Source organism: Rhodoferax sp. TS-BS-61-7 (assembly GCF_002943465.1).
Classification (GTDB): domain Bacteria; phylum Pseudomonadota; class Gammaproteobacteria; order Burkholderiales; family Burkholderiaceae_C; genus Allorhodoferax.
This window is the reverse complement of sequence record NZ_PTQY01000001.1, coordinates 1,013,418-1,125,995: the sequence shown is the minus strand read 5'-3', so window position 1 is coordinate 1,125,995 and position 112,578 is coordinate 1,013,418. Positions and strand designations below refer to the sequence as shown.

Here is a 112,578-nt window from a genome sequence, read left to right as displayed (position 1 = left end):
GTTCACCATCACCATGCCGGCTTGGCTGTGGCGTTTGAAGTGGGTGGCGTACTTGAGCGAGGTGGTGGCAATGCCAGCGGACAGGCCAAACGGTGTGTCGTTGGCTACGGCCAGGGCTTCGTCATAGTCTTTCACGCGGATCACGCTAGCCACGGGGCCAAAGATTTCTTCGCGGTTGATGCGCATGGCGGCGGTGCTGTCCACCAGCAGGGCGGGCGCCATGTAAAAACCATCGGTACCACGGCTCAGACGCTCACCGCCGGTCAGCAGCGTGGCGCCTTCGGCTTTGCCGATTTCCACGTAGGACAAATCTTGCTCCAGCTGGGCCTGCGAAGACACCGGGCCGATATCGATACCAGCTTCCAGCGCGTCGCCCACCTTGATGGCGGCCATGCGCTTTTGCATGGCTTCGATGAAAGCAGGGTAGATCTTGTCCGTCACGATGAGGCGGCTGGACGCGGTGCAGCGTTGGCCCGTGGAGTAGAACGCGCTTTGCACGCTGAGCTCAACCGCCACGCCCAGGTCGGCATCGTCCAGCACGACTTGCGGGTTCTTGCCACCCATCTCCAGCTGCACCTTCTTCATGTGGCCGGCACAGGCCGCGGCAATGCGCTGGCCCACCCCCACCGAGCCGGTGAAGCTGATGGCCGTGATGCCGGGGTGGTTGACCAGGGCGTCACCAATCACGCGGCCCGAGCCCATGACCAGGTTGAACACACCGGCGGGAATGCCGCTGCGGTGGATGATGTCGGCCAGCGCCCAGGCGCAACCGGGCACCAGGTCGGCGGGCTTCAAGACCACGCAGTTGCCGTAGGCCAGGGCCGGTGCAATCTTCCAGGCCGGAATGGCGATGGGGAAGTTCCAGGGGGTGATCAGGCCGATCACGCCCAGCGGTTCACGCGTGACTTCCACGCCAATGCCGGGGCGCACCGAGGGCAGGGTCTCACCGGCCAGGCGCAGGCATTCGCCGGCGAAGAACTTGAAGATGTTGCCGGCACGGGCGGCTTCGCCAATGCCCTCATTGCGGGTTTTGCCTTCTTCACGGGCCAGCAGGGTGCCCAGCTCTTCCTTGCGGGCCAAGATTTCATTGCCAATCTTGTCCAACGCATCGGCGCGCGCCTGGATGCCGCCAGTAGACCAGGCAGGGAAGGCTTTTTGGGCTGCGGCCACAGCCGTGTTGAGCTGGGCCACATCAGCCTGGGCGTATTCGCCAATCACATCGGCCAGGTTGGAGGGGTTGAGGTTGGGCGCGTAGCTGGCCGCGGCCACCCATTCGCCGTTGATGAGGTTGTTGTGCTGGGAAGTCGTCATGGTGGTGTTCACAAGTTACAGGGACGTCCAAACGCCCTGCTGGTTACTGGAGGCCACCGCGGCGGCCACAAAGCGGATGCCTTGTAGCCCATCGGTGGCGTTGGGGAAATGCAGGGACAGCGGGTCGGCCGTCTGGCCGCTGCGGCGCGCGGCAATCGCGTCGGACGCATCGGTGTAGAGATTGGCAAAGGCTTCGTGGAAACCTTCGGGGTGGCCGGCCACGATGCGCGATGCGCGCGCCGACAGGGGCAGGGTGCCGGGGCCATTGGGGGTGCGCACCTGGGCCGGAGCATCGAGCGGCTTGAACTGCAGCACCTGCGGATGCTCCTGGTGCCACTCCAGGCTGCCTTGTGATCCGCTCACACGGATGCGCAGGCCGTTTTCCACACCAGCGGCCGCCTGGGTGACCCAGAAGCTGCCACGCGCGCCATTACTCAGGCGCAACATCGCGCCTGCGTAATCGTGGGTAATGCGGTCAGGCACGATGCTGCCCACCTCGGCCGCCACCTGGGCCACTTCAAGCCCGGTGATGAAACGCAGCAGGTTGTGCGCATGGGTACCGATATCACCGAGCACCAGCGAGGGGCCGCCGCGTGTCGGGTCTTCTTTCCAGGCCTTGCGGCCGGGGCCGCTTTTGGCGCGGCCACCCTGCACGTACTCCACCTGCACCAGGCGGATCTCGCCCAGGTCACCCGCCATGACCATGGCCTTGGCTTGGCGCACCATGGGGTAACCCGTGTAGTTGTGGGTTAGGCAAAACACCAGTCCCGTGGCCTGCACCCGCGCATGCAGCGCTTCGGCTTCGGCCAGGGTGTTGGTCATGGGCTTGTCGCAAATGACGTCCAGGCCGCGCTCCAGCGCCTGCATGGCGAAGGCATAGTGGCTGTCGTTGGGCGTCATGATGGCCACCACCTCGGCACCATCAGGGCGCTGGACCTCGGCGTCGATGAGGGCCTGGCCACTGGGATAACACCGGTCTTGCGCCACACCAATGCCCTGGCCCGTAATGCGTGAGCGCTCGGGGTCGGAGGACAGCGCCGCGGCCACCAGCTCGTAGCGGTCGTCCAAGCGGGCGGCCTGGCGGTGCATGGCACCGATGAAGGAGCCAGGGCCTCCGCCAATCACGGCCAATCGCAGGCGACGGCCCAGGAGCTTGAAGACGGTGTTGTCAGACATGCGCGTGTCCTTATTTACTTGCCCCAGCGCAGGACCAAGGGGTCCAGGCGCTTGGCTGTTTCGATGAGACCGGCCCGGGTATCGGGGTGCATGGCGGGGAAGGGATGGCGGCCGGCTTCGCAGGCAATCACGCCGCCTTCTTTCATGAGGGCCTTGGCGGTCAAGATGCCGCCCTGGCGGTTCTCGTAATTGATCAGGGGCAACCACTGCTGGTACAGCGCCACAGCGTCTTCTCGGCGACCGGCTGCGTAGGCGTCGACGATCTTGCGGATGCCATCCGGGAAACCGCCGCCGGTCATGGCGCCGGTAGCGCCAGCGTCCAAATCGGGCATCAACGTGATGGCCTCTTCACCATCCCAGGGGCCTTCGATGGCAGCACCCCCCACGCGGATGAGTTCGCGCAGTTTGGAAGCCGCACCGGCGGTCTCGATCTTGAAGTAGGCCACCTGTTTGATCTCTTGGGCCATGCGGACCAGCAAGGGCACCGACAGCGGCGTGCCGCTGACCGGGGCGTCCTGGATCATGATGGGAATGTCGATCGCGTCGGACAGGCGGGCGAAGTACTCGTAAATCTGCCCTTCGGGCACCCGGATGGTGGCGCCATGGTAGGGCGGCATGACCATGACCATGGAAGCACCCCACTGCTGCGCCTGCACGCTGCGTGCGATGGTGATCTGGGTGCTGAAGTGGGTGGTGGTCACGATCACGGGCACACGGCCCTTGACGTGCTCCAGAATGGTTTTGGTGAGCACTTCGCGCTCGGCATCGGCCAGCACAAACTGCTCGGAGAAGTTGGCCAGGATGCACAGGCCGGTGGAGCCGGCTTCGATCATGAAATCGACGCAGCGTTTCTGGCTCTCCAGATCGAGTGCACCGGTTGCATCAAAAGTCGTAGGGACGACCGGAAACACACCCTTGTAGCGGGCATTGGCAGCGGAGTACATGATGGATCCTTATTTGTTCTTGTTGTAGACGTCGAAGCAGACGGCGGCCAACAGCACCAGGCCCTTGATGACCTGCTGGTAGTCAATGCCGATACCCATGATGGACATGCCGTTGTTCATGACGCCCATGATGAAGGCGCCAATCACGGCACCCAGCACCTTGCCCACACCGCCCGAAGCCGACGCGCCGCCAATGAAACAGGCCGCAATCACGTCCAGCTCGAAGCCCAGACCGGCCTTGGGGGTGGCGGTGTTCAAGCGGGCCGCAAAGATCAGACCGGCCAAGGCCGCCAGCACCCCCATGTTGATGAAGGTGTAGAAGGTCAGGCGTTCGGTGCGGATACCGGACAGGCGAGCCGCTTTTTCGTTGCCACCCAGCGCGTAGATGCGGCGGCCAATGGTGGTCTTGGAAGCGACAAAGTCATAGACCAACATCAACAACAGCATGACCACCAGCACATTGGGCAGGCCCTTGTAGGTGGACAACATGTAGGTGAAGGCCACGATCATGGCCACAAACACCAGGTTCTTGATGGCAAAGATGACCAGGGGTTCGTTTTCCATGCCGTGCTGGTTGCGGCCCGCACGGTCACGAACCTTGGCAATAAGCATGGCCAGCGCAATCAACAAGCCCAGAATCAGGGAGGCGATGCGCAGGTTTTCACCCGAGAACGGGTCAGGGATAAAACCCGTGCTGAGCAGCTGAAACTCGGGTGGGAAGGGGCCCACAGACGCACCTTCCAGCACGGCCAGCGCCAGGCCCTTGAAAACCAGCATGCCGGCCAGGGTGACGATGAAGGACGGAATTTTGTAGAACGCCACCCAGTAGCCTTGGGCCGCGCCGATGACACCGCCCAGCACCAGACACACGATGGCGGCAGGCACGTAGTGCCAGTTGTAGTTCACCATCAGCACCGCGGCCACCGCACCAATAAAGCCGCAGACCGACCCGACCGAAAGGTCAATGTGGCCGGCCACGATAACCAGCAGCATACCCAGCGCCATGACAATGATGTAGCTGTTTTGCAGGATCAGGTTGGTCAGGTTGAGCGGCTGGAACAACGTGCCGTCGGTCATGACCTGGAAGAAGCCCATGATGACCACCAGGGCCATGAGCAAACCGTATTCACGCAGGTTGTTTTTCAGGAAGGCCGCGCCGCCAGTGGTCGTCGGGGTTGCGCCTGTGTTGGGGGTTGCCATATCAATTCACTCCTGATGTCACGATAGATCGCATAATTTTTTCCTGGGTCGCTTCGGCTGCCGAAAATTCGGCCACGAAGGCGCCCTCGTTGAGCACACAGATTCGGTCACACATGCCCAGCAGCTCTGGCATCTCGCTGGAGATCATGAGCACACATTTGCCCTCGGCCGCCAGCTGGGCAATGATGGTGTAAATCTCGTACTTGGCGCCCACGTCGATACCGCGCGTGGGCTCGTCCAGAATCAGCACCTCGGGTTCGGAGAACAGCCACTTGCTGAGCACCACCTTTTGCTGGTTGCCGCCCGACAGGTTGACGGTGCGGGCAAACACATTGGGGCTGCGGATGTTGAGTTTTTTGCGGAAGTCCTGGGCCACGCCAAACTCACGCCCTTCGTCCACCACCGAACGTTTGGCCACGGCAGGCAGGTTGGCCAGGGTGGTGTTCCAGGCAATGGTTTCGTCCAGCACCAGGCCATAGCCCTTGCGGTCTTCGGTCACATAGGCAATGCCATGGTTGATGGCTTTTTGCACCGTGCTGGTGTCCACCTCTTTGCCGTTCAGGAACACCTGGCCGCTGGTGTTTTGCCCATAGGTGCGGCCAAAAATGCTCATGGCGAGCTCGGTGCGGCCCGCGCCCATCAGACCGGCAATGCCCACAATCTCGCCGCGCTTCACATGCAGGTCCACGCCTTTGATGACCTTGCGGTCAGCGTGTTCGGCGTGGTGCACGGTCCAGTTCTTGACCTCAAAGACCTTGTCACCCACGTTGGGGGTGCGCTTAGGGTAACGGTCAGCCATCTCGCGGCCCACCATGTTGCGGATCACCAAGTCTTCACTGACCGGCTCGGTGCTGCAGTCCAGCGTGGCCACACTGGCGCCGTCGCGCAGCACGGTGATGGCATCGGCCACCTTGGAAATTTCATTGAGTTTGTGCGAGATCAGGATGCAGGCAATGCCCTGGCGCTTGAGCTCCAGCAACAGTTCCAGCAAGGCATCGCTGTCTTTTTCATTCAGACTGGCCGTGGGCTCGTCCAGGATCAGCAGCTTCACTTCCTTGGACAGGGCTTTGGCAATTTCGATGAGCTGCTGTTTGCCCACACCCAGATTGGTAATCAGCGTATTGGGCGATTCGTTCAAACCCACTTTTTGCAGCAGCGCTTTGGTTTTGACGTAAGACGTATTCCAGTCAATCACGCCGCCCTTGGCCTGCTCATTGCCCAGGAAGATGTTCTCAGTGATCGAGAGCAGGGGCACGAGTGCCAGCTCCTGGTGGATGATGATGATGCCCAGGGCTTCGCTGTCGTGAATGCCCTTGAACTTGCACTCTTTGCCCTGGTAGCGAATTTCGCCTTCGTACTCACCATGGGGGTACACACCGCTGAGCACTTTCATCAGGGTGGACTTGCCGGCGCCGTTTTCTCCAACGATGGCATGGATCTGGCCCGGCAGCACTGTGAGGTTCACATTGCTGAGCGCCGTCACGCCATGGAATGTTTTGCGCATCCCACGCATTTCTAAAATTGGTTCGACCATGTTGCCTCAACTATCGTTCTCTTGAACCCGGGAGAATGTAAAAAGCCCTGTGCTTTGGGGCACAGGGCCTCTTTCGCTCGTTGCCGAGATTACTTGAGTTGCTCTTCCTTGATGTAGCCGCTGCCCACCAACACTTGCTTGTAGTTGGAGATGTCCACAGACACAGGCTTCAACAGGTAAGAAGGAACGACCTTGACCTTGTTGTTGTAGGTCTTGGTGTCGTTGATTTCAGGCTGCTTGCCGCCCATCACCGCGTCCACCATGTTGGCGGCCACTTTGGCCAGTTCACGGGTGTCCTTGAAGATGGTGGAGTACTGTTCCTTGCGGATGATGGACTTCACGGAAGGCACTTCAGCGTCTTGGCCGCTCACGAAAGGCATGGGCTGAGCCGCAGTGCCGTAGCCCACGCCCTTGAGTGCGGACAAGATGCCGATGGAAATGCCGTCATAGGGAGACAACACGGCGTTCAGCTTGTCTTTGCCGTAGTAAGCGCTCAACAGGTTTTCCATGCGGGCCTGGGCCACTTGGCCATCCCAACGCAGGGTTGCCACTTTTTGCATGCCGGTTTGCTTGGAGCGCACCACCAGCTTGCCGGACTTGATGTAGGGGTCCAGCACCGACATGGCGCCGTCGTAGAAGAAGAAGGCGTTGTTGTCATCCGACGAACCACCGAACAATTCGATGTTGAAAGGACCCTTGCCTTCTTTCAGGCCCAAAGCCTTTTCCAGGGACTGGGCTTGCAACACACCCACTTGGAAGTTGTCGAACGTGGCGTAGTAGTCGACGTTTTTGGAGCCCACGATCAAACGGTCGTAAGACACCACCTTGATGCCCTTGTCAGCGGCTTTTTGCAACACGTTGGTCAGCGTCGTGCCGTCGATGGCGGCAATCACCAGCACCTTGGCGCCTTTGGTGATCATGTTTTCGATCTGGGCCAACTGGTTAGGGATGTCGTCTTCGGCGTACTGCAAGTCGGCCTTGTAGCCTTTGGCAGCCAAAGCGGCGACCATGCTGTTGCCGTCGGCAATCCAGCGAGTGGAGCTCTTGGTGGGCATGGCCACGCCGACCAGGCCTTTGTCTTGGGCGTTGGCAACGGTGCTGCCAAATGCCAAGCCGATGGCCAAGCTGGCTACCAGGGCCTTCAGAGTGCTTCTACGTGCTGTCATGGGATGTCTCCTGTTTAATTAACTTGATTCACGAGGGGTCTTTGCCAGGTCGGCGCAGAGCCCGGATGATAAGGATGTGATAGATTAATTTCTAATATAGTTTGCAGCTGTTTCGATACTGAAATACAGATTGGTGATAACCCTCATATGACAAACTACACCCACTGGTTCTTGCGCGCTCGCCTCAAAACACGGCAGTTGCTGCTGCTTGTGGCGTTGTCCGAAGAAGGAAACATCCATCGCGCGGCACAGGTACTCAACATGACGCAGCCCGCAGCCTCCAAACTGCTCAAGGACCTGGAGGATGTGCTGGGGGTGTCGCTGTTTGAACGGCTGCCGCGCGGCATGCGCCCCACCTGGTACGGCGACACCATGATTCGCCACGCGCGCGCTGCGCTGGCCAGCCTGAACCAGGCCCACGAAGAGCTGCAGGCAGCCAAAAGCGGGCAGTTTGGCCAGGTCAACCTGGGCTCCATCACTGCGCCCGGGCTGGCGCTGCTGCCCCCCACGGTGGCCGCCGTCAAACAGGCCCACCCGAATCTGCACATCACCATCCAGATCGAGCCCAGCAACGTGCTGATCGAGCGCCTGAACCGCGGCACACTGGACATTCTGGTGGGCCGCCTCTCCCCCGAACACGACAAGGCCGCCCTGCGCTACGAGGTGGTCACGGACGAGCCCATCTGCGCCGTGGCGCGCCCCGGCCACCCGCTGCTGACCGCCATCAAGCCCAGCCTGGAAGACGTGTTCCAGTACGGCTGGATCGTGCCCCCCTCCGGCAGCATGCTGCGCCACCGTTTCGACCTGATGATCCAGGAACTGGGGCTGCAGCAGCCCACCAACAGCGTGGAAACCAGCGCCCTGCTGTTCATCAGCAAAATGATGCAGCAGAGCGATATGGTGAGTGTGATGGCGGTGGACGTGGCGCGCTACTACGCCAACCACGGCCTGATGTCCATCCTGCCGGTGGCGCTACCGCTGGACATGGAGCCTTTTGGCTTCATCACCCGGCGCGACCGCCTGCTGTCCCCTGCGGGCGAGGTGGTGTTGCGCGCCCTCAAGGCCTCCGCCATGACGGTGTACGGCAAAGAGTTCACCTTTGCCCCCCCCCCGGTCTGAACGCCAGGCCCTCAGGCCCAGCCTGCGTCCACCTTGAACTCCTGGGCGGTGCACATGGCACCGTCGTCGGAGGCCAAAAACAGCACCATACGCGCCACGTCCGAGGGGCGCAGCTTGTCCGGCAGGCACTGGTTGCGCTGGATGTCGGCTTCGCCCGCGGCGTCCAGCCACATGGCAATCTGCCGCTCGGTCATCACCCAACCGGGCGACACGGTGTTGATGCGGATGCGGTCCGCGCCCAATGAATCCGCCAGGCCGCGGGTCAACCCGTTGACGGACGATTTGGCCACTGCGTAACAGGGATACCCACTGCCCTTGGTCTGCCAGCCGGTGGAGCCCAGGTTAATGACCGCACCGCCACCTAGACGGCGCATGCCGGGCGCAATGGCCTGGATGGCAAAAAAGGCCGGGCGTTGGTTCACGGCCATGCGCTCATCCCAGTATTCCGGCGTGACGGACTCCAGCGTGTGGCGGTCGTCCCGGGCCACGTTGTTCACCAGCACCGAGAAATCGCCGAGCACGGCCTGGGCGCTGGCAATGGCCTGCTGCAGGGCCGCCACATCGCGCACGTCGCAGCTTTGCCACCACACCGTTGCGCCCTGGGCCCGCAGTTGTGCGGCCAGGGCTTCACTCTCGGCGGCGGCCACATCCACAAAGGCCACCTGCGCACCTTGCTCGGCGAAAGCGCTCACCATGGCGGCCCCAATTCCAGTTCCTCCACCGGTGATGAAGACGCTTTTACCGCGCAAGCTGAGGTACTGCGCCAAGCCAGAAACTGCCGACATAATTTTCCTTTTTAATTGATTGCAATATAGATATATGAATTGCTAGTTAATTCATTTTCTATTATCACTGTGCATTGTTACGATGCCCCCTGTCAAGAACTGGAGGAATACCCTCCCTAGAAAACGAGGCATACATTCATGGACTCCCCCAAGCCCCCATTTCGCCGCAGCCAAGCCTGGTTCGGCCGCCAAGACCGCGACGGGTTTGTGCACCGCAGCTGGCTCAAAAACCAGGGCTACCCGCACGACCTGCTGGACGGTCGCCCCATCATTGGTATCTGCAACACCTGGAGCGAACTAACGCCCTGCAACGGCCACTTCCGTGAATTGGCCGAGTTCGTCAAACGTGGTGTGTACGAAGCCGGTGGCTTCCCACTTGAATTCCCCGTCATGTCGCTGGGCGAAACCCAGCTGCGCCCCACGGCCATGCTGTTCCGCAACCTGGCGTCCATGGACGTGGAAGAAAGCATCCGCGGCAACCCGATCGACGGCGTGGTGCTGCTCATGGGCTGCGACAAAACCACCCCTTCCCTGATGATGGGTGCGGCCAGCTGCGACCTGCCCACCATCGGCCTGTCCGGTGGCCCCATGCTCAACGGCAAGTTCCGCGGCAAAGACGTGGGCTCCGGCACCGGTGTGTGGCAAATGTCTGAAATGGTGCGCGCGGGTGAAATGACCATGCAAGAGTTCTCGTCCTGCGAGAGCGATATGCACCGCTCCACCGGCACCTGCATGACCATGGGCACCGCCTCCACCATGGCCAGCATGGTTGAAGCCTTGGGCATGGCATTCCCGGAGAACGCCGCCATTCCCGCGGCCGACACGCGCCGCAAACGCCTGGCCCAGCTGACCGGCCGCCGCATTGTGGAGATGGTCAAACAAGACATCAAGATGTCGCAGATCGTGACGCGCAAGGCGTTTGAGAACGCCATCCGCACCAATGCGGCGATTGGCGGCTCGACCAACGCGGTGATCCACCTCTTGGCCATTGCCGGTCGCCTGGGCGTCGAGCTGAAGCTGGAAGACTTCGACAAGCTGGGTTCGGAAGTGAACAACATCCTGAACCTGCAACCCTCGGGCAAGTACCTGATGGAAGACTTCTGCTACGCCGGTGGTCTGCCCGCCGTGATGCGTGAAATCTTGCCTCTGCTGCACAGCGACTGCATGACGGTCAACGGCAAGACCATCCAGGAGAACGTAGAGAACGCCCCTTGTTACAACCGCGACGTGATCAAAACCGTGGCTGAGCCTTTCATGCCCGCGGCCGGCATTGCCGTGGTGCGTGGCAACCTGGCCCCCAACGGCGCCGTCATCAAGCCGTCTGCCGCCTCCAAGCACCTGCTGCACCACCGCGGTCCGGCCGTGGTGTTCGAGTCGATTGAAGATTTCCACGCCCGCATTGACGACCCGGACCTGGACATCGACGAAAACAGCGTGATGGTGTTGAAGAACTGCGGCCCGCGCGGCTACCCCGGCATGGCCGAAGTGGGCAATATGCCGCTGCCTCCCAAGGTGCTGCAAAAGGGTATTACCGATATGGTGCGCATCTCCGATGCCCGCATGAGCGGCACCGCTTACGGCACTACCGTGTTGCACACCAGCCCCGAAGCGGCGGCTGGTGGCCCCCTGGCCGTGGTGCAAAACGGGGACATCATTGAACTCAATGTGCCCGAGCGCAAGCTGCACCTGGAGATCTCGGACGAAGAGCTGGCACGCCGCCTGGCCGCCTGGCAAGCGCCCGAGAAGCCCAAGCGCGGCTGGTACAAGCTGTATGTAGAGACTGTGCAACAGGCCCATCTGGGCGCTGACCTGGACTTCCTGGTGGGCGGCAGTGGCGCCGGAGTCCCGCGCGACTCACACTGACATGGCCGCGGTGTTGCAGGCAACACCACAGCGCTACCACGCACCCACGGCACTCACCGAGGTGCGCAGCGTATGGTCCGCCCAGGCGCTGCGGGGCGCAGGCGCGGTCTGGTCCGCGCGCGAAGGCGCGCTTTACTGGGTCGACACGGCTGGTCGGCAGCTGCACCGCTTTGACCCGGTGCACAAGTTGCGCGACAGTTGGTCGTTTGGCGAAGACATTGGCGCCGTGGCAGAGTGCAGCCGACAAGCCGGACTGCTGCTTGCCCTGCGGCGGGACTTAGCCATTTTTGATCCCGAAACCGGCCGCCTGCAGCGCCTGCACCTGGCCGAGTCGGCCCACCCAGGCAACCGCCTGGGTGATGGCCATTGCGACGCGCAAGGTCACTTCTGGTTCAGCACCCACAACGCCGGCAACCCCACCCCCACCGGCGCGTTGTACCGCTACACCGGTGGCTCGCAATGCACACGCATACACAGCGGCCTGGCGTCCAGCCATGGCCCCGCTTGGTCACACGACCAGCGCACCCTGTTTCTGGCAGACGCGGCCCAGCGCCGGGTGCTGGCCTACGACATGGATGCAGACCGTGGCACCTTAAGCCCCGCCCGAACATGGCTACAACTGGCGCGCCACGAGGGGTCGCCACAAGGCCTGTGCACCGATGCAGCGGGCCGTATTTGGCTCGCCCGTGCAGGCGCCGGGTGCGTGAGCTGCCACGCGCCCGACACGGGCGAAGAACTCCTGCGCATCCGTGTTCCCGCCAGCCAGGTCACGGGCTGTACGTTTGGCGGGCGCGATCTGCGCACCCTCTTCATCACCAGCGCTTGCCAACCGGCGGCCGATGCGTCGCTGTTCAATGAGCCGCTGGCCGGTGCACTGTTTGCCGTGGAAGTGAGCAGCCCCGGCCTGCCCGCACACATGTTTGTTGGATAGACAGTTGGACAGTAAAAAAGGCCCCATACATAACGACGAGGAGACAGGCCATGCAATTCCGTAATCTCAAAATCTCCACCCGCCTGGTGGCGGTGATGGCCTTGCTGTCAGCGCTGCTGGTAGGCAACGTGCTGGTGGCGCTGCTGCAAATGCAGGCTATGCGCAGCAGCACCCAGGAAATCATCGACAACTGGCTGCCCAGCGTGACCCTGGTGGGCAACCTGAAGGCCGCCATTGCCGACCTGCGCACGCTGGAGAGTCAGCACGTACTCAACACCGATGAGACGGCCATGGAGCGTTTTGCCACCGCCATGGTGGCCAAGGTGGCCAGCATCGAAGGGCTCCGCAAAGACTACGCCAAGCTCGTCAATAGTCCCGAGGAGCAAGCCCTGGATGCTGCGCTAGAAACTGACTGGAAGAAGTACCAAACCCAGCACCAGGAGCTGGTGGACATGTCCACACGGCGCGAAAAATTCCCTGCGCGTAAGCTGCTCGAAGGCGAAGCCCGAGAGACCTTCAACAGCCTGGGAGCCACGGTAACCAAGATCACCGCGCTGAACCAGCAGGGCGCAGCTGCCGCCGGCGCCAGCACTGAAGCCCATGCCAACCAGGCCCGCGCGGTCATGCTCGCCGCCATGGCGGTGGCGTTGGTGGTAGCCGCCGCAGCCGCGATGTGGCTGATCCGCTCCATCACCACCCCCATCCGCACCGTCGTGGCGCTGGCCGACCAGATTGCCGAAGGCAATTTGTCGCAATCCATCACGGTGGATTCGACCAACGAGACTGGGCAACTGATGGCCGCTTTGCAACGCATGCAGGCCAATCTGTCACAGGTGGTCTCCCAAGTGCGCAGCGGCAGTGAATCGGTAGCCACGGCCAGTGCCGAGATCGCCCAAGGCAACCACGACCTCAGCGCCCGCACCGAACAACAAGCCAGTGCGCTGGAAGAAACCGCAGCCAGCATGGAAGAACTGGGCTCCACCGTGCGTCAAAACGCCGACAACGCGTCCCAGGCCAACCAACTCGCCATGAACGCCTCCAAAGTCGCAATCCAGGGCGGAGAAGTGGTCAGCCAAGTGGTGGAAACCATGAAAGGTATCAATGAGTCCAGCCGCAAGATCGCCGACATCATCAGCGTCATCGACGGCATTGCCTTCCAGACCAACATCCTGGCCCTGAACGCCGCCGTCGAAGCCGCCCGGGCGGGAGAGCAAGGACGCGGCTTTGCCGTCGTCGCCTCCGAAGTCCGATCCCTGGCCGGACGCTCCGCCGAAGCCGCCAAAGAAATCAAAACACTCATTGGCACCAGCGTGGAGCGGGTGGAGCAAGGCACGGCCCTGGTGGACAAAGCCGGCACCACCATGACCGAAGTCGTCAGCAGCATCCGCCGGGTGACCGACATCATGGGAGAAATCTCAGCGGCCAGCTCTGAACAAAGCAGCGGGGTTGCCCAAGTGGGTGAAGCCGTGACGCAGATGGACCAGGCCACGCAGCAGAACGCGGCGCTGGTGGAGGAGATGGCAGCAGCGGCCAGCAGCCTGAAGAGCCAGGCGCAGGACCTGGTGCAGGTGGTGGCCGTGTTCAAGTTGGACGCGACACACAGCGCCACGGCGCAAGTGCCCGACTGGACCGCGGCCCCGGCATCGCTGCCGCCCCACCAGAAGACGCTGCAACTCGGGGTGCAGCAGCGCTAATTTATGTCGAATTGGCCTCTAGCGCCCGTGGATATTGCGCAAGCAGCTCCTATTTTGATAGTGCTTGGGCTGCTGCGCTACGCGCCACCTCGGTAAACACGGCCAGCCGTTCCGGCGCCACACCGGCAAACATGCGCTGCACCAGCGCGGCGTGTTGGGCCTCAAACACCGCGCAGGCGTCCAGCCCCAAGGGCGTCACATCCAGAATCTGGCTGCGCCCGTCTTGGGGGTCCGGGCTTCTGCGCAGCAGGCCCTGCGCCTCCAGCTCCTTGGTGATGCGCGCAATCTGGCCCTTGTCACGGGTGCTGGCCTGCACCAGCGTCTGCTGGTTGCCACCCGGGTTGGCCTTGCAGTGGCTCAGGATGTGCAGGTGCAAGGGCGACAGCGTGATGCCGGCCTGCGCCAGGGACTGCCCCATCTGCGCCTTGAGCGCCTCAAACATGCGTAGCATGGCCTGGATGGCATCTTCTTCAGGGCTAGGGGGATTGGGCATGGCATTTGGTTGACCAAGTCAACTATTTCAAGTACATTGGTTGACATTATCAACTAAATAACAAATTACACCCCTATGCCTACCCAGACAACGTCTTCCCCCCGCCCATTGCGCCTGCGCGCCATCGTCCCGCCGCTGCTTATTTTGCCCACCATCGGGCTGCTGCTCAGCGGCGTGATTACCTGGATCAACATCGGGTTTGCCGACGATTTCACGGCGCGCTGGATACGGGGATTTGTGTCGGCGCTGCCAGTGATGCTGGTGGCCTTTGCCTCTATGGCCGTGCTGGACCGCAAGGTGCAGCAGGTGTTTGCCGGGCAAAGCGCCCTGGTGCGCAAACTGATCTTGGCGGCCTGCACCGCCTGCATGATGGAGTTGCTGCTGGCCAGTGCGGTCACGCTCAGTAACCGGGGCCTGGCGCCGGGTTTTGCCAGCGCGTGGGGGGCCGCCTTCCTCAAGTCCCTGCCGGTGGGCTTGTGCGTGAGCCTGTTTATGGGCTTCGTCATCAAACCCCGGCTGGACCGGTTGGCAGCCAGCCAATAAATACCAAGGCTGGGGCGCAAAGCCCCAGCGGCGCCGTCTTAACGGCGTGGCGTCATGGGGCCGCGGCCCTCGATGTGACGGAAGTTGATGCGGCCCTTGCTCAGGTCGTAGGGCGACAGCTCCAGCGACACGCGGTCACCCGCCAAAATGCGGATGTGGTTCTTGCGCATCTTGCCGGCGGAGTAGGCGATCAACTGGTGACCGTTGTCCAGGGTCACGCGAAAACGGGTATCCGGCAACACTTCGTTGACGATGCCCATCATTTCAATCAGGTCTTCTTTGGCCATGGTGATTTCCTTTATGCGATAGCTTACTGGGTGCGGGTGGCACTTTGCACCCAGTGGATGCCTTGCGCAATGGCGTAACGGGCCGCTGCGTCTGGCGTGGAAAAATCGTCATGAAAACTCATGACACGGTCGGTTGACGCGCTGCCGCGTCCGCTGGCAATGGATACTTGTGCGCCAAAACGGCCGCTAAGGAGCGGCTTGGAGCAAGCGGCAATGCGGTATTTGCCGATGGTAACGGGATGCAAAGAAGCGATCTTATTGTGGTTCTGAATCATTAAAAAGTACAAGCGCACCAACCACGGCAGAGGTCAAGTGCTCAAAAGAGAAAAGCTGCGGTGCCGTGAGAGGGCGGTTGCAGGTCGCTGACATCAGGTCCGGATTGGCGACCCCACTGCCGGGGGCGGGTGTGTTGCGGCATGCATACCAGAACACGGCCAATCGCCTTCAAGCGATCGCTTAATGTAGCACGGCACGCCAAAACAGACCCTGTTTGGGTGCCAAAGACCCTGCTGGCTGTGGTTTTCAGGGCAAAACTGCGAAAATTGCGGCCATGAAACTCTGCATTCTGGACAACGACAGCATTGACCCGGCCCTGGTACCCACCTACGGCAACTACGCCACCATGATGGAACGCGTGCTGCGCGACGCCGGCGCCACGACCTGGACCATGGAACGCTTCAGCACACCGCTGGGCGAATACCCCGACTCCTTTGCCGACTACGACGCCGTGTTGCTGACCGGCAGCAAGGCCGACTCCTTCTCCGACGAGCCCTGGGTGGTGGAGTTGCGCCGCCGTGTGACCGAACTGCTGGACACCGACACCAAGTTACTGGGCGTGTGTTTTGGCCACCAGCTCATCGCCCTGTGCTTGGGCGCCAAGGTCGGCCGTGCACCGCAAGGCTGGGTGACCGGGCGCAATACCTACGCTTGGCATGCCAAAGACCTGCTGCCCGAGGGCGAGCGCGACAGCTTTGCCCTGCTGGCCAGCCACCAGGACCAGGTGCTGGAGCTGCCGGCCGGCACCACGCTGCTGGCCAGCAGCGAGCGCTGCCCGATTGCCGCCTACGCCCGCGGCCAGGAGGTGTTGTGTATCCAGCCGCACCCGGAGTTTGTGGAGGACTACAGCGCCCACCTGCTCAACAAACGCCGCACGCTGCTGGGTGACGAGCACTACACAGCGAGCATTGAAAGCCTGGCCCAGGGCCACGAAGGCACGGACTTTGCGCGCGTGATGGTGGCGTTTGTGGAAGGCCGCGCCGGGGCCACCGCTTAAGCCAGCGCCTTTTGCCGGGTGGCCAGCACGGCCCCCAGCCACAGCGCGGCCGCAGAAAACACCAGGCCACGCGCCAGCCCGCCGGGGCCATCGGCAATCCAGCCAACCACGGTGGGGCCCACAATCTGCCCCGCCGCAAACACCGTGGTGAAGGCGCTGATGCCCGCAGCCCAGGCGGCGGGCGGCAGGTTGTGGCGCACCAATGCCGTGGTGGACGCCACCACCGACAGGAAAACCGCACCAAACAGCAGGCCCGAGGCCAGCACCAGGGGCCACCATTGCGTCAGCGCGGGCAGCACCGTGGCCACACCCAGCAAGGCGTTGAGGGTTGCCAGGGTCCGCCCGTTGCGATGCCGGTCCAGCAGTCCCGCCCAGATGCGGCTGGATGCGAGCACGGCCAGCCCCAGCAGCGCATAAAACACGGTGACCGCCAATGCGCTGCTGCCCTGCACCCGCAACAACGCCACCACAAAGGTCATGTAGCCGATATAGCCGACGCCAAACAGGGTGTAGCCCGCCAGGCCAAAGGCAAACTGGTGCCAGCGAAAGCGCAATACAGCTGCGCCCGGGGTGGCCATCGGGGCATCCCAGCGCGCCATCACGCGGGCGGGCCACACCAGCACCGCGCTGGCCAAGCCACAAGCGAGCGCTAACATCCACCAGGCCCATCGCCAGCCGTGGGGCTGGGCCAGTGTGGCGTCCAGCAGCCAGGGCACCAACAGGGCCGACAGCACAATACCCAGGCCGGTGCCGCCGTAATACATGCCCAAGAGCAGGCCGCTGTGCTGCGGATGCCGGGCCCCCAGGCGGGCGGCCAACAAGCCCCCCGCAATGAACACCAGCGCACTGGCCACACCCGCCAGCAGGCGCTGCAGCAGCAAGGGCTGCGCGTCCGTAAAAAATCCGCTCAGGCCCATGAAGACACTGGCCAGCACAGCGCCCCCCCACAGCAGGGCCGAAGGCCCGAGACGGCGCATGAGCCACGGCGTGGCCAAGGCCCCCAGAAAGTACCCCAACGCGTTGGCGGTGTTCATGGCGCCCGCCAGGGTATAGCTCCAGCCCAGGTCGCTGCGCATGGCCGGTAGCAGCAGGCCGTAGGCAAAGCGGGTAATGCCCAGCGAGATGGCGGCGCCCAAAGACAACGCCAGGGCCAAGGCCCAGGTCTGCCGCATGCGGGTGCCGGCCTCGGCAGTCACCGGGCGGGCTTATGCCAACGCAGTGTCGCGCAGGCGGAACTGGCGTACCACCTGGGCCAGGCGCTCGGCCTGCTCGCGCAGCGATTCAGCCGCCGCAGCCGATTGCTCGACCAGCGCCGCGTTCTGCTGCGTGGCCTGGTCAATCTCGCCCACCGACGCATTGACCTGGGCAATGCCGGTGGACTGTTCGGCCGAGGCCGTGGTGATTTCACCAATGATGTTGCCCACCCGCTGCACGCCCACCACCATCTCCTGCATGGCCGAACCAGCCTCTTCGACCAGCTTCACACCGCCATTCACGGCGGTCACGCTGCTGCCCACCAGCACCTTGATCTCCTGCGCCGCATCGGCCGAGCGTTTGGCCAGGCTGCGCACCTCAGAGGCCACCACGGCAAAACCACGGCCCTGCTCACCGGCACGGGCGGCTTCCACCGCCGCGTTGAGCGCGAGGATGTTAGTCTGGAAAGCGATGGAGTCGATCAGGCCAATGATGTCGCTGATCTTGCTGCTGGAGGCCGCGATCTCGTGCATGCTGCCCACCGCCTGGGTGACCACCTGGCCGCCGCGCACCGCCAAAGCGGAGGCTGAATCAGACAGGCCCCGCGCAGTTTGCGCCGAGTGCGCGGTCTGCTGCACGTTGTTGGTAAGGTCGGCCAGGGAGGTCACGGTTTCCTGCACGCTGCTGGCCGATTTTTCGGTGCGCATGGACAGGTCCTGGTTGCCCGAAGCAATTTCCTGGCTGGCCAGGGCCACGCTTTCGCTGGCATTGCGCACCTGCGAAACCAGGGCATTCAGGCCCTCTTGCATGGCCTGTTGCGCACGCTGCAAATCAGCCACCTCGTCTTTGCCGTTCACCACCATGCGCTGGGACAGGTCGCCTCCGGCAATCGCCTGGGCCAGCTGGCGGGCCTGCTCCAGCGGCTTGCAAATCGAATTCATGTTCAGAATGGTCAGCGGCACCACCACCAGCGTGGCCACCACCAGCGCAGCAATAAACACCCATTGGATGAGACGGCCAACTTCCTTCTGCTCTGCAATCGCGCCATCGGCCTCGGTCTTGAGCACGGTGTCGAGCTCTTTGAGCTGCTGCTCCGCCTTGTCCACCTCGGCCAGCGCCTTCTGGCTCATGCGGTTGGCCGTCGTGGCCGATTCGTAGCCGCTGCTTTTGAGCTGCGTGGCAACGGGTTCAAACAGCTGGGCATAGGTTTTGAGGTTGCCCTGCATGGCACGAATGACGACGTTGTCGGTATCGTCCTCGCCCACCAAAAACTCGGCCGCAACCTTGTCGGTCTGCTCCAGCGCAGCCTTCCAGCGGGCATAGGCTTTTTCCACCTCATTGGTACGCTCGTACTCGATGATCATGTCCTTCTCTGCCAGGCGTACCGCACCCAGCGCGGCGCGCAGCTGGGTGAGGTGCTGCACCTCGGCAAAGGAGTTTTCCAGGAAGGCGTCGCTCTGGGACTGGATGCGGGCCATGCCCCACAAACCACCCGCGCCCACAATGCCCAACAGCGCCAGGACCATGGCGATGGCTCCCAGCATGCGCAAGCGGATCGTAAAAAGCCGCATCAAGGACATGGTGTTCATGGTTCGTTCTTCCTTTTATAAGGCCCGCACCGCGCGGCTACAGGCATTCTTTCAGAGTCCACCGGGGAGGACAAGACGCCGCAAGCTTACAGCCAGTCATGCGCAGGCAAGGCCCCAAATGAACCGCTAAGATTTCCGTACTTCGACTTGACCTCTCATTTGTTTCTATGCGCCACCTCTCCTTCACACTGCTTCTGTGCCTCAGCACCGTGACCGCCATGGCCCAGGGCGTCTATAAATGGGTGGATGCCGATGGCAAGACACACTATGGCTCGCAGCCGCCCGCCACCGACAAAGGCGGTGAAGCCCTGAAACTGCACAGCAACAGCGGCTTTGGCGGCAACAACAACGGCAAAGCCGTCGAGTACAACGCCGACGGCACCAAGAAGGTGTCCAAGGAGGTGCAGGACTTTGCCAAAGGCATGGAAAAGGCGCTGAAAAAGCAGGACAGCAAGGAAGTGCCACTGGACTGCATGAGCGCCATCAAGAACGCCAATGACCAGTCCGACACCATGCTGGAGGTGGGCGCCAAGAACGTGAAAGACGGCTACCTCAGCCAGGCCGACTACGACGCGCAAGCGGCCAAGGTACGCAAAGCCAAGGCCGAGACCACCTTGGCGCACTGCCAGTTCTCGACCGGCAAGGAGCGCGCGTTTTACCAGTGCATGTCCAACGGCAAGAACCACATCCTGGCCTGCACCAAGTAGGCAGACCCTGAGCGCGCTAGGCTGGGGTACGCGGCGCCAGCACCATGACCGCCATGCCGGCCAGGGCCAGGCTGGCGCCCACCCAGTCCCACAGCTGCGGGCGCACGCCGTCCACCAGCCAAAGCCAGGCTAGCGCGGTCACCACATAAACACCGCCATACGCCGCATACACCCGTCCACTGGCCGCCGGGTGCAAGGTCAGCAACCAGACAAACAAGGCCAGTGACAAGACCGCAGGCAGCAGCACCCATACCGGCGCGCGCTGGTTCAGCCACAGCCAGGGCAGGTAACAGCCCACGATCTCGGCCACCGCGGTGAGCACGTACAAGCCGGTAGTGAGCAGAAGTTGGTTCATGGGCGGTCTTTCATTTGCTCCTATTTTAGGAGCTACTTGCGCATACTCTACAAGGGCTAGAGGCCAATTTGACCATTAATCCGGATTCCAGCGTTTGAGCAGCAGCGCGTTGGTCATCACGCTCACCGAGCTCAGCGCCATGGCCGCACCGGCCACCACAGGGCTGAGGTAACCTAGCGCCGCCAGCGGTATGCCGGCCGCATTGTAGGCAAAGGCCCAAAACAGGTTTTGCCGGATCTTGGCTACGGTGCGGCGGCTGATATCTAGCGCACCAGCCACCAGAAGCGGGTCGCCGCGCATGAGGGTAATGCCGGCCGCGTGCATGGCCACATCGGTGCCACCGCCGTTGGGGTTGGCCATGGCCATGCCCACGTCGGCAGCGGCCAGCGCGGGCGCGTCGTTCACGCCATCGCCCACCATGGCCACGACTTTGCCACCGGCCTTCAGCTCCGCCACCTTGGCGGCCTTGTCACCAGGCAGCACCTCGGCCAACACATCCTTGGCGTCCAGTCCCAGGCGTTGGGCCATGGCTTCGGCGGCGCCACGGTTATCACCGGAAATCATCACGGTCTGGATGCCGCGGGCCTTCAAAGTCGCCAGCGCCTCTTTGGCGCCGGGTTTGGGTTCGTCGGCAAAGGCCAACAGCGCGAGCAGCGTCACACCGCTCTGGGTGCGCTCGGCCATCGCGGACACGGTGGCGCCTTCGGCCTGCAGTTGCTCGGCCTGTACGGTCACCGCCTCCAGCGCCACGCCCAGCTCGGTCATCCAGCGCAGGCTGCCCAGCAGCAGCGTGCGCCCGGCCACCACACCCTCCGTGCCACGACCGGGCACGGCTTGCACATCGGTGGGGGCTTGCACTTCCACCGTCTTGGTCTTGGCCGCCGTCACTACCGCATGGGCCAAGGGGTGTTCGCTGCCGCTTTGCAGACTAGCGGCCAATCGCAAGGCCTCGTCTTCTGTCAGTCCCACGGGCACCAGCGCGGTCAGGCGCGGCTGGCCCACGGTCAGCGTGCCGGTTTTGTCAAAGGCCACCACGTTCACGGTGTGCGCCACTTCCAGCGCCTGCGCGTCCTTGATCAAAATGCCAAACTTGGCGGCCACACCCGTGCCGGCCATGATGGCGGCCGGAGTAGCCAAGCCCAGCGCGCAGGGGCAGGCAATGACCAGCACCGCCACGGCGTGGATCAGCGCCACTTCAAAGCTGTGCCCCGTGAACGACCAGGCTAGCAGCGTGCCCAGCGCAATCACCAGCACCACGGGCACAAACACCGCGCTCACTTGGTCCACCAGCCGCTGGATAGGCGCCTTGGCCGCCTGCGCGTCTTCCACCAGGCGGATGATGTGGGACAGCACCGTGTCCACCCCCACCGCGCGCACCTGCAGCACCACACGGCCCTCGCCATTGATGCTGCCGCCCGTGAGCTTCACGCCCACCTCTTTGGTCACGGGCAGGGGTTCACCGGTCAGCATGGATTCGTCCACCTGCGTGCGGCCTTCGAGCAGCGTGCCGTCCACAGGGAAGCGCTCGCCGGGTTTCACCACAATCCTGTCGCCCACCAGCACCTCATTGACTGGGACATCGACCTCGCCATCGCGGCCCAGCAGATGCGCCGTGTCAGGCCGCAGACTGTGCAGCGCGCGGATGGCGGCGGTGGTCTGGCGCTTGGTGCGCGCCTCCAGCCACTTGCCCAGCAGCACCAGCGTTACCACCACGGCGCTGCTCTCGAAATAGAGGTGCGGCGCCATCGCGGGCCCGCCGTGCGCCGAATGGTCCGGTGCGGTGAGCCAGAGCCACATGGACAACGCCCAGCCCGCCGAAGTGCCCAGCGCCACCAGCAAATCCATATTGCCAGTACGCGCCAGGAGTGCATGCCAACCCGCCTTGTAGAAACGCGCACCCAGAATGAACTGCACCGGTGTGGCCAGCAAGAATTGCCACAGCGCGGGCAGCATCCAGTCTTGGCCAAACACATCCCCCACCATGGGCACCACCAGCGGCGCACACAGCGCCAGGCCTATGCCCACGGGCCCAAAACCCGCCCACGGCGAAACATCCACCGCATCAATGGCTGCGCTGGGTGCCAGCGGCTCGTAACCCGCATCGCGCACCGCGCGTCGCAGGCGGGCCTCCATCGCCGGGTCGCTCACCTGCACACGCGCCGACTCGGTCGCCAGGTTCACCGTGGCGCTTTCCACGCCCGGCACTTTCTTCAGCGCCTTTTCCACGCGCATCACACACGATGCGCAGGTCATGCCGCCAATGCCGATATCGATGGTCGCGGGGGATGCAGTTTCAGTAGTCATGGCAGGAGCTTAGGCCTTGCCACGGGGGGAAGGTCAAGTTATGTTGCCAAAGGGGGCTTTGCCTGTGCGCGGGTCCCCAGCGCCAAGGCCAGCGCGGCCACCACCAAAGCAGCCGCTACCGCAAAGGTGATCTGCAAGCCGGTGGCCACGTCTGCGGGCGGCGCCGTGCCCACATCGGCAGCGGACACGGCCCAGGCAAACACCGCGCCCATCACCGATGCACCCGTCACCAGCCCCAAGTTGCGCGACAGGTTCAACATGCCGGAGGTGACCCCGCGCTGGTCCGGGCGAATGTCCTGCATCGCCGCCGTGTTGTTGGCCGCCTGAAACAACTGGTAGCCCGGGGTCAGCACCGCAATGGCTGCGATGTAGCCCGCCATGCCAAACACAACTGGCAGCACGGACAGCCCCATGGCCCCCACGCCCATGGCAGCCAACCCCGCCACCACCATGCGCGGCGCACCCCAACGGTCCACCATACGACCCGCGAAGACACCACTGAATGCAGAGACCACCGGGCCCACTGCCATCACACCACCCACCCAGGCGGCATCCAGCCCCAGCCCACGCGCCAGGTAAAACGGTCCGACCACCAGCGTCGCCATCATCACGGTGGACACCAGCGCATTCATGGCCAGGCCTGCGCTAAGGCCCGGGTCGCGGAACATGCCCAAGTGCACCAGGGGCGATACGGCGCGAGCCTCAGTGCGCACAAACAGAGCCACGCCCAGTGCAGCAGCGGCCAGCAACGTTGTATTGAGCCAGCCAAAGTGGCCACGGCCCAGCGTCATGGCCAGCGCATAGGCCCCTAGTGTCAAAGCCAGCAGCAGCGTGCCGGTGTAGTCAAAGCGCACAGCGGCTTGTGATGCCGCCTTGCGGTCTACGGGCAGACAACGCCAGGCCAGCAACACCGCCAGCGCCCCCAGCGGCAGATTCACCAGAAACAGTGCGCGCCAGCCCAGCGTGGCAAGCAGCACTCCACCCAGCGAGGGCCCCAGCGCCGTGCCCACGGCCGACATGGTGCCCAGCAGACCCATGGCACTGCCGGTGCGCGCCTTGGGAACAATCTCACCCACAAACGCCATGGTGATAGCCATCATCACCGCCGCGCCCAGCCCCTGCAGTGCGCGGGCGGCAATCAACAGCGGCAACGTGGGCGCTATGCCGCACAAGCCAGATGCGACCGTGAACAACGCAATGCCACCCAGCAGCAGACGCCTGCGCCCCACCAAGTCGCCCAGCCGGCCCACACTGACGATGAGCGTGGTGATGGCCAAGAGGTAGGCCAGCACCACCCACTGCACCTGCTGGAAGGATGCGCCAAACGCCTGCGCCAGCGTGGGCAACCCCACATTGGCAATGCTGGTGCCCAGCGATGACAGCAGCAGCGACAGCGACAAGCTGGCCAAGACCCAGCGGGTGGCGGAAGGAAGGGGGACAGGGGGTGTTTGCATGCGGATCTCCTGGGTCAGACAGCTCCCGAATGGGGTTACCCAAAGCCTAGGTTTTTGTCTTCCATGGCGGAAGACGCAGCAGTTGCACTGTATTCATGCGTTTGGCGCCATGTCACAGCCATTTGCGCTATCGTGGGACCATGTCCACCCCCGACTTCAACCTGCTGGTCACGCTGGATGTGCTGCTGCAGGAAGGCAGCGTAGCCGGTGCCGCGCGGCGGCTGCGCCTCAGCCCCTCGGCCATGAGCCGGGCGCTGGCCCGCCTGCGCGAGACCACAGGCGACCCACTGCTGGTGCGCGCCGGGCGCGGGCTGGTGCCCACACCGCGCGCGCTGGAGCTGCGCGAGCGCGTGAGCCAACTGGTGCAAGACGCCGAGGCCGCGCTACGCCCCACCGAGCACATCGACCTGCAGCAACTCGTGCGCACCTTTGTGCTGCGCACCAGCGAAGGCTTTGTGGAGAACTTTGGCCCCGCCCTCATTGCCCGCGTGGCGGCCGAGGCGCCCGGCGTGCGCCTGCGTTTTGTGCAAAAGCCCGACAAGGACAGCGGCCCCCTGCGCGACGGCGCGGTGGACCTGGAAACCGGCGTGGTGGAAAGCAACATGGGGCCGGAGCTGCGCGCCCAGGCTTTGTTCCGTGACCGCCACATCGGCGTCGTACGCGCCGGGCACCCGCTCTGCGAAGGCGAGATCACGCCCGCGCGTTACGCGGCGGGGCAGCATGTGAACGTCTCCCGCCGCGGGCTGGACAAGGGCCAGCTGGACGAAGCCCTGCAGATGCTGGGGCTGGAGCGGCAGGTGCGCACCATCGTGGATGGCTTCTCCACCGCCGTGGCGCTGGCCCGTGCGTCCGACCTCATCGCCAGCGTGCCCGAGCGCCACACCGGCGTGTTACGCGCCGGCATGCACAGCTTCGCCCTGCCCTTTGCCGCGCCCGAGTTCACCGTGTCATTGCTTTGGCACCCGCGCCAGCATGCCGACCCGGCGCACCACTGGCTGCGCGGCTGCGTGCGAGAAGTCTGTGGGGAAAGTGCTTGACCCTCCCACGGTGGCAAGGTTCACAATTCCCCCATCTACCAACCAAGGAGCCATCCATGACCCAAACCTTCACCGTCACCGGCATGACCTGCGGCCACTGCGAAAAAGCCGTCACCCGCGCGATTCAGGAAGCCGACCCACAAGCCCAGGTGAAGATTGACCGCAGCCAGAACAAAGTGGACGTGGAGTCCACCCAGCCGCGCGAAGCCCTGGCCAAAGCCATTGCCGAAGAAGGTTATGCCGTTGCAGCCTAAGCCCACGGCAGTGTCCGGCGAGCCCGTCAACATTGGCGAGGCGGCGCGCCAGAGTGGGGTGTCGGCCAAGATGCTGCGGCACTACGAATCGCTGGGCTTGCTGGGCAAAGTCAACCGCACGGACAGCGGCTACCGCCTCTACAGCCCGGCCGATGTGCACACGCTGCGCTTCATCAAGCGTTGCCGCGACCTGGGCTTCTCGATGGCCGAGATTGCCGAACTGGTGGGCCTGTGGCAAAACCGCCGCCGCGCCAGCAGCAGCGTGAAAATCATTGCGCAAAAGCACATGGCGGAGCTGACCCAGCGCATCGAAGCCATGCAGAGCATGCAGCGCACGCTGAGCGGCCTGGTGGACTGCTGCCATGGCGACGAGCGGCCCGACTGCCCCATCCTGGACGACTTGGCTGGCACGGCACAAACCGCTACGTAATTGATAGCTGCTTGCGCATAATCCACGGGGGCTAGAGGCCATTTTTGCGCCACAATGCGCCCCATGGCCCTGAAACCGCGCATCCTCATTGTTGAAGACGAGTCCGGCATTGCCGACACCCTGCAGTACGTGTTGTCCACCGACGGCTTTGCTCCCGTGTGGGCCAGCACGGCAGAAGACGCTATTCGCCTGTTTGCCGCAGAGCTGCCCGCGCTAGCCGTGCTGGACGTGGGCCTGCCGGACCTGAACGGTTTCGAGCTCTTCCGCCGCCTGCAGGCCTTGCCCGGCGGCAACCAGGTGCCCATGCTGTTCCTCACCGCACGCAGCGACGAGATCGACCGCGTGGTCGGGCTGGAGCTGGGCGCCGACGACTACATCGCCAAGCCCTTTTCGCCACGTGAGCTGGTGGCGCGCGTGCGCACCATCCTGCGCCGCAGTGCGCGGCCGGTTACTACTGCGGCACCCGCGCCGGCTGCGTCAGCCAACACCCCCGCTATCTGGGCCCTGGACGAAGAGCGCCACCAGATCCGCTTCTACGGCAAGGCGCTGGAGCTGTCGCGTTACGAATACGGCGTGCTGCGCCTGCTGGTGCAAAAGCCCGGCCGCGTGTTCACGCGCGACGAGCTGCTGCTGCAAGTCTGGGGTGGCGACAACGACAGCTTTGACCGCACGGTGGACGCCCACATCAAAACCCTGCGCGCCAAACTCAAGCTCGTCGCCCCCGGCCACGACCCCATCCGCACTCTGCGCGGCAGCGGCTACGCGCTGAGCGAAGAACTGCCGGCAACGCCTTGAGCAAGCGCAGTCGCATCTTCTTTGGGCTGCTGCTGATCTACGCGATCGGCATGGCCGCCGTGCTCTACCGCGTGGTCAGCGACCTGGACCCGCGCTACCGCGAATCCGCCGAAGAGTCCTTGGTGGAAACCTCGCAGTTGCTCGCCACCCTCATCGAGCAGGACGTGCGCGACGGTGTCATCGACACGGCGAGGATGGACAACCTGTTCAAGGCCGCCTATGCCCGCGAGTTCAGCGCCCAGATCTTCACTGTCAACAAAACCAAGGTGGAGCTGCGCGCCTACGTCACCGACCGCAACGGCACCGTGGTGTTTGACTCCACGGGCCAATCGCAGGGCAAAGACTTCTCGCAGTGGCGCGACGTGCAGCTCACGCTCAAGGGCGAATACGGCGCCCGCACCTCGCTGGACATCCCCGGCGACCCCAACTCCGCCGTCATGTACATGGCCGCCCCCGTGCGCTGGACCAGCAACACGCAGGGCGCGGGCAGCGGCGAAATCATTGGCGCCGTCACCGTGGGCAAGCCGGTGCAAACCTTTGGCCAGTTTGTGGCCGCCGCGCGCAGCCGCACGCTCTACGCCGGGCTGATCTCGGTGTTGGCCGTGCTGGTGCTGGCGGTCATGGTGTCCATGTGGCTGGTGCGGCCCTTTGGCCTGATTGCCGATTACGCACGCTACATCAAGGCGCAGCAGGGCTTTCACCCCGGTCGCCTGCTGCGCCGGGCCTGGGACCTGATGCGCGCCGCCTACGACGAAATGCGCGACGCGCTGGCCGGACGTAACTACGTGGCCGACTACGTGCAAACGCTCACGCACGAAGTGAAGAGCCCGCTGTCCGCCATCCGCGGCGCGGCCGAGCTGCTGCAAGAGCCCATGGAAGAAGCACAGCGCCAGCGCTTCCTCACCAACATCCAGCGCGAGACCCAGCGCATCCAGGAGATGGTGGACCGCATGATGGAGCTGACCGCGCTGGAGACCCGCCGCGTGCTCGACAACGCCCAACCCGTGGCCCTGCTACCGCTGCTGGACGAACTGGCCCACGCCTCCCACGGCGTGGCCACCCAGCGCGGCTGTCGCATCACCGTAGCCGCCAGCGACGACGTGACCGTGGAGGCTGACCCCTTCCTACTGCGCCGCGCCGTCAGCAACCTGCTGGACAACGCGCTGGACTTTTCCCCCGAAGGCGGCCAGATCGAACTGGGCCTGCAGGTCCAAGGCCGCTGGGCCCAGATCACCGTGCGCGACCAGGGCCCCGGCATCCCCGGCTACGCGCAGGACAAGGTGTTTGAGAAGTTCTATTCACTGGCGCGGCCGCACTCCAAGAAGAAAAGCACGGGGTTGGGGTTGAGCTTTGTGAAAGAGATTGCTTCGCTGCACCGAGGACGTATCGAGTTGGGTAATCGACCTGAAGCGGAAGGTACGGGGGCTTGCGCGGTCTTGTGGTTGCCGCGACGGGTAGATTGAAGTGGCAACCATCTCTGGAAAAAATCTCCAAAAAATCAACCACGTTTGTGATCTACGCTTTGACAGCGTCAAAAAGAATAGAGGCAGAAATGACTCACAACAGCGATGAAGAAAAACTAACAGAAGAAGAAATTCAGCTACTTGCGGAACGCGAAGAACGCCACCAACGACGACTAAAGCTATTTGCAACGCTTGAGCGAAGAATGGGTATTCCGGAGGGATTTTTCTGGTCTCTTCGGATGGAAAGAGACGATTGGGCGTATATCGTGAAGTTGTCCGTAATTTGCGAAGCAGCGTTAACGCATATGCTCGTACTCGCAGTCGGTAATAACCGGCTCTACGACCACTTCAGTGACCTTACACAGTCTCGCCGCTTAGAACTAGCAAAACAGCTAGGGATTCTCTCGGATGCTGATAGACATACCCTCAGCGCCATCGCACAGGTTAGAAACTCGTTTGCACACAGAGTTGAAAATTTAACTGGGTCGCTACGTGACTACTTTCTTAGTCGGACGCAAGAGCAAAAAATTGATCTGATATCAAAGTTAGTTCAGCTTGAAGGCACAGATAAACCCAAGAAAGAGGAAGATCTATCCAAGCATGCAAACTTCTTTCGTCTACAACTTTTTGCGTGCTGTTTACGTCCAATCCAGTCGATAGCAAACTTCGGACTGGAGTTTGACAAAGGCCTTGGAGAAGAACTTGAATGGACTCTTCGCGATATGTACGGGCAACCCGAAAATGGCTATCAAAAGCACTAGACGAGGCATCCAAAGGCTGGCGCATTCAGGATGACCGAAACAATTCAGCTCGTGCTTTCGACAGATTTAGTTTTCCAGATGGGTCAGCAATGAGCTCAACATAGACCCCCGGCTATACACCACCACTAATGACCTCTTGAGTCGCGATTGCAGCCTTCACCCCGTTTTCACACAGACTTCACACAAGCCCCTAGCCGCTTCAAACTGACTTCTCCCCCCGGCGGGATGCTCTCTCCACCGTGCAATACCGCACGCCGAATGGAGAAGTCCCATGGCACTTGTTGCTACCCACCCGGCCCCCGATGCCGCCACTGAGCCGCCCGCGCGCACCACTGGCCCGCTTTCGCGTTGGCTCTGGCTGGCCACCACCACACTGTCTGCTGCCTGCTTTGTAGCGCTGGCCATCAGCCCCCCGGCCCACGCGCAAGACCGCGACGCGGCGCCTCGTCTCAAAACCGAGAGCCCCTACTTCTTCGTGAAGAGCGACAACCCTGGTGTGGACCAGTTGCCGCTCAAGTCCACCCAGGTGAATGTGAAGGTCAGCGGCGTGATTGCCGACGTGACCGTGGTGCAGACCTACAAGAACGAAGGCCAGCGCGCCATCGAAGCCAAGTACGTGTTCCCCGGCTCCACGCGCGCCGCAGTGCACGGCATGAACGTGCGCTTGGCGGACCGCCTGATCACCGCCAAGATCCGCGAGAAGCAGCAGGCCAAGATCGAATACGACGCGGCCAAGCAAGAAGGCAAGACCGCCGCGCTGCTGGAGCAGCACCTGCCCAATGTGTTCCAAATGAATGTGGCCAACATCATGCCCGGCGACGACGTGAAAGTGGAGCTCCGCTACACCGAACTGCTGCTGCCCACGGATGGCAATTACCAGTTCGTCTTCCCCACCGTGGTGGGACCGCGCTACAACAGCCCGCAGAGCAGCCAGGCCAACGCCACCTGGGTGGCCCAGCCCATGCTGCCCCAGGGCCAGAACACACCCACCAGCGTGGCCGCGCCTGCGTTTGATATCCACGTGACGCTGAACACGCCCATTGGCGTGAAAGAGGTGCGCTCCAGCTCGCACACCATCAGCAGCTACACCGAGCAGGGCGGCGCCACCGTGGTGGGCCTGAACCCCACGGCCGAGCCGACCAACAACCGCGACTTCATCCTGAACTACCGCCTGGCGGGCGACAAGATCGAGACGGGCGTGATGCTCTACAAGGGCCAGGACGAGAACTTCTTCCTGGCCATGGTGGAGCCGCCCAAGGCCCCGGCCGCCACGGCCATCACGCCGCGCGAATACATCTTTGTCGTGGACATCTCGGGCTCCATGCACGGCTTTCCGCTGGACACGGCCAAGGGCGTGTTGCGCGAACTCATTGGCGCCCTGCGCCCCAGCGATACCTTCAATGTTCTGCTGTTTTCGGGCAGCAACAGCTTCTTGAACCCTACGTCAGTGCCCGCCACCAAGGCCAACATTGACCAGGCCATCCGCACCATCGACCAACAAGGTGGCGGAGGCAGCACCGAGCTGATCCCCGCGCTCAAGCGCGTCTATGCCCAGCCCAAGAACGCCGACACCTCACGCACCGTGGTGGTGGTGACCGACGGCTATGTGACCGTGGAGCGCGAAGCCTTTGAGCTGGTGCGCAACAACCTCTCCAGCGCCAACGTGTTTTCGTTCGGCATCGGCTCCAGCGTGAACCGCCACCTCATGGAAGGCCTGGCCCGTGCGGGCATGGGCGAACCCTTCATCATCACCAAACCCGCCGAGGCCGCCGAACAAGCCGCCCGCTTCCGCAAAATGATCGACTCCCCCGTGCTCACCAATGTGAAGGTGCGCTTTGAAGGCCTGGACGTATACGACGTGGAACCCCGCCAGCTGCCCGACCTGCTGGCACAGCGCCCGCTCATCGTGTTTGGCAAATGGAAGGGTGAGGCCAAGGGCACGCTGATCGTGGACGGCAACTCGGCCGGCGGCCCTCTGCACTTCAGCATGCCTATCAACGCCGGCAACGCGACGGATACCGCCGCACTGCGCCATCTGTGGGCCCGCCACCGCATTGCCGCACTCAGCGACCAGGAAGCCCTGGAAGGCGGCAGCGCCGCCAAAGATGCCATCACCGACCTGGGCCTGAAATACAGCCTGCTCACGCAATACACCAGCTTCCTGGCCGTGGACCAGGTGGTACGCAACAAGGCACCTGCGGATAGCACCAGCGTGAACCAGCCTTCGCCGCTGCCACAGGGTGTGGAGAACTCGGCCCTGGGTGCAGAGGTGCCCAGCACGCCGGAGCCTGCCACTTGGGGTGCGATCTTGGTGACGCTGTCGGTGCTGGCCATGCTGGCGCACCGCCGCCGCCGCGCACAAACCCGCGCACACCACTACACCAGCTAAGCAGGAGATTCGGCCATGGCACTGCCCCGCCTTTTGCACATGCCCCGCTTTGTGCGCTTTGGCATCGCGTTGGACACCGCACCCGAGTGGCGCTGGCTAACCCTGCTGGCCTTGGCGCTGTGGCCCACCTGGTGGTGGATGGGCCAGCGCATGGTGGACGGCTCGGACGACCCGCTGGGGCTGCTGGCCCTGGCCGCCCTGGGTGGGCTGCTGTGGCAGCACCGCAAACACCTGCGCGCCGCACCGCGCCTCGGTTTTCAGGCGATAGCGCTCACCGGTGCCGTACTCACCACGGCCTTGCACCAGCAGTTGCCGGACTTGGTGGTGGCGCTCGTCGGCCTGCTGTCGGTGGCTGCAGGGCTCATTGCCTTTTTGCCTGCCCGCGTAGCCACTGCACCGGTGCTGGGTCTGTCCGTGCTCTCATTGCCGCTACTGGCCTCTCTGCAGTTTTATGCGGGCTTTCCACTGCGTGTGGTCACGGCGGAAATCAGCCGCTGGTTGCTGTCCATGGCCCACACCGTGGAGCGCACGGGCAGCAGCCTGGTGGTGAACGGCCAACTCATCATCGTGGACGCACCCTGCTCGGGTGTGCAGATGGCGTGGCTCGGGTACTTCACCGCTTGTGTGATTGCGCTGGCTACGGGCCAGACCAACCGGCGCTTCCTGCTGCGCCTGCCTCTGGTGGGTGTGCTGGTGCTGCTGGGCAATGTGCTGCGTAACACCGTGCTGGTGGGCGCCCAGGCATCGGGCACACCGCTGCCCGCTTGGGGCCATGACGCCGTGGGCCTGCTGGTGCTGGCCGCAGTGTGCGGTGGCATTGCCTGGGCCATGGGCCGCACAGGCACATTGGAGCGTGCGACATCATGAGCTTTCTGGAAAACCGGTTTCTGAACCGCGTGTTGCACAAGACGCTGTGGACACTTGTGCTGCCGCTGTGCGCGCTGTGGGGCATTGCCCAGGCACTCACAGGGCAGGTTGTCATGCGCGACCCGGACACACCACATGTGGAGTTACTCACCGAATGGCAAGGCGCGCCGCTGCGCCCGTTGGCGCTCAGCGAAGTGGAACTGCGCTTTGCCAAACACTTTCCGGGCACGCTGGCGCGCCTGACCGATGGCCGCCAGGTACTGGTGCTGCGCACGGTGGACCGCCCCACGCGCATGCTGCACCCAGCCACCGACTGCTACCGCGGCCTGGGTTACCGCATTCGCAACGAGCAGCTGGAAGAGCAAGCAGACAAGACCCGCTGGCGCTGCTTTATCGCCGAACGCGGTGGCCGCGCCGTGCGCGTGTGCGAACGCATTGAAGACGCGCAAGGGCAGGGCTTTACCGATACGTCCGCCTGGTATTGGGCGTCTGCCGCAGGCCAGTCCACGGGGCCGTGGAAGGCCATCACCGTGGCCACCCCGCTCTAAGCCTGTTGAAGCCTGTTGTGTTCTTGCAAGGATGATGTTGTGCGCAAACTGCTGTGGGCTACGGCCCGGGTTTTGGTTATTGCTGCGGTGCTGGCCATGCTGGGCCTGAGTGCCTTGTTGTTTGCGGCGCAGGCCATCGTGCGCCCGGCGCCGGGGGACTGGGCCACCACGCTGCGCGTGGGCCCGCTGAAGATGGACGTGGGCGTGGCCGCGCTCGTGCAGTGGGGCAGCACGCCCTGGATTGCCAAGCAGCTGCACGGCCGCACCCTGCCTACGCGCCTGGGCGATGTGCACCTGGCGTGGGATGACATCACCCAGCAACTCAGCCTGCACTGCCAACCCTGCACGCTGCGCAGCAGCAGCTGGGGCGGTGAGCCACTGCGCCTGCAAGACGTGCGCATGACCGTGCGCCGCAACGCCACCGAGCTGCGCGGCACGCTGCAGAGCGGTGCCGTCACCGCCACCTGGCATGGCGCGCTGCGCCCCGCTGGCATCACCTTGCACATCGATGTACCCAGCACCCCGGTGGCCGCTGGCTACGCGCTGTTTGCCAACGCCATCCCCGAAGTCGCCACCGCGCAGATCGACGGCACGTTTTCGCTGAAGGCCAAGCTGGAGTTGCCCGGCAAAGCACTGACGGTGCAGCCGCGCCTGGAAGGCATGGCCGTGCAGGGCCTGGGCACCGAAGCCTGGGCGCAGGCGCAAAGCCAATGCAGCCAGGGCCTGCCCGTGGCCATGGCGAAGACGACGCTGCGCGCCGACAGCGTGCTGGCCCGCGCTGTGCTGGCCGCCGAGGACCAACGCTTTTATGAACACCCGGGCTACGACCTGATGGAGATGAACAAGGCCCTGCGCAGCAACCAGGCAGAGGACGCCACCTTGCGCGGCGCCAGTACGCTATCGCAGCAGGTGGCCAAGCTGCTGGTCACGGGCGGCGAACGCTCGCCGGTGCGCAAGCTGCGCGAACTGCTTTATGCGGTGGAGATGGAGCAGACATTGGGCAAGGCCCGCATTCTGCAGCTCTACCTCAGCCACGCACCCTGGGGGGCCACCGTGTGCGGCGCCCAGGCCGCAGCCCACACCTACTTTGGCAAACGTGCCGACCAGCTCACCGCTGCCCAAGCCGTTTGGCTGGCCGCGATGCTGCATAACCCCGCTCTGGAAGCCCAGCGCTGGAAGGCGCGCGGCAGCATCAACCTCGAACGCGCGCAGTGGGTGGCGGCTGGCTTGCGGCCGCTGCGCCGGACAGAACGCAACCAGCTGCTGGCCGATCTGGCAGTTATGGGGCCACCCGAGCGCACCACCAGCCGCCTCGCTGGACTATCAAAACAATAGCTACTTGCGCATATTTCATGAGGCCTAGAGGCCAATATCATGCATAACTATGCACATTCCATCGTTCAGTCACTACCCACCCCGGTACCCCTGTGCTGGCTTTAACCCCTTTGTCGCTTTCGAAATTCTGCCGGGGTACAGCCGACTTCACGCTTGAAGAACTTGCTGAAGTTGGTGGGCTCGTCGAAACCTAGTTTCTCGGCGATCGTGGCGACGGGCATGTCCAAATGCACGAGCAGGCGCTTCGCCTCCAGATTGATACGCGCTGCGATGAAGGCTTTGACTGTTGTGCCCGCTGCCGCGGCCACTGCACGCGCCAGGCTCTTTTCGGTGTAGCCGAGTTGGCTGGCGTAGTCGGCCACCTGGTGCCATTGCGCGAAGCGCTTGTCCACCAGTTGCTGAAAACGCTGGAAACGTTGCGATGCGGGCGACACCAGCGGCTCCTGCGTTTGGTGTCTGCCTTGCAAAATGCTCAAGCGCGTCAACAGCGTGTGGAGCTGGTGGCGCAGCAATCTGTGCACGTCTTCCTGCGGCGCATCCATCATCGTGTCTTCGTGCATCTGCTGAAACAAGTCCGTTGCCTTGCGCAGCTCTGGGTCACTAAGGACCATGTGTTCAGGCAGTCGTTCCAAATCCAGCGCGAGCTTGAGATCGTGCGAAGTTGTTGACACCGGCAAGACAAATTCCGGGCGGAACAGCAGGTTCCAGCCGTCCCAATCTGCATCTGCGCCGTAGTTGTGGGCCTGGCCTGCCCGCACCACCAGCAGCGACCCCGGCGCACAGACGATCGATTGGAAGTCCACTATTTGCGTGCAGGTGCCCTGCGTGACGCACACCACCGTGTGGAACTCGTACCGATGGGTTTGGCGCAATTCTTCCTTGGCCCGAAGCCTCAGGTCGGCCACCGAAAAAACCTCCAGGTCGAGCCGGTAGGGCGCTTGCGGTTGGTAACCCAGGCGCTGAATCTCCATCGTCACGTTCATCCCTCCTGACGCAGGCTGTGTCACTTTGCTGGTCTTGCACGAGGCTTGGTCGAAAGTCCAATATGTATCAGCAATAGAACCGTATGTACCGTGCTTATGGGTCTTGATTGTCCAACAATCACCATACCCGAATCAACACAGGAACACACCATGAACACCATCGACATCGCCAAGGCTTACATCAAGGCCGTGCAAACCAACGACCAAGCCACCCTGGGCAGCCTCATTTCGCCCGACGTCATCTGGCACCAGCCAGGCAAGAACCGGTTTTCCGGCACACACCGCGGCATGGCGGCTGTAGGCCCGATGCTGGGCGCGATGGTGGAAGTATCCAAAGGCACGTTCGCCATCACCCGGGCCGACCACTACATGGCCAATGGCGACTGGGTCGCCATCACCATCGAATTTGCGGGTGAGGCCAATGGCCTCACGATGGAGCAAGCGGGTGTGGATTTGATCCGCATCGAGGGCGGCAAGATCGTTGAAGTCAAGCTGTTCTCCAGCGACCAAGCGCAAGAGGATGCTTTCTGGGGCCAGTGATCCGCGTGGTGCCCGCCCTATGCGATCTTCGGGTTCAGCACCTCAAAGATGCGGAACTAGAGAAGCAGGGGGGCCACGCCCTCGCGCACCAGCTCCACCAATACCGGGTCCATGTAACGGTAGTCGTCCGGAATATCCAGCACGTGCAGGGCCTTGCCCTGCAGTAGATCGCGAAAGTTGGCCTTGAGCTGGGAGGCGTGTTTGTCCTCCATCACACACACCACATCCGCCCACAGGATGTCGGCCTCAGACACCGGGTGGCGGGCGATGCGGCTGGTGCCACCGGAGCGCACCGACAGGCCCGGGTGCTTGCGCCAGACCTGTTCGGCGGTGGGGCTGCGCCACTGGTTGCGGCTGCAGACAAAAAGAAGGTTCATGGGACGTTGCACAGAGAGTGCAAACATTTTAGGCCCCAAACCCTTTTCGGGCGTGCGCAACGCGCTATTAAAACAGTAGCTGCTTGCGCATATTCCACGGGCGCTGGGGGCCGATATGATGCCTAACTATGCTTACCCACCTGCTTAGCCTCTACCCCGACCTGGAACCCCTGGCCCCAGACCTGGCGGCGCTGCAGGCGCAGGCTCCGGCGGTTTCCGTTCCCGCAGGTACACAGTTGTTTGCACAGGGCGCACCGTGCCAGGGGTTTCCGCTGGTGCTGGCGGGGGAGGTGCGGGTGGCCTGCCATGCGGAGGATGGGCGCAGTTTGGAGCTGTACCGGGTGCGGCCCGGTGAGCTGTGCCTGGTCAGCAGTGCCAGCCTGTTTCGCGGACTGCCACTGGGTGCGCAAGGGGTGAGCGCCCAGGCCAGCACGCTGCTGATGATTACGCCCACGCTGTTTGAGGAGTGGCTGGGGGTTCCTGCGTTTCGCAAGCTGGTGCTGGGCCTGTTTGCCGAGCGCATGGCGGAGCTGACCAGTCTGGTGGATGCGGTGGCCTTCCAGAAGCTGGACCAGCGGCTGGCGGCGGCGCTACTGGGGCGAGGGCAAGACTTGCACCTCTCGCACCAGACGCTGGCCGATGAGCTGGGCACGGTGCGCGAGATAGTGACACGCCTGTTGCGCCGGTTTGAGCACGCGGGCTGGCTGACGCTGGGGCGGGAGCATATCCACATCCTCAACAGCCAGGCGCTGCGTGCCGTAGCGGGTGGGCAAGCATCCACCGCGGCCCACACCACTGGGTGACTTAAGTCACAGACAAAGGCGCCAGGCAGGCGTCCAATCACTCCAACACAACCAAGGAGTGATTCCATGCAAGCAAACGTTGGCGGCGTTGACCGCATCATCCGCATAGCCGCTGGCGCCGTTCTAGTCGGCCTGGCGGCCACGGGCACCGTGGGCTGGTGGGGCTGGCTGGGTGCCGTGCCCCTGGCTACCGGCCTGATGGGCTGGTGCCCGCCTTATGCCATCTTCGGGTTCAGCACCTGCAAGATGAAAAGCTAACCACTATCAAATAGATAGCTGCTCGCGCAATATCCATAAGCGCTAGCAGCTGATTTGACACCTAAACACCAGGCAACCGCAAGGTTGCCGCACCAAAGCCGCGCGCACCGGTTTGCGCCTTTGGGGTGCTGCACTGCACAAACCCGGTGCATTTTGTACACAATGCTGTAAAAACATTGTGTACAAAGCTGGCACAGGCTTTGCGTAGGGTTTGGCATGAACGCCACCACCCCACTGCAGGCCGCGGCCATTGAGCTTGTTGGACTGAGCAAACGCTACGCCCAGGGCAAGCCTGCCGTGGACAACATCAACCTGCGCATTGCCAGCGGCAGCTACTGCTGTCTGCTGGGTCCTTCGGGCTGCGGCAAGAGCACTACGCTGCGCATGATTGCCGGGCACGAGTCGGCCAGCAGCGGCGACATCCTGCTGGAGAACCGCAACATCACCGACCTGCCCGCCGCCGAGCGCGGCACGGCCATGATGTTCCAGAGCTTTGCGCTGTTCCCCCACCTGAGCGCGCTGGACAACGTGGCCTTCAGCCTGAAGATGAAGGGCGTGGACAAGCTGGCGCGCCATGCCAAGGCACAGGACCTGCTGGAGCGCGTGGCCATGGGCCACCTGGCCGACCGCAAGCCGGCGGAGCTGTCGGGTGGCCAGCAACAGCGTGTGGCGCTGGCGCGTGCCCTGATTACCCAGCCGCGCGTGCTGCTGCTGGACGAACCGCTCTCCGCACTCGACCCCTTTCTGCGCATCCAGATGCGTGCCGAGTTGCGCCGTTGGCAAAAGGAGCTGGGCCTGACCTTTATCCACGTGACCCACAGCCAGGAAGAGGCCATGGCCCTGGCCGACACCATGGTGGTGATGAACCACGGGGTGATTGAGCAGGTGGGCAGCCCGCACGAGATTTACAACCAGCCCAGCAGCGAGTTTGTGGCGCGTTTTATGGGTGGGCACAACGTGCTGGACACCGCGGGCGGCAAGATTGGGGTGCGCACCGACCACATGCAGGTGAGCCCGGCCACCAGCGCCAACACTGATGCGCCCCACACCAAACGCGCCGTGATTACCGATGTGGAGTACCAGGGCACCTATGTGCTGCTGGGCCTGCAAAGCGCAGGCGCCACCTACACCGCCCACACCACGGCCGAGCTGTCGGTGATGGTGTCCGAAGCCACCTTTGCCCAGCGCCCGTATGGCGTGGGGGAAACGGTGCAGCTGAGCTGGGCGCCCGCTGCGGCCCACCCCTTGCCGCTCTGAGGCCACACGCCCCCGAGCCCCCGTGTTTCCCTGTCTTCGCAAGAAGTTTTTAACCCCCCTCCCGCACTTCACAAGGAGTTTTCCCATGGCTGACGATCTGAAAGACACCCTCTCCACCGCTGCCCCCGTGCAGCGCCGTAGCCTGCTCAAGGGCACCGCCGGTATTCTGGCCGCGGGCATCTTCCCTGCGGTGCACTCGGCCGAGCCCATCGTGCTGCGTTACCTCGGCACCGCGGTGAACCAGGACAAGATGATTGCGGAGAAGTTTGAGAAAGACACCGGCATCAAGATCCAGTACGTGGCCGTGACCACCGACGACGTGACCAAACGCGCCGTCACTGCGCCCAACAGCTTTGATCTGATCGACACCGAATATTTCTCGCTCAAGAAGATCGTGCCCACCGGCAACCTCAAGGGCATTGACGTCAAGCGCATCAAAAACGCGGACAAGATCACCAGCCTGTTTACCACCGGCATGGTGGCCGGCAAGGCCGTGGGCGACCAGGGCACAGCGCCCAAAAAGGTGATTTACCTCGAAGGCGAAAAGAGCAAGGTGTTTGCCAAGAGCCCCACCCAGTACATGAGCCTGATCCCCACCGTGTACAACGCCGACACGCTGGGCATCCGCCCCGACCTGATCAAACGCCCCATCTCGTCGTGGGCGGAGCTGCTGAACCCCGAATTCAAGGGCAAGGCCGCGATTTTGAACATTCCTTCCATCGGCATCATGGACGCGGCCATGGTGGTGGAAGCCATGGGCATCTACAAGTACCCCGACAAGGGCAACATGACCAAGAAGGAAATTGACCTGACCATCAAGACCCTGATTGAAGCCAAGAAGGCTGGCCAGTTCCGCAGCCTGTGGAAAGACTTCAACGAGTCCGTCAACCTGATGGCCTCGGGCGAAGTGGTGATCCAGTCGATGTGGTCGCCTGCCGTGACGGCCGTGCGCACCAAGGGCATTGCCTGTAACTTCCAGCCGCTGAAAGAGGGTTATCGCGCCTGGGCTGCCGGTTTTGGTCTGCCCGCCACGCTGTCCGGCAAAAAACTCGACGGTGCCTACGAGTTCATCAACTGGTTCCTGGACGGCTGGGCCGGGGCCTACCTGAACCGCCAGGGCTACTACAGCGCCGTGCTGGACACCGCCAAGAGCAAGATGGACGCGTACGAATGGGCCTACTGGATGGAAGGCAAACCCGCTACGCAAGACATCAAGAGCCCCACTGGCGACGTGCTGGCCAAGGCCGGCCAGGTCCGCGACGGCGGCAGCTACGAAGCGCGCATGGGCGGCATTGCCTGCTGGAACGCGGTCATGGACGAAAACAACTACATGGTCCAGAAATGGAATGAATTTGTAGCGGCGTAGCCGCACCCCCGTCCAGGCGCACTGCGTGTCGCCTGTTCCCCCCCTTGAAAGGGGGCAACACCAGCGGTCTGGCAAAGCCAGTCCCGCGGTGTTTCTGGAACGGGCGACGCTACGCGCGCCTTGGGCGGGCCCTAACTACCTTGGTATACGGATAGGCACTTATGAGCGCACCTTCAACACCCTCACTTCCGGCGGCAGCAGCCCCGGGTCGCACCCTCGCGGCCTGGTGGCAGGCCTTGCCGCTCACCACGGTGTTTGCGCTCTTCTTTTTGGTTCCACTCGCCCTCATCGTGATGGTGAGTTTCTGGGACTTCAACGAATACGAGTTATTGCCCGGTTTTACCTTCAAGAACTACATCGCCATTTTTGAAGGCTGCAGCAACACCAGTGATTGGTGTGTCACTTTTAAAACCTATTTCTCCACCTTCAAGTTCAGCTTCCTGGTGTGGCTGATCACGCTGGTGGTGGGTTTTGCGGTGTCGTACTTCCTGGCCTTCCATGTGCGCTCCAGCAGCGTGCAGACGCTGCTGTTTGTGTTGTGCACCATCCCGTTCTGGACCAGCAATGTGATCCGCATGATTGCCTGGGTGCCGCTTTTGGGCCGCAATGGCCTGGTGAACCAGACGCTGATGGGCATGGGCACTATTGAGACGCCAATCGAGTGGCTGCTGTTCTCGGATTTTTCGGTGGTGCTGGCCTTTGTGCACCTCTACACCATGTTCATGATCGTGCCCATCTTCAACAGCATGATGCGGATTGACCGCAGCCTGATCGAGGCCGCCAGCGACAGCGGCGCCACCGCCTGGCAAACGCTGTGGAACGTCATCGTGCCGCTGTGCCGCACCGGCATCATCATTGGCTCCATCTTTGTCATCACCATCGTGATGGGCGACTTCGTGACCATTGGTGTGATGGGTGGCCAACAGATCGCCTCCATCGGCAAAATCATCCAGGTGCAGACCAACTACCTGCAGTTCCCGCTGGCTGCGGCCAATGCAGTCATCCTGCTCGCCATCGTGCTGATGATCATCTGGGCCCTGACCCGCATGGTTGATATTCGCAAGGAGCTGTGACCATGCAAGAACAACGTTCTCCCGCCTTCTGGTTGCTGGCTGCCTTCTTTGCGCTGTTTGTGCTGTTCATGTACGGGCCCATGCTGGTCATCGTGGTGCTGAGTTTTCAGGGGCCTGAAGGCGGACTGACTTTTCCCATGCGGGGCGTATCGCTGCACTGGTTTTACAAGCTGGCCGAGGGCCTGGGCGTGGTGGACATTGGCGCCGCGCTCAAACGTTCGCTGGGCCTGGGCCTGGCTGTGATGGCCCTGACGGTGGTGCTGTCGGTGCTGGCGGGGTTGGCGTTTCGCAAAAAACTGGCGGGGGGCAACGCCCTGTTTTTTATCGTGGTAGCCAGCCTCATCATGCCGTCCATCATCGTGTCGCTGGGCATTGGTTTGGAGTTCCGTTTGCTGGACACCGGCATCAAGGCGGCGCTGGAGACGCTGGGCATGCAAACGACGCTGGAAGGCTATGGCACTTCGCTTGGCTTATTCACCTCGGCCCTGGGTGCGCACCTGACCTGGACGCTGCCCTTTGGCTTGCTCATCATGTTTGCCATCTTCAACCGCTTTAACCCGGCGTATGAAGAGGCTGCGCGCGACCTGGGCGCCACACCCTGGCAGGCCTTCAGCCAGGTGGTGCTGCCGCTGATAGCACCGTCCGTCGTGGGCATTGGCATGTTTGGTTTTACCTTGAGCTGGGACGAAATTGCCCGCACCTCACAGGCCATTGGTGATGTAAACACCTTGCCGCTGGAGCTGCAGGGGCTCACCACCACGGTGACCACACCGTCCATCTACGCCCTGGGCACCGTGACCATGGTGGTATCGTTTCTGGTGATGGGACTGGCGGTAGGCCTGTCCTCCCTGCTGGCCCGGCGCCAGCGCGCAAAGCACACCCCATGAGCGAATTTGTTGCCCTGACCGAAAACGAGATTTACGAGCGTATGGTGGCCACCATCCTGGACCACCGCCTGCCGCCCGGCACCAAGCTGATTGAAGAGAAACTGGCCAGCGCCTTTGGCGTGTCGCGCACCCGCATTCGGCCCGTGCTGGTGCGCCTGGCCAATGAACAAATTGTGACGTTGATCCCCAACCGCGGCGCCATGGTGGCCCAGCCCACCGAGAAAGAAGCGCGCGAAGTGTTTGAGGTGCGCCGCATGATCGAGCCCACGCTGATCGAATGTTTCATCGCCAGCGCCACGGCCGATGACATTGCCGTGCTCACCCAGTGCATCAACGACGAAGAGGCAGCCCGCGCTACGGGTGACATGCGCCGCGCCATCCGCCTCTCGGGCGACTTTCACCTGCACATTGCCAATGCCTCGGACCACCAGACACTGGGCCGCATTCTGCGCGAGCTGGTGTCGCGCACCTCGCTGATTTTGATGACCTACAGCGATAACCATTTGCAGGCGCGCGCGGAAGCCACCTCGTGTGGTTGCCAGGAACACCGCGCGCTGCTGGATGCGATCCGCCTGCGTGACGCGCGCGAGGCGGCGCGCCTGATGCGGGAGCATCTGGCACAGCTGGAAGCCCAACTCCGCTTCACCGCCACAGAAGAGGCGGCGCCGGATCTGGCTTCGCTGTTCGGCCATCCCAGCACACCCCATTGACACGGCCCATGCGCCATCTGTTGGTTATCAACCCCAACACCTCGGTGCATGTAAGTGCGCTGCTGCAGTCCCACGCGCAGGCCACGGCCGGCCCACAGGTAATGGTGCGCACCGTTACCGCACGGTTTGGTGCGCCCTACATTGCCTGTGAGGCCAGTTATGCCGTGGCGGCCCATGCGCTGCTGGACCGCTGGGCCAGTGCGCTGCAAGACGACCAGCCCGCCCCCGACGCTGTGTTGATTGGCTGTTTTGGTGACCCCGGCCTGCTGGCCTTGCGCCAAGGTAGCCAAGCGCCGGTAACAGGGCTTGCCGAGGCATCGTTCCATGAAGCCTCTCAATATGGCCCCTTTGCCATCGTGACCGGGGGCGAGCGCTGGAAACCCATGCTGGAACGCCTGGCCTACACGCTGGGCCATGCACCGGCATTGGCCGGCATCCACACCGTGGTGCCCAGCGGGGCCGAGCTGGCCAGCAACCCCGAGGCCGCCATTGGCCTGCTGGCCCAGGCCTGCCGCGAAGCGGCCGAGCGCTGGCAGGTGGGCGCTGTGGTGCTGGGCGGTGCCGGGCTGGCCGGCATGGCTGCAGCGGTGCAGGCCCATGTGGCCGTGCCCGTGATTGACAGTGTGCAGGCCGGTACCCGCCAGGCACTGGCACAACCCGCTACGGGCGTGTCCCACAACGGCTTTGCCATCGCATGGGAAGGTATGGGCGAAGCCCTGGCGGCCCTGGGCGAACGTAAGCAGTTGCTGCAGGTGTAAAGCCTTGTAAGAGGGGTCATCCACCGCCCGGGCCTGGCGTTGTGGGTGCATAAACCGCCACGTTTGGCGGTACGGGCTACGGCCCCTTTCATCGCATGACTATCTACACCGTTTCTGCAAAGACCTTGCGCACTTCACTGGCCACGCTGGGTCTGTTGGCCCTGGTGCACACCGCCCACGCGGACGACTGGACACCGCTGTTGGGCGGGGGTGCCGGTGCGGCAGCCGGCGCGGCCATTGGCCAAAGCATGGGTGGCAAACAAGGTGCGGTGGTGGGGGGTGCTCTGGGTGGCGCTGCAGGTGCGGCCGTCAGTACCCGTGGCTCGGGCCAGACCGGTGCCGTGATTGGCAGCGCCGTGGGCGGTGCCGCCGGTGCGGCCGTGGGCCAGTCGGTGGGTGGGCGCACTGGCGCCGTGGTGGGCGCCGGTGTAGGCGGTGCTGCGGGTGCCGGCGTAGGCCGCAGTGTGAGCCAGCAGCATGCGCAGTCACGGGCCTATGGACCTAACCCTTATTACCAACGCGCGGGTTACCGCGGCGATGATCACCGCCATGGTTTCAAACCCCACAAGGGCAAAGGCCATGGCCACCACCACGGTCGCGGCCGTGGCCATGACCGCCATGACGACTGAGTGAGCCCGGTTTAACTGCGCAAGGTCTGGCCAAAAAAGGCCAGCGTGCGGTCCCAAGCCAGTTTGGCGGCAGGGGCATCAAACCGTGGCGTGGTGTCGTTGTTGAAGCCGTGCTGGGTGCCCGGGTACTGGTGGGCCGTGTAACGGGCCCCGGCAGCCTTGAGGGCGGCTTCGTAAGCCGGCCAGGCCGCATTGATGCGTTCGTCCACCGCCGCAAAGTGAATCAGCAGCGGGGCCTTGACCTTGGCGGCCTCCTCAGGCGTCGGATGGTTTCCATAGAAGGGCACGGCCGCCGCCAGATTGGGCAGGCGCACCGAGAGCGTGTGTGCCATACCACCGCCGTAACAAAACCCCACCGTACCGAGTTTGCCGTTGCCCTGCGGCAGGGTTTGCAGCCATCCCGCCGCGGCCACAAAGTCTTCGCGGGTTTTGGTCTGGTCCAGTTGGGCAAACAGGGTGCGTGCCTTGTCTTCGTCGCCGGGGTAACCCCCCAGCGGTGTCAGGGCGTCGGGCGCCAGTACCAAATACCCTTCCAGCGCCAGCCGGCGGGCAATGTCTTCAATGTGGGGGTTGAGGCCCCGGTTTTCGTGCACCACCAGAATGCAGGGCAGCTTGCCATCCGCCTTGGCGGGCTGGGCCAGGTAGCCTTTGATGCTGCCGTAACCGGCGGGCGAGGGGATATCGACCATGCGGGTGCTGATGCGTGCATCGTCTTTGGGCACCACCTGGCCCATGGCAAAGTTGGGGCTCAGAGCCGCCAGCAGGCCCACAGCCGTGGCGCCACCCACGGCAAACTTCTGGGCCTTTTCCAGAAAACCACGCCGGTCCACCAGACCGTGCACATAGGCATCAAACAGGATCAGCAGTTCTTGGTCGAAGTCTTGTGCGGTCTTGCGTTGCATGGAGGCCTCCAAAAAGAAGGCAGCTTAGCCCGTTGTGCTTCCGTTTGTATTAACAGGGCTGGATGCAGGGTTTTCGCCCAGGGCCACTTCACCACCCAGGGCCTCCAGCAGATCCGGAATCAGCTGCACCAGCTCACCCGTGGCAATCGCCACATCGGCATCAAAGTTGTCGTCCTTGCCGTCGCCCGCTGCCTTGGCCGCTTCTTCGAACACGGTGTCCAGAAAGGCAATTTTCTTGATCTGCAAGGCCTCTGTCAGCACAAAAGACACACGTTCGTTCCAGGTCATGGCCAAGCGGGTGGGCATTTTGCCCAGGGCGATGTGTTGCGCGACTTCGTCGGTGTCCAGCGCATGGCGGGTATAGCGCACCACAGCTTTGGACTCGTCGGCGGCCTTGAGTTCACATTCGCGGTCGACACTAAAGTCGGGTGGTGCCTCTTGCGTGCCCAGCCAGCTCGCCATGGCCGCCGCGGGAGACACCTGGGTGTTGATGAGCTGCACAGCCAGGCCGTCCACGGCCTTGATCAGCGCGGTCATCACCTCGTCAGCCTTGGCCTGGCTGCCGGCATCGAGCACCAGGCGCCCGGCCTTGGGGTCGATCCACACCAGCACGCTGGACTGTTTGGTAAAGGCCATGGGCAACAGGGCCAGGCGCGCATCGTCGCGGATCTCGCGGGCTTCTTTTTTGCCAGGTTTGCGCCCGGTCGTCGCCTCGATCTGCTGCAGCTGTTCCTGCACCTTGCGTTTGACCACCGAGCCCGGCACGGTTTTCACCTCAATCATGAGTTTAAGCAGCCACTGGCCGCCAATGATCTCCACCAGCGGGCCATGGGCCTGACCACGCGGCTCGGTCCAACCCACCGACTTCTCCTGGCTCGCGCCACATTCGACAAACCGTGCGCCGTCCAGCGCCTCTTCCAATTGCGCTTGCGTGGTCGACCAGGCCGACACCAAGCGGTACACCATCATGTTTTTGAACACGTTTACCCTTTTCTTGCAGAACCGGGCATTGTGATGCAACTTTACAAACCCTTATCCCAACGCAATCGCCAGCGTTACATGCGCGCCGCACACTAACTCTCAACCTGATGGCGATATCCGCTACGGGTTCAAGACCTAAGGAGCTCCCGATGAAGACCCATTTAAAAACCCTGATCATTGCCACCCTGCTGGCTGGCGCTGGCGTCTCTGCCTTCGCCAACAAAGATGGCAGCGCCATGATGGATGGCAAACCGCGTGCGGAACACCGCCGCATGGACCCTGCCAAGATGGAAGAGATGCACGCCAAACGCAGCGCCGACCTGAAAGCCAAGCTGAAGATCACCGCGGCCCAGGAAGGCGCCTGGACCACCTTTACCGCAGCCATGAAACCACCCGCCCGTGATGCGCAGCAACGGCCTGACCGTGCCGAGCTGGAGAAGCTGAGCACACCAGAACGCCTGGACAAGATGCGTGCACTGCGCACCCAGCACATGACGGACATGAACACAGCCATGGAAAAGCGCGACCAAGCCACCAAGGCGCTGTACGCGACCTTGTCCGCCGATCAGAAAAAGCTGTTTGATGCCCAGCACGCTGGCAAACACGGCAGCCGTGGCGGCCGCGGCAAATAAGCTCAGGCGAGCAACTGGGCCAGTTCGCCACTGGCGATCAGGGCCTGCACGTCACTGGCACCGCCGACCAGCGTGCCTTTGACAAACACCATGGGGAATGTGGGCCAGCCGGTCCACATTTTCAGGGCGTTGCGACGGCGCCACTGGTTCAGGTAACTGCCGTACTCCAGGTAGGTGTAGGGCACCCGCGCCGCGTCCAACGCGGCGCGCGCTTTTTTGGGCATGGGGTTCAGCCCCATGCCCACCACCACCACGGCATCACGGGCAACGGCGGCCTGCACTTCCTGCACGATGTCCTGCTGGTGGCCCGCAATGCGCGCACGCACAGCGGGATGAATCTGGGTTTCTTCCAGGATGGGGCGGGGCATGGCAGTCTCCAAAGGGTAGGGCGCACGGATTATGCAGGCCAGGGCTGGCTTGATGGAAATCAATGTCCGGGCCGCATGCGGGGCCTACACTGCTAGGCATGGCCACTATGCCCACACCCCCATTCACCCCTCCTGTGGTCCGCAGCATTGACATGATGCGCCCCATGGCCTGGCTGGTCTTGGCGTGGCGCGACATGGTGCGCGCGGGCTGGGCCAGTGTGGCCCATGGGCTTGTGCTGGCGATGTTGGGCGCCGCCATCGTGGCCGTGGCCCACCAGCGTTTCTGGCTATTGGCCGGGGCGCTCTCCGGGTTTTTGGTGGTAGCCCCGGTGCTGGCAACCAGCCTCTACGCACTGAGCCGCGCGCTGGAGCGCAAAGAAACAGCCGACTGGAGCGTGGTCTTCAAGACCTGGCTGAACTGGCAACACAGCCATTTCAACAAATGGGGCAACGACTACTGGTGCATGGTGCAGTTTGGCGCCTTGCTGGCCTTGGCAGCCACAGGCTGGGTGGTGACATCGGCCGCGCTGATTACCCTGCTGGCACCGGTACCCATCCACACCCCGCTGGACTTTGTGCACCATGTGGTGCTGGCGCAAGACAGCTGGTTGTTTGAGTTGTGGCTGGCCCTGGGCGGCGTGTTGGCGGCGCCCTTGTTTGCCTCCAGCGTAGTGTCTATGCCCTTGTTGCTGGACCGCCGCATTTCCTTGCTGCAGGCGGTATTGACCAGCTGGCGCACGGTGCTGGCCAACCCGGTGCCCATGGCGTTTTGGGCCGCGCTGATCATGGGTTTTACGCTGCTGGGTTTGGGCTCGCTGCTGCTGGGGCTGATTCCCGTGATTCCCATGCTGGGCCATGCGAGTTGGCACGCCTACCGGGACCTGGTAGATGCTTCGGCCCTGCCAGCCCGTGAAGCGTATTCCGAACCGTATGCACCGAGGGACAAACGCTGATGTTCGGGTTTTCGGAAGAACAGATTGCCGGCTTTGGCCTGAGCTTTGGCGTGGGCGGCTTCATGCTCTACATGCTGTTCATCATCGGGCAGCTGGCCTGGGAATCCAAGGCCGGAAAGTTCGGCACCTTTGTGCTGTTTCTGGGCCTGGCCTTTGGCATGGTGGGTTTTGCCGCCAAATTTGTGATTCAGTGGCTGCTGACGCCCTGAGCCCCCATCAGCCAGGGCCTCAGGCGCCCAGCACCCGATTTTTACCAGCGCGTTTGGCCAGGTACATCGCCTGGTCGGCACGTTTGATGGCGTCCGCCGCATCTTCATCAGCAATCAGCTGCGCCACACCGGCACTGAAGGTGATGAGTACTTTTTCTGTCCCTGCCAAGAAAAACTTTTTGGTTAATTCGCGCTGCAAGCGGGTCATCGCATCAATCCCTTTGTCCAAGGGTGTATCGGGCAGCAAGATGACAAATTCTTCACCGCCATAGCGGGCCAGTGTGTCCTGAGGACGCATACATTCACGCGCCACCTTGGCCAGGTGGGTGAGCGCAATGTCGCCTGTGGCGTGGCCCATGGTGTCGTTGAGTTTTTTGAAGTTGTCGATGTCGAGCAAGGCTACGCTCAGAGGCGCGTCTTTGCGCCGCACATTCGACACTTCGCGGTTCAGTGCTTCGTCCAGGCCCTTACGGTTCAGGGCACCTGTTAACGGATCGTGGCGCGCCTGAGAACTCACCCGGTCCAGTTCCAGGTGCAGTTTGGCCAACTGGGCATCGGTTTCCGTGGCACGCACACGCATGTTTTGCAACTGTTCGCGCGAGACCTGGCTCTCCTGCGCCATCGAACGGGTGGTGCTCACCACATCTTTGAGCACCGGGGCAATCTCGGCAATCGACTTGGCCTGTTCAATCAGCTTGGCACTCTCTTCCAGCTTTTGCTGGAAGTTTCCGGTGGATTGTGTCATTTGTGAGAGCCGCTCCACAAACATTGCCAGCATGCTGCGCATCTCGTTCTGCGCTTGCAGGGTTTTTTGCTTGGCATCTTTCTGTTTGAAGATGACGTCTTTCAACCGGCGCTCCACATCGTCCAGGCGTCGCAAAGTCAGCGGTGGAGTGGAGGCCTCCATCAAGGCATCCATCTGGCCTTTGAGCCATTGCTCATCAAGACTGAGTTCCCCAATGTTTTCAAACACCAGATGCAAAAGCTTGAGCAAGGTGTTGCGAACTTCCGCTTGGTCTTCTGCAGCAAAGGAAAGGCGGTGGCTGTAGTTGACCAACATGAGTTTGGCGGCAACCACGTCGGTTGCGGGCTGGCGCAAGGCCCTCACCAGTGTTTCCGTTTGCTCGTTGAAGCGGGGATCGTCATTGCCCAGTGCAGGTTGTGCGTACTCAATCAATCGACCAATCTGGGCCAGGAACTCAGAGGTCAGGGCCGCCGGTGCAGGGCTGCCCAATCCTGGGTCTGCAGGCAAACTGGCCACATTTGCAGACGCAGCACCGTCGGGTGCATTCACTGGGGTGAATCCGCCATACGCCACCAAAGCGGATTTCACCCCGTCCCAGCTCAGGCGATCGATGGAATAGTCCAACAAACCTTTCTGCTTTTGTTGTCCTGGTGTTTTGGTGGGCAGGGACTGGGAAATGTCGCGCAGGATGTCGGCCGGAAAGTGCGGCACATGGGGAATGCCGGCAATCTCGTTGTAAATAGACAGGTAGTTGGCCGGTGTGGGAACCAGCTTGCGCGCGGTCAGCTGCTTGAGTGTTTCGCGGGCAATTTCAAATGGTTTTTTATCGGCCATGGCAGTACACAGTGTCTAAACAATGTTCAGGAAGGCACGTACAGCATCGACCGTGCGCTGGGGGTCTTCTTCATGGGGCACATGCCCCAAATCATCAAATACAAACAAGCGGGCATTGGGTAAATCCCGCACAAACTTTTGGGCATTGTCTGGCGGAATCAGCCGGTCACGCGCCCCCCACATCACCAAGCTGGGTATTTTGAGGGTTTTCAAGGCTTCTGTGTCGCCAGACAGACCTTGTTGAAAACGGTAAGCCAGCGCAGCCCGGTTACCCGCGCGCAAGGTCAGCTCATAGTAGCGGTCCACCAGTTCAGGCGTGACCTTGGACGGATCTCCATACACATTGCGCAAGCTGCTCTGGACCACACCACGCGGCAGCACGTATTCCATGAGATGGCGCAGACCAGGCAAGCGGGCAAGCTCAAAACCAATCGGCACCGACTGGGAAACAATGGGGTAACCCGCAGAGTCCACCAGAATCAGTTGGCTCACCCGCTGCGGCTGTGCCACAGCGGTGGCCCAGGCAATATGCCCACCCAGGGAGTTGCCAGCCAGCACAAATGTCTGGACCCCCAAGGCATCGACCACCTGGGTGACAAACTGCACATAGGCGGCCATGGAGTAATCATTGGCAGGGTGGGGGCCGGTGAGGCCGAATGCAGGCAGGTCAAAACGAATGACCCGGCGGCGGGCCTTCAAATTGGCGGCCCAACCATCCCAGGTGTGCAAACTGGCCGATGTTCCATGCAACAAAACAATCGGATGGGGGTCGTCACGCGGGCCTTCGTCACGCAGGTGCACACGCATGCCGCCTACCTCCAACCAGGTGGAGGGTGGCTGGGCCCAGCGTAGCGCCAGTTTTTCCACACTGCGGTCAGGGGCCCAGGTGGCCAACAGACCAGCTACCAAAAAAACACAACACGTGACAACCACCACCAACACGATGCGCAAAAGGTATTTCATGGTGAGCGACTGTACTCTGTCATTGGCAGCCCCACGATCTCTAATAACCCTGTGCATAAATTTCTAACAAGCCACAAGTTATCCACAGATTTTTTGCAAAGGCACAAGTTATCCCCGATTGGGTAGCAAAACAGAAGCGCGGTCACCCACATGGGTTCACACAACGTAAGTGCATGATTTTTATAAGAAAAAATAGCTTGTCCACACAAAACTGCTTTGCTTACCTACTACTACTATCTTTAAATAGGTACTTTAGTTAAATAGCAGCGAACTTCTTTTTGCAGGAAGTGCACCTAAAAATCTAGAAGAAAAAAACTTGTGAACATCTGCAAAACAGGGCTCCCAAACAGCCAGAACAGCCCTGTTGATCAAGTAAGATTTGGCAGCTTTTGTTCACCCCTCCGTAAAAAACGCCTTCATGCCAGCTTCTTCCGCAGGTTCAGCCCCTATTTCCAAGCCCAGCAGCTTTGAAATCAAAAGTGCCCAGCTGCCTTTGGTGGCCTTGCTCCTGAAGTCGGACAACTGGGACAAGGTCTCTGCCGAGCTGTTGCAGCAATACGGGCAGGGGAGTGAAAGCGCCGACTTTTTTGACCACGATGCGCTGGTCATCGATTTTTCTCAGCTGCCGCCTGACGTCCCGGTCCAGGACATGGTTCCGTTGCTCAAGGTTTTGCGCTCCTGCAACCTGATTCCGGTAGCCGTGCGGGGTGCCAGCCCCGATTGGACCGCGGCTGCGTTGGCGGTGGGCCTGGTAGAGGCACCGCCTGAGGTGGTGCGTGTCAAACAGGCCGAAGCGCCTGCCCCGGTCACCGTGCAAGAGGTGGTGCGCGAAGTACCCGGCCCGGCCACCCTGGTGGTCGACAAACCTTTGCGTTCTGGCCAAAAGGTCTATGCCCGTGGGGGTGATCTGGTGGTGTTGGCCATGGTCAACCAGGGTGCCGAGATTGCGGCCGATGGCAATATCCATGTGTATGCGCCCCTGCGTGGCAAGGCCATGGCCGGTGCGCGTGGCAATACCCAGGCGCGGATTTTTTCCCTGTGCCTGGAACCCGAGTTGGTGTCCATTGCCGGTGTCTACCGCACCAGTGAAAACGCATTTCCTAAAGACGTGCATGGCAAGGCCGCACAGGTGCGGCTGAGCAGCGATGGACAGGAAAAACTGCTCATAGAGCCGCTGAAGGCCTGAGTCCGTTTCTATTTTTATTTCGAAAGACATTTCACCCATGGCAAAAATCATTGTGGTTACTTCCGGCAAAGGTGGCGTGGGCAAAACCACCACCAGCGCCAGTTTTGCAACCGGCCTGGCCCTGCGTGGCCACAAGACTGCGGTTATCGACTTTGACGTGGGTCTGCGCAATCTGGACCTGATCATGGGTTGCGAACGCCGCGTGGTGTACGACCTGATCAACGTGATCCAGGGCGAAGCCAACCTGAACCAGGCACTCATCAAGGACAAACAGTGCGACAACCTGTTTGTGCTGGCGGCCTCCCAAACCCGCGACAAAGACGCTTTGACGCAAGACGGTGTGGAGAAAGTGCTGAACGATTTGGCCGCCATGGACTTTGAGTTCATCGTGTGTGATTCGCCCGCTGGCATTGAAACCGGTGCGCTGATGGCCATGCACTTTGCCGATGAAGCCTTGGTGGTGACCAACCCCGAAGTCTCCAGCGTGCGCGATTCCGATCGCATCTTGGGCATGTTGGCCAGCAAGACCAAACGTGCCATGACCGGTGCAGACCCGATCAAGGAACACCTGCTGATCACCCGTTACAACCCGGCTCGCGTGGACCAGGGCCAGATGCTGTCGCTGGAAGACATCCAGGACATCCTGCGCATCAAGCTGATTGGTGTGATTCCCGAAAGTGAATCGGTGTTGCAAGCGTCCAACCAGGGCGTGCCTGCGGTGCACATGCAGGGCAGCGATGTGTCCGAGGCTTACAAGGACGTGATCGACCGTTTCTTGGGTGCTGACAAACCCATGCGGTTTACCGAAGCGCCCAAGCAAGGCTTGCTCAAGCGCCTGTTCGGAGGGAAATAAACCATGGCTTCCCTTCTGTCTTTTTTTCTGGGTGAGAAGAAAACCACGGCCAGCGTTGCCAAAGAACGCCTGTCCATTCTTCTGGCCCACGAGCGTTCGGGCCGCAATGCGTCCGAACCCGACTACCTGCCCGAACTCCAGCGCGAGCTGGTGGCGGTGATCAGCAAATACGTCAAGATCAATCCTGCCGACATCAAGGTTATCCAGGGCCGCCAGGACAATCTGGAGACGCTGGAAGTCAAGATTGAGCTGCCGGACGCACGTTAATTTGCTATTATTTTAGTAGCTGCTTGCGCACTATCCACGGGGGCTAGAGGCCAATTTGGCTTGTAACTAGGCCCGTACGAGGCGCAGCAGCGTGATCTCTGACGGGGCGCCAAACCGCTTGGGTGGACCCCAATAACCGGTGCCCCGGCTGGTGTACACCCACAGTGTGCCCAGCTTGTGCAGGCCTGCCGTAAACGGCTGCTGAAAGCGCACAAAGTAGCCCCAGGGCCAGAATTGCCCACCGTGCGTGTGGCCCGACAACTGCAAATCAAAGCCTGCTTGTTGCGCCGCCGGTGCACTGCGTGGCTGGTGCGCCAGCAGCAGCTTGAACAGGGCTTGCTCAGGCGCTTGCGCCATCGCCGCATGCGGGTCACTGCGGTGGCTTTCATCAAAGTGGTGTGCGCTGTAGTCGGCCACCCCGGCTACCACCACCATGGCACGTTCCGGGTCTTGTACGTCGTGGCCGTGGTGGATCACCACATGTTCATTCATCAGCACTTGCACACCGAGTGCGCGCAGTGCGTCAATCCAGCTGTGCGCGCCCGAGTAGTACTCGTGGTTGCCGGTGACGAAGAAGGTGCCGTGGGTCGATTGCAGTTGGGCCAGCGGCGCAATATGCTGGCCCAGTTCTTTCACGCTGCCATCCACCAGGTCACCGGTGATGGCTACCATGTGGGCGCCCAGGCTGTTCACCCGATCGACGATACGTTGCAGGTAGTGGGTTTTGATGGTGGGGCCGACATGAATGTCACTGATCTGCGCCATGGTGAAACCCTGCAGGGCCGTGGGCAGGTTGGTGATGGGTACATCCACACGCACCACCGCGGCGGTGCGGCGCGCATTCCAGAAACCCAGCACGGTCATGAGCAAGGCGAGCAGAGGCACAGCCTGTGCGCTGGTGTGGCGCAGCATCGCCACATCCAGTGCTAGCCCCAAGGACTGCACAGTCCATGCACCTAGCAGCAGTGCATCGCGCAACAGCGTGAGCACCAGCAGCGAGGAAAACAGGCCCATACACAGCAGGCCGATCCACACCATGGCGGTGCTCCAGGGACCACGTTTGGCACCACGTCCCATCAAGCCACGCGGTACCAGCAAAGCAGACACCCCTAAAACACCACTCAGCACCCAGGCTGCGCTGTCAGGCAGATCAGGCAACAAACGCCAGGCAATCAGCCCATGGAATAAGAGGGAAATCAGGGTAACCGGGGCAAAAACCATGGGGTGCACCGCCTGGGGCGAGAGGAGGGCGGCAGAGTGGAAAGATCAGTAGATGGTGGGGGATGGCGGCGGTTCAAGGGGGATTCTTGTCAAAAACAGCGACGTTCGCTCCAGTGCGCCCTCCGCCCCATACCGCTGCTCACCAAATTGCACGCTGTTTGATCCCACCCGCACCACACTGCAAGCCCGCGTTCCGTAGGTGGGTGTGGCAATAAAAACTGCCGATAGTGCTCGTTCCAGTTCTAGAGGCATTCCGGTATGTGGCAACACATCATCTGCGGCCAGCACACGCGATTGCAGCAGGGGCCACAGGTGTTCGTCCTCCGTTTTGCCATGTGCCACACACGCCGCCAGCCCACTGCTGAGCTGACACAGCTTGGGCCAGGGGGTGTGGAAGTCGGCGTTGGATACGGCGCTTATGCCGGGTTGCAGGGTCACGATGCGTGCGTCCCGGCTTTCCAAGCCGAGCAGGGTCTGGCCATCAAATACCAGCAGGTTGAACGGGTTGTAAGCGCTGGCTTCGGGCTGCAGGGCCTGCAGATAGGCCTGGGCGCTCAGCGGGCTTTGCAGAAAACCCGCCACCAGCTCCCCGCGTGAGGGTGCGTCTGTGCGTGCCGACACGGCACTGCGGTAGTTGGTGAGGGCGGCTAGGCGACCGTTTGGGCCCACCCCCAGCCAGGTACCGCCGGCCTGTACATCACGCCCGGCCAGGATGGGGGCATCGGGCCAGTGGTGCAGAGGCTGGGCTGGGCGGGTATAAAACTCGTCGCGGTTGGCCAGCAATAACAAGGGGGTGGCGCTGCCGGGCTGCCAGTTCCAGGCGATCAGGCACATGGGATGGGGCGCAGCGTTTCAGACCACCGACAGGGCGGTCCGGTCCACCACACGGCGCAGCACAAAGCTGCTGTGCACGCCGGTCACGCCCTCGATGCGCGTGAGTTTGTTGAGCAGCAGGGCCTGGTAGTGGTCCATGTCGCGCACGGCGACCTTGATCTGGTAGTCGGCGTCCTGCCCGGTGATGAGCAGGCATTCCAGCACCTCGGGCAACACGGCCACGCTGGCCTCGAAGTTGGCAAACCGTTCGGGCGTATGGCGGTCCATGGAGATATGGACGATGGCCATGAGCGAGAGGCCCAGCTTTTTGGCATCCAGCAACGCACGGTAGCCCACGATCAGGCCCGACTCCTCCAGCGCACGCACACGGCGCAGGCAGGGCGAAGGCGAGAGGCCAATGCGGTCGGCCAGGTCCTGGTTGTTGATGCGGCCGTCGGTTTGCAGGATTTCCAGAATTTGCTGGTCGTAGCGGTCCAGTTTCATGTGCATGCCCTTATTTTTAAAGAATTAGGCAGAGTATGCCAAAAACAAGCGAGATCAGCGCAATTACGCAATGGTCTGCGGGGCACTGCGGCCTACACTGGAGTCCTCTGTTACCCACAGCCCCGCATCAGCCAAGGATTACCCGCCTTGCGCTGCACAGACCGCCCCACAAGGGTGGCACCATCAAGCAAAAGCCCCTGGCCTACCAAAGCCTGGGGCTTTTTGGCTTCTAGACCTCGTGGAATATGCGCGAGCAGCTACCAAAACCATAGCAAAAACCCCCAAAGGGCCTTGGGCAGCCAGCCAGCGGGACTCAGGTGCGCAGGCCTTCGGCGTGCATGGCGGCCACGACGGCGGGGCGGGCGCCTACCCGGGCGCGGTAGCTGCCCAGGGTGGTGAGGCCAGCGATATCCACCCCCACCAGGCGTGCCCAGTTGCTGACAGTGAAGAGGTAGGCATCGGCCACGGTGAAGGTGTTGCCCATCAGGTAGTCCTTGCCCGCCAGCTCGCCGTTGACCCAGGCTAGGCGCGACAGCAACTGGGTTTTTATCGCGGTTTTTACCTCGTCGGGGGTGGCGGGGTTAAACAGGGGCGAGAAGTTCTTGTGCAGCTCGGTGCCGATGAAGGTCAGCCACTCCTGCAGCTTGTAACGCTCGAAGGTGCCGTTGGCAGGGGCCAGGTTTTTCTCAGGCACCAGGTCCGCCAGGTACTGCACGATGGCCGGGCCTTCGTGCAGGGTGCGGCCATCGTCCAGCGCCAGAAAAGGCACGTAGCCCAGCGGGTTGATGCTGTAAAAATCGGTGCCGTCGGGTGTCTTGTGGGTCTTGGTCGGGGTAAGGATGCCCTCGTAGGCCAGGCCCGCCTCGTGTAGCACGATGTGGGGCGACAGCGAGCAGGCGCCGGGGGAGTAATAAAGCTTCATGTGAATCCTTGTGCAGTGCAGCAGAACCATCCCGGCAGGCTGCCGGGAGCCAGCGTGCATGCTACCGCTTGGTTCAGGCCCGTGCGGCCATGCGGATCATGTTGGCGGCTTTTTCGGCAATCATGATGGTGGGCGCATTGGTGTTGCCGGTCACTAGGTCCGGCATGATGGATGCGTCCACCACACGCAGGCGCTGCAGGCCGTGCACGCGCAGCTCGGCGTCCACCACGGCCATGGGGTCGCTGGCCGGGCCCATCTTGCAGGTGCCGATGGGGTGGTACTCGGTGTCAGAGTGGTCGCGCAGAAACTGTTTGATCTGCGCCGTGTTGTTGCGTTCGATGGGGTAGAGCATCTGCCCGCGGCAGGCCTGCAGGGCCGGGGCCTGCATGATGTCAAAGCCCATTTGGGTGCCACGCACCAGCGTGTCCAAATCATCGGGGTCCTGCAGGTAGGCGGGGTCGATCAGCGGCGCATCGGTGGGTTTGGCGCTTTGCAGCGTCACGCTACCCCGGCTCTTGGGCCGCATGAGCGTGACGTGCAGCGTGTAGCCATGGCCCAAGTGGGCCTTGCGGGTGTGGTCGTCCACGATGCCGGTACAAAACGCGAGCTGGATGTCGGGGGCTTCTACGTCCGGGCGCGTTTTCATGAAGGCCTGCGATTCGGCCACGTTGGTGGTGATCCAGCCGGTGCGCTGCTTGCGCCACTCGAAGACGGACTTGACCATATTCAGCGCCCCCTTGGCCGAGAAGCCCAGGGTCGCGTCCTGCTGCTGCGTGCGGTAGATCAACACCGTGGTCACATGGTCCTGCAGGTTCTGGCCCACACCGGGTAACACATGGCGCACCGGAATTCCGTGTGCCCGCAGATGGTCCGCCGGGCCCACGCCCGAGAGCATGAGGATTTGGGGCGAACCGAACGCACCGCTGCTCAGCACCACCTCGCGCCGCGCGCGCACCTCCAGCGTTTGGCCCTGGTGCAGGACCTGCACACCCACGGCGTGCTGGTCTTCGTTGCTGCCTTCCAGCAGCACCTTGCAGGTGTGCGCGTGGGTAATGACGGTGAGGTTGGGGCGCTGGCGGTGTGGCGTGATGTAGGCCTTGGCGGCGCTCCATCGTTCACCGTCCTTCTGCGTCACCTGCGCGGGCGCACAACCCCATTGCTGGGCGCCGTTGTAGTCAGGCGTGCGCGGCAGGCCCTGGCTTTCACAGGCGTCCAGAAAGGCCTGGTTGAGGGGGCTGGGGCTGCGCAGGTAACTCACGTTGAGCGGGCCACCCACGCCGCGGAAGTCGTTGGCGCCAAAACACTGGTTGTGCTCGGACTGCTTGAACAGCGGCAGCACGTCGCGGTAGCTCCAGCCCGGGTTGCCCAGGTCGGCCCAGCGGTCGTAGTCGTAGGCGTTGCCACGTGTGTAGACCATGGCGTTGAGCGAACTGCTGCCGCCCATGACCTTGCCGCGCGGGGCAAACCCACGGCGCCCGCCCAGGCCGGGCTGGGGCACGCTCTCGTAGTTCCAGTTAAAGATACCCAGCGGCGCGGTAGCCGCAAAGCCCAGCGGTGCGTGGATGAAAGGGCTGGTGTCGGGGCCGCCGGCTTCGAGCAGGCAGACCGACATGGCCGGGTCTTCGCTCAGGCGGCTGGCCACCACACAACCGGCGGAACCGCCACCCACAACGATGTAATCAAATTCTTGGAGAGGCATGGTTTTCATTCTTGGTAACTGGGGTCCAGGCGGTTGAGCTTGCGGATCAGGGCGGGCCAGACAAAGGCGCCGCCCAAGCCGCCGGTTTGCACGCGCATGGCCTCGGCCACGCCTTTGACGATTTGCGGGTTCACGTGGGTGAGCTCTCCACCGGCTTGGGCGCCGATCTGGATTTGGCAGGTGGCCTCAAACGTGTACATGCTCAGAAACGCATCGGCAATGGTTTTGCCTACGGTCAGCAGGCCATGGTTGCGCAGCACCAGAAAATTGGCTTGGCCCAGGTCGGCCTGCAAGCGGGGCTTCTCCTCGTCGCGGAAGGCTACGCCTTCGTAGTCGTGGTAGGCCAGCGATGCCAGCACAAAGGTCGATTGTTGGCTTAAGGGGAGGATGCCGGCTTTTTGCGCGCTCACCGCCACACCGGCACGGGTATGGGTGTGCATCACACAGCCCGCGTTCTCACGCGCGTCGTGCACCGCACTGTGGATCACAAAGCCGGCCGGGTTGACGGGGTAGGGTGAGTCAATCAGCTTATTGCACTGCTGGTCGACTTTGACGAGACTGCTGGCAGTGATTTCGTCAAACATCAGACCATAGGGGTTGATGAGGAAATGGTGTTCGGGGCCGGGGATGCGGGCACTGATGTGGGTGAAGACCAGGTCGCTCCAGCCATAGTGCGCCACAAGCCGGTAGCAGGCGGCCAGGTCCACGCGCAGTTTCCATTCCTCAGCGCTGACCTGCGATTGCACAGAGGTACTTGCCATGCGATATCTCCTGCATTTGTAAGTTTGCAGTCACGTTAACCGCGGCAGAGGCTCTAAACTGTCAAAAAACGAACAATCTAGGGTAATCACCGGGGGGAAATGGATGGCGTACTCAAAAACCGAACTGCTGCGCAGAATGTCGCCGAACCCCTGGTTTGGGGCATTGCCAGTGGCCGAGCGCAAGGCCATGCTGGCGGTGGCGGTGCTGCAGCCCCTGCAGGTAGGCGACGTGGTGTACCGCAAGGGCGATATGCAGGGCGGTTTTTACGGTGTGCTTACCGGCACCTTGCGGGTGTCCACGCTCGGAGAAGACGGGCGTGAGGGCATTCTGTCGGTCATGGAGGCAGGCAACTGGTTTGGTGAAACCGCCTTGCTCGACGGCCAGCCACGGCCCCACGATGTGACGGCGCTGGAGGAGGCCGAACTGCTGGTGATTCCTGCGGCCGACTTCAAGCGCCTGATGCAGCGCAATGGCTTTGCGCACGGCATCACGGCCCTGCTCTGCACGCGCGTGCGCAATCTGTTTGGCCTGGTGGAGGACACCATGTTGCGCTCCACCCGCACCCGCGTGGCCCGGCGCCTGATTGCACTCTCCCGAGGCGACACCACCATGGCCTTGCAGGCGCGGGCCAAGGTGCAGGTCTCGCACGAGGAGCTGGCCATGATGCTGGGCGTCACACGCCAGACCCTGGCCAAGGAGCTCAAGTACTTTGTGCGCAGCGGTGTGTTGGCACTGGGTTATGGCCGCATCGACATCGTGGCGCCCGATGCCCTGATGCGCGAGGGCGCGCTCGCCTGAGCGGGGCCCTTTAGTTCACCAGGGCGTGGCGGAATTCGCTGGGGCTTTGCCCGGTGCGTTCGCGGAACACGCGGCTGAAATGGGAGGGGTTGTTAAAGCCCCAGTGCAGCGCAATGTCGGTAATGGCCCGCGCACCCGGACCCACCTGCTGCAGCTCGCGCAGGCAGGCGTCCAGCCGCAGGTGCTGGATGTAGCTGGCCAGCGTGTGGGGTTCGTCGGCAAAGGCGTTATAGAGGTGGCGTTTGCTGCAGTTGAGCGCCGTGGCAATCTGGTCCACCGAGAGGTCGGGGTCCCGCAGGTGCAGCGCCACATGGTGGCGGATGCGGTCCTTCAGCGCCTCACGCTGCGTCAGCGGCGTGTGCTGGCCCGCCAGTTCAATCAGCGAGAGCCGCACTAGCTGCGTGACCAGTTCCCCCGCACCGCGGGCCGCGTCGGGGCTCATGTTGGGCAGCTCTTCAAAGGTGCTGCGCATGGTGGTGAGTGCCACGCGTGCAATGCCGGTGGCGCCGCCCACGGGCCGTGCCATCAGGGTGTCCAAGCGCAGGCCCTGGCCCGCCAACTGGGCCTTGGGCACCATCACAATGAGGTGTTCCACCCGCTCGGGGTTGGCAATCAGGTAGTCTGCGGTGGTGTCGTAAATGGTCCAGGCGCCGGGGCTCACCCAGGCTTGTCGGCCCGATTGTTCGACACCGGCGCGGCCGCGCAGCGGGGCCACGATTTTTAAATACCCTTCGTCGCTGGCGCGCACCATGTCCATGGTGCGGACCACGCGGTGGCGGTTGGCCTCCAGCCGGGTCAGGATCAGGTCGCCTGCGCGCCCGGTGCTCAGGTGGCCGTCAAAGTCGGTGTCGCCATACAGGTCGGAGCGCAGGCCGCCAAAGTGTTTCCACACCCATTCACACCACAGCGGCGCACGCTCTTTGGGTGCGAAGTCGTCGGTGCTCATGGCCCGGGCCGCTGGGGGGCGGGGGGGCGCAACAGGGGCGGTGGCGTGCATGGTGAATGCATTATGGGCGGCCCCCTGCGCTTTGGTGCGTCGATCCGCCAAGGGTTATCCCTAGCCGGTTTGCGCGTTTGTGCCAGCGCTTTGTGCACGGCCAGCAAAGCCAATGTGGGGCGCTTTTCCTACGATGCAGATTCCTCAAAAATCCGCATTGCGCAGGAGACACCATGGTCCAGAACACAAAACGCACCTTGCTCAAAGGCGCGGCCGCCGCAGCCGGTGCTGCCGCATTTGCCCCGCACCTGTTCGCCGCCGAACCCCCGGTGCGTATTGGTTACACCATGTCACGCACCGGCCCGTGGACTGGCGGTGCCCAGGTCAGCCAGGAGCCCAACTACCTGCTGTGGGCCGAGCAGCAAAACGCAGCGGGTGGACTGCTGGTCAAGGGCGTGCGCCGCCCGATCGAGTTGATCAGCTCGGACGACCGCAGCGACACCGAAACCGTAGTCCGCACCTACGAAAAACTCATGGGCAGCGACAAGGTGGACCTGGTGCTGCCGCCCTGGGGCAGCAATGCCAACTTTGCCGTGGCACCGCTGGCCAACCGCTTTGGTTACCCCTTCCTCGCGCCCACGGCTCTGTCCAAGCGTCTGGTGGAAATGAAGCTGCCGTATTTCTTCTTGCTGCTGCAACAGCCCAAACCCATGTGTGAGGCGCTGGTGGACATGCTCAAGGCCAACGGCGCCAAGACCGTGGCCGTGGTCTATGTGGACGACCTGTTTGGCCTGGAAAACTACGCCGCACTGCGCGTGGCGCTGCAGGGCAGTGGCATCAGCATGGTGGAGGACAAGAGTTACCCCGCCGGTGTGAAAGACCTGTCGCCGGTGTTGCGTTCCATGAAGGACAAGAACCCCGATGCCTTCATTGGCTTCACCTACCCGCCCGACACCATTCTGGCCAGCAAGCAGGCCAAAGAAGTGGGCTTTAACCCCAAGTTCTTCTACGCCTCGGTGGGCACGGCTTTTCAGTTGTACAAAAACGTGATGACACCCGCCGGTGCCGAAGGTGTGTTGGGCATGGGCTCATGGAATGGCAAGACCAGCCCGGGTGCCAAGGCCTACTTCGATGCCCATACCAAGAAGTTTGCCGGCAAAGAACCCGACCGCTGGGCCAGCGGCGCCACCTGGGCCGGGCTGGAGATTCTGACCGCCGCCGTGGCCAAGGTGGGGCTGGACCGCAAGGCGCTGCGTGACTACATCGCTGCCGGCACGCACAAGACCATTTTGGGCGACATCCAGTTCACGGGCAGTGAAAACACCGCCACCCCGGGCACGGTGGGCCAGTGGCAGAACGGCGAGTTCGAGGTGGTGTGGCCCAAGAAGCTGGCCACGGCAGCCTTGAACGCCAACAAACCGGCCTGGAAGTAAAACACCCATGGGATTGGCTTCGTGGTTGGAGTTGCTGGCGTCGGGCCTGATCACCGGGGGCATTTACGCCCTGGTGGCCTTGGGCCTGAACCTGCAGTACGGGCTCATGCGCATTCTCAACATTGCGCATGGCGAGTTTTTGATGGTGGGGGCCTACCTGACCTGGATGGCGCACACCAGCCTGGGTTGGTCGCCGCTGTGGATGGTGCCCATCTCCTTTGCCGTAATGATGGCACTGGGCCTGGTGATCCACTGGTTGTGTTTCCGCCGGCTCAACGCCACCTCGCCCAACCTCGACATCTTTGAGGCACGCGGGCTCATGGTGGCCTTTGGCCTGATGTTCCTGGTGCAGAACTTTGCGTCCTGGATGTGGGGCGGCGACCTGCGCGGTTACGACTACCTGGCCGACCCGGTGAAGCTGGGTGACGCCCAGTTTGCCGGCAACAAGCTGCTGGTGTTTGCGTTGGCCCTGGTGTTCAGCCTGGCGCTGATGCTGGTGCTGCGCTTCACGCTCTTGGGCAAGGGCGTGCGTGCCCTGATGCAGTCACCCACCGGGGCGCAGCTGGTGGGCATTGACACCAAACGCCTGCACCCGCTGATGTTTGGCATGGGGCTGGGCTTGTCAGGCGTAGCGGGTTGCCTGCTGTCCATGGCCTACACCATCACGCCCAGCATGGGCGAGCCCTACACGGTGACGGCGCTGATCGTGATCACCCTGGGCGGTTTTGGCAGCATGGGCGGTGCACTGGCTGGTGGCCTGCTGCTGGGCGTGGTGGAGGCGCTGGGCATGCACTTCAGCAACCCCTCGCTCAAGGCCTTGTTGTCCTACGGCATTTTTATAGCGGTGCTGCTGTTGCGGCCCCGCGGACTGTTTGCGAAATGAGTGGCCTGATGAACAACCGCCAAGTGTTGGTGCGTGATTTGCTGGTCTTGCTGGCGTTTGCGGGGTGGGCCCTGGCCCTGCCGCACTACGGCAGCGAGTTTGTGGTGTCCATGGCGTTGACCTGTCTGATGTATGTGGCCCTCTCGTCGAGCTGGGGCCTGTTCTGCGGCAGCACCCGTTACCTGTCGCTGGCCACCTCTGCCTTCTTTGGCATTGGCGCTTACACCAGCGCGCTGGTGCTGGAGCAACTGGCCTGGTGGCAGGCCGTGGCACTGGGCGCGGGCCTGGCCATGCTGGTGGCGGTGGTGATGGGGGCGGCCGTGCTGCACCTGCGCGGCACCTACTTTGCGGTGCTGACCTTCGGCATGACCGAGTTGATTCGCCACGCGGTGACCTACTTTGAAAAATCGGTCACTGGCACCGTGGGCCGCGTGTTGATGGTGGTGCCCGAGCGCGACACGATTTACCTCACGGTGCTGTTGCTGGCTGTGCTGGCGGTGTTGTGCTCCATCGTGCTGCGGCGCAGCCGCTTTGGCCTGGCGCTGCTGGGCATCGGTGCCGATGAACAGCGTGCGCAGACACTGGGCGTGAACACGCGTTTGGTGAAGGTGGCCGGGTTTGCGCTCACCGCCGCATTTGCCGGTGCGGTGGGCGCGGCCATGTCGGTGCGCTGGACGTATATCGACCCGCACACGGTGTTCAACCCTTTCATTGGTTTTCAGACCGTGCTGATTGCGCTGATTGGCGGCGCCGCCACGCTGTGGGGCCCGTTGATTGCGGCCATTGTGTTCAGCGTGCTGGCCGAGACGCTGCGCCTGCAGTTTCCGCAGATTTACATGATGTCGCTGGGCATTCTGCTGATTCTGAGTGTGTTGTATTTGCCTGGTGGCCTGGCGTCGCTACGCTGGCGCACCTTTGCCGACTGGGGACGCAACAGCCAGCAGTGGCTGCGTGCCCTGGGCCGCAAGGAGAAGCGCCATGTCTGAGGTATTTCTGCAAGCCCAGGACATCACGGTGCGGTTCGGTGGCCTGACGGCGGTGGACGGGGTGAGTGCAAGTTTTCGCGCTGGTGAACTGGTGGGCATCATCGGCCCCAACGGCGCGGGCAAGACTACGTTTTTCAACGCTATTTCGGGCGTGACCCCACCCACGTCGGGCCAGCTCACGGCCGGAGGCAAACGCCTGGATGGCCGGCCACCGCACCATTACGCAGCGGCCGGTGTGGCGCGTACCTTTCAGACACCGCGCGTGTTTGCCGACATGCTGGTGGTGGCCAACATCGAGTTTGGTTTGAAGTTTGCCGGGCGCAAACGAGAGGGCCCTTGGCACCTGCGGGATGCGATGAGCATTCTGGAGCTGATTGGTTTGGCGCATCTGGCCGAGCTGCCAGCGGCAGCCATCACACCGTCGCAGCAGCGGCTGCTGGAGATTGGCATGGCGCTGGCCACACGCCCGCGCATGTTGCTGCTGGACGAAGTGGCGGCGGGCCTGACCGAATCCGAGGTGGAAGCGATGGCGCAACTGATACGCCGCATGCGCGACGAGCTGGACCTGACCGTGGTGTGGATTGAACACGCGGTGACCACGCTGTTGCGCCATGTAGAGCGCGTGATCGTGCTGCACCAAGGCCGCAAGATTGCCGATGGCACACCGGCCGAGGTGGTGCGCAATGCGGAAGTGATTGAAGCCTATCTGGGTGACGAAATGGTTGAGCCTGCAGGAGCACCCGCATGATGTGGTTTGAACCCACCCCCTTTGTGCTGGGCGGTACCACCCGCGCGCATTTGCAGGTCAACGGTTTGAGTGCGGGCTATGGCGCGTTTCTGGTGCTGCGCAATCTGTCACTCGAAATCAAGCCCGGTCTCACGGTCATCCTGGGCCCCAACGGTGCGGGCAAGACCACGCTGCTCAAGGCCTTGTCGGGCCTGATCGCGCGCCAGGGCGAGGTGCTGCTGAACGGCGAAGACCTGCCCACCAAGACCAACGAAATCGTGCAGCGCGGCATGGCGCTGGTGGCCGAGGGCCGCCAGTTGTTCCCGCAGATGACGGTGACCGAAAACCTGGAGCTGGGCGGCTGGTTGTGCAGCAAGGCCGAACGTGCGCGCCGCATGGAGCAGGCCTTTGTCGACTTCCCCAAACTGCGCGAGCGCACCCAGCAACTGGCCGGCACCATGAGCGGCGGTGAGCAACAAATGGTGGCGGTAGCGCGCGCCATGATGAGTGCGCCGCTCCTCCTGATGCTGGACGAGCCCTCGCTGGGCCTGGCGCCCAAGATGGTGGACGAACTGCTGGCGATTGCCCGGCGCATCGCCGATGCGGGCACCACCGTGCTGATGGTGGAGCAAAACGTGAAGAAGGCGCTGGCCGTGGCCGACCGGGGCTACGTGCTGGAGCGCGGCACGCTGGTGGCCAGCGGGCCGGCCGCCTTGCTGGCGCGCTCCAGTGTGATCCGTGAAGCCTACCTGGGCGCCCCGGCTGCCACAGCCGCCCCGAAACCCTGACCCGATATTTCCCGAATTTTTAGGAGAACCCCATGTCCGATTTGTCCATGCTGATCAATGGCCTCAAAGTCACCGCCGAGAAGGGCGCCACTTTTGAGCGGCGCAACCCGCTGGACGGCAGTGTGGCCACGCGTGCACCCGCCGCCTCGGTGGCCGATGCCGTGATGGCCGCCGATGCCGCCGCAGAAGCCTTCAAAACCTGGAGTCAGACCGGCCCCGGCGAGCGCCGTGCTCTGTTGCTCAAGGCCGCCGATGCGCTGGAGGCCAAGACGCCGCAGTTCATTGAAGCCGTGGGCGCCGAGACCGGTGGTACCGGCATGTGGGCCGGCTTCAACGTGCACCTGGCCGCGGGCATGATCCGCGAGGCCGCGTCGCTGACCACGCAGATCAGCGGTGAGGTGATCCCGTCCGACGTACCCGGCAGCCTGGCCATGGGTGTGCGCCAGCCCGCTGGTGTGGTGTTGGGTATTGCGCCATGGAACGCGCCCATCATCCTGGGTGTGCGCGCCATTGCCACGCCGCTGGCCTGCGGCAACACGGTGATTTTCAAAGGCAGCGAAAACTGCCCACGCACGCACCAACTGATCATCGAAGCCTTTGCCGACGCCGGTTTCCCGGCCGGCGTGGTGAACTACATCACCAACGCGCCAGCCGATGCGGGAGCGGTAGTGGAAGCCATCGTGGCACACCCGGCAGTGCGCCGCGTCAACTTCACCGGTTCCACCAAGGTCGGCAAGATCATTGCGCTGACCTGCGCCAAGTATTTGAAACCCGTGGTGCTGGAGCTGGGCGGCAAGGCGCCGCTGGTGATTCTGGACGACGCGGTGATTGAGGACGCAGTGAACGGCGCGGCCTTTGGCAGCTTTGCCAACAGCGGGCAAATTTGCATGTCCACCGAACGCATCATCGTGGACCAGAAGATTGCCGACGCCTTCACCAAACAATTTGCCGCCAAGGCCGGTGGACTGCCCGTGGGTGACCCACGCAAGCCAGAGCCGGTGGTGCTGGGCTCGGTGATTGGCATGAACACGGTGGAGCATTGCAACGCGTTGATCGACGACGCGCTGGCCAAGGGCGCCAAGCTGCTGTGCGGCGGCAAGGCACAAAACACGCTGATGGCCGCCACCGTGCTGGACCATGTGACGCCCGCCATGCGCATCTACCACGAGGAAACCTTTGGCCCCGTGAAATGCGTAGTGCGTGTGAACGGTGTGGAAGAGGCGGTGGCCTGCGCCAACGACAACGAGTACGGTTTGTCGTCCGCCGTGTTTGGCGCCGACATCGCCCGTGCCTTCAACGTGGCGCGCCGTATCGACTCCGGCATCTGCCATGTGAACGGCCCCACGGTGCACGACGAAGCGCAAATGCCGTTTGGCGGTGTGAAGGGTAGCGGCATGGGCCGCTTTGGTGGCAAGGCCGGTGTGGCCGAGTTCACCGAGCTGCGCTGGATCACGCTGCAGACCACGCCGCGTCACTACCCGTTCTGAGTGCGGCGCGGTGGCGGGCTAGTTTGCTATTAAATTAGTAGCTGTTTGCGCAGTATCCATGCGGGCTAGACCCTGATTTGGCACTTAATCCACGCCCAAACGGGGTGCCGCCCACAGCACCTGGTCCACCACGGCCTGCACACCGCGGCGCTGGCGTTCTTCGATGAGCTGGCCCTGTTCGTCAAACGCCTTGCCGGCCGAGCCCAGCGCAAACTGTTTGGGCGCGAGCCAGCAGTGCAGGGCGAGCAGCAACGGCTGCAAGTGGCTGAGTGAGCGCAAACCTCCGAGGGCGCCGAGTGATGCGCTCAGCAGCCCCACCACCTTGCCGGCAAATGGCTTCTCGCCATCCGCCCAGACCGGGTGGCCCTTGACCGGGCTGCTGGCCCAGTCGATGGTGTTTTTCAGAAGGCCGGTATAGCTGCCGTTGTACTCGGGCGAGACGATGATCCAGGCCGGGTGTGCGTCCATGATTTCCTTCAGGCGAATCACGTCCGGCGGGGTGCCTGTGGCTTCCAGGTCGGCGTTGTAAAGCGGGATGTCGAAGTCCGCCAGTTCCAGGTGGGTGACCTCTGCGCCTGCGTCACGGGCCAGGGTCGCGGCTACGTGGGCGAGGCGGCGGTTGAAGGAGTGTTGGCGGGTGCTGCCCGCGAAGATCAGGACTTTGGTCATGGTCTTGATTGTCGCCAAGGTTGGGCTTCTTTTGTTCTTGCTTGCCCGTTCGTTCGCCCGCGACAGGGGTGGGGTGTGCGTTTTGCTTCGTGTCCCCCGGCCCGTGAGGGGCCTCCTCCTTTACCTACGCAAAACGCACACCCCACCCCTGCCGCTCGACGGGTCGTATGCCAATGTTCGAGCGCGAATATGGTGAGGGATCAAGTGGGGTGGGTGTTCTGCAAAGTGAGGTAAAGGAGGAGGGCCCTCACGGCCCGGGGGACACGAACGGCGCAGAGTACCCGCCCCGCTTGATCCAGAGGTAAAGGCGATGCGGCAGGGCCGGTATTCCCGTAACGTGCCAAAAAATCAGGCACCCGGTAAAATCATGCCCTTCCCCCTCACTTGGCGCACACCCCTGTCTTTGGCGCGCTCGAATAGAACACCATGTTGTACCCACAAGATTTCGATGTCATCGTCGTTGGCGGCGGCCATGCCGGCACGGAGGCTGCGTTGGCTGCCGCCCGCATGGGCAGCAAGACGCTGCTGCTCTCCCACAACATCGAAACCCTGGGCCAGATGAGCTGCAACCCCAGCATCGGCGGCATTGGCAAAGGCCACCTGGTCAAAGAGGTGGACGCCATGGGCGGTGCGATGGCCTTGGCCACCGACGAGTCGGGCATCCAGTTCCGCATTCTTAACAGCAGCAAGGGCCCCGCCGTGCGTGCCACGCGCGCCCAGGCTGACCGGGTTTTGTACAAAGCCGCCATCCGCCGCATGCTGGAAAACCAACCCAACCTGTGGCTGTTCCAGCAAGCGGTGGACGACCTGATGATCGAGGGTGACCGCGTGGTCGGCGCAGTCACCCAAGTGGGCATCCAGTTCCGCGCCAAGACTGTGGTGCTGACGGCTGGTACCTTCCTGGACGGAAAAATCCACGTGGGCTTGAACAACTATGCGGCCGGTAGAGCAGGGGACCCGCCCGCCGTGTCTTTGTCGGCCCGCCTGAAAGAACTCAAGCTGCCGCAAGGCCGCCTGAAGACCGGCACACCGCCGCGCCTGGATGGCCGCAGCATCGACTTCAGCAAGTGCATCATCCAGCCCGGCGATGGCGTGCCCGGTGGCATGAGCGATGTGATGCCGGTGGCCAGCTTCATGGGCAATGTGGCCATGCACCCGCAGCAGGTGCCGTGCTGGATCACCCACACCAACGAGCGCACCCACGACATCATCCGCTCCGGCTTTGACCGCAGCCCCATGTTCACCGGCAAGATCGAGGGCGTGGGCCCGCGCTACTGCCCCAGCGTGGAAGACAAGATCAACCGCTTTGCCGACAAAGACAGCCACCAGATCTTTCTGGAACCCGAGGGTCTGACCACGCACGAGTACTACCCCAACGGCATCAGCACCAGCCTGCCGTTCGATGTGCAGTACGACCTGGTGCGCAGCATGGCCGGGCTGGAGAATGCCCACATCCTGCGCCCGGGTTACGCCATCGAGTACGACTACTTTGACCCGCGCAGCCTGAAGAGCAGTTTCGAGACGCGCCAGATTGGCGGCCTGTTCTTTGCCGGCCAGATCAACGGCACCACGGGCTACGAAGAGGCGGCGGCCCAGGGCATGTTTGCCGGCATCAACGCCGCGCTGCAGGTGCGTAGCCTGGGCTGTGGCAATGCGGCAGCCAGTGCTGCGGGCGCCATTACCTTTGCGGGCGACAGCTGGTTGCCGGGCCGTGACCAGGCTTACCTGGGCGTGCTGGTGGACGACCTGATTACCAAGGGCGTGACCGAGCCGTACCGCATGTTCACCAGCCGGGCCGAGTTCCGCCTGCAGCTGCGTGAAGACAATGCCGACGACCGGCTGACCGAAGTCGGCCGCCAGTTGGGCCTGGTGGACGACGCACGCTGGGATGCGTTCAGCCGCAAGCGCGACGCTGTTTCACGTGAAACAGAACGCCTGCGCAGCATCTGGGTGAACCCGCGCAACCTGGCCGCCGAGGAATCCGAGCGCGTGTTGGGCAAGGCCATTGACCACGAATACAACCTGGGCGACCTGCTGCGCCGCCCCAACATCAGCTACGCCGCATTGATGTCGCTGGACCACGGCAAGTACGCCAACCGGGATTTGCCGCCGGCTGTTTCACGTGAAACCACGGACGTGGCGCTCAACGTGGAAGTGGCGGCACAAGACGCCTTTGTGGCTGCGGTGGTGGAGCAGGTGGAGATTGCTGCCAAGTACTCCGGCTACATCGACCGCCAGAAGGACGAAGTGGAGCGCGCCGCCCATTACGAGAACCTGCGTCTGCCGGCCGAGCTGGATTACCTGCAGGTGGGGGCGCTCAGCATCGAAGCCCGCCAGCGCCTGAACAAGTACCGGCCCGAAACCTTGGGCCAGGCTTCGCGCCTGTCGGGCATCACGCCCGCCACCATCTCACTGCTGCTGATCCACCTGAAGAAGGGCAACTTCCGCGGCTTTGCCGAAAAAGTGGCAGCGTAAACTAGCCCCTTTTTCCAACGGGCCGGGGAGGGCTGTGCATGCCGCGTGCGATTGTTCTGGTGCTGACTCTGGTGGGGATTCTGGTAATCCCTCTGATGCTGAAGAAATGCACCGCTCCCAAAACCCCACCGGTGGCGGTGGCCCCATCGGGTGCGCCTCTCACCCCTGCGGCCAGCGCACCCGAACCTGCCGGCAACAAACCGATTGGTTATGGCCTGACCTTTGGCCTGGCGCCACTGGAAGACAAGGATCCCAAAGACGTGGCCAATATGGTCTGCGACGCAGGCGAATCCACGCTGGACCGCGCCTACAAGGGCGCCTGCAACCCCAATGTGGGTGACACCAGCTGCCGCATCGTGCTGCCAGTGTTGTGCATCAAAAAGGGCGACTTGCCCCGACCCGGTGGCCTGAGCGGCAGCGGTTGGAGCCGCAGTGAGTTGGCCGCCACCCAGGCGGTGATGGGTGCCACGCTGGATTCCGAAATGAAAGCCAATGTGATGTGTGAGCGCGAGTTGGGCCCAGGCTGGCGCATGGCCACCTTTGCAGACGGTGGCAACCACATGGACGACCAGCATTACGACCACGAAGCCCGTGGCGATGTCTGGGCGCTGCAAGGCAAACTGGGGCCCGGCATTGGTGGCTACGGCCGTTACTGGGTGCACTCGCAGGGCCAGACGGCCAACTGCTGGGATTGATGGCGATGCCGTTTTTTCGCATCGGCCTGGTGGCTGCAGGGCTGTTGGTCTTTGGCGTTCCCGCGCAGGCCGAGGTCTACAAGTGCAAAGGTGCCGATGGCAAGGTGGTGTTCAGCGACCATGCTTGTGCGGCGGATCAGACCAGTTCGTCGGTGCCGGGCATCACCAAGTCGGCGCCCAAAGCGTCGGTGTCGCCAGATCAAGCACCGGACTCCAGCCTTGCCAGCGCAGCGCACGATGCGAAGCAGAGCGCCCTGAACCGGCGCATATCGGCCGGCATGTCACCCGAGTGCCGCAGCATTGGTGAGCAGCTGGGCCAGACCCTGCGCCATGATTCGACTGCGGAACTGGCAGACTCCAAGCGTCTGTTGAACGAGTTTCAGCAGCGTTGCATGACGGAGTTTGCGAAGGTATGGAAAGCGGAGCAGGCTCGGGGTGCCAACCTGCCCTTGGACTTGGCCAGTTGCCGCCAGTTGCGGCAGTTGGTGGACAAGAGCCGCGCCCGGTTGGCCAAAATGACTGACAAGGAAAAAATGGATTACGCAAAACTGAACAACGAGGTGTCTGTTGCCTGCCCCTAACCTGAACCACCGCGAAGTACTGGCGCAATCGCTGCCAGCCTTGGGTCTGTCGTTGGATGACGCGCAGATCACCGCACTGCTGGACTACCTGGCCCTGATCCAGAAATGGACCAAGGTCTACAACCTGACCGCCGTGCGTGACCCCGATGAGATGCTGACGCACCACCTGCTGGACAGCTTGGCGGTGATCACGCCATTGCAAAAGCAACTGGCGGTGCTGGCCGGGCAGGGCGTAGTGGGCGACAAACCCCGTTTGCTCGATGTGGGTTCGGGTGCCGGGCTGCCCGGCATAGTGATTGCCATTTGCTGCCCGCACATCACGGTGCACTGTGTGGACACGGTGGCCAAGAAAGCCGCCTTTATCCAGCAAGTGGCAGTGACACTGAAGTTGCCCAATCTGCGGGGCATCCATGCGCGGGTGGAAAGTTTGACCGAGCCGTACGACGTGGTGAGTTCGCGGGCTTTTGCGTCCTTGGTGGATTTCACGACCTGGTCGGAGAAGGCGCTGGCGGGGCAGGGGATCTGGATGGGGATGAAGGGCAAACATCCGGCGGAGGAGATGGCTGCGCTGCCTGGCTCGGTGGAGGTGTTTCACGTGGAACAACTGGATGTGCCGGGGTTGGACGCGGAGCGGTGCATTGTTTGGATGAGGAAGAGGGCGGCTGCCTAAGCCCCTCGCGTTCCGCTTTGTGTGAGGGCTGGGTTGGGTAACGCGTTTTGCTTCGTGTCCCCCGCCCGCTGCGCGGGCTCCTCCTTTACCTACGCAAAACGCGTTACCCAACCCAGCCTGCAGAGGTGGTGTGTGCGTGTCAGCGGTGGGGGACCCACTCGCTCGTTCGCAGCTGCGTGGCAGGGGTGCGCCCCAAAGTGAGGTAAAGGAGGAGGGCCCTCACGGCCCGGGGGACACGAACGGCGGGGTGTATCCCTGGCGCGCAGCGGGTTCAGCACAAAGTAGCGCCGCTACTTTTCCAACGTAAACTCACCCCTTCCCCCGAAAGAAAGAACCTATGCTCGGCGTCACCGATTACGGCACTTTTGTCATCACCATCATCGTGTTTCTGGCCATCCCCGGCCCGGGTAATCTGGCCTTGGTGACGTCTACCAGCAAGGGCGGCATCGCGGGTGGACTGGCCGCTACGCTGGGCGTCATCCTCGGAGACCAGGTGCTCATGTGGTCGGCGGTGGCCGGTGTGGCTGCCTTGTTGGCCGCGTACCCCGAAGCCTTCCACGCCGTGCAGTGGGCCGGTGCTGCCTACCTGGCCTATTTGGGTTTCAAAATGCTCACCGCCAAACCCGGCGCGGCACCCGTGCTCAACATCAAGGCCGGCCACTACCTGCGCCAGGCCTTGCTCATCACCTTGCTCAACCCCAAGGCCATTCTGTTTTACATGGCTTTCTTTCCGTTGTTTGTGGACCGCGCCAGCCAGCAAGGTCTGGTGACTTATGGCTTCATGGCCGCCACCATCGCCTTCCTCACTTTTTTGTATGGCCTGGGCGCCACGCTGCTCACGCACTTTCTGGCCGAGCGCATGCGCGCCAACCCCAAGATCGGCCGCGTGCTGGAAAAAGTCGCCGGCCTGTTCCTGGTCGGCTTCGGCATCAAGTTGGCCCTGCAGTCGCGCTGAGCGCCTGCCTTCCCCCGCACCCGTTTTCTAGTCTCTTCACGTAAAGCGCTCTATGGCCAAAATTTTCTGCGTTGCCAACCAAAAGGGTGGCGTTGGCAAGACCACCACCACTGTTAATCTGGCAGCAGGTTTGGCCAAGGTGGGTCAGCGCGTGCTGATGATTGACCTGGACCCGCAGGGCAATGCCACCATGGGTTCGGGCGTGGACAAGCGCAAGCTGGAGCTGACCATTTACGACGTGTTGCTCGAATCCGCCTCGGTCGCCGAGGCCCGCACCACCAGCGCCAAGTTGATCGAAGGAGGCTGCGGCTACGACATCCTAGGTGCCAACCGTGAACTGGCCGGCGCCGAGGTCGAGCTGGTGGAAGTGGAGCGCCGCGAGAAGCGCCTCAAGCAGGCGCTGGCCGTGGTGGATGCCGAATACGACTTTGTGCTGATCGACTGCCCCCCGTCTTTGAGCATGTTGACCCTGAACGGCCTGTGCTGCGCGCATGGCGTCATCGTTCCCATGCAGTGTGAGTACTTTGCGCTCGAAGGCCTGACCGATCTGGTCAATACCATCAAGCAGGTCAAGGCCAACCTCAACGACGACCTGCAAATCATTGGCCTGCTGCGCGTGATGTTCGACCCGCGCATCACCCTGCAGCAGCAGGTCAGCGACCAGCTCAAGGCGCACTTTGGCGACAAGGTGTTCAACACCGTGATCCCGCGCAATGTGCGCCTGGCCGAAGCGCCCAGCTACGGTGTGCCCGGCGTGGTGTTTGACCCCAATTCCAAGGGCGCGCAGGCCTTCGTCACCTTCGCGCAAGAGATGGTGGACCGCATCAAGGCCATGTAGGCGTTTGCAAGCCAAATAGGCCTCTAGCCCCCGTCGATATTGCGCAAGCAGCTCCTGAATTCATAGCAAATATGTCTGCCCCCACCATTCTCATCCTGCCTGGCTGGCAGAACTCCGGCCCCGCCCACTGGCAAAGCCGCTGGGAGGCGCTGCACGGCTACACGCGCGTGCAGCAGCACGACTGGATGCAGCCGCTGCGGGGCGACTGGATGATGCAGCTGGAAGAGGCGGTGCTGGCCGCGCCCACCCCCGTGGTGCTGGTGGCGCACAGCCTGGGCTGCATGCTCACCGCCGCCTGGGCCCAGCATTCGCAAAACACGCACAAGGTGCAAGCTGCTTTCTTGGTGGCACCTGGTGACCCCGAACGTGAAGAACTGCGCGCTGCGCTCAAAAGCTGGTGGCCCGTGGTGATGGACACGCTGCCCTTTGCCGCCGAGCTGCTGGGCAGCCAGAACGACCCATATTGCACTTATGCCCGCGCGCAGCAATTTGCCGCTGCCTGGGGTGCCGACTTGGTGGACTACGGCGCCGCCGGCCACATCAACGCCGACACCGGCCTGGGCGACTGGGCGGATGGTCAAGCCCGGCTGCAAGCCCTCATCACACGCAGTTCAGCACGCACTGCCTGAACCCGCATTTCAAAGAAAGAGAACAACATGGTCACGAAGAAACCCAAAGGTTTGGGCATGGGACTGGAAGCCCTGTTGGGCCCCAAGGTGAAGGACACGCCCGCGGCTGACGCGGCACCCAGCAACCCCGGCACACCCAACACCCTGCTGCTGACTGACATGGTGGCCGGCGTCTACCAGCCACGCACGCGCATGGACGAGGGCGCGCTGTACGAGCTGGCCGAGTCCATCAAGGCGCAGGGCATCATGCAACCCATCCTCGTGCGCCAGCTCGACGAGGCGGACGCGGCTAAACATATCGGTGACGGCCGCAAGCGGGCCATCTACGAAATCATCGCTGGCGAACGCCGATTCCGCGCGGCCAAGCTGGCCGGGCTGGACAGCGTGCCGGTGCTGGTGCGCGACGTGCCCAACGAGGCCGCCGCGGCCATGGCGCTCATCGAGAACATCCAGCGCGAAGACCTGAACCCGCTGGAAGAAGCGCAGGGCCTGCAACGCCTGATCAAGGAATTTGGCCTCACGCACGAGACTGCGGCCCAGGCCGTGGGCCGCTCGCGCAGCGCCGCCAGCAACCTGCTGCGTCTGCTGAACCTGGCTGACCCGGTGCAGACCATGCTGATGGCCGGCGACCTGGACATGGGCCATGCGCGTGCGCTGCTGGCGCTGGACCGCGGCACGCAAATCACCGCGGCCAACCAGATCGCCACCAAGAAAATGTCGGTGCGCGAAGCGGAAAGCCTGGTCAAGAAACTCAGCGCCGAGTTCTCGCTCACGCCGCAAAAGCCGACCAAGGAAAAATCGCGCGACTTGAAGCGCGTGGAAGAAGAGCTGTCTGACCTGCTGATGGCGCAGGTGGAGGTGGTGGTGAAAAAACGCGTCAAGCGCCATGGCCGTGTAGAGGAGATGGGCGAGGTGGTGATCCAGTTCGGCTCACTCGACGAGCTCAATGGCCTGATCGAACGACTGGCCCCTGGCGGCAACCGCTAGTCGCTATCAAAATAGTAGCTGCTCGCGCAGACTCTATAAGCGCTGGAGGCCTATTTGACCCCTAAACCCTGGCAGCGCCTGAACCCGGCCACCTGGCTCTGGCCGCTGCCGGCCATCGTGGCCTGGGTGTTGTGCTGGACCCTGTTTCGCACCGTGTGGGAGCAGGGCTTGGCATTGCCTTGGTCATTGGCCCTGGCCAGTGCTCTGGGCGTGTTGCTCAGCCTGTGGGGTGCGAGCTGGTGGCGTCGTGCACTGATTGCGGCGGGCTTTCCGGTGTCGCTGGCGCTCACCTTGGGCGTGCTGGGCGGCAGCGCGGTGCCGGCCTGGGCCTGGCTCTTACCTCTGGGTCTGTTGCTGTTGGTCTACCCCGTAAACGCCTGGCGCGACGCGCCGCTGTTTCCCACACCCCTGAACGCGCTGACCGAGCTGCCCACCCACGCGCCTTTGCCCGCCGGTGCGCAAGTGCTGGACGCTGGCTGTGGCCTGGGCCATGGCCTGCAGGCGCTGCGCCTGGCCTACCCGCAAGCCCAGCTGCACGGCATCGAATGGAGCTGGCCGCTGCGCGCCCTGTGTGCGCTGCGCTGCCCTTGGGCGCGGGTGCGCCAGGGCGATATCTGGAAAGCTGACTGGTCGGCCTACGACATGGTGTACCTATTCCAGCGGCCCGAGAGCATGGGCCGCGCCATGGACAAGGCGCGCGCCGAGCTGCGCCCCGGCGCCTGGCTGGTCAGTTTGGACTTTGAAGCAACACCGCACATTTGTACCGCCAGCTTGCGCACACCCGGTGGCAAAATGGTGTGGCTGTACCAGGCGCCCCTGTCTGCGCCTGCAGGAGAAAACCCATGACATCCGATACCACCACCCCACCCACCGTGGCCACGACCCTGGACCCCGCGGATGCCCTGCAGGCCACCCAGGTGGTGGTATTTGCTCTGGCCACCTTGTCCGAGCTGCGCGACTCCGACACCGAGAGCCACATGCTGCGTGTGCAGCGCTATGTGCGCGCCTTGTGCACCCAGCTGCAAACCCTGCCGGCGTACGCCGATGTGCTGACGCCGACCTATGTGGAAATGCTGCTCACCAGCGTGCCGATCTACGACATGGGCACCGTGGGTATTCCTGATCGCATCTTGCTCAAACCCGGTCGCCTGACGCCCGAAGAAGTGGCCATCATGCGCACCCACACCACGCTGGGCCACGACGCCCTGGCGCGTGCCGAGAAGACGCTGGGCCGCGTCTCACCGCTGCTCACCATCGCCAAAGAAATCACCCTGTGCCACCAGGAGAAGTGGGACGGCTCCGGTTACCCCAAGGGCCTGTGGGGCGCGCAGATTCCGCTCTCGGCACGCATCGTGGCGCTGGCGGATGTGTACGACGCGTTGATCAGCAACAAGGTCTACAAGGATGGCGTGCCGCACGAACGTGCGGTCGAGATCCTCACCGAGGGCCGTGGCGCCCACTTCGACCCCGATGTGGTCGATGCCTTCCTGCAGGTGCAGGACACCTTCCGCAGCATCGCCCAGCGCCATGCCGACACCGACGCGGACATGCAGCAAAAGATTGAGTACATGGCCAATGCCATTGCCGAAGTGGCAGTGATCTGAGCCGGTGAGAAGTCTGAGGCCCTGGGTCTGGGGGGGCGTGGTGTGCCTGATCGCCGCCACCGCCACGGCCGCCGAATGTACCAAGTCCGTTCGCTGGTCTGACGACGCGCCCTATGCGTTTCGCGGGCCCGATGGCGAACTCAAAGGCCTGCATGTAGACACGGTGCGTGCGGCACTCAGGCGTCTGGGCTGTCAGCCGCAGTTTGTAGAACGGCCCTGGGCCCGCGCACTGGTGGAACTCGAAGAGGGCCACTTGGACATCTTGCCGGGCGCCTTGCGCAGGCCCGAGCGCGAGGTCTATGCCATGTTCTCCCGGCCGGTCAACCGCTCGCCCAATGTGCTGTTCATGCGCAAGGCCGTGGCCGACAAATACAAAATCACCAAACTCGCCGATCTGCTGGGTACGCCGTTTCGCATGGGTGCCCAGATGGGGGTGGCCTACGGCCCCTCGTTTGAGGCCTTGCAAAAAGACCCGCGTTTTGCCGCTTTGCTCACCCCGTTCACGGCCCGGCGAGGTGCCTGGCAGATGATGGACATGGACCGGCTGGACGGCCTGATTGCCGATGAAACTACCGGCCTGCTGGAGATCCAATCACTGGGCCTGTCGCAGGCCATCGTCAAAACGCCCATCGTGACCACCTCGGAACCCGGCATGTTTGCGTTGAGCAAAAAGGCACTGACGCCCCAGTTTGCAGCCGACTTTGACCGCGCGCTGGACGCCATGGTCAAAGACGGCGAGCTCCGTCAGATCCGCGAGCGGTATGTGCCTTGCCCAGTGTCGGCAGACCAGATTGGCTGCAAATAAGCGGCAGGCGCTTACAACGCGAAGATCTTGCCCGGGTTCAGGATGTTGTGCGGGTCCAGCGCGCGCTTGATGGTTCGCATCATGTCCACCGCGCCGTTGCCGGTTTCTTCCACCAGAAAGCCCTGTTTGTGCAGGCCCACACCGTGTTCACCCGTGCAGGTGCCGCCCAGCTTGAGGGCACGCTCCACCAGCTGGTGGTTCAGCTTCTCGGCCAGCTCGCGTTCGGCGGGCAGTTTGGGGTCGATCAGGTAGCCCATGTGGAAGTTACCGTCGCCCACGTGGCCCACCAGGAAGTAGGGCAGGCCGGCCTCTTGCGCCTCGGTCACGCTGTCCAGTAGCGCGTCGGCCAGGTGCGAGATGGGGACGCAAGCATCGGTGGTGATGGCCTTGCAGCCCGGGCGTGACTGCACGCCGGCAAAGTAGGCGTTGTGCCGCGCGGTCCACAGGCGGGTGCGTTCCTCGGGCGTCTCGGCCCACTCGAAGGCTGCGCCGCCGAAGTCGGCCGCAATGTCCTGCACGGTCTGCACCTGCTCCTTCACGCTGTCGGGCGAGCCGTGGAACTCCATCAACAGCATGGCGCCTTCGCGCAGTGTGAGTTTGGAGTGCGCGTTGACCATGCGGATGGTGTTGGCGTCCAGCAGCTCGCAGCGCGCAATCGGTATGCCCAGCTGGATGATCTGGATGGTGGTGTTCACCGCGTCGGCCAGGCTGTTGAAGGAGCAGGTAGCGGCCATCACAGCCTCGGGCAGCGGGTAGAGCTTGACGGTCACTTCGGTGATCACGCCCAGCGTGCCTTCGCTGCCCACCAGCAGGCGCGTCAGGTCGTAGCCAGCGCTGCTTTTCTTGGCGCGTGTGCCGGTGCGAATGACTTCGCCGCTGGCCGTCACCACCTCCAGTGCGAGCACGTTCTCGCGCATGGTGCCGTAGCGCACGGCGTTGGTGCCGCTGGCACGCGTGGCGCTCATGCCGCCAATGGTGGCGTCTGCGCCGGGGTCGATGGGGAAGAACAGGCCGGTGGATTTGATCTCGTCATTGAGCTGCTTGCGTGTCACGCCGGGTTGCACGGTCACGGTCAGGTCTTCGGCGTTGATGGACAACACCGCATTCATGCGGCTCACGTCCAGGCTAATGCCGCCTTGCACGGCGAGCAGGTGGCCTTCCAGCGACGAACCCACGCCAAAGGGGATCACCGGAACGCGGTACTGCGCGGCCAGCTTCACGGCATCGCTCACATCCTGCGTGTCCTGCGCAAACACCACGGCCGCGGGTGGCGGAATGTCAAACGCCGACTCGTCGCGCCCATGCTGCTCGCGCACCACCAGGGCAGTGGAAAACTGCGCGCCGAAGCGGACCTGCAGGGCGTCCAGCAGGGCCTGGGGCACATTGCGAGCCTGTACTTGGGGCAGCAGATGGTTGGCGGCGGTGGGGGCGTTCATGGGCAGTCTCCTTGTTTTCCCCATTGTAGGAAGGTGGCGGAGATTCGTTGGCTCGAAAGCTGACGGGTGGAACGGAGGAGACCGTCGGAGAATATTTAAGGAAAAAACTTCCTTGTCGAGCGTGCATTCTGGAGTTCCATTCACATTGGAGCTTCAAAATGACCTTCGAGACTCATGCATATCGTGTTCGAACCTTTCTTGAGCCCAGGCGTGGCTTTGGCTGGTGTACGCAGATCGACAATCCAGAGCGAGAAGACCAGTCTGAGTATGCGAATGCCGTCCGTCAGTACGTGTCGGTGGCAGAAAGATTGCTTAGGGAAGGCCCACATGGGTATGCGCCCGTTCCTTCGCTCCCAGCTCAACAGCGTGATAGTCTTTCCAATACCCCGCTGGGACAGGAGTTTCTCCGGTTTTATGCGTCGGTCCAAGACTTGGCCGTATCCAGACGAGCTGTGCCTTAACGAGTCGTATATCGACGCCCCCACAAGTACAAGAATCGACAACAATCCCCCATGGCCAATCGACTCACCCAAATCGCCACCCGCACCGGGGACAACGGCACCACCGGCCTGGGCGACAACACCCGCGTCAGCAAGGACAGCCTGCGTGTGCACGCCATGGGCGATGTGGACGAACTCAACAGCCACATCGGCTTGTTGTTGTGTGAGCCCATGCCCGAAGGCGTGCGCACGCTGCTGGTGGAGATTCAGCACCAGCTGTTCAATCTGGGCGGCGAGCTGTCCATCCCCGGCTTTGAGCTGCTCAAGCCCGAGGCGGTGCTGGCGTTGGACGAGGCGCTGGCCGAGCACAACGCAGATCTGCCGCGCCTGCAGGAGTTCATCTTGCCCGCGGGCACGCGCGCAGCCAGTCAGGCCCACGTGTGCCGCACCGTGGCGCGCCGCGCCGAACGCGCCGTGGTGGCGCTGGAAGCGCAAGAGGCCCTGAAAGACACGCCGCGCCAGTACCTGAACCGCTTGTCGGACCTGATGTTTGTGCTGGCCCGGGTGCTCAACCGCTACCGCACGGACGGCACGGTGGGCGACGATGTGTACTGGAAAAGCGAACGGTTGGCCAAAGACCAGAGCTGATGCGCTACTAAAACAATAGCTGCTTGCGCAGTATCCAAAAGGGCTAGGGCCGTATTTGGCTATTAATTACCCGCCAACCACTGGTGCGTGGGTTGTAAAAACCGCACTCTTGGTAGGCGCGGCGCACGGCGCCGGTGTTGACCAGGGCGGCCAGCGCGGGGAACACCTTGTCGGCCACGGCTCGGCCGGCGGGTGTGGCCGCGGCGGCCAGGTGGCGCGAGCCCACCAGGGCCAGGGCGCGGCCACGCAGCGGCACCAGCTGCTGGCCTTCGGCGTCCAGGCGCAGGTCTTGGGTGGCGGGAAACGGCGCCAGCAGCACATCGGCCCGCCCGCGGGCCACGGCCAGCACCATCTGGCGCCAGGTTTTCACATCCATCAGCGAGCGCACGCCCAAGGCCTGCAAGGTGCGCCAGTCGGCACTCCAGTCGCTGTTGGAGACGACCCTGAGGGTTTGCAATGCGGGCAAGGATTGGGCTTGTTGGGCCGCTGTGTTGTTGGGGGCGGTGAACAGGCCCACCACAAAGTCGCCATCGGCAATCAGCGCGGGCGAGGGCAGGGTGCTGGCGCCCAGGCCTTGCAGGTCGCTGTTCCACACCGTGGTGCCTAGCACGTCTACGCGGCCTGCGCGCAGCTCCAGCAGGGTGCGCTGGTAGCTGTCGATGCGCACCAGTTGAACCTTGGTGCCGGGCAGGGCGCGGGCGACCTCGCGCAGCAGCAGCGCCAGCTCGATCACATCGCGTCGCGCATGCGGCCCGTCAAAACTTCGCAGGCTTTGAACATCACGTGCACCCAGAAACAAGGCGTAGTCATAGGCCACGTCTTCAGGGACCGCCACCCGCAGCAGGCGGCTCTCCTGCGCATCCACACCCATGGTTGCGCCAGTGGCGGCGGCCAGCAGCAGCGCACGGCGCGTGAGCAGGGGATGGGGGCGGGAGGACACGGTGGTTTGCGGTGGTGCGCCCAGTATCGCTGTTCTAACGCGGCGAAAGAATGGCCATGGTGATACGTGACACACACGTCAACTCACCCGCTTCGTTGCGCAGGTCAATCTGCCACACATGGGTGCTGCGGCCCCGGTGTACCGGGCGCGCCACGCCAGTGACCCAGCCGGTCTTCACGCCCTTGAGGTGGTTGGCATTGATGTCCAGGCCCACGGCGCTGTGGCCCTCGGGCGAGGAATAGAAAGCACCGCAGGAGCCCAGGGTCTCTGCCAACACCACCGACACGCCGCCGTGCAACAGGCCATACGGCTGGTGGGTGCGCGGGTCCACCGGCACGCGCGCGCTTAAAAAATCGTCGCCCACTTCCAGGAACTCTATGCCCAGGTGTTCGATTGCCGTGTTCCGGCTGGATTGGGTCAGGATGTCGATAGAGACTGCTTGTTGCCAAATGCGCATGGTGTGGTACCTGTTCCGGGAGGCAGAGGTCGCACTATAAACACGGCGATGGTCGGGCCACTGTCAAGTGGGCGCCAGCCCGGGCGGCGGTGCGGCCACCACCCGGTTGCGCCCGTTGTGTTTGGCCTGGTAGAGCGCCACATCGGCGCGGTGCACCAGGGCCGCCACACTGCGGTCCGCGGGGGCCCACATGCAAGTGCCAATGCTGACCGTGGCGTGGCCGACCTCGGGAAAGACGGTTGCTTCCACGGCGGCACGGATTTTTTCTGCCACCAGCGCCACCGCCTCGGTGGTCTGGTTTTGCGACAGCACGACGACGAACTCTTCCCCCCCGTAGCGGGCAACCAGATCGGTGGTGCGGGTGTGGGCACGCAGCACCTCGGCCAGCTGTTGCAGCACGGCATCGCCGGTGGCATGTCCAAAGCGGTCGTTGATGCGCTTGAAATGGTCGGCATCCAGTATCAGCAGGGCAAAGGCGTGTCCGGTGCGCTGGCTGATTGCCATACATTCGGCCACCCGTTCATCGCAGTGGCGGCGGTTGTGCAGCCCGGTCAGTGCATCGTGGGTGGCCAGCCGTTCCAGCTCCTGGTTGGCTGCGGCCAGTGCATGGGTGCGTTGCAGCACCTGGGCCTCCAGGGTCAGGTTCAGGGTTTCCAGCTCCTGCTCGCGTGCCAGCAGCGAGGCTGTCATCGAACGCATGGATTGCCCGAGCTGCAGCACCTCCAACAAGCGGGTGCTTTGTGGGTACTGGGGTTCACCTACACGCTGCTCGACCCGGTGGGCCGCTTCGGCCAGTTCTTCGATGGGCTGACTCACCGTGTGGGCCAGGGGCAGGGCCAGCAGGCCAAACAGGATGGCTGCCACCACGCCCAGGCCGATCAGGCGGTTGCGAAGGGCATGGGCGGGCGCCAGGGCGTCGTCCAGCGGCTGGCGCACCACAATGCGCCAGCCCAGGTTGTTGTCGGTTTGGGCATCCACCACCACTTCGCTGGTGAGGTAGTCACGTCCGTCGTCCCAGGTCACGGTGGCATACGGTAGCGGGTTGGCCACACCGTTTTTTAGCCGGGCTTGGTCTACCAGGGTTTGCGGATAGAGCACGGCGCCCTGGCGGTCCACGATCAAGATTTGGGTTCCTGCGCTGCGGCCGGTTTGTTGTACGGCGGCCTGCACCGTATCGGTCACCCAGCTCCAGCTGGCATGGGCCCCCACCACGCCCAGCAGCTGCCCGTCCCGACCCCGGATGGGTGCTGCAAAGTCAATAAAGCGCAGGGGTTCGCCCGACGTGTTGGCAGGCAAGAGCTTGGCCAGCAGCAAGGCCTCGTGTACGTCGCCAGTGAACACACGCTCCTTGCCCGCCACGAACCACGGCCGCTTGGCGACCGACTGGCCCTGCAGCAGGCCGTCAATGGCCTGTATGACCGTGCCATTCGCGTCCACCACCCCTAGCCACACCAGTTCATTGCGGGCCTGGCGGCGCAGTTGCAACGATTGCAGCAGGTCCGGGTGGTCCAGCGGGCCCCGTGTGACGTGGAGTTCCTGGCTGAGCAGCGCGATGTCCAGCTCCCGCTCGCGCAGGCTGGCACCCATCAGTTGCGCTGCTGCTGTGGCGGTGGCATGCAATGCCTGCCCGACCGAGGCCGCACGTTGCTGGGTGGCCAACTGGCCGACATAGAGCCCCACGCTGAGCAGGGTCAGCAAGGCCAGGCCCACAAACCACAGGGTAAGGCGACCGCGCAGGCTGTGGATATGGAATTTCTTCAGCTTGTATACCGACATGCGGTTTTGCTTTCCAACGCCACCCGGCCTGTTGTGGTGTTTGTGCTACCCGGGTGAAAACGCCCCTGAAGAATGGAGTGCCCTAGGTTTAGCGCCGGAACTTGCCCGATGCCGAGATGATGGACAGGTCGGCGAAGTCCAGGCCGGTGTGGTCGGTGGGTGTGAAGGTCAGGATGAGGCCGCCCAGGTCGAACTTGCCCAGGTTTTCCAGTGCAGATTGCAGTTTTTCGCGCGTGGGTTTGGGGCCTGCGCGGCGCAAGGCCTCCACCAACACCTTGGCCGATGCAAAACCCTCCAGCATGGCGGGGCTGACTTCGAGGATGTCACGCGTCTTGGCCAGGGTGGCAGCTTCCTGCACCAGGGCGTAGTTTTGCGATTGCGGCAGCACCTGGCTCACGATCACACCCCGCGCGTCGTCGCCCAGCAGTTTGATGAAGCCGCCGGATGCGTTGTTGGACAGGGTGACGAACTGTGCACCGCTGCCTGCGGCTTTGAGTGCCCTGATGGCGTCCACCACGGCGGTGCCCGAGCCAATCACCATGACGGCTTGGGGGCTCAGTTTTGCCATGGCCGGCGCAATTTGCGAGAAGTCCGGCTTGCTGCGGTCAAACTTGGAAATGGCGATCGCGGTCAGTTTGGAGGCGGTCAGGCCTTTTTGGGTGCCCTCCAGGCCGTCGGCGCCAAAACTGTCGTCCACGTGTACCACGCCAATGCGGTTGACGCCGGTGGCTGCCAAGTGGGTGATCGCGCGTTCAGCCTCGCGCTGGTAGGTGGCGCGTACGTTGAACACATGTTTTTTCAGGGGCTGGTGTAGCACCATGGCGCCCGTGGATGGAGCCACCAGTGGCACACCGTGCTGGTCGAGGATGGGGATGATGCCCTCGGTGTGTGGCGTGCCGCGTGTCATGAACAGTGCCAGCACGCCCCGCTGCTCGATCAGCTCGCGTGCATTGGCGGCGGCCAGCTTGGTGTCGAACTTGTCGTCAAGCGTGATCAGCTCGATCTTCTCGCCGTTCACACCACCTTTGGCGTTGGTGGCGTCCAGGTAAAGCTGGGCGCCTAAGCTGCTTTCCTTGACCGTTGCTGCCACTGCTCCCGTGACCCCCGTGGTTTGCCCTATCTTGATCTGACCATAGGCCGTGAAGCCGACACTGGCAAGACAAAGTCCAAGTAGCGCAGAACGCAGGGATGTCATGGGAGTCTCCTAGTTTTTTTTGATGACCGGATTACAGCATGCCCACAAGTCGTGTTAACTCCACTCAATCCTCAACAAACGCCTCTTCCCGCTTGGCCTTGATAGACGGCATGAGCACGACGACCAGCAGCAGCACGGCAGCGGCTAGCAAGCCCGCCGAGAGCGGCCGCGTCAGGAACACACTCCAGTCACCACGGGACAGGAGCAGCGCCCGACGCAGATACTCCTCCATCATCGGCCCCAGGATAAAGCCCAGCAAGAGCGGAGCAGGTTCCGTGCCCAGCTTGATGAACGCGTAGCCAATGATGCCAAACAGCGCCACCATCCAGATATCCCAAGTGTTGTTGTTGGTGGAATACACCCCAATCGCACAGAACAACACGATGGAGGGGAACAACCAGCGGTAGGGAACTGTGAGCAGCTTGATCCAGATCCCGATCAGCGGCAGGTTCAGCACAATCAGCATCAGGTTGCCAATCCACATCGAGGCAATCAGGCCCCAGAACAGCTCCGGGTTGGCCGTCATCACCTGCGGACCGGGCTGGATGTTGTGGATGGTCATGGCCCCCACCATCAGCGCCATCACCGCATTGGGAGGGATACCCAGGGTCAGCAAGGGGATGAAGGAAGTTTGGGAACCTGCGTTGTTGGCGGCTTCCGGGGCTGCCACACCGCGGATGTTGCCCTTGCCAAACGGCACTTCACCGGGGTTGAGCTTGGTCTTCTTCTCGATGGTGTAGGCCGCAAAGGCTGCCATCACCGCACCGCCACCGGGCAAGATACCCAAGAGTGAACCCAGGGCGGTACCACGCAGCACAGCCGGCACCATGTTCTTGAAGTCTTCCTTGGTGGGCATCAGTCCGGTCACCGAGGCGGCAAACACTTCACGCTCACTGGCGTGTTTGGACAGGTTGTGGATGATTTCTCCGTACCCGAACACGCCCATGGCGATGACGATGAAGCCAATGCCGTCGGTCAGTTCGGGGATGTCAAAGCTGAAACGGGCCACCCCCGAGTTCACATCGGTACCGACCATGCCCAGCAAGAGGCCCAGCACAATCATGGCCACCGCCTTGATGAGCGAGCCAGACGCCAGCACCACGGCGCCAATCAGGCCCAGGATCATCAGGCTGAAGTACTCCGCCGGGCCGAACTTGAAGGCCAGCTCAGTGAGCGGCGCAGCGAAGGCGGCCAGGATCAGGGTACCCACACAACCAGCAAAGAAAGAACCCATACCGGCAGCGGCCAGAGCCGGGCCGGCACGGCCGTTACGGGCCATCTGGTAACCGTCAATCACGGTCACGACCGACGATGACTCCCCGGGCAGGTTCACCAGGATGGCGGTGGTGGAGCCACCGTACTGGGCGCCGTAGTAAATACCGGCCAGCATGATCAAGGCCGCCACGGGGGGCAAGGCATAGGTGGCGGGCAGCAACATGGCGATGGTGGCCAGGGGGCCAATGCCGGGCAAGACGCCGATCAAAGTACCGAGCAAACAGCCGATGAAGGCGTAGATCAGGTTCTGGAAGGTGAAGGCGACGCCAAAGCCCAGGGCGAGGTTGTTAAAGAGATCCATGGTGGGGTGTCCTGGTATCGATGCCTGGGAGGGCTTAGGCCGTGAAGTAGGCGGGCCAGACGGGGAACTGCAGTTTGAGCAGCACGATGAAGGCCAGGTAGCTCAGGATGGCCAGCAGGGTGGCCAGGATGAGCACGGGCTTGAAGGCAAATTCTTCGCCGGCGTTGCTGGCGATGAAGGTGAGCAGGTAGATGCCGATGATCAGGCCCAGGGGTTTCAAGCCAATCAGGGGCAGGCCGCCTATGCAGGCGCCAAACACGAGGTTGGCCAGGATGATGAAGAACAGCGGCTTCCACGCTATCTTGCCGATCTTGTCGCCGTCTTCCGTGGGGGTGATCAAGCTTTTAATGGCAATCGCACAGCCCAGTAAAGACAGCATGATGCCCAGAATGAGGGGGAAGTAGCCCGGGCCCATTTTTGCGCCACTGCCCAGGCTGTACTGGCTGGCGCCGGCCGCAAAGCTGCCTCCCACCACCGTGAACATCAGTCCGGCAAAGAAGTCTTTTTGACTTTGGATTTTCACGATATGTCTCGCTCATTATTTTTTGAAACGTGAAAGTTCTCAGTCCTTCAAAGAGTTCAGTACCCGGTCGACCATGACGCCAGCTTGACCGAGGTTATTCATCGGATCGCAGAAGCCTTCCAGTTGTTCGCGGGTGACGTGTTTGTTGATCTCGGGGTGCTCCGCCAACAGCTCGATCAGATGGCGCTTTTGCTTGAGTGCTTCGCGGCAGATGTCATAGACCAGGTCGTGCGCGTACTCACGGCCGATGTAGGGGCCCATGCCCATCATCACGGCTTCGGACATCACCAAACCATGGGTCATGTCGATGTTGCTGCGCATCTGGGCGGCGTCCACTTCCAGGCCGGCCAGGATGAACTTGGTTTGCTTGAGTGCGCCGGACATCAGGCAGAAGATCTCGGGCATGGCCACCCATTCAATTTCCCAAGGGCCGGTGGAGCGCTCGTGGTCGGCCACCATGGCGTCCATCAGGGATGCGGCCAACTGGCGCACCACCGAAATGTTGGCGTGGATGTAGAGGCAGGAAATCGGGTTGCGCTTTTGCGGCATGGTGGATGACGAGCCACGGCCGGGGGCATAGGGTTCGAACACTTCGGCCACTTCGGTTTGCATGAGCAGCTTTACGTCCATGGCGATCTTGCCCAGCGAGCCACCCACGATGCCGAGGAAGGCGCCCACTTCTGCAAAGTTGTCACGCACGGTGTGCCAGGAGATCAGCGGTTGGCCCAGGCCCAGTTCTTTCATCAATCCGGCCTGGGTTTCCATGGCGCCGGTTTCCAGCGAGGACAAGGTGCCCGATGCGCCGCCGAACTCACCGATCAACACGCGGGGCTTGAGTTGTTCCAAGCGCTCGCGGTGACGCTCAATGCCCGCGAGGATGCTCGCCATTTTGTAGCCGAAGGTGATGGGGGTGGCTTGCTGCAGGTTGCTGCGGCCGATGATGGGGGTGTCGCGGTGCGCTTTGGCCAACTTGGCGAGAGAAGCGGAGATGTCTTTCAAGTCAGCTTCGACCAAGGCCAAAGCTTCACGGATCTGGAGTACCGCCGCTGTGTCTGTAATGTCCTGGGTGGTAGCGCCCCAGTGGCAGTATTCGCCCAGCTTGTCGCGGCAGTTGGCGTTGATCTGGTTGACCACCGCAATGATGGGGTAGCCGATCTGCTCGGTTTTAGCTTTGAGTTTGACCCAGTCAATCTGGCTGGGTTCGCAGTTCTTCACGATTTCGTCAGCCGCTTCTTTGGGGATGATGCCCAACTCGCCTTGCACTTTGGCCAGGGCGCGTTCGATGTCGAGGTACTTCGCAGTGCGGTTTTCGTCCGACCAGACTTGGCGCATCGCAGCGTCACTGAACATGTCGGTGAAGATCTTGGAGTCGATGATGGTGGAAGACATTTTTTTCCTTCTATGGAGACGTAATGAATAGGGATGCGACTCAGGTGGCCGCTTGTGAAAAGTGATGGAGGTCCAGGAGGCGCAAGGCCCGCAGGTAGACGGGTTTGTCCACCATCTTTCCCTGCACCTGGAGCGCTCCGGTAGGGGCCTGGCCTGCATGGGCAGCATCCCAGGCAGTGACAACTTCCTGTGCCCACTGGACTTCTGCAGGGAGAGGCGCCAGCGCGCGACGTACACCTGCCAATTGGGTGGGGTGGATACACATCTTGGCGCCGAACCCGATGCGCAAGGCGTCCTGCATATCGGCCTGGGTGTGCTCAGCCAGAACCGAGGGCGTAACGCCCGCCACCGGTGCAGCGAGCCCTGCGGCCCGCGAAGCCAATACCAGCTGAGAGGCTGCCAGCGTGAGCGTGGGGCTGTCGGCGGGGATGTTCAGGTCCACCATCAGATCCAGCGCGCCCAAAGCGAGTCGCGTGACCTTAGGGTGGCTAGCTATGGATTGGCTAGCTGCGATGCCGGCGGCGGTTTCCACCAAGGCTAGCAACTCTGTTTCCGGTTGCATGGCGTCACGAACCATTTGCAGGTCCTCAGCGCGCTCCGCTTTGGCCAGCATGACTCCGCAGGCAGGCAAGGTGCGCAGAAGGGCCAGGTCGTCGGCAAAGAATTTGCTGCGGGCGTCGTTGATGCGCACCATCAAGCGTTGAGGCTTGTGATTGGGGGCGATGGCGTGCATCCAGTCGTGAATGGCCATGCGTGCACCGGCTTTGTCGGCGGGTGCAACCGCATCTTCCAGATCGAGGATGACACGCTCAGAGTCGCTGGCCGCCGCTTTGGTGAAGCGCTCGGGCCGGTTACCCGGAACAAAAAGGTAGGTGTAAGGGGCTGCCATGCTCATGCAGCAGTCAGACTGCGCCTTCCGCGCGCAGAGCCTCAATCCGGGCTGAGTCGTAGCCCTGCTGGGCGAGGATGGCATCAGTGTGCTGACCCAGTGCCGGCACCGGGTCCATGCGGGCAGCGCTGTGTTGCCAACTGCCGGGTGGTATGAGGGCCGGCACAGTGCCTTTGGCGGTTTCTACGGTGGTCCAGCGCTGGCGTGCCTTGAGCTGGGGGTGCTCCCATACCTCTGCCATGGTGTTGACCTGGGCATTCGCGATGCCGGCTTCTTCCAATCGCTGCGCCACATCAGCGGCGGTGAGGCTGGAGAAGGCTTGCAGTATCAGGGCAGACAACTCTGCGCGCTTGGCACTGCGCTTGGCGTTGCTGGAGAAGCGTTCTTCGCTGGCCAGTTGGGGTTGCAGCAAAACCTTGTCACAGAAGATCTTCCACTCCCGTTCGTTTTGCAGGCCCAGCATGACGGTTTTGCCATCTCCGGCGGCAAAAGGGCCATAGGGGTAAATGGTGGCGTGGCTGGCACCGGTGCGCGCCGGGGGAGTCGCACCTTCGAACGCGTAGTACAGCGGGTAGTTCATCCACTCGCCCAGAGCCTCGAGCATGGAAATGTCGATGCGCTGCCCCTGGCCGGTTTGCTGGCGGTGCATCAGCGCGGCCAAGATGTTGGTGTAGGCATACATGCCGGCGGCAATATCGGCAATCGACGGGCCGGCTTTGGAAGGCGTGTCCGGCGTGCCGGTGACGGAGACGAAACCGGCTTCGCTCTGGATCAACAGGTCGTAGGCTTTTTTGTCGCGGTAGGGGCCATCGCTGCCGTAGCCCGAGATGTCACAAACGATGATGCCGGGCTTGACCTTGGAAAGCGCTTCATAGGACAAGCCCAGACGCGCTGCGGCGCCCGGTGCGAGGTTTTGCACCACGACGTCAGCTTCCTCGATGATCAGGCGCATCAGGATTTTTTGCGCTTCCTCGTGTTTGACGTCCAGGGTCAGGCTCTCTTTGGAGCGGTTGGTCCAGACAAAGTGCGAGGCCAGACCACGCACACGTTCGTCGTAGCCCCGGGCAAAGTCCCCGGTGCCCGGGCGTTCAATCTTGATGACACGGGCACCCATGTCGGCCAGCTGGCGGGTGGCAAATGGAGCCGCAATGGCGTGTTCCAGCGTGACAACGGTAATGCCTTGGAGTGGTTGCATAGCGATGAAGAAGGTCAGGTGTCAGACGAGCGTGGCGGTGGCATCCATGGTCAGAAACCCTTCGTGGTCTCTGCCCCAGAGGCGCACCGTTTTTCCGTCGGCAGACGGCTCTCCGTGCACGGAGAAGGGGTGAATGTCAAACGTGGGCCGTACGGCCTTGAATTCGAAATGGTTGACCACCGCATCGGGCTTGTTGCTGCGCAACAGGTCCATCAGCAAGGTGGCGATCAGCGGGCCGTGAACGATGAGGCCGGGGTAGCCTTCTACTTCAGTCACGTACTTCCGGTCGTAGTGGATACGGTGGCCGTTGAACGTCAGCGCGGAGTAGCGGAACAACAGCACGTCGTCCGGCACGATGCGGCGCTCCCACGCAGAGCTTGCCGGGGTAGGCGTGGGTGCGGGCACCACGTCATCGGGCTTGGGGGCATCGCGGTACACGATGTTGTGGTGCTCGGTGAGGGCCGGTTGGCCTTCCCCGTTACGGCTGATTTCGTGGCGCACCTTCACAAAGATCAGGTTGCCGGTGCGTCCGGATTTTTCTTTTACGTCCACGATGGTGGACGTACGTCGCAGCGAGTCACCAAGAAGCAAGGGTTGGTGAAATGTGAAATCGCTGCCAGCCCACATACGGCGTGGTAAAGGAACAGGTGGCAAGAAGCTTCCACGCTTGGCATGGCCGTCCGCACCGATTTCCGATTGGGCAACCATCGGCAGGAAATACAGCCAGTGCCACAGGTACGGCAGAGGCGTCCCTTTAGGGGGGCGTTGTCCTGCCAAGGGTGCAGGCCAGTCCAGGGTGGCTGACAACGCTGCGTAGGGCGTCGCAGTCGCGATGTCGTCCACGGTCTCGCTGCGGCCGATCCAGTCTTGCAAATTCATGCTGTGTGCTCCTGGCTCACTCGACTTGGATCTTGGCAGCCGTCACAACCGATTTCCAATGGGCCGCTTCTTTTTTGACGAATGCTTTGAGCTGGTCTGGGGTGCCTGTCTCGACTTCTGCGCCCTGGTCCTCAATCTTTTTCTCGGTCGCCTTGTCGTTCAGGATGGCATTCATTTCCTTGTTCAGCTTGTCGATGACGGCCTTGGGCGTTTTGGCAGGTGCAAACATCGCATACCACTGCGACATGTTCACGTTGGCAATGCCCTGTTCGGCCAGCGTTGGCAACTCCGGCATCACGATCGAACGCTTCTCGCCGGCAATGCCCAAGGCGCGCAGCTTGCCGCCCTTGACCTGGGGGTAGGCGGTAAACATGCTGGGGAACATGAGCTGGGTGCTGCCTGCAATGGTGTCCACCACAGCGGGGGCCGAACCCTTGTAAGGGATGCCCTGCATTTCCAGAGATGCAGACATCTTGAACAACTCGCCCGCAATGTGAGGCGCTGTGCCGTTTCCTGCACTGGCGTAGTTGAAGGTGTTGGGTTTCGCTTTAATCAGCTGGACCAATTCCTTCGCATTCTTGGCTGGCACATTGTTGTTGACCACCAGCACAGTCGGGGATGCGGCAATCATGCCAATGGGTTCGAAGTCATTGACCGGGTCGTACTTCAGCTTCTGCAGGGCCGGGTTGATGCCATGGGTGGCGATGTAGCCCAACATGATGGTGTAGCCGTCGGGTGCGGCTTTCGCGACGTGATCGGACGCAATGGCTCCTCCGGCGCCTGCCTTGTTTTCAACTACCACCGGCTGACCAAGTCTGGCACTGAGGCCCTGGCCGATGATGCGGGCGATGGCGTCATTGGCTCCCCCCGCAGCCGTGGGGACCACGATGGTGATGGTTTTTTCAGGCCACGCCTGGGCGATTGCCTTTGTAAGCGGTGTAAACAGTGCACCTAGGGCAACCGTGGCGGTGAGCAAATTTTTCATGGGCATAGCCTTGTCTCCAGATCGTTATGGAGCGGATGTTGCGCTTGGCCCGTCATTTTGTGAATTGCAACTTTTGCTAGTATTAGTGCATGGCACGCATCAATTTCGACTTGCAGCAATTACAGGCCTTTGTAGCAGTGGCGGAGCGAGGTAGCTTCCGCGCTGCGGCGGACGAGATCCACCTGTCGTCTCCGGCGTTGAGCCGGCGCATCGAGAGGCTGGAATCTATCTTGGGGGCCAAACTGTTTAACCGGACTACCCGCGATGTGAAGTTGACGCCGCTGGGACGCACTTTCCTAGAGCGCGCCCGTGCGGCATTGGACGACCTCGAAGCGGCCATGCTGGGCATTTCTGACATTGCAGGAAGCCGGATAGGACGGGTGACCGTGGCTTGCGTGCCTTCGGCGGCGCTGCACTTTTTGCCCGCGGTGGTCAGCTCCTTCAGCGACAAGTTTCCGAAGATCCGCATCCGCTTGATGGATGAGGCAGCCGGCCAGGTCGTTGCCAGTGTGCTGGCTGGCGAGTGCGACTTCGGCATCGGCTTCATGGGCAACCAGGTGCCCGGGGTGGACTTTCTGCCGATCTACGATGACGAGTTTGTGCTGGCCATGCCCCGCGGGCATGCCATGGCCAAGCGCCGTTCAGTTGCTTGGGCCGATTTGTCGGATGAAAAGTTGATTGCAGTCGCGCGCAGCAGTGGCAACCGCCAGTTGCTCGATGACGCTTTGGCCCGGGCCGGTTGTAACCCCTCTTATCGCTTTGAGGTCAGCCACATTGCCACCTTGCTGGGCATGGTGGAGGCGGGTTTGGGTATGGCAGCCGTGCCTCGCCTAGCACTACCTGCAAATCACCACACATTGGTGGGCGTAACTTTGCTGCAGCCCGCGGTCTCGCGGCAGCTGGGGCTCACTACTTTGCGCGGTGCCACCCTGAGCGCACCGTCGCAGGTGTTTTACGAACACCTGCGCGCAGCACTCCAAGCCAAGAAAAAAGCCTAAGGCGTGAGCGTGGTCGGCACCGCATCTTCCAGCATGCCGGGGTAGTCCCGGCTGAAGTGCAGGCCGCGGCTCTCGTGGCGGGCCTGGGCACTGCGCACGATGAGGTCAGCCACCTGCACCAGGTTGCGTAGCTCCAGCAGATCGCGCGTGACGTGGAAGTGTGCGTAGAACTCCTGAATCTCACCTTGCAGCAGCGCAATGCGGTGGGCGGCGCGGTCCAGCCGTTTGTTGGTACGCACAATGCCCACGTAGTCCCACATAAAGCGGCGCAGTTCGTCCCAGTTGTGCGAGATCACCACACTCTCGTCCGAATCGGTCACGCGGCTGTCGTCCCAGGCGGGCAGGGTCAGGGTGGCAGTGCCTCCACTTTGGGTAAGTTCATCTGCTATCAAATGTGTAGCTGCTCGCGCAAACACCATGCACTCCACCAGAGAATTCGATGCCAAACGGTTGGCGCCATGCAGGCCGGTGCAAGCGGTCTCGCCCACGGCGTACAAGCCCGCCACTTCGGTGCGGGCCGAGAGGTCGGTGCGCACGCCACCGCAGGTGTAGTGCGCCGCTGGCACCACCGGGATGGGCTGCTTGGACATGTCGATGCCCAGCTCCAGGCAACGCGCGTAGATGTTGGGGAAGTGCTCCTGGATGAAGGCCAGCGGCTGGTGCGAGATGTCGAGGTAGACGCAATCAAAGCCGCCTTTTTTCATTTCAAAATCGATGGCGCGCGCCACCACATCGCGCGGCGCCAGCTCGGCACGCGGATCGTGCGCGGGCATGAAGCGGGTGCCGTCGGGCAGCAGCAGGCGGCCACCTTCGCCACGCACGGCTTCACTGATGAGAAAACTCTTGGCGTGCGGGTGGTACAGGCAGGTGGGGTGGAACTGGATGAACTCCATGTTTTGCACCGCGCAGCCCGCGCGCCAAGCCGCGGCAATGCCGTCGCCCGTCGCCGTGTCGGGGTTGGTGGTGTAGAGGTACACCTTGCCAGCGCCGCCGGTGGCCAAAATGGTGTGGGGCGCCTGGAAAGTCAGCACCTCGTCGGTGTCGTCGTCCAGCGCGTACAAGCCCACGCAGCGGTTGGGCCCAGCTTGGCCCAGCTTGGCGGTGGTGATCAAGTCCACCAGCGTGTGGTGTTCAAACAGGGTGATGTTGGGGCTGGCCTTGACCTTTTCGATCAGCGTTTGCTGCACGGCCGCACCCGTGGCGTCCGTCACATGCACGATGCGCCGCGCGCTGTGGCCGCCTTCGCGGGTGAGGTGCAGGTGGCCGTCTTCTTGCGAAAACGGCACGCCCAGCTTCTGCAACCAGGCAATGGCCTGCGGCGCCTGCTCCACCACAAACTGGGTGGCCGCCAGGTCGCACAGGCCGGCACCGGCCACCAGCGTGTCGTCCACGTGGGCGGCAAAGCTGTCATCCTTGTCCCACACCGCGGCAATGCCGCCTTGCGCCCAGCCACTGCTGCCTTCGCGCACAGCGCGTTTGGTGAGGATGGCTACCTTGTGGGTGGAGGCCAGCAAGAGCGCTGCGCTGAGCCCGGCCAGGCCGCTGCCCACGATGAGCACGTCAAAGGACAGGGAGGTGGAAGTAGAAGCGGACATGCAAAAAGAAGGTTGGTTGGGGAGGGCGCACTAGCCTTGGGCGTCGTGCACCGCCAGCTCCAGGGCCTGGGCCAGCGTGGCGCTGAGGTTTTCGGGGCCCAGGGCCTCGATCACACCACAGCGCAGCAAAATATCCTGTGGCTGGAAGGCCAGCCCACAGGCGATAAAACGCACGCCCCGCTTATGGCAGGTGCGCACCAGGTCGGCCACCGTATCGGCACCCGACGAGTCGATGTAGAGCACGTTCTTGAAGTCCAGCACCAGCACGCGCTGGGGTAGCCGGTCTTCCAGCGTTTCGATGAGTTTGACCGCGCCAAAAAAGATGGCGCCGTGCAGCCGGTGGGCCGCCACACGCGCCTCCAGCCCGGCCAGCGGCGGGTAGTCTTGCGTGCTGACCTGTTCGCAGCGCGAGAGGCTGGAGATGCGGTAAATGAAGGTCATGCAGGCGGCCACCAGGCCCACTTCCACCGCCACCGTCAGGTCAAACACCACGGTGAGAAAAAACACCGCCAACAGCGTGGCGCGGTAGGGCAGGCGGTATTGGCGCAAGTGCACAAACTCGCGCCACTCGCCCATGTTCCAGGCCACAAACATCAGGATGGCGGCCATGGCCGCCAGCGGAATGTTGTGCGCCAGCGGTGCGGCCACCAGCACGACCAGCAAGAGTGTGGCTGCATGCACCATGCCGGCCACCGGGCTGGTGGCGCCGCTTTTGGCGTTGGTTACCGTGCGGGCAATGGTGCCGGTGGCGGGCATGCCACCAAAAAACGGCGTCACAAAGTTGGCAATGCCCTGGGCCATCAGCTCCTGGTTGGGATTGTGGCGGTCGTCGATGATGCTGTCGGCAATACGTGCGCACAGCAATGATTCAATCGCGCCCAACAGCGCCAGCGTGAAGGCCGGCAGCAACAAAAAGCGCGCGGTTTCCCACGAAAATTCGGGCCAGTCCAGCGTGGGCAGGCTGCTGGGCACGCCGCCAAACCGGGTGCCAATGGTTTCCACCGGAATGCCGAAAAACGTGACCAGCAGCGTGGCCAGTACCAGCGCCACGATGGAGCCCGGCACCAGTGTCCACTTGCGCGCCCAGGGCCGTGTGAGGGCTAGGCGCGGCACGCCCCATTGCCAACCCACGATCAGGCCCAGGCAGGCCAGTGCCAGCAGGGTGGCATAGCCGTTGAGGGTGTGCAGCGATTGGAAAACGGTTTGCACAATGCCAAAGAAGTTACCCGGCATGTGGGGCACCTGCAGGCCCAGAAACTCTTTGACCTGCGACACCGCAATCAGCACCGCAATGCCGTTGGTAAAACCGATCACCACCGCGATGGGAATGAAGCGAACCAGCGTGCCCAGCTTGAACAGGCCAAATGCAAACAGCATGACGCCCGACATGGCCGTGGCAATGATCAGGTTGGCCAGGCCATAACGCTCCACAATGCCATACACGATGACGATGAAGGCGCCGGCCGGGCCGCCAATCTGCACACGGCTGCCACCCAGGGCCGATATGAGAAAGCCCGCAATGATGGCGGTGAACAGCCCCGCCTCAGGCTTGAGCCCACTGGCAATGGCAAAGGCCATGGCCAGGGGCAGCGCGACCACGCCCACTGTGAGCCCGGCTCCCACATCGCCCCAAAACTGCTGGCGGGAATAGCCCTGTAAAGCCTGCAAGAGCTTGGGGCGGAATTCCAATGGAGCTTGCATGCGGCGCGGGGGCTGGAGCGTAAAGGGGGGGCCTTAGTGGATGCGCATGCCGGGCTGGGCGCCGGGCCAGGGGTTGAGGATGTAGATGCCGGGGTTGGCGCCTTCATCGGCATGGCTGGCCGCCATGACCATGCCTTCGGACATCCCGAACTTCATCTTGCGCGGCGCCAGATTGGCCACCAGCACGGTGAGCTGGCCCACCAGCTCTTCGGGCTTGTACATGCTGGCGATGCCGCTGAACACATTGCGCGTAGTGGGCTGGCCTTCGGCATTTTTCTCGCCCACGTCGAGCGTGAGGCGCAGCAGCTTGGTGGAGCCTTCCACGGCTTCGCAGTTCACGATCTTTGCAATGCGCAGGTCGATCTTGGCGAAGTCGTCGATGCTGATGGTGGGCGCCAAGGCCTCGCCACCGGGGGCGTTGGGGTCTGCGGGGATAGCAGCAGGCGCGGACTTTGCTACCTTTTTAGGAGCTGCTTGCGCAGGTTCTGCGGGGGCTAGAGGTTCTTTAGGCTCAAAAAGTGCGTCGAGTTGCTCGGGGGTGACACGTTGCATCAGGTGCTGGTAGGGCTGGATGGCTTGCACATCGCCGGCCACGGCCCAGGTGTCCATGGGGCGGCCCACAAAGCTTTGCACCGCTTGCGCCAAGCCTGGCAGCACAGGGGCCAGATAGCGGCTCAATGCGTCAAATGCGTTGATCAGAACTGAGCACACCTGGTGCAGGGCTTCGTTGTTTGCGACATCTTTGGCCAGATCCCAGGGCTTGTTCTGGTCGACATACGCGTTGACTTTGTCGGCCAGCAGCATGACTTCGCGGGTGGCCTTGCTGTACTCGCGGGCTTCAAAGTTGGCTGCCAAAGCGCCGGAAGCACCCCGGATTTCTGCCAGCAGCGCGCTGCCTTGGGTGCCAAAGTCGCTGGTCAGCTTGCCGTCAAAGCGCTTGGTCAAAAAGCCTGCCGCACGGGACGCAATGTTCACGAACTTGCCAATCAAATCGCTGTTCACCCGCAGCATGAAGTCATCGGCGTTGAAGTCAATATCCTCATTGCGGTTGGACAACTTGGCCGCAAGGTAGTAGCGCAGCCACTCGGCGTTCATGCCCAGGCTCAGGTACTTGAGCGGGTCCAGACCGGTGCCGCGGCTCTTGCTCATCTTCTCGCCGTTGTTCACGGTCAGGAAGCCGTGCACAAACACGTTGTTCGGCGTCTTGCGGCCGCTGAACTTCAGCATGGCGGGCCAGAACAGCGTGTGGAAGGTGACGATGTCTTTACCGATGAAGTGGTACTGCTCGGTGTCGGCAGCGGCCATGTACTCGTCAAAGCTGCGCGTGTCACCGTGCTTGGTTTTGGGGCCGCCCTTGTCGAACCAGTTTTTCAGGGAGGCCAGGTAGCCCACGGGGGCGTCCAGCCACACGTAGAAGTACTTGCCCGGCGCATCGGGAATCTCGATGCCGAAGTAGGGCGCATCGCGGCTGATGTCCCAGTCGCCCAGGCCTTCGCTGGTGGTGCCATCAGGGTTGGTGCGCACACTGAACCATTCCTTGATCTTGTTGGCCACTTCGGGCTGCAGTCGCGGCTTGCCAGTTTCATCAGGGCCTTGTGTCCAGTTCTCCAGAAACTCCACGCAGCGCGGGTCAGAGAGCTTGAAGAAGAAGTGCTCGGAATTTTTGAGTTCGGGCTTGGCGCCGGAGAGGGCCGAGAACGGGTTGATCAGGTCGGTGGGCGCGTAGACCGAGCCGCACACCTCGCAGTTGTCGCCGTACTGGTCTTTGGCGTGGCACTTGGGGCACTCGCCTTTGATGTAGCGGTCGGGCAGGAACATGTTCTTCGCGGGGTCGAAGAACTGCTCAATCGTGCGCACTTCGATCAGCGAGCCGTCGGCACGGTCACGCAGGTCACGGTAGATCTGGCGGGCCAACTCGGTGTTTTCGGGCGAGTGGGTGCTGTGCCAGTTGTCAAAGCTGATGTGAAAACCGTCCAGGTACTGTTTGCGGCCTGCGGCGATGTTGGCGACAAACTGCTCGGGCGTGACACCGGCCTTCTCGGCCGCAATCATGATGGGCGCGCCGTGCGTGTCGTCCGCGCCCACAAAGTTCACCGCATTGCCCTGCATGCGCTGGAACCGCACCCAGATGTCTGCCTGGATGTATTCCATGATGTGGCCGATGTGGAAGTTGCCGTTGGCGTAGGGCAGGGCGGTGGTGACGAAGAGTTGGCGGGGCATGGGGAAATCGACTTTCACGGAGGAACTGGGGATTTTAGTCGGCCCCCGTTTGTAGGGGATCAGGTGGGCTGGACGTTTTGCTACGTGTCCCCCGGCCTTCGGCCTCCTCCTTTACCTACGCAAAACGCCCAGCCCACCTGATCCTGCGTGGTGCGTCTTGATTCGCCAGCAAGAAACTCCTCTCTTCGCAGCAGCAGGTTTGGGGTGCGTGCCGCAGCGAGGTAAAGGAGGAGCCCGCTGGAGCGGGCGGGGGACACGAGCGGAGGTACGTACCCCAAGCCTGCTGCGGGCTCAGCCAAAGACGGATGAGCGAAGGGACGTTCAGTCCTTAAACACCGGCGCCCGCTTCTGCATGTTCGCCGTCATCGCCTCGGTCAAATCCTGGCTCATCAGCATGGCGGAGTTCCAGGTGGCGATGTAGTTCAGGCTGTCTGCCACGCTGTGGTCGCGGGCGTAGGTGATCATTTCCTTGGTGCCGCGGATGGACAGGGGTGACTTGGCAGCGATGGTGGCCGCAATCTCTTGCACCCCGGCGTACAGCGCCTCGCGGCTCTCGAACACGCGGTTCACCAGGCCGATTCTCTGCGCCTCTTCGGCTTCCAGCTTGCGGCCGGTGTAGGCCAGCTCGCGCGTGATGCCGTCGCCCACCAGCTTAGGCAGGCGCTGCAGGGTGCCCACGTCGGCGGTCATGCCAATGTCGATTTCCTTGATGCTGAAGTAGGCGTCGGCACTGGCGTAGCGCATGTCGGCACAGGTGATGAGGTCGATACCACCGCCGATGCAGCCGCCGTGGATGGCGGCCAGCACAGGCTTGCGGCAGCGTTCCAGGCTGGTCAGCGTGTCCTGCATGTCCAGGATCACGCGGCGCATGGCCTCGCGGGAGCGGCCGTCGCAGTCGTTGGCAATCTGCGCGTTCATGCCCATCATCATCTGCAGGTCGATGCCCGCGCAAAACAGCTTGCCTTCGCCCTGCAACACGGCTACACGTGCCTCGGGTGTGCGGTCCACCCATTCAAAGGCCTGGCGGATTTCTTGCCACATGGTGGCGTTCATGGCGTTGGCCTTGTCGGGCCGGTTCAGGCGCACGGTGGCGATGTGCGCTTCCAGCGTGACGCTGAGGGTTTCAAATTGCATGTGTGTCTCCTGTTTATAAGTGTTTTAGGCCGCTAGCCCAGGTGGAATATGCGCAAGAAGCTATAAAAAATATAGCGTCTAAGGCGTGCGCAGTCAGACCTTGGCGGGCTTCATCATGGCCAAGTAGGGCGCCAGGCGCTTGCCCATTTCATCCCCCAGGGCCTGCAGGCCGCTCATGGGGCGCACCATCACCTCAAAGTCCACGATCTTGCCCTCGGCATCGAACTGCACCATGTCGATGCCCTTGAGGTCCTTGCCATTCACCTGCGCGCTGAACTCCAGCACCAGGCTCAGCCCGTCCGCGCTGGCCAGCTCTCGGTGGTATTTGAAATTCTCAAACACCTGAATCACATTGCCCAAGATGAGCTGCACCGCCTGTGCGCTGGGGTAGGGCGTGTGCGCCATGGGCGAGCGGAACACGGCCTTGGGGTGCAGGATGCTGGCCAGCTCGCCCAGGTTCTTCTCCTCGATCATCTGGTGCCACAGCTTCAGGCTGGCTGCCACGGGTGCGGGCAGGGTTTGGTTCAGCGTGGGTGCTACGCCTGCTTCGGGCGCTTCGGCTTTCTCGGCGCCAAAGGCCAGGGCCAGCTCCGTGCCTTGCTTGATGGCGCGCTTGGCGTCCAGCTCGGCAGCCACATCGGCGCCGCCAATCAGGTGCACGGTCACGCCTGCGGCGTGCAGCGCAGCCTGCAGTTCACGCTGCGGGTCTTGCCCCGCGCAGATGACCACGTTGTCGACCGGCAGCACCATGTCCTTGTCGCCCACGGTGATGTGCAGGCCGGCGTCGTCCACCTTGCGGTAGGTCACGCCATTGACCATCTCCACCTGGCGGTTCTTCAGCGATGTGCGGTGGATCCAGCCCGTGGTCTTGCCCAGGCCGTCGCCCACCTTGCTGGTCTTGCGCTGCAGCAGGTAGACCTTGCGCGGCGTCTTCTCGATGTGCGCGGGCTTCAGGCCACCGGCGTGGGCAAACGCGGTGTCCACGCCCCATTCGGCAAAGAACTTGGCCTGGTCCAGGCTGGGGCTGGTGCCTTCGTGCAGCAGGTATTCGGCCGTGTCAAAACCAATGCCGCCCGCGCCAATCAGCGCCACGGTCTGGCCCACGGGCTTTTTGTCGCGCAACACATCCAGATAGCCCAGCACCTTGGGGTGGTTGATGCCTTCAATCTCGGGCTTGCGCGGGCTCACGCCTGTGGCCAACACCACCTGCTTGAAGCCAGCGGCGGTCAGGTCTTGCGCGCTCACGCGCTTGCCCAGTTGCAGCGTCACGCCGGTGGCTTTAATCTGCGTGCCGAAGTAGCGCAGCGTCTCGTAAAACTCTTCCTTGCCCGGCACTTGCTTGGCCACGTTGAACTGGCCGCCAATCTCGCTGGCCGCGTCAAACAGCGTCACGTCATAGCCGCGCTTGGCCGCCTCGGTAGAGAAGGCCAGCCCGGCCGGGCCTGCGCCCACCACGGCAATGCGGTCTTTGCGCGGCGCGGGTGTGGCCACCATCAGCGTCTCGTGGCAGGCGCGCGGGTTCACCAGGCAGCTGGTGATCTTGCCGCCAAAGGTGTGGTCCAGGCAGGCCTGGTTGCAGCCAATGCAGGTGTTGATGGTGTCGGCCTTGCCGGCCGCAGCCTTGGCCACAAAGTCGGCGTCCGCCAAAAAGGGCCGGGCCATGCTCACCATGTCGGCCATGCCGTCCGCCAAAATCTGCTCGGCCACCTCGGGCGTGTTGATGCGGTTGGTGGCCACCAGCGGAATCTTCACCTTGCCCTTGAGTTGCTGCGTCACCCAGGCAAATGCCGCACGCGGCACCTTGGTGGCGATGGTGGGAATGCGCGCCTCGTGCCAGCCGATGCCGGTGTTGAGGATGGAGACGCCCGCCGCCTCCAGCGCCTGCGCCAGTTGCACCACTTCTTCTTGGGTAGATCCGCCTTCGACCAAGTCCAGCATAGAGAGGCGGAAGATGATGATGAAGTTAGCGCCGACTCGCGCCCGCGTGCGGCGCACGATCTCCAGCGGAAAGCGGATGCGGTTTTCATAGCTGCCACCCCAGGCGTCGTCGCGGTGGTTGGTTTGACGGGCGATGAACTCGTTGATCAGGTAGCCCTCGGAGCCCATGATCTCCACGCCGTCGTAACCCGCGCTTTGCGCCAAGGCGGCGGCGTTGGCGTAGTCCTCAATGGTCTGCTCCACTTCCTCGGTGGTCAGCGCGTGCGGGCGGAAGGGGCTGATGGGCGCCTTCAGCGCGCTGGGCGCCACCAGCTCGGGGTGGTAGGCGTAGCGGCCAAAGTGCAGGATCTGCATGCAAATCTTGCCGCCCGCGGCGTGCACGGCCTCGGTCACCACCTTGTGCTTGTCGGCCTCCTTTTGGCTGGTCATGGCCGCGCCGCCGGGCATAGGGCGGGCGCGGTCATTGGGGGCGATGCCGCCGGTCACGATCAGGCCCACGCCGCCCTTGGCGCGCTCGGCGTAGAAGGCGGCCATGCGGGTGAAGCCGTCTTTGGCTTCTTCCAGGCCCACGTGCATGGAGCCCATGAGCACGCGGTTTTTGAGGGTGGTAAAGCCCAGGTCCAGCGGGGCGAGCATGTTCGGGTAAGTGGGGGCGGGCGTCGTCATGGGTGTCTCCTTTGTTGTTGGGTGGCTGCGGGCTAACTATGCAACCAGTTGCAGCAGTGTAGAAGTCTAGCGAAGTTTATGCAACTGGTTGCATAGTTAGAGGGCTGCCCTTAGACTCGCCCGCATGTCGCTTGCCCACGCTGTGCTCACTTCCCTGATCGAAAAACCGTCCTCCGGCTACGAGCTGGCGCGCCGCTTTGACAAGTCCATCGGCTACTTCTGGCACGCCACCCACCAGCAGATCTACCGCGAACTGGCCCGCATGGAAGACAAAGGCTGGATCGTTTCCGACACCGCCCCCGACGCCGGCGCCACCCGCAAGCGCGAATACAAGGTGCTGCCCGCCGGCCGTGCCGAGCTGGTGCGCTGGACGCAGGAGCCCACGGCCCCTATCGACCTGCGCGACGAATTCACCGTGAAGCTGCGCGCCGATGCGGCGCTGGGTGAGGTGGATTTAAGCGGCGAACTGCACGAACGCATCGCCCACCACACAGAGCGCCTGGCGCACTACCGCGCGATTGAGGCGCGCGACTTTGCGCGGGGTGACGCGATGCCGCGGGCTGCGCGGTTGCAGCACCTGATCTTGAAGAAGGGGATCATGTATGAGGAGGGGAGCATCGCCTGGGCGCGGGAGGCGTTGGGGGTTTTGGAGCTTGGGTGAAAAGAAAATGATAATTCCGTCTTAATTAAATCAACTATGAAATATCTGGCATTCGGTATTTTTTATGGGTTATTTGTATTCTTATGGAATGGCTTTCCTTTTCCTCATTTTGAATATGAAAGCATCCATAGTGAAATAGGAGTTGCCAAGTGTTACGGAGGACCATCCAACAAAGCAAATGGCGGAACATATGTTGTGAATGACAAGAAATATGTTGGTGGTTTTAGTCGTTTGTTTGGTTTTACCTCTACATCTTGTAGCAGCGACTTGATTGGCAACATAGTCGAGATTCGTTGGATTGAATCAACAGATCCTTCTTCGCGTGTTTTGGTGCAAATAAGTGATGTGAAAACTCAAAAAATCTATGGCATTCCAGCCGACGAGAGGCTTGCGCTTTACAAGCATGATGAAAACGATTACGCAGAAGTCTGGATCGTCAAAATATTTGTTGGGGTGATATTTTTTCTAATAATGAGAAAATTCAAATCAAGTAGAAAAAATAAAAAAACTCATTTGTCTGCCGCTAATTAGTTGTGTTCGAAATAGGATCCTCAAAACGACAAAGCCCGACATCTCTCGATGCCGGGCTTTGTCGTTTTTGCAGTGCTGGTTCATATGAACCAGCGCCGCTCAATCTACCGTTCAGGCTGCCAGCTTGGCAATCCCGTTGGCGGCTTCTTGCAGGGCTTCCGCCTTCTTCGCGTCACCCATGGCCACGCCTTCGGCGCGCACAAAGCGCACGTCGGTGATGCCCAGGAAACCGAACACGGTTTGCAGGTAGCTCTCTTGGTGTTCAGCCGCGCGGCCCCAGTCGTTGGTGGAGTACACGCCGCCGCGGGTGGAGGCCACGATCACGGTCTTGCCGCCAGCCAGGCCTTGTGGGCCTGTTTCGGTGTACTTAAAGGTGCGGCCGACTTGGGCGATACGGTCAATCCAGGCCTTGAGCTGGCTGGGGATGCTGAAGTTGTACAGCGGTGCGCCCACCACGATCACGTCGGCCGCCAGGAACTGGGTCACCAGGGCTTCGGAGATGGCGTTTTCACGCTTCTGCACGTCGCTCTGCTCGGCACCGGCCGGGGCGCGGAAGCCCAGGGAGTCAGCAGACAGGTGGCTGGGGGTGTCCACGGCCAGGTCCAGGTAGTCCACGGTGGTGCCGGGGTGGTTGCTCACCCACTGGGCCACGGTGTCCTTGGTCAATTGGCGGGACACGGAGTTGGCGCTCAGGATGCTGGAGTCGATGTGCAAGAGTTTCATGACAGGTCCTTCAAGAGGTGGTTGTTCGATGGGACTAGTTTCATTGAAAGTCGAATGTTTGATAAGTCAGCATATTTGCGTTAGATTGTCCTGAATTTAGAACAATGTAAGGCGTTTATATGCAAGACACCAATGACATGCTGTACTTTGCCGAGGTGGTGGAGCGCGGTGGTTTTGCGGCCGCGGGCCGGCACCTGGGCATCCCCAAATCCAAACTCTCGCGCCGCGTGGCCGAGCTGGAAACCCGCCTGGGCGTGCGCCTGCTGCAACGCACCACGCGCAAGCTCTCGGTCACCGAGGTGGGCGAGGTGTACCTGCGCCACTGCATCGCCATGCGCGATGCGGCCGAGGCGGCAGCCGAGGCGGTGGAGCAGGTGCAGACCGAGCCACGGGGCACCATCCGTGTGGCCTGCCCGGTGACGCTGGCGCAGAGCACGGTGGGGCCCATCATGGCGCTGTTTCTGGCGCGCCATCCGCTGGTGCGGGTGGACATGCGGGTGAGCAACCGTGTGGTGGACCTGGTGGAGGAGGGGGTGGATGTAGCCCTGCGCGTGCGCCCCACGCTGGACGACAGCGGCAGCCTGGTGGTGAAGAAGTTGGGCGAATCCAACACGGTGCTGGTGGCTAGCCCGCTGCAGCTGGAGCGCCAGGGGCAACCCGCCTCCATCGACGACCTGGCGCGCATGGACACGGTTTCCATGTCTGCGGTGGATGGCCGTGCCACGCTGGTGCTGCATGGCCCCGGCGGTGCGGTGCACACCCTGGTGCACCAGCCACGTTATGTGGCCGACGACCTGCTCACGCTCAAATTTGCCGCCCTGCAGGGCACGGGCATGTGTTTTTTGCCCGACTACATGTGCCGCCGCGAAATGGAAGAAGGCCGCCTGGTGCATGTGCTGCCGGGCTGGGCGCCGCCACGCGGCATCTTCCACGCGGTGTATCCGTCTCGCCGCGGCATGGTGCCGGCGGTGCGGCGGTTTCTAGATTTTTTGGACGAACACACCAACAACGAGGGCATGCCCAAGCTGCCGCCGGGATGCCCCTCGATCGATTGATCAGCGCAGGCGCAGTGGGTCCAAGCGTCGCTCAGGCCGGGTGGTGGAGGCCAGGGCGCCGGGCTCGGTGATGGCCTCGGGGTCTACCCAGCCAAAAAACTTGCAGACCTCGGCGCGCTGGCGTTGGGTATCGGCGTAACCCAGGGCCATCAGCTCGCTGGTGTAGCCGCTTTCAAACAGCAGGTAGCTGGCCAGTGCGGCGCCTTTCACATCCGCCTTTTGGGACGACACGCCCACGCCGCCCAGCATGGTGCGCACGGCGTGTGGCAGGTCACCCACGTGGCGCGAGGCCACGGCGTCCAGCCGCTGGCTGGGGGCAATCACCAGCAGATCCACGGGTTTCAGGGCGCTGGCCTTGCGCGCTTCTTCGGGCACCAGCTTGATGGTCTGGTTGACCCGCTGTACCCGCTCCACATCCACTGCCAGCGCATCCAAAAAGATGTTGGACAGCGCGTGGCCGGCAATCTGGGCGATGCTGGGGTAGGTGTTGGTGGTGTGCAGGTGGGCTTCGTTTTTGGGCTCGTGCATACGCCCGGCGCCCACCACCAGAATGCGTTCAGCGCCTAAATGGATAGCGGGTGCCACCGGCGCACTCTGCCGCATAGAGCCGTCGCCAAAGTATTCGTCGCGCCCGTTGATGTGCAGCTGCGTGGCCGGAAACACAAACGGGATGGCGCTGGACGCCAGCAGGTGCGCGTGGGTGATGCGGTCGCGCACCGCAAAACGCTGCGTGCGCACCCAGGGCATGAGGCGCTTGTCGCCCTCAAAAAACGTGACGTGGTCGCCCGTGCTGTAGCTCGATGCGGTAACGGCCAGCGCTTGCAGATGCCCCTCGCGCACCAGGTCAGGGATGCGCTCCAGCGGCACCAGCTTGTGCAGCAGTTCGCCCAGTGGTGTGTTGTCCAGTAGCGAGCGTGGCTTGATGCGCCGCCACTTGGCCAGCAGCCAACCTACCGAGAGCAGCGTGAGCCAAGTCGCACCGGAGCGCAGCATGCTCAGGTGGTCGGCGCGGTAGACCTGCTCGGCGCGGAAGTTGCGCCAGGTGTGGGCAATCATGCGCACTGTGGTGTCAAAGTTGTCGGCACCGCAGGCCAGCGCGGCGGCGTTGATGGCACCGGCGGAGGTGCCTGCAATGATGGGGAAGGGGTTGGGCTGGTCACCCGCGCCACAGGCCAGGCGGATGTCGGCAATGGCTTCGAGCACGCCCACCTGGTAGGCCGCGCGGGCGCCACCACCGGTCAGCAGCAGGCCAGTGGTGGGCGGGGGTGGTGGGGCTTGGTGCATGGGTCCATTATGAAAAGCCGCCCGGGCTTGTAAACAGTTAAATGCGCGGGGTAAACCCTAGCAGTTCGATAGACTCCCAGCATTCAGGAGTTTTCATTCATGTCCGTGACCGCACAAGTTATCCACGACGCCTTGCAAGGCGTCATCGACCCCAACACCCAGCAGACCTTTGCCAGCACCAAGGCCCTCAAGAACCTCACGGTACAGGGCGGCGACGTGCGCCTGGACCTGGAGTTGGCCTACCCGTGCAAGAGCCAGTGGCCCGCGATGGTGGATGCGCTGAGCGCCGCCGCCAAGACGGTGCCCGGTGTCACCAGCGTGCAAATCACGCCCAGCACCAAGGTGATTCCGCATGCCGTGCAGCGTGGTGTGCAGCTGTTGCCGGGTGTGAAGAACATCGTGGCCGTGGCCTCCGGCAAGGGCGGCGTGGGCAAGAGCACCACCGCCGCCAACCTGGCCCTGGCCCTGGCCGCCGAGGGCGCCACCGTGGGCCTGCTGGACGCCGACATCTACGGCCCCAGCCAGCCCATGATGATGGGCATCGAAGGCCGCCCCGAATCCGACGACGGCAAGACCATGGACCCCATGCGCAACCACGGTGTGCAGGTCATGTCCATCGGTTTTTTGGTGGACGGCGACCAGGCCATGATCTGGCGCGGCCCCATGGCCACGCAGGCGCTGGAGCAGCTGCTGCGCCAGACCAACTGGAAAGACCTGGACTACCTCATCGTCGACATGCCACCCGGCACCGGCGACATCCAGCTCACGCTGAGCCAGCGCGTGCCCATGACCGGCGCCGTGGTGGTGACCACGCCGCAGGACATTGCGCTCTTGGATGCCAGGAAGGGCATCAAGATGTTCGAGAAGGTGGGCGTGCCCATCTTGGGCATTGTGGAAAACATGGCGGTGCACGTGTGCACGAACTGCGGCCACGTGGAACACATCTTTGGCGCCGATGGCGGTAAGAAGATGGCCGAGGGCTACGGCATGGACTACCTGGGCGCCTTGCCGCTGGCCTTGCACATCCGTGAACAGGCCGACAGCGGCCGCCCCACCGTGGTGGCCGAGCCCGATGGCGAGGTGGCCAGTATCTACAAGCGCATGGCGCGCCAGGTAGCGGTGAAGATTGCGGCGCAGGCCAAAGACTTTTCCAGCAAGTTCCCCACCATCACGATCAGCAAGAACAGCTGATTTTTAGATGAAATAGGGCTATAAGGCCCATGAATATTGCGCGAGAAGCTACCAAAAACGTAGCGCTTGTGTCGTGTCTTTGCGTGCTTCGCCGTGCGGTGTGCGGGTAGGCGTGCCCAGCGCAATCCAGCCCACCAGGGTTTCGCCAGGCTCGCAAAAGGCCTGTGCGATGTGCGGCGCGCGTGCCTTGTCGCCGCTGAGCATCTTGCCGGCAAAACCCAGCGCATGGGCCGCGTTCAAAAAGTTGGTAACGGCACCACCCACACACATCCACTGCTCGTGCGCGGGCACCAGCGGGTGGCCCAGGTCGATGCGGGCCAGCACCGCTACCGTCACTGGCGCACGCAGGGCGCGCTCGCGTTCCATGGCCACGCCCTCCGTGTCTTTGCCCTTGCGCAGGGCGTGCTCGGCAAACAGATCGGCCAGCCGGTCGCGCGCGTGTTCCCGCACCACCACCAGCCGGAACGGCACCAGCTCGGCATGGTCGGGCGCGCGCAGCGCAGCGGCCACCATGGTCTGCAGCTGGGCGGTATCGGGGGCGGGTTCGGTCAGGTGTTTCACGCCCAGCGAATAGCGGCTGAGCAGGGTGTCGAGTGCGGTAGAGGTGTTCATGGCGGGGCAAGAATAGCAGGCGCGCCCGCATAATCGCGCTCCCCTCAACCACCGGACTTTGCGACATGAACCTTCTGGCTTCCATGAAATATCTGGTGGCGCTGAATGAGCACCGCCACTTTGCGCGCGCTGCCGAGGCCTGTCACATCACCCAGCCCGCGCTCTCCAATGCCTTGCGTGCGCTGGAGGAGGAGTTTGGGGTGGTGATTGTTCACCGGGGGCGCACGTTTGCAGGGCTGACCCAGGAGGGCGAGCAGGTGCTGTCGGCTGCGCAGCGCATGCTGCATGAGCAGTTGGTGTTGCAGCAAACACTCAAGAGCACGGTGGACCGCCCGGCCGGTGGCTTGACCATCGGGGCGGTGCCCACGGCCATGCCGATTGCAGCGCGTTTTGCCGCCATGCTGCAGGCACGCCACCCGGGCATCATGCCGGTGGTGCTGTCCCTTAGTTCGTCGGAGCTGGAGAACCGGCTGGACAACCTCTCGATCGATTTGGGCCTGGGTTACACCGAGCGCATGGGCTTGCGTGGCGGCAAGCTCAAGGCCCTGCCGCAGTATGTGGAACATTACTTTTTGTTACGTCGTGCTGCCGTGCCACATGCGGTTGAATTGCAGGTGGGGGCGCCACTCACTTGGCAGGCCGCCGCTGGGCACGCTCTGTGCTTACTCACGCCCGACATGCACAACCGCACCATCGTTAACGCCGCCTTTGCCAGTGTGGGCTGCCAGGTGCAGGCCAGCATTGAAACCAACTCCATCTTGACCATGGCCTTGAGCGTGGTGGACGGGCAGGTGTGCAGTGTGATGCCGGGGGCATTGGTGGCGGCAGTGCGTGGCTACCGTGAGCTGGAGGCACTGCCGTTGGAGAGCCCGCAGGTGCTCACGCCCATCGGTTTTATGAGCCATGCGCAGGTGCGGCCTTCCAGGGCGATGGAGGCCGCCCAGGCGCTGGCGCACGATGCCGCATGGTTGCGCCATGCGGCGACATATAGCGGGCTTTTGTTACCGTTTTAATTGATTTTGGTCAAGAAAACTGGTGTACAAACGCCGGCTAGCGACCCTGGTTTTTAAAGGTTATTTCGTAGTCTGCGGGGGAGGTCCTGCAGTTTTGGATTGGACATCGATGTTTCCTTTTACCGGTCCCGCACGGCGGGTCAATGCGGCGGCCCGCAAGTTCGCTGCCAGCCTGCCAGGCGTTTTTTCTCTGGATGGCAAGCAGCGTGTTCTGGTGCAAGACCGCCAGGTCGCTGTGCTGCGCAATGGCCAGCACACCCTCAATCTCGACTTCGCACTGCCCGATGGTTTTAGCCAGGCCACTGGTTTGGTGGCCACGGTGTTTGTGCGCGATGGCGATGACTTCATCCGCATCACCACCTCGGTGCGCAAGCAGGACGGTCAGCGTGCGATCGGCACGCCTTTGGACCGGTCGCAGCCGGCCTATAACGATTTGTTACAAGGTCGTGCACATCTGGGGTACGCCACCATTTTTGGCAAGCAGTACCTGACGCGTTACGAGCCGGTGCACGATGCCTCGGGCCGTGTGATCGGAATTTTGTTTGTGGGGCTGGACATCACCGCCTCGCCCGGCATGGGGTTGTCGGCCGCTATGGCATGGCGTGTCTCCGCGGTGTATGCGGTGGTGCAAGCCATATTTCTGGGCTTGGGCGGACAGCTGGACCAACCCATGGAATGGGGGATGGTCGCCGTGATGCTGGTGCTGTTGTGGATCAGCACCTATGGGCTCATGAACCACTTTGTGGCCCGGCCTCTCAGTGCGGGCAGGGCGGCTTCGCAGCGCATGGCCTCTGGCGATCTGACCCAGCAGGTGCATGTCAACTCCAGCGACGACATTGGCCAGGTGCTGTTGGCCATCAACAGCATCAATGTGGGGCTGACGGTGTTGATCGACAAGGTGCGTGGCTCGGCGTCCGTGGTGTCCATGGGCACCAACGAAATTGCCGATGGCAACGTGGACTTGGCCAATCGCACGGAAAAACAGGCCAGCGAAGTGAATGCAGCGGCCTCTGCCGTGCATGAGCTGACCGCCACTGTGGCGCAAACGGCCGATCAGGCGGCCCAGCTCAACAGCCTGGTCGCGTCGGTTTCCGGGGTGGCTAGCAACGGCGGTGCTGTGGTGCAGCAGGTGGTGCACACCATGGGGCAGATTTCGGCCAGCGCCCACAAGATCAACGACATCATTGCGCTCATTGAAGGCATTGCTTTCCAGACCAACATCCTGGCCCTGAACGCTGCGGTGGAAGCCGCCCGTGCTGGCGAGCAGGGGCGCGGTTTTGCGGTGGTGGCATCCGAGGTGCGCAGCCTGGCGCAGCGCTCGGCCAATGCCGCCCATGAGATCAAGGACCTCATCAGTGCGTCGGTCAGCAGCGTGGCCGCTGGCAGCACCCTGGTAGACAAGACGCGCGAGGCCATGGAGCACATCACTGGCTCCATCTCCGAGGTGGTGCGCTACATCGACGGCATTGCCCACGCCAGCCAGGAGCAGCGCGCTGGCATCGAGAGCGTGAACCGCAGCGTCTCCGAGATCGACCAGATGACGCAGCAAAACGCCGCGCTGGTGGAGCAAGCCGCCGCCGCCGCCATGAAGATGCGCGACCAAGCTCACACCCTGGGCGCGGCAGTCAACAGCTTCAAGACCCATTCATAAATGCTGCTGCGCAGCATTTATTTTTTGAATCAATGCATGTGATGAATCAATTGGATTCATCCGGCTTGACCTGTGACACTTCGGCCCGCCACGTTGGATGCTGGTGAGCCAGTGTTTTCATCAATCCCAAAGGAGACTTAATGTCTGGATTACTCGATAAGGAACGGATCATTGCCGGTCCCGGCTTCAACCGATGGCTGGTACCCCCAGCCGCTCTGGCCATTCACTTGTGCATCGGCATGGCCTATGGCTTCTCGGTGTTCTGGTTGCCCCTGTCCAAAGCTTTAGGTATCAAGGACGCCATCAAATGCGCTCCCGATGTCGGTTTTTGGGGGCAGCTGTTCACCACCAGTTGTGATTGGCAAATCTCCACCCTGGGTTGGATGTACACCCTGTTCTTTGTGTTGCTGGGTTCCAGCGCTGCCACATGGGGCGGTTGGCTGGAACGTGCTGGTCCGCGCAAGGCCGGCGTGGTGTCGGCGGTTTGCTGGTGTGGCGGTATGTTGATCTCTGCCATCGGTATCAAGACCCACCAGTTCTGGCTCATGATTCTGGGCTCCGGCGTCATTGGCGGCATTGGCCTGGGCCTGGGCTACATCTCGCCCGTATCTACGCTGATCAAGTGGTTCCCGGACCGCCGTGGCATGGCCACCGGCATGGCCATCATGGGCTTTGGCGGCGGTGCCATGATCGGCTCCCCGCTGGCGGCTGACCTGATGAAGTACTTTGCCACCCCCACCGATGTGGGCGTGATGCAGACCTTCGTGGTGATGGCGCTGATCTACTTTGTGTTCATGATGGCCGGTGCCTTTGGCTACCGCGTGCCTGAAACTGGCTGGAAGCCCGCAGGCTGGACCCCTCCGCCCGCACAGGTGAACAACGCCATGATCACGCAAAAACACGTGCACGTGAAAAAGGTCTGGGGCATTCCCCAGTTCTGGCTCATCTGGATGGTGCTGTGCATGAACGTGAGCGCCGGCATCGGTGTGATCGGTATGGCTTCGCCCATGTTGCAAGAAGTGTTCGGCGGTTCCTTGATCGGTATCCCCGCCAAATTCGGTGAGCTGGACAAAACCCAGCTGGCCGCAATTGCCACGGTGGCCGCCGGCTTTACTGCGCTGCTCTCGCTGTTCAACATTGGTGGCCGTTTCTTCTGGGCCAGTCTGTCCGACAAGATGGGTCGCAAGATCACCTACATCGTGTTCTTCGTGTTGGGTGGCCTGATGTACTTCAGCGTTCCCGGCAGCGCTGCAGCGGGCAGCATTGTGCTGTTTGTGGGTGCCTTCTGCGTGATCTTGAGTATGTACGGCGGCGGCTTTGCCACCGTGCCCGCCTACCTGGCCGACATCTTCGGCACCCAGATGGTGGGCGCGATCCACGGCCGTTTGTTGACCGCCTGGGCGACCGCTGGCGTGTTGGGCCCGGTGGTGGTGAACTACATGCGTGAGTACCAGTTGGGTCTGGGCCTTCCGCGTGAACAGGTCTACAACCAGACCATGTACATCCTGGTGGGCATGCTGGTGGTGGGCTTGATCTGCAACCTGCTGGTGCGTCCGCTGGACAACAAGTGGTTCATGACCGACGCTGAACTGGCAGATGAGAAGAAGCTGGCGCACGAGCGTGCTGCGGCATCGGAAGTTGGCACCAGCTCTGGCGGCGCAGACACCATCCCTACCTGGGTGGTGGCTTTTGCCTGGTTGGCCGTGGGCCTGCCCTTGGCATGGGGTGTGTACCGCACCTTGCTGAGCGTGGCCAAGTTCTTTGCCTGATCGGCCGATAACGGCAGACACGTAACGAAGACCGCTTTCCCCGCTGTGCGCAGCCTTACCCCCACTTGCAAAACAGGTTTTGGGTTGGGCATTGCGCTGAGGCGAGGATTGCGGGTATGAACCAAGGCAGGCGCGGAGACTTTTTTCCGCGCCTGTCTGCCCTTTGGGGCAGTAACGACTGGGGGTGATATGAGTGAGCAGAAAGTGGTGTTGTACAACGGCCCGGCCGGTGGCTGGGGTGCCTTGCGCAGTGTGGGCAAGGCCTTGCTCAAGCAGGACATTCCCATCAAGGGAGCCAAGACCCT

The 112,578-nt window shown here is 62.5% G+C and carries 110 protein-coding genes and 1 pseudogene (2 of these 111 running past the window's edge); 61 read left to right on the top strand and 50 right to left on the bottom strand.

Features of this window, described 5'->3' with window-relative positions; all coding sequences use genetic code 11:
- From C5F53_RS05330 to chvE, 6 genes are all read right to left on the bottom strand, one after another.
- Positions 1-1,311 carry the 5' portion of an aldehyde dehydrogenase family protein gene (locus C5F53_RS05330; RefSeq protein WP_105260430.1) on the bottom strand. 132 nt of this gene lie to the left of the window's left edge, so 1,311 of the gene's 1,443 nt are visible here — the first part of the coding sequence; the start codon lies at positions 1,309-1,311; the stop codon falls past the left edge of the window.
- Positions 1,312-1,326: 15 nt separating this feature from the next.
- Positions 1,327-2,487: a Gfo/Idh/MocA family protein gene (locus tag C5F53_RS05325; protein ID WP_105260234.1), complete on the bottom strand. Its 1,161-nt coding sequence runs from the start codon at positions 2,485-2,487 to the stop codon at positions 1,327-1,329.
- A gap of 14 nt (positions 2,488-2,501) precedes the next feature.
- Positions 2,502-3,431 (bottom strand): dihydrodipicolinate synthase family protein, encoded by a 930-nt coding sequence (locus tag C5F53_RS05320; protein WP_105260233.1) that lies wholly within the window; start codon positions 3,429-3,431, stop codon positions 2,502-2,504.
- A gap of 9 nt (positions 3,432-3,440) precedes the next feature.
- Positions 3,441-4,631 carry a multiple monosaccharide ABC transporter permease gene (gene mmsB / locus C5F53_RS05315; RefSeq protein WP_105260232.1) on the bottom strand — a complete coding sequence of 397 codons (1,191 nt, stop codon included), beginning with the start codon at positions 4,629-4,631 and terminating at the stop codon, positions 3,441-3,443.
- A gap of 1 nt (position 4,632) precedes the next feature.
- Entirely contained in the window at positions 4,633-6,165 is a 1,533-nt protein-coding gene (mmsA, locus tag C5F53_RS05310; protein WP_105260231.1) for a multiple monosaccharide ABC transporter ATP-binding protein, read from the bottom strand.
- A gap of 89 nt (positions 6,166-6,254) precedes the next feature.
- Positions 6,255-7,331: a multiple monosaccharide ABC transporter substrate-binding protein gene (chvE, locus tag C5F53_RS05305; RefSeq protein ID WP_105260230.1), complete on the bottom strand. Its 1,077-nt coding sequence runs from the start codon at positions 7,329-7,331 to the stop codon at positions 6,255-6,257.
- Positions 7,332-7,478: 147 nt separating this feature from the next.
- Here chvE and C5F53_RS05300 point away from each other — a divergent pair, with 147 nt between their 5' ends.
- Positions 7,479-8,450: a LysR family transcriptional regulator gene (locus tag C5F53_RS05300; protein WP_105260229.1), complete on the top strand. Its 972-nt coding sequence runs from the start codon at positions 7,479-7,481 to the stop codon at positions 8,448-8,450.
- Between the two features lie 11 nt (positions 8,451-8,461).
- Here C5F53_RS05300 and C5F53_RS05295 read toward each other — a convergent pair whose 3' ends face one another.
- The gene (locus tag C5F53_RS05295) at positions 8,462-9,235 is read right to left on the bottom strand and encodes an SDR family NAD(P)-dependent oxidoreductase (RefSeq protein WP_105260228.1); all 774 of its coding nucleotides are present in this window, start codon (positions 9,233-9,235) and stop codon (positions 8,462-8,464) included.
- 138 nt (positions 9,236-9,373) lie between these two features.
- Between C5F53_RS05295 and C5F53_RS05290 the strand changes: the two genes are divergently transcribed.
- The 3 genes from C5F53_RS05290 to C5F53_RS20660 are packed head-to-tail and all read left to right on the top strand — an operon-like array spanning position 9,374 to position 13,723.
- On the top strand, positions 9,374-11,098 hold the full coding sequence (locus tag C5F53_RS05290) for an IlvD/Edd family dehydratase (RefSeq protein WP_105260227.1): 1,725 nt from the start codon (positions 9,374-9,376) through the stop codon (positions 11,096-11,098).
- 1 nt (position 11,099) lies between these two features.
- Positions 11,100-12,029, top strand: coding sequence for an SMP-30/gluconolactonase/LRE family protein (locus C5F53_RS05285; RefSeq protein ID WP_105260226.1), 930 nt, complete (start codon positions 11,100-11,102; stop codon positions 12,027-12,029).
- Positions 12,030-12,079: 50 nt separating this feature from the next.
- A complete protein-coding gene (locus tag C5F53_RS20660) occupies positions 12,080-13,723 on the top strand; it encodes a methyl-accepting chemotaxis protein (protein ID WP_105260225.1) in 1,644 nt (547 codons plus the stop codon).
- A gap of 49 nt (positions 13,724-13,772) precedes the next feature.
- Here the strand turns inward: C5F53_RS20660 and C5F53_RS05275 are convergent, their stop codons facing one another.
- A complete protein-coding gene (locus C5F53_RS05275) occupies positions 13,773-14,216 on the bottom strand; it encodes a MarR family winged helix-turn-helix transcriptional regulator (RefSeq protein ID WP_105260224.1) in 444 nt (147 codons plus the stop codon).
- A gap of 75 nt (positions 14,217-14,291) precedes the next feature.
- Between C5F53_RS05275 and C5F53_RS05270 the strand changes: the two genes are divergently transcribed.
- On the top strand, positions 14,292-14,759 hold the full coding sequence (locus C5F53_RS05270; RefSeq protein ID WP_105260223.1) for a DUF2798 domain-containing protein: 468 nt from the start codon (positions 14,292-14,294) through the stop codon (positions 14,757-14,759).
- Between the two features lie 38 nt (positions 14,760-14,797).
- Here the strand turns inward: C5F53_RS05270 and infA are convergent, their stop codons facing one another.
- Positions 14,798-15,046 (bottom strand): translation initiation factor IF-1, encoded by a 249-nt coding sequence (infA, locus tag C5F53_RS05265; RefSeq protein ID WP_105260222.1) that lies wholly within the window; start codon positions 15,044-15,046, stop codon positions 14,798-14,800.
- A 23-nt stretch (positions 15,047-15,069) separates the two neighbouring features.
- Positions 15,070-15,291 (bottom strand): hypothetical protein, encoded by a 222-nt coding sequence (locus tag C5F53_RS05260; protein WP_236635218.1) that lies wholly within the window; start codon positions 15,289-15,291, stop codon positions 15,070-15,072.
- 305 nt (positions 15,292-15,596) lie between these two features.
- Here C5F53_RS05260 and C5F53_RS05255 point away from each other — a divergent pair, with 305 nt between their 5' ends.
- The gene (locus tag C5F53_RS05255) at positions 15,597-16,319 is read left to right on the top strand and encodes an amidotransferase (RefSeq protein ID WP_105260428.1); all 723 of its coding nucleotides are present in this window, start codon (positions 15,597-15,599) and stop codon (positions 16,317-16,319) included.
- On the opposite strand, the gene C5F53_RS05250 is transcribed toward C5F53_RS05255, so the two are convergent.
- Both C5F53_RS05250 and C5F53_RS05245 read right to left on the bottom strand, forming a co-directional pair.
- Complete coding sequence (locus C5F53_RS05250; protein ID WP_105260427.1) at positions 16,316-17,491, bottom strand: YbfB/YjiJ family MFS transporter; 1,176 nt, start codon at positions 17,489-17,491, stop codon at positions 16,316-16,318. The genes C5F53_RS05255 and C5F53_RS05250 overlap by 4 nt on opposite strands.
- Before the next feature lie 33 nt (positions 17,492-17,524).
- Entirely contained in the window at positions 17,525-19,102 is a 1,578-nt protein-coding gene (locus C5F53_RS05245) for a methyl-accepting chemotaxis protein (protein ID WP_105260221.1), read from the bottom strand.
- A gap of 167 nt (positions 19,103-19,269) precedes the next feature.
- On the opposite strand from C5F53_RS05245, the gene C5F53_RS05240 reads away from it, so the two are divergent.
- Positions 19,270-19,809, top strand: coding sequence for a DUF4124 domain-containing protein (locus C5F53_RS05240; RefSeq protein ID WP_105260220.1), 540 nt, complete (start codon positions 19,270-19,272; stop codon positions 19,807-19,809).
- A gap of 16 nt (positions 19,810-19,825) precedes the next feature.
- On the opposite strand, the gene C5F53_RS05235 is transcribed toward C5F53_RS05240, so the two are convergent.
- The 3 genes from C5F53_RS05235 to C5F53_RS05225 form a co-directional block, all read right to left on the bottom strand.
- A complete protein-coding gene (locus C5F53_RS05235; protein WP_201740790.1) occupies positions 19,826-20,164 on the bottom strand; it encodes a YnfA family protein in 339 nt (112 codons plus the stop codon).
- 75 nt (positions 20,165-20,239) lie between these two features.
- Positions 20,240-22,468, bottom strand: a complete 2,229-nt coding sequence (locus C5F53_RS05230; protein WP_105260219.1) for a cation-translocating P-type ATPase — start codon at positions 22,466-22,468, stop codon at positions 20,240-20,242.
- 38 nt (positions 22,469-22,506) lie between these two features.
- Positions 22,507-23,922 (bottom strand): MFS transporter, encoded by a 1,416-nt coding sequence (locus C5F53_RS05225; protein WP_105260218.1) that lies wholly within the window; start codon positions 23,920-23,922, stop codon positions 22,507-22,509.
- 140 nt (positions 23,923-24,062) lie between these two features.
- Between C5F53_RS05225 and C5F53_RS05220 the strand changes: the two genes are divergently transcribed.
- From C5F53_RS05220 to C5F53_RS05175, 10 genes are all read left to right on the top strand, one after another.
- On the top strand, positions 24,063-24,959 hold the full coding sequence (locus C5F53_RS05220; RefSeq protein WP_105260217.1) for a LysR family transcriptional regulator: 897 nt from the start codon (positions 24,063-24,065) through the stop codon (positions 24,957-24,959).
- 56 nt (positions 24,960-25,015) lie between these two features.
- Positions 25,016-25,213, top strand: coding sequence for a heavy-metal-associated domain-containing protein (locus C5F53_RS05215; RefSeq protein WP_105260216.1), 198 nt, complete (start codon positions 25,016-25,018; stop codon positions 25,211-25,213).
- Entirely contained in the window at positions 25,197-25,643 is a 447-nt protein-coding gene (cueR, locus tag C5F53_RS05210; RefSeq protein WP_105260215.1) for a Cu(I)-responsive transcriptional regulator, read from the top strand. Before C5F53_RS05215 ends, cueR begins: the two co-directional genes overlap by 17 nt.
- Before the next feature lie 63 nt (positions 25,644-25,706).
- Positions 25,707-26,438 carry a two-component system response regulator CreB gene (gene creB / locus C5F53_RS05205; RefSeq protein ID WP_105260425.1) on the top strand — a complete coding sequence of 244 codons (732 nt, stop codon included), beginning with the start codon at positions 25,707-25,709 and terminating at the stop codon, positions 26,436-26,438.
- Positions 26,435-27,901 (top strand): two-component system sensor histidine kinase CreC, encoded by a 1,467-nt coding sequence (gene creC, locus C5F53_RS05200; RefSeq protein ID WP_105260214.1) that lies wholly within the window; start codon positions 26,435-26,437, stop codon positions 27,899-27,901. Before creB ends, creC begins: the two co-directional genes overlap by 4 nt.
- A complete protein-coding gene (locus tag C5F53_RS05195) occupies positions 27,865-28,662 on the top strand; it encodes a hypothetical protein (RefSeq protein WP_146097299.1) in 798 nt (265 codons plus the stop codon). The genes creC and C5F53_RS05195 overlap by 37 nt, the downstream gene beginning before the upstream one ends.
- 271 nt (positions 28,663-28,933) lie before the next feature.
- Positions 28,934-31,051, top strand: coding sequence for a VIT domain-containing protein (locus C5F53_RS05190; protein ID WP_105260212.1), 2,118 nt, complete (start codon positions 28,934-28,936; stop codon positions 31,049-31,051).
- Positions 31,052-31,066: 15 nt separating this feature from the next.
- Positions 31,067-31,918 (top strand): exosortase Q, encoded by an 852-nt coding sequence (xrtQ, locus tag C5F53_RS05185; RefSeq protein WP_105260211.1) that lies wholly within the window; start codon positions 31,067-31,069, stop codon positions 31,916-31,918.
- On the top strand, positions 31,915-32,466 hold the full coding sequence (locus C5F53_RS05180) for a hypothetical protein (protein ID WP_105260210.1): 552 nt from the start codon (positions 31,915-31,917) through the stop codon (positions 32,464-32,466). The genes xrtQ and C5F53_RS05180 overlap by 4 nt, the downstream gene beginning before the upstream one ends.
- A 39-nt stretch (positions 32,467-32,505) precedes the next feature.
- On the top strand, positions 32,506-33,801 hold the full coding sequence (locus C5F53_RS05175; protein ID WP_236635217.1) for a biosynthetic peptidoglycan transglycosylase: 1,296 nt from the start codon (positions 32,506-32,508) through the stop codon (positions 33,799-33,801).
- A 101-nt stretch (positions 33,802-33,902) separates the two neighbouring features.
- Here C5F53_RS05175 and C5F53_RS05170 read toward each other — a convergent pair whose 3' ends face one another.
- Positions 33,903-34,772 carry an AraC family transcriptional regulator gene (locus tag C5F53_RS05170; protein WP_236635242.1) on the bottom strand — a complete coding sequence of 290 codons (870 nt, stop codon included), beginning with the start codon at positions 34,770-34,772 and terminating at the stop codon, positions 33,903-33,905.
- Positions 34,773-34,934: 162 nt separating this feature from the next.
- Between C5F53_RS05170 and C5F53_RS05165 the strand changes: the two genes are divergently transcribed.
- Entirely contained in the window at positions 34,935-35,324 is a 390-nt protein-coding gene (locus C5F53_RS05165) for a nuclear transport factor 2 family protein (RefSeq protein ID WP_105260208.1), read from the top strand.
- A gap of 56 nt (positions 35,325-35,380) precedes the next feature.
- Here the strand turns inward: C5F53_RS05165 and C5F53_RS05160 are convergent, their stop codons facing one another.
- Positions 35,381-35,701, bottom strand: coding sequence for a low molecular weight protein tyrosine phosphatase family protein (locus C5F53_RS05160; RefSeq protein ID WP_105260207.1), 321 nt, complete (start codon positions 35,699-35,701; stop codon positions 35,381-35,383).
- Positions 35,702-35,829: 128 nt separating this feature from the next.
- Between C5F53_RS05160 and C5F53_RS05155 the strand changes: the two genes are divergently transcribed.
- From C5F53_RS05155 to C5F53_RS05115, 9 genes are all read left to right on the top strand, one after another.
- Positions 35,830-36,504: a Crp/Fnr family transcriptional regulator gene (locus tag C5F53_RS05155; protein WP_105260206.1), complete on the top strand. Its 675-nt coding sequence runs from the start codon at positions 35,830-35,832 to the stop codon at positions 36,502-36,504.
- Between the two features lie 66 nt (positions 36,505-36,570).
- Complete coding sequence (locus C5F53_RS05150) at positions 36,571-36,762, top strand: DUF2892 domain-containing protein (protein WP_105260205.1); 192 nt, start codon at positions 36,571-36,573, stop codon at positions 36,760-36,762.
- Between the two features lie 216 nt (positions 36,763-36,978).
- Entirely contained in the window at positions 36,979-38,019 is a 1,041-nt protein-coding gene (locus C5F53_RS05145) for an ABC transporter ATP-binding protein (RefSeq protein ID WP_105260204.1), read from the top strand.
- Between the two features lie 85 nt (positions 38,020-38,104).
- Positions 38,105-39,385 carry a PotD/PotF family extracellular solute-binding protein gene (locus tag C5F53_RS05140; RefSeq protein ID WP_105260203.1) on the top strand — a complete coding sequence of 427 codons (1,281 nt, stop codon included), beginning with the start codon at positions 38,105-38,107 and terminating at the stop codon, positions 39,383-39,385.
- 161 nt (positions 39,386-39,546) lie between these two features.
- On the top strand, positions 39,547-40,458 hold the full coding sequence (locus tag C5F53_RS05135; RefSeq protein ID WP_105260202.1) for an ABC transporter permease: 912 nt from the start codon (positions 39,547-39,549) through the stop codon (positions 40,456-40,458).
- Between the two features lie 2 nt (positions 40,459-40,460).
- On the top strand, positions 40,461-41,345 hold the full coding sequence (locus tag C5F53_RS05130; protein WP_105260201.1) for an ABC transporter permease: 885 nt from the start codon (positions 40,461-40,463) through the stop codon (positions 41,343-41,345).
- On the top strand, positions 41,342-42,055 hold the full coding sequence (locus tag C5F53_RS05125) for a GntR family transcriptional regulator (protein ID WP_105260200.1): 714 nt from the start codon (positions 41,342-41,344) through the stop codon (positions 42,053-42,055). Before C5F53_RS05130 ends, C5F53_RS05125 begins: the two co-directional genes overlap by 4 nt.
- A gap of 8 nt (positions 42,056-42,063) precedes the next feature.
- On the top strand, positions 42,064-42,813 hold the full coding sequence (locus C5F53_RS05120) for an aspartate/glutamate racemase family protein (protein ID WP_105260199.1): 750 nt from the start codon (positions 42,064-42,066) through the stop codon (positions 42,811-42,813).
- Positions 42,814-42,938: 125 nt separating this feature from the next.
- The gene (locus tag C5F53_RS05115; RefSeq protein WP_201740789.1) at positions 42,939-43,442 is read left to right on the top strand and encodes a glycine zipper domain-containing protein; all 504 of its coding nucleotides are present in this window, start codon (positions 42,939-42,941) and stop codon (positions 43,440-43,442) included.
- 11 nt (positions 43,443-43,453) lie between these two features.
- Here the strand turns inward: C5F53_RS05115 and C5F53_RS05110 are convergent, their stop codons facing one another.
- Together C5F53_RS05110 and C5F53_RS05105 are read right to left on the bottom strand one after the other, a co-directional pair.
- Positions 43,454-44,344: a dienelactone hydrolase family protein gene (locus tag C5F53_RS05110; protein ID WP_105260197.1), complete on the bottom strand. Its 891-nt coding sequence runs from the start codon at positions 44,342-44,344 to the stop codon at positions 43,454-43,456.
- A gap of 24 nt (positions 44,345-44,368) precedes the next feature.
- On the bottom strand, positions 44,369-45,325 hold the full coding sequence (locus C5F53_RS05105) for a recombination-associated protein RdgC (protein ID WP_105260196.1): 957 nt from the start codon (positions 45,323-45,325) through the stop codon (positions 44,369-44,371).
- Positions 45,326-45,474: 149 nt separating this feature from the next.
- Here C5F53_RS05105 and C5F53_RS05100 point away from each other — a divergent pair, with 149 nt between their 5' ends.
- Positions 45,475-45,957 (top strand): Spy/CpxP family protein refolding chaperone, encoded by a 483-nt coding sequence (locus tag C5F53_RS05100; protein ID WP_105260195.1) that lies wholly within the window; start codon positions 45,475-45,477, stop codon positions 45,955-45,957.
- A 2-nt stretch (positions 45,958-45,959) separates the two neighbouring features.
- Here C5F53_RS05100 and C5F53_RS05095 read toward each other — a convergent pair whose 3' ends face one another.
- The gene (locus C5F53_RS05095; protein WP_105260423.1) at positions 45,960-46,325 is read right to left on the bottom strand and encodes a glutaredoxin; all 366 of its coding nucleotides are present in this window, start codon (positions 46,323-46,325) and stop codon (positions 45,960-45,962) included.
- A 107-nt stretch (positions 46,326-46,432) separates the two neighbouring features.
- Between C5F53_RS05095 and C5F53_RS05090 the strand changes: the two genes are divergently transcribed.
- Together C5F53_RS05090 and C5F53_RS05085 are read left to right on the top strand one after the other, a co-directional pair.
- Positions 46,433-47,278: a DUF2189 domain-containing protein gene (locus tag C5F53_RS05090; RefSeq protein ID WP_105260422.1), complete on the top strand. Its 846-nt coding sequence runs from the start codon at positions 46,433-46,435 to the stop codon at positions 47,276-47,278.
- Positions 47,278-47,487, top strand: a complete 210-nt coding sequence (locus tag C5F53_RS05085; RefSeq protein WP_201740788.1) for a DUF2788 domain-containing protein — start codon at positions 47,278-47,280, stop codon at positions 47,485-47,487. The genes C5F53_RS05090 and C5F53_RS05085 overlap by 1 nt, the downstream gene beginning before the upstream one ends.
- Before the next feature lie 19 nt (positions 47,488-47,506).
- On the opposite strand, the gene C5F53_RS05080 is transcribed toward C5F53_RS05085, so the two are convergent.
- Both C5F53_RS05080 and C5F53_RS05075 read right to left on the bottom strand, forming a co-directional pair.
- Positions 47,507-49,066: a GGDEF domain-containing protein gene (locus C5F53_RS05080; RefSeq protein ID WP_105260193.1), complete on the bottom strand. Its 1,560-nt coding sequence runs from the start codon at positions 49,064-49,066 to the stop codon at positions 47,507-47,509.
- 15 nt (positions 49,067-49,081) lie between these two features.
- Positions 49,082-50,029, bottom strand: coding sequence for an alpha/beta fold hydrolase (locus C5F53_RS05075; RefSeq protein ID WP_105260192.1), 948 nt, complete (start codon positions 50,027-50,029; stop codon positions 49,082-49,084).
- A gap of 418 nt (positions 50,030-50,447) precedes the next feature.
- Here C5F53_RS05075 and minC point away from each other — a divergent pair, with 418 nt between their 5' ends.
- From minC to minE, 3 genes are read left to right on the top strand one after another with little or no spacing between them, the layout of a single operon-like run.
- Positions 50,448-51,215 carry a septum site-determining protein MinC gene (minC, locus tag C5F53_RS05070; protein WP_105260191.1) on the top strand — a complete coding sequence of 256 codons (768 nt, stop codon included), beginning with the start codon at positions 50,448-50,450 and terminating at the stop codon, positions 51,213-51,215.
- A 37-nt stretch (positions 51,216-51,252) separates the two neighbouring features.
- Positions 51,253-52,068, top strand: a complete 816-nt coding sequence (minD, locus tag C5F53_RS05065; protein ID WP_105260190.1) for a septum site-determining protein MinD — start codon at positions 51,253-51,255, stop codon at positions 52,066-52,068.
- 3 nt (positions 52,069-52,071) lie between these two features.
- Positions 52,072-52,335, top strand: coding sequence for a cell division topological specificity factor MinE (gene minE, locus C5F53_RS05060; protein ID WP_105260189.1), 264 nt, complete (start codon positions 52,072-52,074; stop codon positions 52,333-52,335).
- A gap of 66 nt (positions 52,336-52,401) precedes the next feature.
- Here the strand turns inward: minE and C5F53_RS05055 are convergent, their stop codons facing one another.
- The 6 genes from C5F53_RS05055 to C5F53_RS05030 all read right to left on the bottom strand — a co-directional run bounded on the left by C5F53_RS05055 (position 52,402) and on the right by C5F53_RS05030 (position 58,255).
- Positions 52,402-53,556 carry a metallophosphoesterase gene (locus C5F53_RS05055; RefSeq protein WP_105260421.1) on the bottom strand — a complete coding sequence of 385 codons (1,155 nt, stop codon included), beginning with the start codon at positions 53,554-53,556 and terminating at the stop codon, positions 52,402-52,404.
- A 45-nt stretch (positions 53,557-53,601) separates the two neighbouring features.
- Positions 53,602-54,390: an NRDE family protein gene (locus C5F53_RS05050; protein ID WP_105260188.1), complete on the bottom strand. Its 789-nt coding sequence runs from the start codon at positions 54,388-54,390 to the stop codon at positions 53,602-53,604.
- 18 nt (positions 54,391-54,408) lie between these two features.
- Positions 54,409-54,873: an Lrp/AsnC family transcriptional regulator gene (locus C5F53_RS05045; protein ID WP_105260420.1), complete on the bottom strand. Its 465-nt coding sequence runs from the start codon at positions 54,871-54,873 to the stop codon at positions 54,409-54,411.
- 313 nt (positions 54,874-55,186) lie between these two features.
- Positions 55,187-55,795, bottom strand: a complete 609-nt coding sequence (gstA, locus tag C5F53_RS05040) for a glutathione transferase GstA (protein ID WP_105260187.1) — start codon at positions 55,793-55,795, stop codon at positions 55,187-55,189.
- Positions 55,796-55,868: 73 nt separating this feature from the next.
- Positions 55,869-57,494 (bottom strand): GMC family oxidoreductase, encoded by a 1,626-nt coding sequence (locus tag C5F53_RS05035; RefSeq protein WP_105260419.1) that lies wholly within the window; start codon positions 57,492-57,494, stop codon positions 55,869-55,871.
- Positions 57,495-57,499: 5 nt separating this feature from the next.
- Positions 57,500-58,255 carry a class II aldolase/adducin family protein gene (locus C5F53_RS05030; protein WP_105260186.1) on the bottom strand — a complete coding sequence of 252 codons (756 nt, stop codon included), beginning with the start codon at positions 58,253-58,255 and terminating at the stop codon, positions 57,500-57,502.
- Positions 58,256-58,358: 103 nt separating this feature from the next.
- Between C5F53_RS05030 and C5F53_RS05025 the strand changes: the two genes are divergently transcribed.
- Positions 58,359-59,054, top strand: coding sequence for a Crp/Fnr family transcriptional regulator (locus C5F53_RS05025; RefSeq protein WP_236635216.1), 696 nt, complete (start codon positions 58,359-58,361; stop codon positions 59,052-59,054).
- Between the two features lie 10 nt (positions 59,055-59,064).
- Here the strand turns inward: C5F53_RS05025 and C5F53_RS05020 are convergent, their stop codons facing one another.
- The gene (locus tag C5F53_RS05020) at positions 59,065-60,000 is read right to left on the bottom strand and encodes a helix-turn-helix domain-containing protein (RefSeq protein WP_105260185.1); all 936 of its coding nucleotides are present in this window, start codon (positions 59,998-60,000) and stop codon (positions 59,065-59,067) included.
- A 224-nt stretch (positions 60,001-60,224) separates the two neighbouring features.
- Here C5F53_RS05020 and C5F53_RS05015 point away from each other — a divergent pair, with 224 nt between their 5' ends.
- The 6 genes from C5F53_RS05015 to C5F53_RS04990 are packed head-to-tail and all read left to right on the top strand — an operon-like array spanning position 60,225 to position 66,295.
- On the top strand, positions 60,225-61,424 hold the full coding sequence (locus C5F53_RS05015) for an amino acid ABC transporter substrate-binding protein (RefSeq protein ID WP_105260184.1): 1,200 nt from the start codon (positions 60,225-60,227) through the stop codon (positions 61,422-61,424).
- Between the two features lie 7 nt (positions 61,425-61,431).
- Positions 61,432-62,307, top strand: coding sequence for a branched-chain amino acid ABC transporter permease (locus tag C5F53_RS05010; RefSeq protein WP_105260183.1), 876 nt, complete (start codon positions 61,432-61,434; stop codon positions 62,305-62,307).
- 8 nt (positions 62,308-62,315) lie between these two features.
- A complete protein-coding gene (locus C5F53_RS05005; protein WP_105260417.1) occupies positions 62,316-63,293 on the top strand; it encodes a branched-chain amino acid ABC transporter permease in 978 nt (325 codons plus the stop codon).
- Positions 63,286-64,041 (top strand): ABC transporter ATP-binding protein, encoded by a 756-nt coding sequence (locus C5F53_RS05000; protein ID WP_105260182.1) that lies wholly within the window; start codon positions 63,286-63,288, stop codon positions 64,039-64,041. The genes C5F53_RS05005 and C5F53_RS05000 overlap by 8 nt, the downstream gene beginning before the upstream one ends.
- Positions 64,038-64,808, top strand: a complete 771-nt coding sequence (locus C5F53_RS04995; RefSeq protein WP_105260181.1) for an ABC transporter ATP-binding protein — start codon at positions 64,038-64,040, stop codon at positions 64,806-64,808. The genes C5F53_RS05000 and C5F53_RS04995 overlap by 4 nt, the downstream gene beginning before the upstream one ends.
- A 32-nt stretch (positions 64,809-64,840) precedes the next feature.
- Positions 64,841-66,295, top strand: a complete 1,455-nt coding sequence (locus C5F53_RS04990) for an aldehyde dehydrogenase (RefSeq protein ID WP_105260180.1) — start codon at positions 64,841-64,843, stop codon at positions 66,293-66,295.
- An 84-nt stretch (positions 66,296-66,379) separates the two neighbouring features.
- On the opposite strand, the gene C5F53_RS04985 is transcribed toward C5F53_RS04990, so the two are convergent.
- A complete protein-coding gene (locus C5F53_RS04985) occupies positions 66,380-66,964 on the bottom strand; it encodes an NADPH-dependent FMN reductase (protein WP_105260179.1) in 585 nt (194 codons plus the stop codon).
- Between the two features lie 426 nt (positions 66,965-67,390).
- Between C5F53_RS04985 and mnmG the strand changes: the two genes are divergently transcribed.
- The 11 genes from mnmG to C5F53_RS04925 all read left to right on the top strand — a co-directional run bounded on the left by mnmG (position 67,391) and on the right by C5F53_RS04925 (position 77,203).
- Complete coding sequence (gene mnmG, locus C5F53_RS04980; protein WP_105260178.1) at positions 67,391-69,439, top strand: tRNA uridine-5-carboxymethylaminomethyl(34) synthesis enzyme MnmG; 2,049 nt, start codon at positions 67,391-67,393, stop codon at positions 69,437-69,439.
- Positions 69,440-69,477: 38 nt separating this feature from the next.
- Positions 69,478-70,134: a hypothetical protein gene (locus C5F53_RS04975; RefSeq protein ID WP_105260177.1), complete on the top strand. Its 657-nt coding sequence runs from the start codon at positions 69,478-69,480 to the stop codon at positions 70,132-70,134.
- Positions 70,134-70,715 (top strand): DUF4124 domain-containing protein, encoded by a 582-nt coding sequence (locus C5F53_RS04970; protein WP_105260176.1) that lies wholly within the window; start codon positions 70,134-70,136, stop codon positions 70,713-70,715. Before C5F53_RS04975 ends, C5F53_RS04970 begins: the two co-directional genes overlap by 1 nt.
- Complete coding sequence (gene rsmG, locus C5F53_RS04965; RefSeq protein ID WP_370446709.1) at positions 70,699-71,385, top strand: 16S rRNA (guanine(527)-N(7))-methyltransferase RsmG; 687 nt, start codon at positions 70,699-70,701, stop codon at positions 71,383-71,385. The genes C5F53_RS04970 and rsmG overlap by 17 nt, the downstream gene beginning before the upstream one ends.
- Before the next feature lie 337 nt (positions 71,386-71,722).
- Positions 71,723-72,340, top strand: coding sequence for a LysE family transporter (locus tag C5F53_RS04955; protein ID WP_105260174.1), 618 nt, complete (start codon positions 71,723-71,725; stop codon positions 72,338-72,340).
- A gap of 52 nt (positions 72,341-72,392) precedes the next feature.
- The gene (locus C5F53_RS04950) at positions 72,393-73,178 is read left to right on the top strand and encodes a ParA family protein (protein ID WP_105260173.1); all 786 of its coding nucleotides are present in this window, start codon (positions 72,393-72,395) and stop codon (positions 73,176-73,178) included.
- 71 nt (positions 73,179-73,249) lie between these two features.
- Positions 73,250-73,807: an alpha/beta hydrolase gene (locus tag C5F53_RS04945; RefSeq protein ID WP_105260172.1), complete on the top strand. Its 558-nt coding sequence runs from the start codon at positions 73,250-73,252 to the stop codon at positions 73,805-73,807.
- 27 nt (positions 73,808-73,834) lie between these two features.
- Positions 73,835-74,794, top strand: coding sequence for a ParB/RepB/Spo0J family partition protein (locus tag C5F53_RS04940; protein ID WP_105260171.1), 960 nt, complete (start codon positions 73,835-73,837; stop codon positions 74,792-74,794).
- Positions 74,795-74,848: 54 nt separating this feature from the next.
- Positions 74,849-75,640 carry a trans-aconitate 2-methyltransferase gene (locus C5F53_RS04935; RefSeq protein WP_236635214.1) on the top strand — a complete coding sequence of 264 codons (792 nt, stop codon included), beginning with the start codon at positions 74,849-74,851 and terminating at the stop codon, positions 75,638-75,640.
- Complete coding sequence (locus tag C5F53_RS04930; RefSeq protein ID WP_105260170.1) at positions 75,637-76,398, top strand: HD-GYP domain-containing protein; 762 nt, start codon at positions 75,637-75,639, stop codon at positions 76,396-76,398. Before C5F53_RS04935 ends, C5F53_RS04930 begins: the two co-directional genes overlap by 4 nt.
- A 37-nt stretch (positions 76,399-76,435) precedes the next feature.
- Positions 76,436-77,203, top strand: coding sequence for an ABC transporter substrate-binding protein (locus C5F53_RS04925; protein WP_161499887.1), 768 nt, complete (start codon positions 76,436-76,438; stop codon positions 77,201-77,203).
- 11 nt (positions 77,204-77,214) lie between these two features.
- Here the strand turns inward: C5F53_RS04925 and C5F53_RS04920 are convergent, their stop codons facing one another.
- Complete coding sequence (locus C5F53_RS04920) at positions 77,215-78,639, bottom strand: FAD-binding oxidoreductase (protein ID WP_105260168.1); 1,425 nt, start codon at positions 78,637-78,639, stop codon at positions 77,215-77,217.
- Positions 78,640-79,151: 512 nt separating this feature from the next.
- Between C5F53_RS04920 and C5F53_RS04915 the strand changes: the two genes are divergently transcribed.
- Entirely contained in the window at positions 79,152-79,727 is a 576-nt protein-coding gene (locus C5F53_RS04915; RefSeq protein ID WP_105260167.1) for a cob(I)yrinic acid a,c-diamide adenosyltransferase, read from the top strand.
- Positions 79,728-79,770: 43 nt separating this feature from the next.
- On the opposite strand, the gene C5F53_RS04910 is transcribed toward C5F53_RS04915, so the two are convergent.
- From C5F53_RS04910 to C5F53_RS04860, 11 genes are all read right to left on the bottom strand, one after another.
- Positions 79,771-80,667 carry a transporter substrate-binding domain-containing protein gene (locus tag C5F53_RS04910; RefSeq protein ID WP_105260166.1) on the bottom strand — a complete coding sequence of 299 codons (897 nt, stop codon included), beginning with the start codon at positions 80,665-80,667 and terminating at the stop codon, positions 79,771-79,773.
- Positions 80,668-80,701: 34 nt separating this feature from the next.
- Positions 80,702-81,124, bottom strand: coding sequence for a hotdog fold thioesterase (locus C5F53_RS04905; RefSeq protein ID WP_105260165.1), 423 nt, complete (start codon positions 81,122-81,124; stop codon positions 80,702-80,704).
- 63 nt (positions 81,125-81,187) lie between these two features.
- A complete protein-coding gene (locus tag C5F53_RS04900; protein WP_105260164.1) occupies positions 81,188-82,900 on the bottom strand; it encodes a diguanylate cyclase in 1,713 nt (570 codons plus the stop codon).
- 88 nt (positions 82,901-82,988) lie between these two features.
- On the bottom strand, positions 82,989-84,095 hold the full coding sequence (locus tag C5F53_RS04895; protein ID WP_105260163.1) for an ABC transporter substrate-binding protein: 1,107 nt from the start codon (positions 84,093-84,095) through the stop codon (positions 82,989-82,991).
- Positions 84,096-84,159: 64 nt separating this feature from the next.
- On the bottom strand, positions 84,160-85,671 hold the full coding sequence (locus C5F53_RS04890) for a tripartite tricarboxylate transporter permease (RefSeq protein ID WP_105260162.1): 1,512 nt from the start codon (positions 85,669-85,671) through the stop codon (positions 84,160-84,162).
- Positions 85,672-85,705: 34 nt separating this feature from the next.
- A complete protein-coding gene (locus C5F53_RS04885) occupies positions 85,706-86,194 on the bottom strand; it encodes a tripartite tricarboxylate transporter TctB family protein (RefSeq protein WP_105260161.1) in 489 nt (162 codons plus the stop codon).
- A 39-nt stretch (positions 86,195-86,233) separates the two neighbouring features.
- Complete coding sequence (locus C5F53_RS04880; protein ID WP_105260160.1) at positions 86,234-87,583, bottom strand: adenylosuccinate lyase family protein; 1,350 nt, start codon at positions 87,581-87,583, stop codon at positions 86,234-86,236.
- Between the two features lie 40 nt (positions 87,584-87,623).
- The gene (locus tag C5F53_RS04875; RefSeq protein WP_370446703.1) at positions 87,624-88,472 is read right to left on the bottom strand and encodes a CoA ester lyase; all 849 of its coding nucleotides are present in this window, start codon (positions 88,470-88,472) and stop codon (positions 87,624-87,626) included.
- A 13-nt stretch (positions 88,473-88,485) separates the two neighbouring features.
- Positions 88,486-89,667, bottom strand: coding sequence for a CaiB/BaiF CoA-transferase family protein (locus tag C5F53_RS04870; protein WP_105260158.1), 1,182 nt, complete (start codon positions 89,665-89,667; stop codon positions 88,486-88,488).
- A gap of 21 nt (positions 89,668-89,688) precedes the next feature.
- Positions 89,689-90,546 carry a MaoC family dehydratase N-terminal domain-containing protein gene (locus C5F53_RS04865; RefSeq protein ID WP_105260157.1) on the bottom strand — a complete coding sequence of 286 codons (858 nt, stop codon included), beginning with the start codon at positions 90,544-90,546 and terminating at the stop codon, positions 89,689-89,691.
- A gap of 16 nt (positions 90,547-90,562) precedes the next feature.
- On the bottom strand, positions 90,563-91,531 hold the full coding sequence (locus C5F53_RS04860; RefSeq protein WP_236635213.1) for a tripartite tricarboxylate transporter substrate binding protein: 969 nt from the start codon (positions 91,529-91,531) through the stop codon (positions 90,563-90,565).
- 89 nt (positions 91,532-91,620) lie between these two features.
- Between C5F53_RS04860 and C5F53_RS04855 the strand changes: the two genes are divergently transcribed.
- Positions 91,621-92,529: a LysR family transcriptional regulator gene (locus tag C5F53_RS04855; RefSeq protein WP_105260155.1), complete on the top strand. Its 909-nt coding sequence runs from the start codon at positions 91,621-91,623 to the stop codon at positions 92,527-92,529.
- Here C5F53_RS04855 and nadB read toward each other — a convergent pair.
- The 5 genes and pseudogenes from nadB to C5F53_RS04830 all read right to left on the bottom strand — a co-directional run.
- Positions 92,526-94,124: an L-aspartate oxidase gene (gene nadB, locus C5F53_RS04850; RefSeq protein WP_105260154.1), complete on the bottom strand. Its 1,599-nt coding sequence runs from the start codon at positions 94,122-94,124 to the stop codon at positions 92,526-92,528. The two genes, C5F53_RS04855 and nadB, sit on opposite strands and share 4 nt — an antisense overlap.
- A 30-nt stretch (positions 94,125-94,154) precedes the next feature.
- Positions 94,155-95,825 (bottom strand): SulP family inorganic anion transporter, encoded by a 1,671-nt coding sequence (locus C5F53_RS04845; protein WP_105260153.1) that lies wholly within the window; start codon positions 95,823-95,825, stop codon positions 94,155-94,157.
- Positions 95,826-95,858: 33 nt separating this feature from the next.
- Positions 95,859-98,045, bottom strand: a complete 2,187-nt coding sequence (gene metG, locus C5F53_RS04840; protein WP_105260152.1) for a methionine--tRNA ligase — start codon at positions 98,043-98,045, stop codon at positions 95,859-95,861.
- A 321-nt stretch (positions 98,046-98,366) separates the two neighbouring features.
- Positions 98,367-99,179: a crotonase/enoyl-CoA hydratase family protein gene (locus tag C5F53_RS04835; RefSeq protein ID WP_105260151.1), complete on the bottom strand. Its 813-nt coding sequence runs from the start codon at positions 99,177-99,179 to the stop codon at positions 98,367-98,369.
- A gap of 582 nt (positions 99,180-99,761) precedes the next feature.
- Positions 99,762-101,783, bottom strand: a pseudogene (locus C5F53_RS04830) (FAD-dependent oxidoreductase); the annotation flags it as partial.
- 124 nt (positions 101,784-101,907) lie between these two features.
- Between C5F53_RS04830 and C5F53_RS04825 the strand changes: the two are divergent.
- Both C5F53_RS04825 and C5F53_RS20065 read left to right on the top strand, forming a co-directional pair.
- Positions 101,908-102,444: a PadR family transcriptional regulator gene (locus C5F53_RS04825; RefSeq protein WP_105260149.1), complete on the top strand. Its 537-nt coding sequence runs from the start codon at positions 101,908-101,910 to the stop codon at positions 102,442-102,444.
- Between the two features lie 36 nt (positions 102,445-102,480).
- On the top strand, positions 102,481-102,975 hold the full coding sequence (locus C5F53_RS20065; protein WP_146097297.1) for a hypothetical protein: 495 nt from the start codon (positions 102,481-102,483) through the stop codon (positions 102,973-102,975).
- Positions 102,976-103,086: 111 nt separating this feature from the next.
- Here the strand turns inward: C5F53_RS20065 and C5F53_RS04820 are convergent, their stop codons facing one another.
- Positions 103,087-103,698, bottom strand: coding sequence for an FMN-dependent NADH-azoreductase (locus C5F53_RS04820; RefSeq protein ID WP_105260148.1), 612 nt, complete (start codon positions 103,696-103,698; stop codon positions 103,087-103,089).
- Between the two features lie 119 nt (positions 103,699-103,817).
- Here C5F53_RS04820 and C5F53_RS04815 point away from each other — a divergent pair, with 119 nt between their 5' ends.
- A complete protein-coding gene (locus tag C5F53_RS04815; protein WP_105260147.1) occupies positions 103,818-104,753 on the top strand; it encodes a LysR family transcriptional regulator in 936 nt (311 codons plus the stop codon).
- Here C5F53_RS04815 and C5F53_RS04810 read toward each other — a convergent pair whose 3' ends face one another.
- The gene (locus C5F53_RS04810) at positions 104,754-106,037 is read right to left on the bottom strand and encodes a patatin-like phospholipase family protein (protein WP_105260146.1); all 1,284 of its coding nucleotides are present in this window, start codon (positions 106,035-106,037) and stop codon (positions 104,754-104,756) included.
- 99 nt (positions 106,038-106,136) lie between these two features.
- Here C5F53_RS04810 and apbC point away from each other — a divergent pair, with 99 nt between their 5' ends.
- The gene (apbC, locus tag C5F53_RS04805) at positions 106,137-107,228 is read left to right on the top strand and encodes an iron-sulfur cluster carrier protein ApbC (protein ID WP_105260145.1); all 1,092 of its coding nucleotides are present in this window, start codon (positions 106,137-106,139) and stop codon (positions 107,226-107,228) included.
- 48 nt (positions 107,229-107,276) lie between these two features.
- Here the strand turns inward: apbC and C5F53_RS04800 are convergent, their stop codons facing one another.
- Entirely contained in the window at positions 107,277-107,840 is a 564-nt protein-coding gene (locus C5F53_RS04800; protein ID WP_105260144.1) for a nitroreductase, read from the bottom strand.
- 65 nt (positions 107,841-107,905) lie between these two features.
- Here C5F53_RS04800 and C5F53_RS04795 point away from each other — a divergent pair, with 65 nt between their 5' ends.
- The 4 genes from C5F53_RS04795 to C5F53_RS04780 form a co-directional block, all read left to right on the top strand.
- Positions 107,906-108,853 (top strand): LysR family transcriptional regulator, encoded by a 948-nt coding sequence (locus C5F53_RS04795; protein WP_105260143.1) that lies wholly within the window; start codon positions 107,906-107,908, stop codon positions 108,851-108,853.
- Between the two features lie 109 nt (positions 108,854-108,962).
- Positions 108,963-110,504 carry a methyl-accepting chemotaxis protein gene (locus C5F53_RS04790; RefSeq protein ID WP_105260142.1) on the top strand — a complete coding sequence of 514 codons (1,542 nt, stop codon included), beginning with the start codon at positions 108,963-108,965 and terminating at the stop codon, positions 110,502-110,504.
- Positions 110,505-110,644: 140 nt separating this feature from the next.
- Entirely contained in the window at positions 110,645-112,273 is a 1,629-nt protein-coding gene (locus C5F53_RS04785; RefSeq protein WP_105260141.1) for an OFA family MFS transporter, read from the top strand.
- A gap of 189 nt (positions 112,274-112,462) precedes the next feature.
- Positions 112,463-112,578, top strand: partial view of an FdhF/YdeP family oxidoreductase gene (locus C5F53_RS04780; protein ID WP_105260140.1) — the start only. 2,188 nt of this gene lie beyond the right edge of the window; 116 of the gene's 2,304 nt are visible here — the first part of the coding sequence; it begins with the start codon at positions 112,463-112,465; its stop codon lies off the right edge, out of view.

Coding starts and splice junctions, on each gene's coding strand:
- C5F53_RS05325 (WP_105260234.1), bottom strand. CDS start 2,487: ATGTCTGACAACACCGTCTTCAAGCTCCTGGGCCGTCGCCTGCGATTG.
- C5F53_RS05320 (WP_105260233.1), bottom strand. CDS start 3,431: ATGTACTCCGCTGCCAATGCCCGCTACAAGGGTGTGTTTCCGGTCGTC.
- mmsB (WP_105260232.1), bottom strand. CDS start 4,631: ATGGCAACCCCCAACACAGGCGCAACCCCGACGACCACTGGCGGCGCG.
- mmsA (WP_105260231.1), bottom strand. CDS start 6,165: ATGGTCGAACCAATTTTAGAAATGCGTGGGATGCGCAAAACATTCCAT.
- chvE (WP_105260230.1), bottom strand. CDS start 7,331: ATGACAGCACGTAGAAGCACTCTGAAGGCCCTGGTAGCCAGCTTGGCC.
- C5F53_RS05300 (WP_105260229.1), top strand. CDS start 7,479: ATGACAAACTACACCCACTGGTTCTTGCGCGCTCGCCTCAAAACACGG.
- C5F53_RS05295 (WP_105260228.1), bottom strand. CDS start 9,235: ATGTCGGCAGTTTCTGGCTTGGCGCAGTACCTCAGCTTGCGCGGTAAA.
- C5F53_RS05290 (WP_105260227.1), top strand. CDS start 9,374: ATGGACTCCCCCAAGCCCCCATTTCGCCGCAGCCAAGCCTGGTTCGGC.
- C5F53_RS05285 (WP_105260226.1), top strand. CDS start 11,100: ATGGCCGCGGTGTTGCAGGCAACACCACAGCGCTACCACGCACCCACG.
- C5F53_RS20660 (WP_105260225.1), top strand. CDS start 12,080: ATGCAATTCCGTAATCTCAAAATCTCCACCCGCCTGGTGGCGGTGATG.
- C5F53_RS05275 (WP_105260224.1), bottom strand. CDS start 14,216: ATGCCCAATCCCCCTAGCCCTGAAGAAGATGCCATCCAGGCCATGCTA.
- C5F53_RS05270 (WP_105260223.1), top strand. CDS start 14,292: ATGCCTACCCAGACAACGTCTTCCCCCCGCCCATTGCGCCTGCGCGCC.
- infA (WP_105260222.1), bottom strand. CDS start 15,046: ATGGCCAAAGAAGACCTGATTGAAATGATGGGCATCGTCAACGAAGTG.
- C5F53_RS05255 (WP_105260428.1), top strand. CDS start 15,597: ATGAAACTCTGCATTCTGGACAACGACAGCATTGACCCGGCCCTGGTA.
- C5F53_RS05250 (WP_105260427.1), bottom strand. CDS start 17,491: ATGCGGCAGACCTGGGCCTTGGCCCTGGCGTTGTCTTTGGGCGCCGCC.
- C5F53_RS05245 (WP_105260221.1), bottom strand. CDS start 19,102: ATGAACACCATGTCCTTGATGCGGCTTTTTACGATCCGCTTGCGCATG.
- C5F53_RS05240 (WP_105260220.1), top strand. CDS start 19,270: ATGCGCCACCTCTCCTTCACACTGCTTCTGTGCCTCAGCACCGTGACC.
- C5F53_RS05235 (WP_201740790.1), bottom strand. CDS start 20,164: ATGAACCAACTTCTGCTCACTACCGGCTTGTACGTGCTCACCGCGGTG.
- C5F53_RS05230 (WP_105260219.1), bottom strand. CDS start 22,468: ATGACTACTGAAACTGCATCCCCCGCGACCATCGATATCGGCATTGGC.
- C5F53_RS05225 (WP_105260218.1), bottom strand. CDS start 23,922: ATGCAAACACCCCCTGTCCCCCTTCCTTCCGCCACCCGCTGGGTCTTG.
- C5F53_RS05220 (WP_105260217.1), top strand. CDS start 24,063: ATGTCCACCCCCGACTTCAACCTGCTGGTCACGCTGGATGTGCTGCTG.
- C5F53_RS05215 (WP_105260216.1), top strand. CDS start 25,016: ATGACCCAAACCTTCACCGTCACCGGCATGACCTGCGGCCACTGCGAA.
- cueR (WP_105260215.1), top strand. CDS start 25,197: ATGCCGTTGCAGCCTAAGCCCACGGCAGTGTCCGGCGAGCCCGTCAAC.
- creB (WP_105260425.1), top strand. CDS start 25,707: ATGGCCCTGAAACCGCGCATCCTCATTGTTGAAGACGAGTCCGGCATT.
- C5F53_RS05190 (WP_105260212.1), top strand. CDS start 28,934: ATGGCACTTGTTGCTACCCACCCGGCCCCCGATGCCGCCACTGAGCCG.
- xrtQ (WP_105260211.1), top strand. CDS start 31,067: ATGGCACTGCCCCGCCTTTTGCACATGCCCCGCTTTGTGCGCTTTGGC.
- C5F53_RS05180 (WP_105260210.1), top strand. CDS start 31,915: ATGAGCTTTCTGGAAAACCGGTTTCTGAACCGCGTGTTGCACAAGACG.
- C5F53_RS05170 (WP_236635242.1), bottom strand. CDS start 34,772: ATGGAGATTCAGCGCCTGGGTTACCAACCGCAAGCGCCCTACCGGCTC.
- C5F53_RS05165 (WP_105260208.1), top strand. CDS start 34,935: ATGAACACCATCGACATCGCCAAGGCTTACATCAAGGCCGTGCAAACC.
- C5F53_RS05160 (WP_105260207.1), bottom strand. CDS start 35,701: ATGAACCTTCTTTTTGTCTGCAGCCGCAACCAGTGGCGCAGCCCCACC.
- C5F53_RS05155 (WP_105260206.1), top strand. CDS start 35,830: ATGCTTACCCACCTGCTTAGCCTCTACCCCGACCTGGAACCCCTGGCC.
- C5F53_RS05150 (WP_105260205.1), top strand. CDS start 36,571: ATGCAAGCAAACGTTGGCGGCGTTGACCGCATCATCCGCATAGCCGCT.
- C5F53_RS05145 (WP_105260204.1), top strand. CDS start 36,979: ATGAACGCCACCACCCCACTGCAGGCCGCGGCCATTGAGCTTGTTGGA.
- C5F53_RS05140 (WP_105260203.1), top strand. CDS start 38,105: ATGGCTGACGATCTGAAAGACACCCTCTCCACCGCTGCCCCCGTGCAG.
- C5F53_RS05135 (WP_105260202.1), top strand. CDS start 39,547: ATGAGCGCACCTTCAACACCCTCACTTCCGGCGGCAGCAGCCCCGGGT.
- C5F53_RS05130 (WP_105260201.1), top strand. CDS start 40,461: ATGCAAGAACAACGTTCTCCCGCCTTCTGGTTGCTGGCTGCCTTCTTT.
- C5F53_RS05125 (WP_105260200.1), top strand. CDS start 41,342: ATGAGCGAATTTGTTGCCCTGACCGAAAACGAGATTTACGAGCGTATG.
- C5F53_RS05120 (WP_105260199.1), top strand. CDS start 42,064: ATGCGCCATCTGTTGGTTATCAACCCCAACACCTCGGTGCATGTAAGT.
- C5F53_RS05110 (WP_105260197.1), bottom strand. CDS start 44,344: ATGCAACGCAAGACCGCACAAGACTTCGACCAAGAACTGCTGATCCTG.
- C5F53_RS05100 (WP_105260195.1), top strand. CDS start 45,475: ATGAAGACCCATTTAAAAACCCTGATCATTGCCACCCTGCTGGCTGGC.
- C5F53_RS05095 (WP_105260423.1), bottom strand. CDS start 46,325: ATGCCCCGCCCCATCCTGGAAGAAACCCAGATTCATCCCGCTGTGCGT.
- C5F53_RS05090 (WP_105260422.1), top strand. CDS start 46,433: ATGCCCACACCCCCATTCACCCCTCCTGTGGTCCGCAGCATTGACATG.
- C5F53_RS05085 (WP_201740788.1), top strand. CDS start 47,278: ATGTTCGGGTTTTCGGAAGAACAGATTGCCGGCTTTGGCCTGAGCTTT.
- C5F53_RS05080 (WP_105260193.1), bottom strand. CDS start 49,066: ATGGCCGATAAAAAACCATTTGAAATTGCCCGCGAAACACTCAAGCAG.
- C5F53_RS05075 (WP_105260192.1), bottom strand. CDS start 50,029: ATGAAATACCTTTTGCGCATCGTGTTGGTGGTGGTTGTCACGTGTTGT.
- minC (WP_105260191.1), top strand. CDS start 50,448: ATGCCAGCTTCTTCCGCAGGTTCAGCCCCTATTTCCAAGCCCAGCAGC.
- minD (WP_105260190.1), top strand. CDS start 51,253: ATGGCAAAAATCATTGTGGTTACTTCCGGCAAAGGTGGCGTGGGCAAA.
- minE (WP_105260189.1), top strand. CDS start 52,072: ATGGCTTCCCTTCTGTCTTTTTTTCTGGGTGAGAAGAAAACCACGGCC.
- C5F53_RS05055 (WP_105260421.1), bottom strand. CDS start 53,556: ATGGTTTTTGCCCCGGTTACCCTGATTTCCCTCTTATTCCATGGGCTG.
- C5F53_RS05050 (WP_105260188.1), bottom strand. CDS start 54,390: ATGTGCCTGATCGCCTGGAACTGGCAGCCCGGCAGCGCCACCCCCTTG.
- C5F53_RS05045 (WP_105260420.1), bottom strand. CDS start 54,873: ATGAAACTGGACCGCTACGACCAGCAAATTCTGGAAATCCTGCAAACC.
- gstA (WP_105260187.1), bottom strand. CDS start 55,795: ATGAAGCTTTATTACTCCCCCGGCGCCTGCTCGCTGTCGCCCCACATC.
- C5F53_RS05035 (WP_105260419.1), bottom strand. CDS start 57,494: ATGCCTCTCCAAGAATTTGATTACATCGTTGTGGGTGGCGGTTCCGCC.
- C5F53_RS05030 (WP_105260186.1), bottom strand. CDS start 58,255: ATGGCAAGTACCTCTGTGCAATCGCAGGTCAGCGCTGAGGAATGGAAA.
- C5F53_RS05025 (WP_236635216.1), top strand. CDS start 58,359: ATGGCGTACTCAAAAACCGAACTGCTGCGCAGAATGTCGCCGAACCCC.
- C5F53_RS05020 (WP_105260185.1), bottom strand. CDS start 60,000: ATGAGCACCGACGACTTCGCACCCAAAGAGCGTGCGCCGCTGTGGTGT.
- C5F53_RS05015 (WP_105260184.1), top strand. CDS start 60,225: ATGGTCCAGAACACAAAACGCACCTTGCTCAAAGGCGCGGCCGCCGCA.
- C5F53_RS05010 (WP_105260183.1), top strand. CDS start 61,432: ATGGGATTGGCTTCGTGGTTGGAGTTGCTGGCGTCGGGCCTGATCACC.
- C5F53_RS05005 (WP_105260417.1), top strand. CDS start 62,316: ATGAACAACCGCCAAGTGTTGGTGCGTGATTTGCTGGTCTTGCTGGCG.
- C5F53_RS05000 (WP_105260182.1), top strand. CDS start 63,286: ATGTCTGAGGTATTTCTGCAAGCCCAGGACATCACGGTGCGGTTCGGT.
- C5F53_RS04995 (WP_105260181.1), top strand. CDS start 64,038: ATGATGTGGTTTGAACCCACCCCCTTTGTGCTGGGCGGTACCACCCGC.
- C5F53_RS04990 (WP_105260180.1), top strand. CDS start 64,841: ATGTCCGATTTGTCCATGCTGATCAATGGCCTCAAAGTCACCGCCGAG.
- C5F53_RS04985 (WP_105260179.1), bottom strand. CDS start 66,964: ATGACCAAAGTCCTGATCTTCGCGGGCAGCACCCGCCAACACTCCTTC.
- mnmG (WP_105260178.1), top strand. CDS start 67,391: ATGTTGTACCCACAAGATTTCGATGTCATCGTCGTTGGCGGCGGCCAT.
- C5F53_RS04975 (WP_105260177.1), top strand. CDS start 69,478: ATGCCGCGTGCGATTGTTCTGGTGCTGACTCTGGTGGGGATTCTGGTA.
- C5F53_RS04970 (WP_105260176.1), top strand. CDS start 70,134: ATGGCGATGCCGTTTTTTCGCATCGGCCTGGTGGCTGCAGGGCTGTTG.
- C5F53_RS04955 (WP_105260174.1), top strand. CDS start 71,723: ATGCTCGGCGTCACCGATTACGGCACTTTTGTCATCACCATCATCGTG.
- C5F53_RS04950 (WP_105260173.1), top strand. CDS start 72,393: ATGGCCAAAATTTTCTGCGTTGCCAACCAAAAGGGTGGCGTTGGCAAG.
- C5F53_RS04945 (WP_105260172.1), top strand. CDS start 73,250: ATGTCTGCCCCCACCATTCTCATCCTGCCTGGCTGGCAGAACTCCGGC.
- C5F53_RS04940 (WP_105260171.1), top strand. CDS start 73,835: ATGGTCACGAAGAAACCCAAAGGTTTGGGCATGGGACTGGAAGCCCTG.
- C5F53_RS04930 (WP_105260170.1), top strand. CDS start 75,637: ATGACATCCGATACCACCACCCCACCCACCGTGGCCACGACCCTGGAC.
- C5F53_RS04920 (WP_105260168.1), bottom strand. CDS start 78,639: ATGAACGCCCCCACCGCCGCCAACCATCTGCTGCCCCAAGTACAGGCT.
- C5F53_RS04915 (WP_105260167.1), top strand. CDS start 79,152: ATGGCCAATCGACTCACCCAAATCGCCACCCGCACCGGGGACAACGGC.
- C5F53_RS04905 (WP_105260165.1), bottom strand. CDS start 81,124: ATGCGCATTTGGCAACAAGCAGTCTCTATCGACATCCTGACCCAATCC.
- C5F53_RS04900 (WP_105260164.1), bottom strand. CDS start 82,900: ATGTCGGTATACAAGCTGAAGAAATTCCATATCCACAGCCTGCGCGGT.
- C5F53_RS04895 (WP_105260163.1), bottom strand. CDS start 84,095: ATGACATCCCTGCGTTCTGCGCTACTTGGACTTTGTCTTGCCAGTGTC.
- C5F53_RS04890 (WP_105260162.1), bottom strand. CDS start 85,671: ATGGATCTCTTTAACAACCTCGCCCTGGGCTTTGGCGTCGCCTTCACC.
- C5F53_RS04880 (WP_105260160.1), bottom strand. CDS start 87,583: ATGTCTTCCACCATCATCGACTCCAAGATCTTCACCGACATGTTCAGT.
- C5F53_RS04875 (WP_370446703.1), bottom strand. CDS start 88,472: ATGGCAGCCCCTTACACCTACCTTTTTGTTCCGGGTAACCGGCCCGAG.
- C5F53_RS04870 (WP_105260158.1), bottom strand. CDS start 89,667: ATGCAACCACTCCAAGGCATTACCGTTGTCACGCTGGAACACGCCATT.
- C5F53_RS04865 (WP_105260157.1), bottom strand. CDS start 90,546: ATGAATTTGCAAGACTGGATCGGCCGCAGCGAGACCGTGGACGACATC.
- C5F53_RS04860 (WP_236635213.1), bottom strand. CDS start 91,531: ATGAAAAATTTGCTCACCGCCACGGTTGCCCTAGGTGCACTGTTTACA.
- C5F53_RS04855 (WP_105260155.1), top strand. CDS start 91,621: ATGGCACGCATCAATTTCGACTTGCAGCAATTACAGGCCTTTGTAGCA.
- nadB (WP_105260154.1), bottom strand. CDS start 94,124: ATGTCCGCTTCTACTTCCACCTCCCTGTCCTTTGACGTGCTCATCGTG.
- C5F53_RS04845 (WP_105260153.1), bottom strand. CDS start 95,825: ATGCAAGCTCCATTGGAATTCCGCCCCAAGCTCTTGCAGGCTTTACAG.
- metG (WP_105260152.1), bottom strand. CDS start 98,045: ATGCCCCGCCAACTCTTCGTCACCACCGCCCTGCCCTACGCCAACGGC.
- C5F53_RS04835 (WP_105260151.1), bottom strand. CDS start 99,179: ATGCAATTTGAAACCCTCAGCGTCACGCTGGAAGCGCACATCGCCACC.
- C5F53_RS04825 (WP_105260149.1), top strand. CDS start 101,908: ATGTCGCTTGCCCACGCTGTGCTCACTTCCCTGATCGAAAAACCGTCC.
- C5F53_RS20065 (WP_146097297.1), top strand. CDS start 102,481: ATGAAATATCTGGCATTCGGTATTTTTTATGGGTTATTTGTATTCTTA.
- C5F53_RS04820 (WP_105260148.1), bottom strand. CDS start 103,698: ATGAAACTCTTGCACATCGACTCCAGCATCCTGAGCGCCAACTCCGTG.
- C5F53_RS04815 (WP_105260147.1), top strand. CDS start 103,818: ATGCAAGACACCAATGACATGCTGTACTTTGCCGAGGTGGTGGAGCGC.
- C5F53_RS04810 (WP_105260146.1), bottom strand. CDS start 106,037: ATGCACCAAGCCCCACCACCCCCGCCCACCACTGGCCTGCTGCTGACC.
- apbC (WP_105260145.1), top strand. CDS start 106,137: ATGTCCGTGACCGCACAAGTTATCCACGACGCCTTGCAAGGCGTCATC.
- C5F53_RS04800 (WP_105260144.1), bottom strand. CDS start 107,840: ATGAACACCTCTACCGCACTCGACACCCTGCTCAGCCGCTATTCGCTG.
- C5F53_RS04795 (WP_105260143.1), top strand. CDS start 107,906: ATGAACCTTCTGGCTTCCATGAAATATCTGGTGGCGCTGAATGAGCAC.
- C5F53_RS04790 (WP_105260142.1), top strand. CDS start 108,963: ATGTTTCCTTTTACCGGTCCCGCACGGCGGGTCAATGCGGCGGCCCGC.
- C5F53_RS04785 (WP_105260141.1), top strand. CDS start 110,645: ATGTCTGGATTACTCGATAAGGAACGGATCATTGCCGGTCCCGGCTTC.